Origin of the sequence: Actinoallomurus sp. CA-142502, from assembly GCF_050936355.1 — a bacterium.
Lineage (GTDB): Bacteria > Actinomycetota > Actinomycetes > Streptosporangiales > Streptosporangiaceae > Actinoallomurus > Actinoallomurus iriomotensis.
This window is the reverse complement of record NZ_JBNJMY010000001.1, coordinates 5,015,662-5,130,756: the sequence shown is the minus strand read 5'-3', so window position 1 is coordinate 5,130,756 and position 115,095 is coordinate 5,015,662. Positions and strand designations below refer to the sequence as shown.

102 protein-coding genes and 1 pseudogene (2 of these 103 cut by a window edge) are annotated in these 115,095 nt (G+C 71.6%); 40 read left to right on the top strand and 63 right to left on the bottom strand.

Going from position 1 to position 115,095, the window contains the following annotated elements:
* The 8 genes from mltG to ACQEV1_RS24415 form a co-directional block, all read right to left on the bottom strand.
* Positions 1-245: the 5' end (the start) of an endolytic transglycosylase MltG gene (gene mltG / locus ACQEV1_RS24450; RefSeq protein WP_433396347.1), read on the bottom strand. It extends 931 nt beyond the left edge of the window; 245 of the gene's 1,176 nt are visible here — the first part of the coding sequence; its start codon is at positions 243-245; its stop codon lies off the left edge, out of view.
* On the bottom strand, positions 242-700 hold the full coding sequence (gene ruvX / locus ACQEV1_RS24445; RefSeq protein WP_285581433.1) for a Holliday junction resolvase RuvX: 459 nt from the start codon (positions 698-700) through the stop codon (positions 242-244). The genes mltG and ruvX overlap by 4 nt, the downstream gene beginning before the upstream one ends.
* A gap of 303 nt (positions 701-1,003) precedes the next feature.
* Entirely contained in the window at positions 1,004-3,670 is a 2,667-nt protein-coding gene (gene alaS, locus ACQEV1_RS24440; protein ID WP_433396344.1) for an alanine--tRNA ligase, read from the bottom strand.
* A gap of 1 nt (position 3,671) precedes the next feature.
* On the bottom strand, positions 3,672-3,914 hold the full coding sequence (locus ACQEV1_RS24435) for a hypothetical protein (RefSeq protein ID WP_285581430.1): 243 nt from the start codon (positions 3,912-3,914) through the stop codon (positions 3,672-3,674).
* Positions 3,911-4,276 (bottom strand): DUF948 domain-containing protein, encoded by a 366-nt coding sequence (locus tag ACQEV1_RS24430; protein WP_285581428.1) that lies wholly within the window; start codon positions 4,274-4,276, stop codon positions 3,911-3,913. The genes ACQEV1_RS24435 and ACQEV1_RS24430 overlap by 4 nt, the downstream gene beginning before the upstream one ends.
* A 239-nt stretch (positions 4,277-4,515) precedes the next feature.
* Complete coding sequence (locus ACQEV1_RS24425; RefSeq protein WP_433396342.1) at positions 4,516-5,529, bottom strand: PLP-dependent cysteine synthase family protein; 1,014 nt, start codon at positions 5,527-5,529, stop codon at positions 4,516-4,518.
* A gap of 54 nt (positions 5,530-5,583) precedes the next feature.
* Complete coding sequence (locus ACQEV1_RS24420) at positions 5,584-6,213, bottom strand: hypothetical protein (protein ID WP_433396340.1); 630 nt, start codon at positions 6,211-6,213, stop codon at positions 5,584-5,586.
* A 32-nt stretch (positions 6,214-6,245) separates the two neighbouring features.
* Positions 6,246-7,592: a replication-associated recombination protein A gene (locus tag ACQEV1_RS24415; protein WP_433396338.1), complete on the bottom strand. Its 1,347-nt coding sequence runs from the start codon at positions 7,590-7,592 to the stop codon at positions 6,246-6,248.
* A 119-nt stretch (positions 7,593-7,711) separates the two neighbouring features.
* Between ACQEV1_RS24415 and ACQEV1_RS24410 the strand changes: the two genes are divergently transcribed.
* On the top strand, positions 7,712-8,440 hold the full coding sequence (locus ACQEV1_RS24410) for a GNAT family N-acetyltransferase (protein ID WP_433396336.1): 729 nt from the start codon (positions 7,712-7,714) through the stop codon (positions 8,438-8,440).
* A 780-nt stretch (positions 8,441-9,220) separates the two neighbouring features.
* Here ACQEV1_RS24410 and aspS read toward each other — a convergent pair.
* Genes aspS through ACQEV1_RS24395 form a run of 3 tightly spaced genes read right to left on the bottom strand, consistent with a single transcriptional unit; the run spans position 9,221 to position 12,965 of the window.
* Positions 9,221-11,008, bottom strand: coding sequence for an aspartate--tRNA ligase (gene aspS / locus ACQEV1_RS24405; protein WP_285581422.1), 1,788 nt, complete (start codon positions 11,006-11,008; stop codon positions 9,221-9,223).
* A complete protein-coding gene (gene hisS, locus ACQEV1_RS24400) occupies positions 11,005-12,273 on the bottom strand; it encodes a histidine--tRNA ligase (RefSeq protein WP_433396334.1) in 1,269 nt (422 codons plus the stop codon). Before hisS ends, aspS begins: the two co-directional genes overlap by 4 nt.
* 8 nt (positions 12,274-12,281) lie before the next feature.
* The gene (locus tag ACQEV1_RS24395; RefSeq protein ID WP_285581420.1) at positions 12,282-12,965 is read right to left on the bottom strand and encodes an MBL fold metallo-hydrolase; all 684 of its coding nucleotides are present in this window, start codon (positions 12,963-12,965) and stop codon (positions 12,282-12,284) included.
* A 1,317-nt stretch (positions 12,966-14,282) separates the two neighbouring features.
* Between ACQEV1_RS24395 and ACQEV1_RS24390 the strand changes: the two genes are divergently transcribed.
* Together ACQEV1_RS24390 and ACQEV1_RS24385 are read left to right on the top strand one after the other, a co-directional pair.
* A complete protein-coding gene (locus ACQEV1_RS24390) occupies positions 14,283-15,110 on the top strand; it encodes a peptidylprolyl isomerase (RefSeq protein WP_433396331.1) in 828 nt (275 codons plus the stop codon).
* A 216-nt stretch (positions 15,111-15,326) separates the two neighbouring features.
* Positions 15,327-16,556, top strand: coding sequence for a DUF349 domain-containing protein (locus ACQEV1_RS24385; RefSeq protein ID WP_285618969.1), 1,230 nt, complete (start codon positions 15,327-15,329; stop codon positions 16,554-16,556).
* A 76-nt stretch (positions 16,557-16,632) separates the two neighbouring features.
* Here ACQEV1_RS24385 and ACQEV1_RS24380 read toward each other — a convergent pair whose 3' ends face one another.
* The 18 genes from ACQEV1_RS24380 to pgsA form a co-directional block, all read right to left on the bottom strand.
* Positions 16,633-18,804, bottom strand: coding sequence for a RelA/SpoT family protein (locus ACQEV1_RS24380; protein WP_285581416.1), 2,172 nt, complete (start codon positions 18,802-18,804; stop codon positions 16,633-16,635).
* Between the two features lie 462 nt (positions 18,805-19,266).
* Positions 19,267-19,776, bottom strand: coding sequence for an adenine phosphoribosyltransferase (locus tag ACQEV1_RS24375; RefSeq protein ID WP_285581476.1), 510 nt, complete (start codon positions 19,774-19,776; stop codon positions 19,267-19,269).
* 181 nt (positions 19,777-19,957) lie between these two features.
* Complete coding sequence (secF, locus tag ACQEV1_RS24370) at positions 19,958-21,145, bottom strand: protein translocase subunit SecF (protein ID WP_433396328.1); 1,188 nt, start codon at positions 21,143-21,145, stop codon at positions 19,958-19,960.
* On the bottom strand, positions 21,145-22,896 hold the full coding sequence (gene secD / locus ACQEV1_RS24365) for a protein translocase subunit SecD (RefSeq protein ID WP_285618972.1): 1,752 nt from the start codon (positions 22,894-22,896) through the stop codon (positions 21,145-21,147). Before secD ends, secF begins: the two co-directional genes overlap by 1 nt.
* A 76-nt stretch (positions 22,897-22,972) precedes the next feature.
* The gene (yajC, locus tag ACQEV1_RS24360; protein ID WP_433396326.1) at positions 22,973-23,521 is read right to left on the bottom strand and encodes a preprotein translocase subunit YajC; all 549 of its coding nucleotides are present in this window, start codon (positions 23,519-23,521) and stop codon (positions 22,973-22,975) included.
* Positions 23,522-23,674: 153 nt separating this feature from the next.
* Positions 23,675-24,730, bottom strand: a complete 1,056-nt coding sequence (ruvB, locus tag ACQEV1_RS24355; RefSeq protein WP_285618975.1) for a Holliday junction branch migration DNA helicase RuvB — start codon at positions 24,728-24,730, stop codon at positions 23,675-23,677.
* Positions 24,731-24,785: 55 nt separating this feature from the next.
* Entirely contained in the window at positions 24,786-25,394 is a 609-nt protein-coding gene (gene ruvA / locus ACQEV1_RS24350; protein ID WP_285618977.1) for a Holliday junction branch migration protein RuvA, read from the bottom strand.
* Positions 25,394-25,942, bottom strand: a complete 549-nt coding sequence (gene ruvC, locus ACQEV1_RS24345; protein WP_285618978.1) for a crossover junction endodeoxyribonuclease RuvC — start codon at positions 25,940-25,942, stop codon at positions 25,394-25,396. Before ruvC ends, ruvA begins: the two co-directional genes overlap by 1 nt.
* 91 nt (positions 25,943-26,033) lie before the next feature.
* The gene (locus ACQEV1_RS24340; RefSeq protein WP_433396322.1) at positions 26,034-27,170 is read right to left on the bottom strand and encodes a GNAT family N-acetyltransferase; all 1,137 of its coding nucleotides are present in this window, start codon (positions 27,168-27,170) and stop codon (positions 26,034-26,036) included.
* A 137-nt stretch (positions 27,171-27,307) separates the two neighbouring features.
* Positions 27,308-28,060, bottom strand: coding sequence for a YebC/PmpR family DNA-binding transcriptional regulator (locus ACQEV1_RS24335; protein WP_285581406.1), 753 nt, complete (start codon positions 28,058-28,060; stop codon positions 27,308-27,310).
* 151 nt (positions 28,061-28,211) lie between these two features.
* Positions 28,212-28,817 carry a pyridoxal 5'-phosphate synthase glutaminase subunit PdxT gene (pdxT, locus tag ACQEV1_RS24330; protein ID WP_285581405.1) on the bottom strand — a complete coding sequence of 202 codons (606 nt, stop codon included), beginning with the start codon at positions 28,815-28,817 and terminating at the stop codon, positions 28,212-28,214.
* A gap of 89 nt (positions 28,818-28,906) precedes the next feature.
* Entirely contained in the window at positions 28,907-29,515 is a 609-nt protein-coding gene (locus ACQEV1_RS24325; protein ID WP_433396320.1) for a DUF6928 family protein, read from the bottom strand.
* A 149-nt stretch (positions 29,516-29,664) separates the two neighbouring features.
* Complete coding sequence (gene pdxS / locus ACQEV1_RS24320) at positions 29,665-30,594, bottom strand: pyridoxal 5'-phosphate synthase lyase subunit PdxS (protein ID WP_433396318.1); 930 nt, start codon at positions 30,592-30,594, stop codon at positions 29,665-29,667.
* A gap of 117 nt (positions 30,595-30,711) precedes the next feature.
* Complete coding sequence (locus ACQEV1_RS24315; RefSeq protein WP_433396316.1) at positions 30,712-31,743, bottom strand: DUF3048 domain-containing protein; 1,032 nt, start codon at positions 31,741-31,743, stop codon at positions 30,712-30,714.
* A gap of 134 nt (positions 31,744-31,877) precedes the next feature.
* Positions 31,878-32,411 (bottom strand): hypothetical protein, encoded by a 534-nt coding sequence (locus ACQEV1_RS24310; protein WP_285618984.1) that lies wholly within the window; start codon positions 32,409-32,411, stop codon positions 31,878-31,880.
* Between the two features lie 2 nt (positions 32,412-32,413).
* Entirely contained in the window at positions 32,414-33,559 is a 1,146-nt protein-coding gene (locus tag ACQEV1_RS24305) for a glycosyltransferase family 4 protein (protein ID WP_433396314.1), read from the bottom strand.
* Positions 33,560-33,589: 30 nt separating this feature from the next.
* Positions 33,590-34,465 carry a phosphatidylinositol mannoside acyltransferase gene (locus tag ACQEV1_RS24300; RefSeq protein ID WP_285618988.1) on the bottom strand — a complete coding sequence of 292 codons (876 nt, stop codon included), beginning with the start codon at positions 34,463-34,465 and terminating at the stop codon, positions 33,590-33,592.
* Positions 34,466-34,472: 7 nt separating this feature from the next.
* Positions 34,473-35,087, bottom strand: coding sequence for a phosphatidylinositol phosphate synthase (pgsA, locus tag ACQEV1_RS24295; protein WP_285618989.1), 615 nt, complete (start codon positions 35,085-35,087; stop codon positions 34,473-34,475).
* Positions 35,088-35,347: 260 nt separating this feature from the next.
* Between pgsA and ACQEV1_RS24290 the strand changes: the two genes are divergently transcribed.
* Complete coding sequence (locus tag ACQEV1_RS24290; RefSeq protein WP_433396311.1) at positions 35,348-37,489, top strand: elongation factor G-like protein EF-G2; 2,142 nt, start codon at positions 35,348-35,350, stop codon at positions 37,487-37,489.
* Positions 37,490-37,613: 124 nt separating this feature from the next.
* Positions 37,614-38,465, top strand: a complete 852-nt coding sequence (locus ACQEV1_RS24285) for a polysaccharide deacetylase family protein (protein ID WP_285618993.1) — start codon at positions 37,614-37,616, stop codon at positions 38,463-38,465.
* 10 nt (positions 38,466-38,475) lie between these two features.
* Here ACQEV1_RS24285 and ACQEV1_RS24280 read toward each other — a convergent pair whose 3' ends face one another.
* Positions 38,476-38,871 (bottom strand): thiol-disulfide oxidoreductase DCC family protein, encoded by a 396-nt coding sequence (locus ACQEV1_RS24280; protein WP_433396308.1) that lies wholly within the window; start codon positions 38,869-38,871, stop codon positions 38,476-38,478.
* 16 nt (positions 38,872-38,887) lie between these two features.
* Positions 38,888-39,439, bottom strand: coding sequence for an HIT family protein (locus ACQEV1_RS24275; RefSeq protein WP_285618997.1), 552 nt, complete (start codon positions 39,437-39,439; stop codon positions 38,888-38,890).
* Between the two features lie 187 nt (positions 39,440-39,626).
* Here ACQEV1_RS24275 and mraY point away from each other — a divergent pair, with 187 nt between their 5' ends.
* A complete protein-coding gene (gene mraY, locus ACQEV1_RS24270; RefSeq protein WP_433396306.1) occupies positions 39,627-40,694 on the top strand; it encodes a phospho-N-acetylmuramoyl-pentapeptide-transferase in 1,068 nt (355 codons plus the stop codon).
* Between the two features lie 76 nt (positions 40,695-40,770).
* Here mraY and thrS read toward each other — a convergent pair whose 3' ends face one another.
* Positions 40,771-42,732: a threonine--tRNA ligase gene (thrS, locus tag ACQEV1_RS24265; RefSeq protein ID WP_285619000.1), complete on the bottom strand. Its 1,962-nt coding sequence runs from the start codon at positions 42,730-42,732 to the stop codon at positions 40,771-40,773.
* A gap of 472 nt (positions 42,733-43,204) precedes the next feature.
* Here thrS and ACQEV1_RS24260 point away from each other — a divergent pair, with 472 nt between their 5' ends.
* Positions 43,205-44,239, top strand: coding sequence for a sodium:calcium antiporter (locus ACQEV1_RS24260; protein WP_433396303.1), 1,035 nt, complete (start codon positions 43,205-43,207; stop codon positions 44,237-44,239).
* Positions 44,240-44,243: 4 nt separating this feature from the next.
* Here ACQEV1_RS24260 and trxA read toward each other — a convergent pair whose 3' ends face one another.
* Complete coding sequence (gene trxA / locus ACQEV1_RS24255) at positions 44,244-44,600, bottom strand: thioredoxin (RefSeq protein WP_285581382.1); 357 nt, start codon at positions 44,598-44,600, stop codon at positions 44,244-44,246.
* A gap of 501 nt (positions 44,601-45,101) precedes the next feature.
* On the opposite strand from trxA, the gene ACQEV1_RS24250 reads away from it, so the two are divergent.
* On the top strand, positions 45,102-46,400 hold the full coding sequence (locus ACQEV1_RS24250) for a helix-turn-helix domain-containing protein (RefSeq protein ID WP_285619002.1): 1,299 nt from the start codon (positions 45,102-45,104) through the stop codon (positions 46,398-46,400).
* A 219-nt stretch (positions 46,401-46,619) separates the two neighbouring features.
* Positions 46,620-46,778 (top strand): hypothetical protein, encoded by a 159-nt coding sequence (locus ACQEV1_RS24245; protein ID WP_285581379.1) that lies wholly within the window; start codon positions 46,620-46,622, stop codon positions 46,776-46,778.
* Between the two features lie 199 nt (positions 46,779-46,977).
* Here ACQEV1_RS24245 and ACQEV1_RS24240 read toward each other — a convergent pair whose 3' ends face one another.
* From ACQEV1_RS24240 to ACQEV1_RS24220, 5 genes are all read right to left on the bottom strand, one after another.
* On the bottom strand, positions 46,978-47,916 hold the full coding sequence (locus tag ACQEV1_RS24240; RefSeq protein ID WP_285619003.1) for a Ppx/GppA phosphatase family protein: 939 nt from the start codon (positions 47,914-47,916) through the stop codon (positions 46,978-46,980).
* Positions 47,917-48,008: 92 nt separating this feature from the next.
* Complete coding sequence (locus ACQEV1_RS24235) at positions 48,009-48,782, bottom strand: CPBP family intramembrane glutamic endopeptidase (protein WP_285619004.1); 774 nt, start codon at positions 48,780-48,782, stop codon at positions 48,009-48,011.
* Between the two features lie 104 nt (positions 48,783-48,886).
* Complete coding sequence (locus ACQEV1_RS24230; RefSeq protein ID WP_433396300.1) at positions 48,887-49,639, bottom strand: enoyl-CoA hydratase-related protein; 753 nt, start codon at positions 49,637-49,639, stop codon at positions 48,887-48,889.
* A gap of 2 nt (positions 49,640-49,641) precedes the next feature.
* Entirely contained in the window at positions 49,642-51,579 is a 1,938-nt protein-coding gene (locus ACQEV1_RS24225) for an acetyl/propionyl/methylcrotonyl-CoA carboxylase subunit alpha (protein ID WP_433396298.1), read from the bottom strand.
* A 4-nt stretch (positions 51,580-51,583) separates the two neighbouring features.
* Positions 51,584-53,185 (bottom strand): acyl-CoA carboxylase subunit beta, encoded by a 1,602-nt coding sequence (locus ACQEV1_RS24220; RefSeq protein ID WP_285619006.1) that lies wholly within the window; start codon positions 53,183-53,185, stop codon positions 51,584-51,586.
* 193 nt (positions 53,186-53,378) lie between these two features.
* On the opposite strand from ACQEV1_RS24220, the gene ACQEV1_RS24215 reads away from it, so the two are divergent.
* The 5 genes and pseudogenes from ACQEV1_RS24215 to ACQEV1_RS24195 all read left to right on the top strand — a co-directional run bounded on the left by ACQEV1_RS24215 (position 53,379) and on the right by ACQEV1_RS24195 (position 59,512).
* Positions 53,379-53,612, top strand: coding sequence for an RNA polymerase subunit sigma-70 (locus tag ACQEV1_RS24215; protein ID WP_285581371.1), 234 nt, complete (start codon positions 53,379-53,381; stop codon positions 53,610-53,612).
* A gap of 2 nt (positions 53,613-53,614) precedes the next feature.
* Positions 53,615-54,151 (top strand): annotated as a pseudogene (locus tag ACQEV1_RS24210) (Clp protease N-terminal domain-containing protein); the annotation flags it as partial.
* 78 nt (positions 54,152-54,229) lie between these two features.
* A complete protein-coding gene (locus ACQEV1_RS24205) occupies positions 54,230-54,979 on the top strand; it encodes a GNAT family N-acetyltransferase (RefSeq protein ID WP_433396295.1) in 750 nt (249 codons plus the stop codon).
* A 452-nt stretch (positions 54,980-55,431) separates the two neighbouring features.
* A complete protein-coding gene (locus ACQEV1_RS24200) occupies positions 55,432-58,332 on the top strand; it encodes a hypothetical protein (RefSeq protein WP_433396293.1) in 2,901 nt (966 codons plus the stop codon).
* Positions 58,333-58,390: 58 nt separating this feature from the next.
* A complete protein-coding gene (locus ACQEV1_RS24195) occupies positions 58,391-59,512 on the top strand; it encodes a GDSL-type esterase/lipase family protein (RefSeq protein WP_433396291.1) in 1,122 nt (373 codons plus the stop codon).
* Between the two features lie 181 nt (positions 59,513-59,693).
* On the opposite strand, the gene ACQEV1_RS24190 is transcribed toward ACQEV1_RS24195, so the two are convergent.
* The 7 genes from ACQEV1_RS24190 to ACQEV1_RS24160 all read right to left on the bottom strand — a co-directional run bounded on the left by ACQEV1_RS24190 (position 59,694) and on the right by ACQEV1_RS24160 (position 67,748).
* On the bottom strand, positions 59,694-60,284 hold the full coding sequence (locus ACQEV1_RS24190; protein WP_433396289.1) for an ADP-ribosyltransferase: 591 nt from the start codon (positions 60,282-60,284) through the stop codon (positions 59,694-59,696).
* 31 nt (positions 60,285-60,315) lie between these two features.
* Entirely contained in the window at positions 60,316-61,488 is a 1,173-nt protein-coding gene (locus tag ACQEV1_RS24185) for an acyltransferase family protein (protein ID WP_433396287.1), read from the bottom strand.
* Positions 61,488-62,876 (bottom strand): ATP-binding cassette domain-containing protein, encoded by a 1,389-nt coding sequence (locus ACQEV1_RS24180; RefSeq protein WP_433396285.1) that lies wholly within the window; start codon positions 62,874-62,876, stop codon positions 61,488-61,490. Before ACQEV1_RS24180 ends, ACQEV1_RS24185 begins: the two co-directional genes overlap by 1 nt.
* Positions 62,877-62,878: 2 nt before the next feature.
* A complete protein-coding gene (locus ACQEV1_RS24175) occupies positions 62,879-63,775 on the bottom strand; it encodes an ABC transporter permease (RefSeq protein ID WP_285619016.1) in 897 nt (298 codons plus the stop codon).
* A gap of 64 nt (positions 63,776-63,839) precedes the next feature.
* Positions 63,840-65,744 (bottom strand): glycosyltransferase, encoded by a 1,905-nt coding sequence (locus ACQEV1_RS24170; protein WP_433396283.1) that lies wholly within the window; start codon positions 65,742-65,744, stop codon positions 63,840-63,842.
* Complete coding sequence (gene glf, locus ACQEV1_RS24165; protein ID WP_433396281.1) at positions 65,741-66,889, bottom strand: UDP-galactopyranose mutase; 1,149 nt, start codon at positions 66,887-66,889, stop codon at positions 65,741-65,743. Before glf ends, ACQEV1_RS24170 begins: the two co-directional genes overlap by 4 nt.
* Positions 66,879-67,748 carry a glycosyltransferase gene (locus ACQEV1_RS24160; RefSeq protein WP_285619020.1) on the bottom strand — a complete coding sequence of 290 codons (870 nt, stop codon included), beginning with the start codon at positions 67,746-67,748 and terminating at the stop codon, positions 66,879-66,881. Before ACQEV1_RS24160 ends, glf begins: the two co-directional genes overlap by 11 nt.
* A 168-nt stretch (positions 67,749-67,916) precedes the next feature.
* Here ACQEV1_RS24160 and ACQEV1_RS24155 point away from each other — a divergent pair, with 168 nt between their 5' ends.
* Entirely contained in the window at positions 67,917-68,774 is an 858-nt protein-coding gene (locus tag ACQEV1_RS24155) for a glycosyltransferase (protein WP_433396279.1), read from the top strand.
* On the opposite strand, the gene ACQEV1_RS24150 is transcribed toward ACQEV1_RS24155, so the two are convergent.
* Entirely contained in the window at positions 68,749-70,254 is a 1,506-nt protein-coding gene (locus tag ACQEV1_RS24150) for an LCP family protein (protein WP_433396277.1), read from the bottom strand. The genes ACQEV1_RS24155 and ACQEV1_RS24150 overlap by 26 nt on opposite strands.
* Positions 70,255-70,521: 267 nt before the next feature.
* Between ACQEV1_RS24150 and ACQEV1_RS24145 the strand changes: the two genes are divergently transcribed.
* The 3 genes from ACQEV1_RS24145 (at position 70,522) to ACQEV1_RS24135 (ending at position 74,563) form a co-directional block, all read left to right on the top strand.
* Complete coding sequence (locus tag ACQEV1_RS24145) at positions 70,522-71,298, top strand: cyclase family protein (protein WP_285619024.1); 777 nt, start codon at positions 70,522-70,524, stop codon at positions 71,296-71,298.
* A complete protein-coding gene (locus ACQEV1_RS24140) occupies positions 71,295-72,941 on the top strand; it encodes a thiamine pyrophosphate-binding protein (protein ID WP_285619025.1) in 1,647 nt (548 codons plus the stop codon). The genes ACQEV1_RS24145 and ACQEV1_RS24140 overlap by 4 nt, the downstream gene beginning before the upstream one ends.
* A 431-nt stretch (positions 72,942-73,372) precedes the next feature.
* A complete protein-coding gene (locus tag ACQEV1_RS24135) occupies positions 73,373-74,563 on the top strand; it encodes an IS110 family transposase (RefSeq protein WP_433396274.1) in 1,191 nt (396 codons plus the stop codon).
* A gap of 250 nt (positions 74,564-74,813) precedes the next feature.
* Here ACQEV1_RS24135 and ACQEV1_RS24130 read toward each other — a convergent pair whose 3' ends face one another.
* The 3 genes from ACQEV1_RS24130 to ACQEV1_RS24120 are packed head-to-tail and all read right to left on the bottom strand — an operon-like array spanning position 74,814 to position 77,224.
* Positions 74,814-75,425 carry an isochorismatase family cysteine hydrolase gene (locus tag ACQEV1_RS24130; protein ID WP_285619026.1) on the bottom strand — a complete coding sequence of 204 codons (612 nt, stop codon included), beginning with the start codon at positions 75,423-75,425 and terminating at the stop codon, positions 74,814-74,816.
* Positions 75,426-75,476: 51 nt separating this feature from the next.
* Positions 75,477-76,397, bottom strand: a complete 921-nt coding sequence (locus tag ACQEV1_RS24125; RefSeq protein WP_433396272.1) for an MBL fold metallo-hydrolase — start codon at positions 76,395-76,397, stop codon at positions 75,477-75,479.
* A gap of 2 nt (positions 76,398-76,399) precedes the next feature.
* On the bottom strand, positions 76,400-77,224 hold the full coding sequence (locus tag ACQEV1_RS24120) for an enoyl-CoA hydratase/isomerase family protein (protein WP_433396270.1): 825 nt from the start codon (positions 77,222-77,224) through the stop codon (positions 76,400-76,402).
* 126 nt (positions 77,225-77,350) lie between these two features.
* Between ACQEV1_RS24120 and ACQEV1_RS24115 the strand changes: the two genes are divergently transcribed.
* Positions 77,351-77,980, top strand: coding sequence for a TetR/AcrR family transcriptional regulator (locus tag ACQEV1_RS24115; RefSeq protein ID WP_433396268.1), 630 nt, complete (start codon positions 77,351-77,353; stop codon positions 77,978-77,980).
* An 842-nt stretch (positions 77,981-78,822) separates the two neighbouring features.
* Complete coding sequence (locus ACQEV1_RS24110) at positions 78,823-79,722, top strand: alpha/beta fold hydrolase (protein ID WP_285619030.1); 900 nt, start codon at positions 78,823-78,825, stop codon at positions 79,720-79,722.
* An 18-nt stretch (positions 79,723-79,740) separates the two neighbouring features.
* Here ACQEV1_RS24110 and ACQEV1_RS24105 read toward each other — a convergent pair whose 3' ends face one another.
* Both ACQEV1_RS24105 and ACQEV1_RS24100 read right to left on the bottom strand, forming a co-directional pair.
* Positions 79,741-80,667 carry a hypothetical protein gene (locus ACQEV1_RS24105; RefSeq protein WP_285581339.1) on the bottom strand — a complete coding sequence of 309 codons (927 nt, stop codon included), beginning with the start codon at positions 80,665-80,667 and terminating at the stop codon, positions 79,741-79,743.
* A gap of 169 nt (positions 80,668-80,836) precedes the next feature.
* Entirely contained in the window at positions 80,837-81,763 is a 927-nt protein-coding gene (locus tag ACQEV1_RS24100) for an aldo/keto reductase (RefSeq protein ID WP_433396266.1), read from the bottom strand.
* A gap of 119 nt (positions 81,764-81,882) precedes the next feature.
* Here ACQEV1_RS24100 and ACQEV1_RS24095 point away from each other — a divergent pair, with 119 nt between their 5' ends.
* The 4 genes from ACQEV1_RS24095 (at position 81,883) to ACQEV1_RS24080 (ending at position 86,929) form a co-directional block, all read left to right on the top strand.
* Complete coding sequence (locus ACQEV1_RS24095) at positions 81,883-83,487, top strand: adenylate/guanylate cyclase domain-containing protein (protein ID WP_433396264.1); 1,605 nt, start codon at positions 81,883-81,885, stop codon at positions 83,485-83,487.
* A gap of 225 nt (positions 83,488-83,712) precedes the next feature.
* Entirely contained in the window at positions 83,713-84,381 is a 669-nt protein-coding gene (locus ACQEV1_RS24090; RefSeq protein ID WP_285619033.1) for a class I SAM-dependent methyltransferase, read from the top strand.
* On the top strand, positions 84,378-86,081 hold the full coding sequence (locus ACQEV1_RS24085) for an ATP-binding SpoIIE family protein phosphatase (RefSeq protein WP_285619034.1): 1,704 nt from the start codon (positions 84,378-84,380) through the stop codon (positions 86,079-86,081). Before ACQEV1_RS24090 ends, ACQEV1_RS24085 begins: the two co-directional genes overlap by 4 nt.
* Before the next feature lie 62 nt (positions 86,082-86,143).
* On the top strand, positions 86,144-86,929 hold the full coding sequence (locus ACQEV1_RS24080) for an HAD-IIA family hydrolase (protein WP_285581331.1): 786 nt from the start codon (positions 86,144-86,146) through the stop codon (positions 86,927-86,929).
* A 33-nt stretch (positions 86,930-86,962) separates the two neighbouring features.
* Here the strand turns inward: ACQEV1_RS24080 and ACQEV1_RS24075 are convergent, their stop codons facing one another.
* Together ACQEV1_RS24075 and ACQEV1_RS24070 are read right to left on the bottom strand one after the other, a co-directional pair.
* A complete protein-coding gene (locus ACQEV1_RS24075; RefSeq protein ID WP_285619035.1) occupies positions 86,963-87,805 on the bottom strand; it encodes a universal stress protein in 843 nt (280 codons plus the stop codon).
* Between the two features lie 146 nt (positions 87,806-87,951).
* Positions 87,952-89,625, bottom strand: a complete 1,674-nt coding sequence (locus ACQEV1_RS24070; RefSeq protein WP_433396260.1) for a GAF domain-containing protein — start codon at positions 89,623-89,625, stop codon at positions 87,952-87,954.
* Between the two features lie 297 nt (positions 89,626-89,922).
* Here ACQEV1_RS24070 and ACQEV1_RS24065 point away from each other — a divergent pair, with 297 nt between their 5' ends.
* From ACQEV1_RS24065 to ACQEV1_RS24055, 3 genes are all read left to right on the top strand, one after another.
* Complete coding sequence (locus ACQEV1_RS24065; protein ID WP_285619037.1) at positions 89,923-90,351, top strand: pyridoxamine 5'-phosphate oxidase family protein; 429 nt, start codon at positions 89,923-89,925, stop codon at positions 90,349-90,351.
* Positions 90,348-90,851, top strand: a complete 504-nt coding sequence (locus ACQEV1_RS24060) for a CBS domain-containing protein (protein ID WP_285619038.1) — start codon at positions 90,348-90,350, stop codon at positions 90,849-90,851. The genes ACQEV1_RS24065 and ACQEV1_RS24060 overlap by 4 nt, the downstream gene beginning before the upstream one ends.
* 88 nt (positions 90,852-90,939) lie before the next feature.
* A complete protein-coding gene (locus ACQEV1_RS24055) occupies positions 90,940-91,098 on the top strand; it encodes a hypothetical protein (protein ID WP_285581323.1) in 159 nt (52 codons plus the stop codon).
* A gap of 475 nt (positions 91,099-91,573) precedes the next feature.
* Here the strand turns inward: ACQEV1_RS24055 and ACQEV1_RS24050 are convergent, their stop codons facing one another.
* From ACQEV1_RS24050 to ACQEV1_RS24040, 3 genes are all read right to left on the bottom strand, one after another.
* On the bottom strand, positions 91,574-92,326 hold the full coding sequence (locus ACQEV1_RS24050; protein ID WP_433396257.1) for an SDR family NAD(P)-dependent oxidoreductase: 753 nt from the start codon (positions 92,324-92,326) through the stop codon (positions 91,574-91,576).
* 83 nt (positions 92,327-92,409) lie between these two features.
* A complete protein-coding gene (locus tag ACQEV1_RS24045) occupies positions 92,410-92,994 on the bottom strand; it encodes a TetR/AcrR family transcriptional regulator (RefSeq protein ID WP_433396255.1) in 585 nt (194 codons plus the stop codon).
* Between the two features lie 87 nt (positions 92,995-93,081).
* On the bottom strand, positions 93,082-94,128 hold the full coding sequence (locus tag ACQEV1_RS24040) for a S1 family peptidase (protein ID WP_285619041.1): 1,047 nt from the start codon (positions 94,126-94,128) through the stop codon (positions 93,082-93,084).
* 315 nt (positions 94,129-94,443) lie between these two features.
* On the opposite strand from ACQEV1_RS24040, the gene ACQEV1_RS24035 reads away from it, so the two are divergent.
* From ACQEV1_RS24035 to ACQEV1_RS24000, 8 genes are all read left to right on the top strand, one after another.
* Positions 94,444-94,902, top strand: a complete 459-nt coding sequence (locus tag ACQEV1_RS24035; protein WP_285619042.1) for a Na+/H+ antiporter subunit E — start codon at positions 94,444-94,446, stop codon at positions 94,900-94,902.
* Positions 94,899-95,162: an MrpF/PhaF family protein gene (locus tag ACQEV1_RS24030; RefSeq protein ID WP_285581311.1), complete on the top strand. Its 264-nt coding sequence runs from the start codon at positions 94,899-94,901 to the stop codon at positions 95,160-95,162. Before ACQEV1_RS24035 ends, ACQEV1_RS24030 begins: the two co-directional genes overlap by 4 nt.
* A 2-nt stretch (positions 95,163-95,164) precedes the next feature.
* On the top strand, positions 95,165-95,440 hold the full coding sequence (locus ACQEV1_RS24025; RefSeq protein WP_433396252.1) for a monovalent cation/H(+) antiporter subunit G: 276 nt from the start codon (positions 95,165-95,167) through the stop codon (positions 95,438-95,440).
* On the top strand, positions 95,433-95,702 hold the full coding sequence (locus ACQEV1_RS24020; protein WP_285619044.1) for a Na(+)/H(+) antiporter subunit B: 270 nt from the start codon (positions 95,433-95,435) through the stop codon (positions 95,700-95,702). The genes ACQEV1_RS24025 and ACQEV1_RS24020 overlap by 8 nt, the downstream gene beginning before the upstream one ends.
* 64 nt (positions 95,703-95,766) lie before the next feature.
* On the top strand, positions 95,767-96,447 hold the full coding sequence (locus ACQEV1_RS24015) for an MnhB domain-containing protein (protein WP_285619045.1): 681 nt from the start codon (positions 95,767-95,769) through the stop codon (positions 96,445-96,447).
* Positions 96,444-96,788 carry a sodium:proton antiporter gene (locus ACQEV1_RS24010; RefSeq protein WP_433396249.1) on the top strand — a complete coding sequence of 115 codons (345 nt, stop codon included), beginning with the start codon at positions 96,444-96,446 and terminating at the stop codon, positions 96,786-96,788. The genes ACQEV1_RS24015 and ACQEV1_RS24010 overlap by 4 nt, the downstream gene beginning before the upstream one ends.
* Positions 96,785-98,434, top strand: coding sequence for a complex I subunit 5 family protein (locus ACQEV1_RS24005; RefSeq protein ID WP_433396247.1), 1,650 nt, complete (start codon positions 96,785-96,787; stop codon positions 98,432-98,434). Before ACQEV1_RS24010 ends, ACQEV1_RS24005 begins: the two co-directional genes overlap by 4 nt.
* On the top strand, positions 98,431-98,574 hold the full coding sequence (locus ACQEV1_RS24000; protein ID WP_433396246.1) for a hypothetical protein: 144 nt from the start codon (positions 98,431-98,433) through the stop codon (positions 98,572-98,574). Before ACQEV1_RS24005 ends, ACQEV1_RS24000 begins: the two co-directional genes overlap by 4 nt.
* 208 nt (positions 98,575-98,782) lie before the next feature.
* Here the strand turns inward: ACQEV1_RS24000 and ACQEV1_RS23995 are convergent, their stop codons facing one another.
* The 5 genes from ACQEV1_RS23995 to ACQEV1_RS23975 form a co-directional block, all read right to left on the bottom strand.
* On the bottom strand, positions 98,783-100,030 hold the full coding sequence (locus ACQEV1_RS23995; RefSeq protein ID WP_433396244.1) for a TIGR02679 family protein: 1,248 nt from the start codon (positions 100,028-100,030) through the stop codon (positions 98,783-98,785).
* Positions 100,027-104,595: an SbcC/MukB-like Walker B domain-containing protein gene (locus ACQEV1_RS23990; protein WP_433396242.1), complete on the bottom strand. Its 4,569-nt coding sequence runs from the start codon at positions 104,593-104,595 to the stop codon at positions 100,027-100,029. The genes ACQEV1_RS23995 and ACQEV1_RS23990 overlap by 4 nt, the downstream gene beginning before the upstream one ends.
* A complete protein-coding gene (locus ACQEV1_RS23985) occupies positions 104,592-105,971 on the bottom strand; it encodes a DUF2398 family protein (protein ID WP_285619050.1) in 1,380 nt (459 codons plus the stop codon). The genes ACQEV1_RS23990 and ACQEV1_RS23985 overlap by 4 nt, the downstream gene beginning before the upstream one ends.
* Positions 105,971-107,488: a TIGR02677 family protein gene (locus ACQEV1_RS23980; RefSeq protein ID WP_285581293.1), complete on the bottom strand. Its 1,518-nt coding sequence runs from the start codon at positions 107,486-107,488 to the stop codon at positions 105,971-105,973. The genes ACQEV1_RS23985 and ACQEV1_RS23980 overlap by 1 nt, the downstream gene beginning before the upstream one ends.
* A 79-nt stretch (positions 107,489-107,567) precedes the next feature.
* Positions 107,568-108,227: a maleylpyruvate isomerase N-terminal domain-containing protein gene (locus ACQEV1_RS23975; RefSeq protein WP_433396239.1), complete on the bottom strand. Its 660-nt coding sequence runs from the start codon at positions 108,225-108,227 to the stop codon at positions 107,568-107,570.
* A gap of 92 nt (positions 108,228-108,319) precedes the next feature.
* On the opposite strand from ACQEV1_RS23975, the gene ACQEV1_RS23970 reads away from it, so the two are divergent.
* Complete coding sequence (locus ACQEV1_RS23970; RefSeq protein WP_285581289.1) at positions 108,320-110,026, top strand: IlvD/Edd family dehydratase; 1,707 nt, start codon at positions 108,320-108,322, stop codon at positions 110,024-110,026.
* Here ACQEV1_RS23970 and ACQEV1_RS23965 read toward each other — a convergent pair.
* The gene (locus ACQEV1_RS23965; RefSeq protein WP_285619054.1) at positions 110,018-111,463 is read right to left on the bottom strand and encodes an MFS transporter; all 1,446 of its coding nucleotides are present in this window, start codon (positions 111,461-111,463) and stop codon (positions 110,018-110,020) included. The genes ACQEV1_RS23970 and ACQEV1_RS23965 overlap by 9 nt on opposite strands.
* A 62-nt stretch (positions 111,464-111,525) precedes the next feature.
* Here ACQEV1_RS23965 and ACQEV1_RS23960 point away from each other — a divergent pair, with 62 nt between their 5' ends.
* From ACQEV1_RS23960 to ACQEV1_RS23945, 4 genes are all read left to right on the top strand, one after another.
* Positions 111,526-112,002, top strand: a complete 477-nt coding sequence (locus ACQEV1_RS23960) for a winged helix-turn-helix transcriptional regulator (protein ID WP_433396236.1) — start codon at positions 111,526-111,528, stop codon at positions 112,000-112,002.
* Positions 112,003-112,019: 17 nt separating this feature from the next.
* A complete protein-coding gene (locus ACQEV1_RS23955; RefSeq protein WP_285619056.1) occupies positions 112,020-112,514 on the top strand; it encodes a YybH family protein in 495 nt (164 codons plus the stop codon).
* 365 nt (positions 112,515-112,879) lie between these two features.
* Positions 112,880-114,127: a L,D-transpeptidase gene (locus ACQEV1_RS23950; protein WP_433396233.1), complete on the top strand. Its 1,248-nt coding sequence runs from the start codon at positions 112,880-112,882 to the stop codon at positions 114,125-114,127.
* Positions 114,128-114,194: 67 nt separating this feature from the next.
* A complete protein-coding gene (locus ACQEV1_RS23945) occupies positions 114,195-114,746 on the top strand; it encodes an MBL fold metallo-hydrolase (RefSeq protein WP_285619058.1) in 552 nt (183 codons plus the stop codon).
* A gap of 47 nt (positions 114,747-114,793) precedes the next feature.
* On the opposite strand, the gene ACQEV1_RS23940 is transcribed toward ACQEV1_RS23945, so the two are convergent.
* Positions 114,794-115,095 carry the final stretch of an MFS transporter gene (locus ACQEV1_RS23940; protein ID WP_433396231.1) on the bottom strand. It continues 952 nt past the right edge of the window, so only the last 302 of its 1,254 coding nucleotides appear in the window; its start codon lies off the right edge, out of view; the stop codon is at positions 114,794-114,796.

The window sequence follows — 115,095 nt, the reverse complement described above, 5'->3', positions numbered from 1 at the left end:
CCCTTGTAGTCCGGCGGGTTCAGGAAGCCGCTCAGCGTCGTGAAGCCGACGTATCCGCCGCCGCCCACGACCACGGCGAGGAAGAGGATCGCCACGATGGGCGCGAGTCTGCGGCCACGGCGGGTCTTCTTGCGGCGGCGGCCGCGATGGCCGCCACGGCCGCCCCTGTGCCCGCCCGGTTCGGCACGGGCCGAACGCTGGCGTTCGGCGAGTTGCCGGAGAAAGTCAAGGTCAGCGTCGCTCATGTGTCCCCCCGGACAATCTCCCCAGGTGGACGGCCCGTCAAGCGTTCGGCGTCAAGTGCGGCCTGCAAGAGCACGGCCGCGGCGGTCTGGTCGACGACCTTGCGGCGCGCCTGCCCGTGCACGCCGCGCTCGCGCAGGCCGCTCTCGGCGGTGACCGTCGTGAGCCGCTCGTCGAACAGGCGTACGGACCCCGGAGGCAGGCGCCGGGCGATGCGGGCGGCGAACCGCCGTGCCTCCCCCGCGGCCGGGCCCTCGCGGCCCGACAGCGAGGTCGGCAGGCCGACGATCACCTCGACGGCCTCGTTCTCGGCGGCGAGGGCGACGATGCGGTCGATGTCGCCCTTGCCGTTGCGTACGGTCTCCAGGGGGGAGGCGAGGATGCCGCCCGGATCGCTCCGGGCGACGCCGATGCGGACGCTTCCCGCGTCGACTCCGAGCCGGACACCGCGTCTCACACGCGGCTCCTGCCCCGGGTCGTTCACGGAGTCTCCTCCGTCGGCCCCGCGAACCGGTCTCGGTGCCGGCCGCTCCGCTCAGTCACGAGCCCTCCTTGGTCGGAGGACAGACCAGACGCCCGTGCCTATCGGTTCGCTCGCTCCGCTCAGTCACGAGCCCTCCTTCGTCGGAGGAGAGACCAGACGCCCGTGCCTATCGGTTCGCTCGCTCCGCTCAGTCACGAGCCCTCCTTCGTCGGAGGAGAGACCAGACGCCCGTGCTAGCCCGGCCGAGGTGCCTATCGGTTCGCTCGCTCCGCTCGCTCACGCGCTCCCCACAGCTCGGCGGACGGCGGCCAGAGCCTCCCCGATCGCCTCGGGGTTGACTCCTCCGCCCTGGGCGAGGTCGTCCTTGCCGCCGCCCCCGCCGCCGAGGGCCTTGGCGGCGACGCCGACCAGGGCTCCGGCGCGCAGGCCGCGGGCGCGGCCCTCGTCGCTGACCGCCACGACCACGACCGGGCGGTCCTTGGGCACACCGGCCACGACCACGACGCTCGGCCGGCCGGTGAGACGGCCGCGCACGTCCACGGCGAGTCGCCGCAGGTCGTCCGCGCCGACGCCGCCGGGCGCCCGGTGGGAGACGAAGGCGACCCCGCCGACGTCCTGGGCGCCGCCGGCGAGCTCACCGGCGATCTCCAGGACCTGGCGCGAGCGGATCCGCTCGAGTTCCTTCTCCGCCTCGCGAAGCCGCGTGACGAGCCCGGAGACGCGCTCGGGCAGGTCCTCACGGCGGGTCTTGAGCTGCTCGGCGAGCTGGGCGACCAGGACGTTCTCGCGCGCCAGGAACTTGAACGCGTCCATGCCGACGAGCGCCTCGACGCGGCGTACGCCCGCGCCGATCGACTGCTCGCCCAGGACCTTGATCAGGCCGAGCTGGCCCGAGCGGGCGACGTGGGTGCCGCCGCACAGTTCGCGGGAGTAGTCGCCGATCTCCACGACGCGGACCTCGGAGCCGTACTTCTCCCCGAACAGGGCCAGCGCGCCCATCTTGCGGGCCTCGTCGATGGAGTGCACCGAGGCGTGCACGCCCAGGTCGTCGATGAGGGTGGCGTTGACCTCCGCCTCGACGTCGCGCAGGACGCTCGGCGGGACGGCCCCGGCGGCGGTGAAGTCGAACCGGAACCGGCCCGGGGCGTTCTCCGAACCGGCCTGCGCCGCCGACTCGCCGAGCGCGTTGCGGAAGCCGCGGTGCACCATGTGGGTCGCGGTGTGCGAGCGGGAGATCGCCCGGCGCCGCTCCACGTCGATCTGGGCGAACGCGGTGTCGCCGGCCTGGGCCTCGCCGCGGCGCACCCGGCCGCGGTGCACGATGAGGCCGGCCAGCGGCGTCTGGACGTCGAGGATCTCGATCTCGGCGCCGCCGGAGAGCCTGATGGTGCCCTGGTCGGCGAGCTGGCCGCCGCCCTCGGCGTAGAACGGGGTGCGGTCGAGCACGACCTCGACCTCGCTGCCCTCCCCAGCCGACGGGACGTTCGCCCCGCCCACGAGCAGCCCGACGACGCGGGCCTCCGCCTCGACCGAGTCGTAGCCGGTGAAGGTGATCGTTCCGGCGCGTTCGAGCATCTCGCCGAGGACGGACACGTCGAGGTTGCCGGTCTTCTTCGCCGCGGCGTCCGCCTTGGCGCGCTGGCGCTGCTCGTCCATCAGCCGGCGGAACTCCGACTCGTCGACGGACAGGCCCTGCTCGGCCGCCATCTCCAGGGTCAGGTCGATGGGGAAGCCGTAGGTGTCGTGGAGCGTGAACGCCTGGGCCCCGGACACGACCGTGTCCTTGCGGCGCTTGGCCTCCTCGACCGAGGCGTCGAAGATCGCCGTGCCGGTGCGGAGGGTGGCGAGGAAGGACTGCTCCTCCGCGTCGATCACCGTGTGGATGTGCGCGGCGTCGGCCCGCAGGCCGGGGAAGGTCTCGCCCATCCCCTCGATCGCCGCGTCGGTGAGTTCGTGCAGGTAGCGCTCGTCCCCCGCGCCGAGCAGACGGAGGTGGCGGATGCTGCGGCGCAGGATCCGGCGCAGGACGTAGCCGCGCCCCTCGTTGGACGGGACGATGCCGTCGCCCACCATCATCGTGCCGCTGCGCATGTGGTCGGCGACGACCCGCAGGGAGACGTCGTTACGAGCGTCACGGCCGTACTTGGTCTTGGTCAGGTCGGCGGCCAAGTCGAGGATCCGCCACATGGTGTCGACCTCGTAGATGTTGTCGACGCCCTGGAGGATCGCCGCCATGCGCTCCAGGCCCATGCCGGTGTCGATGTTCTTGGCGGGCAGCTCGCCCTGCACGTCGAAGTCGACCTTGCTGCGGACCGTGCTGAGCTGGTGCTGCATGAAGACGAGGTTCCAGACCTCCAGGTAGCGGTCCTCGTCAGCGACCGGACCACCCTCCTTGCCGTACTCCGGGCCGCGGTCGTAGTAGATCTCCGAGCAAGGCCCACCGGGGCCCGGCACACCCATGTTCCAGTAGTTGTCCGCGAGGCCCCGCCGCTGGATGCGGTCTTCGGGCAGGCCGACCTTGTCCCGCCAGATCCGGAACGCCTCGTCGTCGTCGTGGTAGACGGTCGCCCAGAGCCGGCCCTCGGGAAAGCCGAAGCCGCCGTCGGCCTCGGAGGAGGTGAGCAGCTCCCAGGCGAAGGGGATCGCCAGCTCCTTGAAGTAGTCCCCGAAGGAGAAGTTCCCGAGCATCTGGAAGAACGTGGCGTGCCGGGTGGTCTTGCCGACCTCGTCGATGTCGGGCGTCCGGATGCACTTCTGCACGCTCGTGGCCCGTGGGCCGGGCGGTTTACGCTGCCCCAGGAAGTAGGGCTTGAAGGGCACCATGCCCGCGTTGACCAGCAGCAGGGTGGGGTCCTCGGCGATCAGGCTGGCCGAGGGCACCACTTTGTGCCCGCGCTCCTCGAAGAAGCGGAGGAAACGGCGGGCGATCTCTGCCGACTCCATCTCAGTGGTGGTCCTTGTCTGTCTCGGTTGGCGCGTCGAGCCCGAGCGCGTCACGCAACTCGTCCTCGCGTGCGTGCATGGCGGTGCGAACGTTGTCGGTGAAGTCGCGTACGGTCTGGCCGACTCCGGAGGCCTGGTGAACGAGGGCCTGGGGTGTCATGGCACGGATGAGGCGCTTGAGCCGGAAGGCGGCCCAGGCACCCAGGCTGCCCCCCAGGAAAAGCCAGAACAGCCGGCGGATCATCGCTTGCCGTCCTGGTTGCGCGCACCGATGGCCTTACGGACACCATAGGAGAAGGCGGCCGCTTTCACGAGCGGACCGCCGACCACCGAGGTGACCGTGGTCGTGACCGCCGCGGCGTTCTGCGTGACGCTGCCGACGTTCTTGGTTATCAGGTCGACCCGGTCCAGCTGCTCGCCTGCCCGCGTGACCGTGCTGGTCATGTCGTCCAGCAACGGCCCGGCCTGCTCGCCGAGTTCGGCGACCATCTTGGTCGCCTCCTTGAGCAGTCTGGCCAGCCTCAGCAGGACGAAGGCGAGGAAGGCAACGAGAATCGCCCAGAAAACGGCCACGATCAGGCCGGCGACCTGTCCGCCACTCAGCATCGGCTCCCTCTCCTTCTGTCGTCGGAGAACCTGGTCGGACAGACCATACCGTCCCCCTCACCTCGGCGGAGGCCACGCGAACCGACGTGTCCGCCCGCATGGCGCCCGGAAGCGCCGTTCCGGCAGCGGGAGCGCGGCCGATCACCGGCCCGCGCCCGGCGCGGCGCGGCGCGTTCCGATCATGCCGGAGCCGAGGTCAGGGCGTACCGCGGCCCCTGTCACGCGGCACGGCGCGGGCGTCAGGCCGGCACGTCGAGCTCGCCGGTGGCGATGAACCGCTCGATGGCGGCGGCGTAGGCGGACCCGTCGAGCTCGGGCGGCCGCCCGGCGTCCCCCTGGATCACCACGACCTCGCCGCGGCGGCCCTCGGCGCGCATCTCGGCGATCAGCCGCCAGGCGGCCCACAGGCAGGTGCCGGTCGAGCCGCCGGCGGCGATTCCCGCGTGTTCGCGCAGCCAGGCCAGCGCGCCGGCGCCCGCGGCGTCCGGGACGGGAAGCACCAGGTCGACCGCGGACGGCAGGAAGCCGGGCTCCATGCGCGGCCGGCCGATGCCCTCGACGCGGGACGGCATGCCGGTCGCGTAGTCATCCGCGCCGCTCGCCCAGCCGGGAAAGTACGCGGAGTTCTCCGGGTCGGCGACCGCGAGCCTCGTGTCGTGGCCGTGATGGCGCAGGAAGCGGCCGATCGTCGCGGACGTCGCACCGGTGCCCGCGCCGGTCACGATCCATCGCGGCGGACGGCCGAGATCGGCGAGGATCTCGGCCGCGATGTTGTCGCCACGCCAGTCGATCACCTGTGCGGCGACGGCGAAGTGGTCGAGGTGGAAGCCGCCGACGCTCGCGGCCAGCCGCCGCGCCTCGTCGTAGATCGCGGCCGGCGGGTCGTGCGGGTGGACGCGCCCGCCCGCGGCCTCGACCGCACCGATCCGGTCCTCGCGCGTCCGGCGCGGCACGACCGCGACGAAGTCCAGGCCGAGCATCCGGGCGAAGTGGGCCCCGGCCACGGCGGCGGGCCCCGCGGTGGCCACCACCACGGTGGTGCCCTCGGTGATCTGCCCGGCCGCCAGCGCGTGGACGTACGCCGCCGCCAGCAGCCGGTGCTTGACGCTGCCGGTCGGCTGGGCGGACTCGTCCTTCAGCGACAGGCCGATGCCCCACTCCGGAGGCGTCGGCACGGTCCGCAGCGGCGTCGCGGCCACGTCGCGTTCGATCCGGGCGATGCCGGCGGCCGCCCACTCCCGTGTCGATCCCACGGGCGGCAGCGTAGCGGCGTCTCCCGGCCCCGCGGATATGACGTGGGGCCGGGTTCAGCCGGTGCGGGAGAGCCGTTCGGCGACGTTCTCGGCCAGTCCCCGCACGAGCGCCGCGGCCCTGGCGTCCGGCCTGCTGTGCGTCCGCGCCGACACGTCCACCACCGCGTTGGAGATCCGGAACTCGACGTGCACGTCGTAGATCATGATGCGGGAGGTCAGGATCTGCACGGTCATCTCGTCCGTGGTGGCGTAACCCGCCTCCCCGACGCCGACCGGGCGTACCGGCGCCGCGTGGCTCTTCCGGCACCAGGAGGCCAGTACCCGCTCCGCCTGTGTCTCGGCGGAGGTACGGCCATCGCGGACCGCCGTCTCGGAGTGGATCCGCGCCGTACGGAACGGCTGGTCCCGGCCGCGGGGAACGCTGCTCCACTTGCACTCCGACGAGGCGTCGCCGCCCCACCCCAGCAGCGTCTTCGGCCGTGAGCTCCCCGGCTCCCTCGCGCCGTGCGCCACCAGCGGCGCGAGCGCGTCCGGCGGGGGCAGAAGCGTGCAGGCGTCGAGTCCGCCGAACCGGCCCTCGGACGTGAACAGCCCCACGTACCAGCAGCCCGCCACCGTGCACGCGGCGACGGCCGCGACGGCGCCGGCCACCGCCAACAGACCCGGGCGAGGGTGATCGAACACGGACATCAGGGTGACACAGGCCGCCTTCGCGGTCAGCCCTGGCGGCCGCCGCGCAGGACGGCCCGAAGGCGTTCGACCACCTCGGAGAAGCGGGACTCCATGCCGTGCTTGGTCGGGTGGTAGTAGTCGCGGCCCGCGACGGCGTCCGGGGCGTAGCGCTGCTCGACCACGCCGCCGGGGAAGTCGTGGGCGTACTGGTAGCCCTTGCCGTGCTCGATCTTGCTCGCGCCCTTGTAGTGCGCGTCGCGCAGATGGGCGGGGACCGGCCCGACCAGGCCGCGCCGGACGTCCGCGCTCGCCTCGTTGATGGCGCGTATGACGGCGTTGGACTTGGGGGCCATGGACAGGTGGATGACGGCCTGGGCGAGGTTGATGCGGGCCTCGGGCAGGCCGACGAACTCCACCGCGTGCGCGGCGGCGATCGCGGTCTGCAGCGCGCTCGGGTCGGCCATGCCGACGTCCTCGCTTGCGTGCACGATGAGGCGCCGCGCGATGAACCGCGGGTCCTCCCCCGCCTCGATCATGCGGGCCAGGTAGTGCAGGGCGGCGTCGACGTCGGACCCGCGGATGCTCTTGATGAACGCGCTGATGACGTCGTAGTGCTGGTCGCCCTCACGGTCGTAGCGGACCGCCGCGCGGTCGACGGCCTTCTCCAGCACGTCGACGTCGATCGGCTCGCGGCCGGCGACGTAGGAGGCCGCCTCGAGGTAGGTCAGCGCCCGGCGGGCGTCACCGCCCGCCAGGCGTACGAGGTGGTCCTCGGCGGGCTCGGTGAGGCTCGTCACGCCGGCCAGGCCGCGGTCGTCGGTCAGGGCGCGGCGGATCACCTCGCGGAGCTGGTCGTCGCCCAGCGGCTCCAGCGTCAGCAGCAGCGAACGCGACAGCAGCGGGCTGATCACCGAGAAGAAGGGGTTCTCGGTGGTGGCGCCGATGAAGGAGACCCAGCGGTTCTCCACGGCGGGGAGCAGGGCGTCCTGCTGGGCCTTGTTGAACCGGTGGACCTCGTCGACGAACAGCACGGTCTGCCGGCCGCTCATGCCAAGCTCGCGCTTGGCCTGGTCGATGGCGGCCCGTACCTGCTTGACGCCGTCGGAGACCGCGGAGATCTCCACGAAGCGCCGCTCGGTGGCCTGGCTGACGACGTAGGCGAGCGTCGTCTTGCCGGTGCCGGGTGGCCCCCACAGGACCAGCGACATGGCGACGTCACGCTCGACCAGCTGACGCAGCGGCGTGCCCGGACCGAGCAGGTGCGCCTGACCGACCACCTCGTCGAGGCCCCGTGGCCGCATCCGGACCGCCAGCGGCGCGTTGGCCTGCTCGGCCTCCTCCGCCTGTGTGTCGAAAAGACTGTCGGCCTGCTCATCGTCCCTGCGTGCCACGGTGCCGACACTATCCGCCCGCGGGGACATCGCGGGCACGCGCCGGACGGCCCGATCCGCGCCTGGCTCAGGGCGGCGCGTCGGAGCGTAGGGCCGGGACGCTCCTTACGCTTGGATGCATGCCCTCCTGGTCCCCCTGTTCGATGCCCGAGGTCCTTGAGCTCACCGACCACGATCCCCTCGTACGCGGCACGCGCGGCGCCGGCCGTGGGCCCGCCTGGCGTAGCGGCGACGGCCGGGCCGTCGCCTTCACGGGCTATGACGCGGAGGGTCGCGTCCGTTCCCTGGTCGGGCTCGGCCCACGGGACGAGACGGCGGAGCTGGTCAGCGCGGTGCACGGCGAACTGCCCGAGGACGTCCGCGTGATCGTGCCGCGCGGCACACCGCTGGAGCTGACCCAGCCGAGCGACTGGAACTTCCGCGCCGCCTTCGGCGCTCCGCCGCCGCAGCCGGCCGAGGCGGCGGTCGCCTGGTGCGACGACGAGGACGCGGTCAGGGATCTGCTGACGCTGGTCAGCCCCGGCACGTCGGCATGGCCGGGCGACCCGAAGGTGCGCCGCTGGGCCGGCATCCGGCGAGACGGGCGGCTGCTGGCGTGCCTGGCCGACACCAGCGCCGCCGACGGCGTCGGCCACGTCTCGGCGATCGCCGTCCACACCGAGGCGCGCGGCCGGGGGCTGGGCCCGTCGATCACGGCCTGGGCGATGCGCCGCTTCTTCGCCGAAGCACGGGACGTGGTGACGCTGGGCGTCTACGCCGACAACGCGGTCGGCCTGCGAATGTACGACCGCCTGGGCTTCACCGTGGACCGGGCGCTGACCACGGGCCTCGTCAAGCGCGCGGGCTGATACGAACCTTCCTCGGCCGCACCCAGAAGCGCGGCGTCGTCGCAGGTAGCTGAGGCTGACTCGGCGCAGACCCAGCCCCTCTGCGCCGCTTTCGGCGCTCAGGTGGCATGGGGCATGACTCTGAGTTCTTTCACCCGCGGGTGCCCGCGAGCGGTGAAGGTCCAGGGCCTGTCCGCCGCGTAGCAGGGACAGACGCCTTCGAGACGGGCCTTAAGACCGCTCGCTCGGGGAGGGCACGGCGAGCACCTCTCCGTCCGGCAGCCGTCCCCACCAGCGGCCCCGAGCCCCGTACGGTCGTCGCGGGCGGGGCGGCCGACGAGCCGACCGCGACCGATCCCTCAGTACGGGCCGCCGCAGGCCGGTCGAAAACCGGTAGGACAGGTAGTAAGACGCGCCCCGTCCCTGAACCAGGGCCGATCCCCTCGCTCGCCGACCGCCAAGGAACGGTCGGCGAGGCCGGAACCGCCAATGACAGGCGCCCAATCCCCGGAACCAGAACCGACTCCGGCCACCACCAACCGCCCGGCGAAGCCCGGAACCCGCGACCACGGACACCCAGCCCCCGGACCAGAGCCGATCCCCGATCCCCGGCCGCAGCCGACCGACCGGCGAAGCCGGGACCGGCAGAGGCAGGTATCCCGCCCCTCGCGCCGGGGTTCGTCCTTTGGACCGGCTTCGAGCGTCAGGACGGTCTGGACCCCTCGCCGGGGTGGCGAGGGGTCCAGACCGTCCTGCCCAGGGTCCCTTGCCCCTCACGGGGCAGGGGACCCGGGTCGTCGCTCAGTAGCGCTCCTCGGAGGGGCGCACGATGTGGCCGGGCTCGTTCGGCGGGTTCGCCGGCGCTTCCGGGCGGGCGTCGACGCCGGCCTCCTTGCGCTGTTCGGGCGTGATCGGCGTCGGGGCCGCCGTCAGCGGGTCGAAGCCCGAGGCCGCCTTCGGGAAGGCGATCACGTCGCGGATCGTGTCGCGGCCCGCGAGCAGCATCACGATGCGGTCCCAGCCGAAGGCGATGCCGCCGTGCGGCGGCGGGCCGTACTTGAAGGCCTCCAGCAGGAAGCCGAACTTCTCGTCGGCCTCCTCGCGCGCCAGGCCCAGCGTGTCGAAGACCCGCTGCTGCATCTCGGCGCGGTGGATACGGATCGAACCGCCGCCGATCTCGTTGCCGTTGCACACGATGTCGTACGCGTTGGCCAGCGCCTCGCCCGGCTTGTCCTGGAACGAGTCGGCCCACTCCGGACGCGGCGAGGTGAACGGATGGTGCACGGCCGTCCAGCCGCCCTCGTCGGTCTCCTCGAACATCGGCGCGTCCACGACCCACACGAACGCCCACTGCGACTCGTCGATCAGCTCGCAGCGCCGGCCGATCTCCAGGCGCGCCGCGCCGAGCAGCTCCTGCGTGGCGTGCTGCTTGCCCGCGCCGAAGAAGACCGCGTCTCCCGGCTTCGCCCCGGCCTCGGCGGCCAGGCCCGCGCGCTCGGTCTCGGAGAGGTTCTTGGCGACCGGGCCGCCGAGCGTGCCGTCCTCCTGCACGAGGACGTAGGCGAGGCCCTTCGCGCCGCGCGCCTTGGCCCACTCCTGCCAGCCGTCCAGCTCCTTGCGGGTCTGGGACGCTCCGCCGGGCATCACGACCGCGCCGACGTAGGGGGCCTGGAACACCCGGAACGGCGTGTCCTTGAAGTAGGCCGTCATCTCGACCAGCTCGTTGCCGAACCGCAGGTCCGGCTTGTCCGAGCCGTACCGGTTCATGGCGTCCGCATACGTCATGCGCGGGATCGGACGCGGGATCTCATACCCGGCGATCTCGCCCCAGAGCCGCCCGACGAGGTCCTCGGCGACCTGGAGGACGTCCTCCTGCTCCACGAAGGACATCTCAATGTCGATCTGGGTGAACTCCGGCTGCCGGTCGGCGCGGGAGTCCTCGTCGCGGTAGCAGCGGGCGATCTGGTAGTAGCGCTCCAGCCCGGAGACCATGAGCAGCTGCTTGAACAGCTGCGGCGACTGCGGCAGGGCGTACCAATGACCGGGCTTGAGGCGCACGGGGACCAGGAAGTCGCGCGCGCCCTCGGGGGTGGACCGGGTCAGCGTCGGCGTCTCGACGTTGACGAACCCGTGGCCCCGCAGCACGTCGTGGACGAGGTACGACGCGGTGGAGCGGACGCGCAGGGCGCGGGCCTGAGCGTCGCGGCGGATGTCGAGGTAGCGGTACTTCAGCCGCACCTCTTCGTTGACGTTGACGTCCGCCTCGATCGGGAACGGCAGCGGCGCCGACTCGCTCAGCACCTCGATGTCGGACGCGACGACCTCGATCTCGCCGGTCGGCAGCTCGGGGTTCTCGTTGCCGGCGGGCCGTACGCGGACCTCACCGGTGATCTTGACGCAGAACTCCGAGCGCAGGTCGTGGGCGGTGTCCTCCTCGCGGAAGACGACCTGCGCGATGCCGGAGGCGTCACGCAGGTCGATGAAGGTGACGCCTCCGTGGTCGCGGCGGCGCGCGACCCAGCCGGCGAGCACCACCTGCTGCCCCTCGTGCTCACGGCGGAGCGACCCCGCCTCGTGCGAGCGAATCATGGTTGGGAAAGCCTCTCTTTCAACGTCGTGACGATCTCGTCGAGCGGCACGGCGACCTGGTCGCCGCTGGCCAGGTCCTTCACCTGAGCGGACCCGGCGGCGATATCTCGCTCGCCGAGGATCACGGCGTACGCCGCTCCGGACCGGTCGGCGCCCCGCATGGCGCCCTTCAGCTTCTTTCCGTCATAGGACATGTCGGCGGCGATCCCGGCACGGCGCAGGGCGGCGACGAGGCCGAAGATCCTGCGCTGCGCCTCCTCGCCGAGCGGCACGCCGTACACGGTGACACCCGCGACGGTCGCCGCCGCGGCCTCTTCGGCCTCCATCGCCAGCACCGTACGGTCGAGGCCCAGGCCGAACCCGATGCCCGGCAGCGGCGGACCGCCGATGTCCTCCGACAGCCCGTCGTAGCGCCCGCCACCGCCGATGCCGGACTGCGCGCCGAGCAGCGGGTGGTCGAACTCGTACGTCGTGCGCGTGTAGTAGTCGAGGCCGCGGACGAGGCGCGGATCGTCGACCCAGGAGATCTCCAGGTCGGCGAGCAGCTCGCGGACCTTGTCGTGGTGGGTCTTGCACGCGCCGCACAGGTAGTCGGTGACCACCGGGGCGGCCTCGACCTGGGCCCGCACCTCGGGGCGCTTGTCGTCCAGCACGCGGAGCGGGTTCAGCTCGATCCGGGCGCGGGTGGCCTCGTCGAGGTCCAGCCCGCGTAGGAACTCCTGCAGCGCCGCGCGGTACACCGGACGGCACTCGCGGCAGCCGAGGGAGTTGAGGTGCAGGCTGTGCTGAGTGAGGCCGAGCTCGCGGTACCAGTCCCAGGCCAGCGCGATCGTCTCGACGTCGACGGCCGGGTCCTCCGAGCCGATCGCCTCCAGGTCGACCTGGTAGAACTGGCGGTAGCGCCCGTGCTGCGGCTGCTCGGCCCGGAACGCGGGCCCGGTCGCCCAGACCTTCACCGGCAGCTCTCCCCGGTGCAGGTTGTGCTGGAGCACCGACCGCAGCACTCCCACGGTGAACTCCGGCCGCAGGGTGAGCGAGCGCCCACCACGGTCCTCGAAGGTGTACATCTCCTTGGAGACGACGTCGGTCGACTCTCCGACGCCGCGGGAGAACAGCGCCGTGTCCTCGAACACCGGCAGCTCCAGGTAGGAGTAGCCGGCGCGCGTGGCCACCGCGGCGAACGCGTCACGCGCGGCGAGGTAGATCGCCGAGCGTGGCGGAACGTACTCGTTGACCCCCTTGGGGGCCTGGAAGTTCGAGCTCATCTGTCTGCTTAGAGTCCCCTGTGCGGGCCGTCGAGCGGAGCGATCTCCTTGAGAAACGGGTTGGTGGCCCGCTCGCGGCCGATGGTGGTCTGAGCGCCGTGTCCGGGCAGCACGGCGGTCTCGTCCGGCAGCGGCAGGCATACCCGCGCCAGACTGTCCATGATCGCGGCGTAGTCGCCGCCCGGCAGGTCCGTACGTCCGATGGAGCCGGCGAACAGCAGGTCGCCCGAGAACATCACCGACTCGGCGGCCAGCCGGAAGATCACCGACCCCGGTGTATGCCCGGGAGCGTGGTCGACGACGAAGTCCAGGCCCGCGAGCGTCAGGGTGTCACCGTCACCGATCTCGCGCACGTCGTCCGGCTCACTGAACGTCAGGCCGCCGAGCAGCTGACCGGCGACCTGCGGCGGGAAGCCCTTCGCCGGGTCGGACAGCATGTCACGGTCGTCCGGATGGATGTAGGCGGGCACGTCACGGGCGCCGCAGACCGGGGCGACGGACCACACGTGGTCGATGTGGCCGTGCGTGAGCGCCACGGCGACCGGCTTGAGCCGGTGCTCGCGCAGCACATCGTAGACCATCGGCTCGGCGTCCTGCCCGGGATCGATGATCACGCACTCCTCCCCGGCGCCGGGCGCCACGACGTAGCAGTTCGTCGCGAAGGAACCCGCGGGGAAGCTGGCGATGAGCACGGTCGTCCTCTCTGACTGCTGCCGGCGAGATCGAGCGTACCGGCGGTACGCGCGCGATCGCGAACGACATAGTGCCGTGTCAGTCAACGTGCCGCCTCGCCGGGGACGCGAGGGCCGGCTGTTCCTCACGGGCCGGGCCGGGCGACTCCCCACGTGGGGCGGGCCCCGGCCGGCCGTTGGCCCCTGTACGGCCTGCGGCCGACCGATGGACGCCGGTAGGGGTCACGGCCGGCCCGACGAACCCCGGTAGAGGTCGCGACCGGCCGACGAACCCCCATACGGGCCGTGGCCGACCGACGAACCCCGGTACGGGTCACGACCCGCCGATGGACCCCAGTACGGGTCACGGCCAGCCCGACGAACCCCGGTAGAGGTCGCGACCGCCCGACGAACCCCCATACGGGCCATGGTCGACCGATGGGCCCGTGTGCGGTGCCGTGACCCGATCCGCCGGGCACGCACCCGGGCCGGTCGCGCCACCGCCCGGCGTTGAGGGCCAGGATGCCGCGGGTTCCCGGCCGCCGGCGTCTCCGCCCACGCGCGACGATCTGATGACCGGCCTCCCGCCGCGCTTGGCCGGCCCGGCGCCGCGGATCCCGGTCTGCGCGGGAGTGCGTCGTGCGGGCCGGAGCGGTCGGCCGGTCTCCTGTCCGCAGGGGTAGGGGTCGGTGGCCGACGGTGACCGGTAGTTGTCTCGCCGGTGACGGAGTGCCCGATCACGGCGCCCGGGTCCACGACGGTGTGCGGCAGGCCCTTACGTGCCGCGAGCACGCGGGCGGCCGCGTCGCCCTCCACTGTGGCGGCCTGACAGGCCCTCCGGCGACATGACCGGGGCGCGGCGGTGGCCGGACAGGGCGCGGCGGTGACGCGAGCATCGTGTCCGGCAGCGCGACAGCGAGGCGCGTCCTCGGTGGCCGCCACCCTCCACGGCGCCTCGGTAAGTAACGCATCGGCACCACAAGGCGCTTTCGCCACCGGAAACCCATCACCAATACAAGCGGGCCCCAATAACGGCGCCGCCTCCGACCCAGCGGCATCACCGGTCGACCATCACCACGTTCAGTCACATACTGATTACAGCACGCACCTACGACAGAACCCGCCAGCACGGCGGCCGCCCAGAACCCGCAGCTTGAACACCCGACACGCATGGTCGAAGCGGCAGACCGAGGCTCTAGCGTGGGAAGGGCGAACCGCGTCCGACGTTCGGCCGGTTTGGGCGCCTCTGCGGTGCGGGGCCGAAAATACCGTCCGGGACCGCTACGATGCGCAACACGTTTCCCAGTTCACGACGCGATTCGATGAGGTGCGACACCGGTGGCGGGTAAAGACCGCAAGAGGGAGCTGGCCCGGCTGCGTTACGAGCGCCAGCAGCAGCGCCGGGCGATCCGGCAGGCCAGGGCCCGGCGGATGAAGATCATCGGCACTGTGGTCGCCGTCGTGGTGGTCGCGGGTGGCAGCGGGGCGATCGCGTTCGCCATGAACGGCCCGGCGAAGAAGGACAAGACCTCCGCCGCCTCCACGCCCACCGCCGCGCCGAGCGTCTCGGTCAAGCCCGGGGAGTGCGCCTACCAGCCCCTGTCCGCGGAAGCGGCCGGGAGCGCCAAGGACGTCGGCAAGCCTCCCGCGAAGCCGGTCAAGGGCACGTACGACATGACGATCCACACGAGCCTCGGCACGATCACCGCCAAGCTCGACGGCTCCAAGGCCGCGTGCACGGTGAACTCGTTCACGTATCTGGCGAGCAAGAAATTCTTCAACAACACTAAATGTCATCGCCTTGTCACCGAGGGTATCAAGGTGTTGCAATGCGGCGACCCGACCGGCACGGGAACGGGCGGTCCCGCGTACGGCTTCGGCAATGAGAACGTCCCGAAGGCCGGCAAGTCCGGGCAGGCGACCTACAAGCGCGGCGTCATCGCGATGGCGCACAGTAGCGCCCCGAACAGCAACGGGAGCCAGTTCTTCATCGTCTACGGCGATTCTCCGCTGCCCGCCGACTACACCGTGTTCGGCGAGATCACCAAGGGAATGGGCGTCGTCGACTCCGTCGCGAAGGCGGGTGCCGAGCCGGCCGACCAGAGCGGGAACACCGCCCCAAAGAAGAAAATCGAAATAAAAGACCTCACCGTCTCGAAGATGTAGCAATGCGATTGGCTAGGGTGGCCAGCGGGAGCGCTTCTCCCACGGACGTCATCATGGTGGGCCCGGTGCGTGAGGGGACGCCCCGGGCTCTGACACAGGAGGCAGCGGTGTGCAGCGCCACCGAATCCTTGGGTATCCCTCGCCGTACGCGCGGGGACGTCGTACCGGCCACCGGGCGGTCCGCGACGGCCACGCCTCTCACCGGGGAGGCCCGCGATGACCACTGACCCGTGGGGCCGGGTCGACGAGAACGGCACCGTCTATGTCCGCACGGCGGCCGGGGAGCGCACCGTCGGTTCGTGGCAGGCCGGTGCGCCCGAGGAGGCCCTGGCCTACTTCCGTCGCAAGTACGACGCCCTCGTCACCGAGGTCGACCTGCTCGAGCAGCGGATCAAGACCACCGACCTGGCGGCCGCTCAGGCCGAGCACAGCATCGCCCGGCTCCGCGAGGCCGTGACCGAGGCCCACGCCGTCGGCGATCTCGACGGCCTGGGCCGGCGGCTCGACGGGCTGTCGGAGCTGGTCGGCGAGCGTCGTGAGCAGATCAAGGTCGCCCGTGACCAGGCGCGTGTGCATGCCCGCGAGATCAAGGAACGCATCGTCGCCGAGGCGGAGCGGATCGCGGTCGAGGAGACGCACTGGAAGAACGGCGGCGAGCGCCTGCGCCAGCTCGTGGAGGAGTGGAAGGCCGCCGAGCGCGTCGACCGTCCCACGGAGACGGCGCTGTGGAAGCGGCTGTCCTCAGCGCGCAACGCGTTCACCAAGCGCCGCAAGGCCTACTTCTCCAACCTCGAGGTGGAGCGCGAGCACGCACGCGCGGAGAAGGAGCGGCTGGTCCTCGACGCCGAGGCCATGGTCGACTCCACCGACTGGGGGCCGACCGCCGCGGCGTACCGCGAGCTGATGCGCCAGTGGAAGATGGCCGGCCGAGCCTCCCGCGACGCCGAAGAGGAGCTGTGGGCGCGGTTCAAGGGCGCCCAGGACACCTTCTTCTCCGCCCGGTCCGCGGTGTTCGCCGAGCGTGACGCGGAGTTCCGCGAGCACGCCGAGGCGAAGGAGAAGCTGCTCACCGAGGCGGAGCGGCTGCTGCCCGTCCGCGACGTACGCTCCGCACGGCAGGCCCTGCGCTCGATCCAGGAGCGCTGGGAGGGCATCGGCATGGTCCCCCGCGACTCACGCGAGCGGCTCGAAGGACGGCTCCGCAAGATCGAGGAAGCGGTCCGCACCGCCGAGGAGTCGGAGTGGCGACGCACCAACCCGGAGGCGCGGGCCCGCGCCGAGGCGACGGTCGCGCAGCTGCGTTCGTCCATCGAGCAGCTGGAGAAGCGCCTGGAGAAGGCACGCAACGCCGGCCGCGACAAGGACGTCAAGGACGCCGAGGAGGCCCTGACCGCTCGCCGCGCCTGGCTGGCCGAGGCAGAGCACACCCTGTCCGAACTCTCCTGATCTCGTACGAGGCGGACCCGGGCCTGCGGGCCGGGTCCGCCTCACGCTTTCCGGACGCGGCTCGAGAGACGCGTGGTCAGCTCGTGACGCGGTAGACGTCGTAGACGCCGTCCACCGAACGGACCGCCTTCAGGACGTGCCCGAGATGCTTCGGATCGCCCATCTCGAAGCTGAACCGGCTCACCGCCACCCGGTCGCGGTTGGTCGCCACCGAGGCGGACAGGATGTTGACGTGCTGGTCCGACAGCACGCGGGTGATGTCGGACAGCAGCCGCGGCCGGTCGAGCGCCTCGACCTGGATGGCCACCAGGAAGACCGAGTCCTCCCCCGGTGACCATTTCACGTCGACCATGCGGTCGGGCTGGGTCTGGAGGTTCGCCACGTTGACGCAGTCGACGCGGTGCACCGAGACGCCGTTGCCCCGCGTGACGAAGCCGACGATCTCATCGCCCGGCACCGGCGTGCAGCACCGGGACAGGCGCACCCACACGTCCGGGTCGCCGGCCACGACCACGCCCGGGTCGCCGGCCGGGCGCGAGCGGCGCTTGCGGGTCGGAATCGCGGTCTCGGCCAGGTCCTCCGCGGTGTCGCCGCCGAGGACGTCGACGAGCTTGCGGACGATGTTCTGCGCCGAGACGTGGCTCTCCCCGATCGCCGCGTACAGCGCGGACACGTCGGCGTAGTGCATGTCGTGCGCCAGCGTCAGCAGCGCCTCACCGGACAGCATGCGCTGGAGTGGGAGGTTCTGCTTGCGCATCGCGCGGGCCAGGGACTCCTTGCCCTGCTCGATGGCGCTCTCGCGGCGCTCCTTGGAGAACCAGTGCTTGATCTTGTTGCGGGCGCGGGCGCTCTTGACGAAGTTGAGCCAGTCGCGGCTCGGCCCGGCGTCCGGCGACTTGGAGGTGAAGATCTCCACCGTGTCGCCGTTGTCGAGGGTCGACTCCAGCGGGACGAGGCGGCCGTTGACGCGGGCGCCGATCGTACGGTGGCCGACCTCGGTGTGGATGGCGTACGCGAAGTCGACCGGCGTCGCGCCCTGCGGCAGCGCGAGGACCTGCCCCTTCGGCGTGAAGACGAAGACCTCCGAGACCGACAGGTCGAAGCGCAGCGACTCGAGGAACTCGGCCGGGTCGGTGGTCTCCTTCTGCCAGTCGAGGAGCTGGCGCAGCCAGGCCATGTCGCCGGCCTTGCCGGTGGAGGCGCCGCCGTCGCCGACGGTCTCCTCCTTGTACTTCCAGTGCGCCGCGATGCCGTACTCGGCGCGGTTGTGCATGGCCCGCGTGCGGATCTGCAGCTCGACCGGCTTGCCCTCCGGGCCGATCACCGTGGTGTGCAGCGACTGGTACATGTTGAACTTCGGCATCGCGATGTAGTCCTTGAACCGGCCGGGGACCGGGTTCCATCGCGCGTGGATCGTGCCGAGGGCGGCGTAGCAGTCGCGGACCGTGTCGACGAGCACCCGGATGCCGACGAGGTCGTAGATGTCCTCGAAGCTCAGCTCGCGGGCGATCATCTTCTGGTAGATCGAGTAGTAGTGCTTCGGGCGGCCCTTGACGGTCGCCTTGAGCTTGGCCTCGCGCAGGTCGCGGGAGACGTGCTGGATGACGTCCTGGAGGTAGACGTCGCGGCGCGGGGCCCGCTCGGACACCAGGCGGGCGATCTCGTCGAACCGCTTGGGGTAGAGCGTCTGGAAGGCGAGGTCCTCCAGCTCCCACTTGAGGGTGTTCATGCCGAGCCGGTGCGCGAGCGGCGCGAAGATCTCCAGCGTCTCGCGGGCCTTGCGCTCCTGCTTGTGCCGCGGCAGGTAGCGCAGGGTGCGCATGTTGTGCAGGCGGTCGGCCAGCTTGATCACGAGGACCCGGATGTCACGCGACATCGCGACGACCATCTTGCGGACCGTCTCGGCCTCGGCCGCCTCGCCGTACTTGACCTTGTCGAGCTTGGTCACCCCGTCGACCAGGGCGGCGATCACGTCGCCGAAGTCGGTGCGGAGCTGGTCGAGGGTGTAGGTCGTGTCCTCGACCGTGTCGTGCAGGAGGGCGGCGCACAGCGTCTCGGTGTTCATGCCGAGCTCGGCCAGGATCGTGGCCACGGCGAGCGGGTGCGTGATGTACGGATCGCCGCTCTTGCGTTTCTGGTCGCGGTGATGGTGCGCCGCGACGTCGTAGGCGCGCTCGACGAGACGCACGTCCGCCTTGGGATGTGTGTTCCGGAGCGTCTTGATCAGAGGTTCGAGTACAGGATTCATGGTGGGTCCACGCTGGGCGCCGAGCCGGGCGAGCCGCCGGCGGACCCGGGCGGCCGACGGCGCGGCCGGGCTTGAGGGGGTCCTCGGGGGAGTCCGGTCGCCCTCATCGGGCGCGGAAGCGGGCTCGCCGTCGGGTGCCGGCAACGTGTGGGGGTTGATGCGTGGTGTCAGCGCGGCATCGGACGCCGCGTCGGTAGACACCACCTCACCGCGCACCCAGCCTCCCCATGCCTGCGTCGGAACACCAGTTTAGCGGCAGCTGAATTCCAGTCGGTGCCGATCCACCATTCCGGACCGAACACCGGTGACCGGTGGATGTCCGGATCACCTCCGACGGTGATCCCGCGCCACCGACACCCCGCCTCTCACGAGCACCTTTACCCCCATCCGTACCCTGCCTTCGCCCTGGGCCGTCCGAGTCAGACGGCTCCCGCTCGACGACCGGAAACCCTCTGAGGGCTCTCAGACGGTCACCAGGGCGTGCACGTCGAGGTCCGAGAGCCGGTCGCGGCCGCCCAGGAAGCCCAGCTCCATCAGCACCGAGATCCCGGCGACCTCCGCGCCGGTACGGCCGATGAGCGCGGCGGTGGCCTTGGCGGTGCCGCCCGTGGCCAGGACGTCGTCGACGATCAGCACCTGCTCCCCCGGCGCGAACGCGTCCTTGTGCACCTCGATCGTCTCGCTGCCGTACTCCAGGTCGTAATTCTCCGCGTACGTGGCGGCCGGGAGCTTGCCCTGCTTACGGATCGGCACGAACCCGGCGCCGAAGTGGTACGCCACGGGCGCGGCGAGGATGAAGCCGCGCGCCTCGATGCCGGCCACCTTGTCGATCGTGCCCCGGCCGTAGTAGGCGACGATGGCGTCGACGACGGCGGCGAAGGCGGTGTGGTCGGCGAGCAGCGGGGTGATGTCCTTGAACATCACGCCGGGCTTGGGATAGTCGGGGACGTCCCTGATGCGATCGTTGATCATCTGCGTCAGGTCGACGGGTCGCCTGGTCACGATCGTTCTCTGGCCTCCTCTGGCCGCGCTTCGCCGAACCCGGCGCGCGGAGTTCCTCATGGACGCATCGGACACCGTACACGCTTCGGCGGGCGGTACCTCCCTTATCGGGAGATACCGCCCGCCGAATGCCTGAGTCGCTACGGCCGGGTCAGCGCTTCTTCTTGCCGCTCGGGTGTCCCTTGGAACCGGTGCGGCGCGGCTGCTGCCGCGGACCCTGCTGGACCAGCCGGATGCCCGCGCCGACCGAGGTGGCCGCGTCGCCCTCCTCCTCGCCCGGGACCGTGTCCTGGGGCTCGCTCTCCGGTCCGTCGGCGGCGGGCTTGGCCGTGGCCTCGGCGTTCGCCGCACGCGACTGCCGCTTGGCGCTGCCGGCCTTGCTCTTCACCCTCTTGGCGAGGTCCCGGTACTTGGCCTGGCGTTCCTGCAGGTCCGCCAGGATCGGCGTCGCGATGCAGATCGAGGAGTACGCACCGGCCAGCATGCCGACGAACAGCACGAGCGCCAGGTCCTTGAGCGTGCCCGCGCCCATGACCCCGGCGCCGATGAACAGCAGGCCGGCCACGGGCAGCAGGGCGATCACCGAGGTGTTGATCGACCGGACCAGGGTCTGGTTCAGGCCGAGGTTGGCCGCCTGGCTGTACGTCATGGACTTCGTCGTGAGCAGCGGGCGGGTGTTCTCCCGCACCTTGTCGAAGACCACGACCGTGTCGTACAGCGAGTAACCGAGGATGGTCAGCAGGCCGACCACCGAGGAGGGCGTCACCTCGAACTGCACGAGCGAGTAGACGCCGATCGTGATCAAAATGTCGTGCGCGAGCGCGATCAACGCCGCGACCGCCATGCGCCACTCGAAGGCGATGGACAGGTAGATGATGATCGCGACCAGGAAGATGACCAGGCCCTGGAGCGCCTTCTGGGAGATGTCCTTACCCCAGCTCGCACCGACCGACTGCGGGCTGACGTCGTCGGGCTTGGGCAGTCCGAACCTGTGCTGGACCGTCTCCTGCACCTTCGTCACCTGAGCGGAGGTGAGGCTCTCGGTCTGGACACGCCAGCCGGCCCCGGTCTTCTGGACGATGGGGTCCTCCTTGACGACCCCGGAGTCCGCGACCGCCGCACGCGCGTCCGACGTGGTGGTGCCCGGCTTGGTCGGGAACTGGAAGACGGTGCCGCCCTTGAACTCGACGCCGAAGTTCAACCCGAGGGTCAGCAGCGAGACGACGCTGATGACCAGGATGAGGCCGGAGATGGAGTACCAGAGCTTCTGCCGCCCCACGAAGTTGAGGGAGATCTCCCCTCGGTGAAGCCGGCCGCCGATGGTGCCCAGGCGTGACATCAGGCCTCCTTGGTGCTGGCCGGGCGGACCGTGGGCCGCTTGGTGACACCCAGTGTGGACGGATCGAGTCCGGACCACCGGTGGCCACGCCCGAAGAACTTCGTGCGGGCCAGCATCGTGACGAGCGGCTTGGTGAAGAAGAACACCACCGCCACGTCGATGAGGGTGGTCAGGCCCAGCGTGAACGCGAAGCCCTTGACCCCGCCGATGGCGAACCAGTACAGCAGCAGCGCGGCGATGAACGAGACCGCGTCCGCCACGATGATCGTACGCCGGGCGCGGTGCCATCCGCGCTCGACGGCCGTGCGCAGGCTGCGCCCCTCCCGGACCTCGTCGCGCAATCGTTCGAAGAAGACCACGAACGAGTCCGCCGTGATGCCGATCGCGACGATCGCGCCCGCGATGCCGGCGAGCGACATCCGGAAGTCGATGAACTTGCCGAGCAACACCACCGACTCGTACGTCAGGACGCCCGCGACGATCAAACTGGAGATCGCCACGAAGCCCAGGCCCCGGTAGTAGAGCAGGCAATAGAGCACGACCAGGCCCAGGCCGATCGCGCCCGCGATCAGGCCGGCGCTCAGCTGGTCCTTGCCCAGCGTGGCCGACACCGACTCGATCGAGCTCGGCACGAACTTCAGCGGCAGTGCGCCGTACTTGAGCACGTTGGCCAGGTCGGTGGCGTCCTCCTGGCTGAACTGGCCCTCGATCTGGGCGTTGCCGGAGGTGATGGCCTCCTTGACGCTCGGCCAGGAGTAGACGGTGCCGTCGAGCACGATCGCGAAGTGGTTGCGCGTGTTGTTCTCGCCCAGCGCCGCGGCCTTGGACGTGAAGTCCGCGAACGTCTTGGTGGCGGCACCGTTGAGGTCGAGGCTGACCGTCCACTGGACCCGGCCGTTCTGCGGGTCCGGCGGCAGCGCCTGCGCCTTGGTGACCTGCTCACCGGAGATCTGCGCCGGCGCCAGGATGAACTTGTAGTCGCTCTTGTGCGTCTTCGGGTCGGGCCGGGCGCAGATCGCGGCCTGCTTGGCCGGGTTCAGCGTCTGGCCCTGGCCGATGTCGTTGCCCGTGCAGGTGAGCTTGCTGAACTGCGCCTTGACCGCCGGATCGACGCCGGTGAAGTCCTCGGCGCCCGCCTGCTGCTGTTGCTGGAGCTGCTGCAACTGCTGGAGCTGCTCGGGGGTGAGCGACTGTGAGGCACTCGGCTTCGGCGTGGCCTTGGCGGACGCCTTGTCCGACGGCTTCGGCGTGGTGGTCAGGGCCTGGGCGAGCGCACGCCCCTTGGGCGAGGAGCTCGTGGACGGCTTGCCGCTCGCCGACGGGCTGCCCGACGGCTTGGGCGACTTGGAGGCCTTGCCCGACGGGGTCGGGGTGGGCGTGGGGGCCGGCTGCTGAGCGGCGCCGACCGGCTCGGCCACCATCACCTGCCGGAACTCCAGCTTGGCGGTGGTGCCGATGAGCTTGACGACCCGCTCCTGTCCCTGACCGGGGACCTGGACGACGATGACGTTGTTGCCCTGCTTGGTCACCTCGGCCTCAGAGACGCCCAGGCCGTTCACGCGCTCGCGCATGATGTTGATCGCCTGGGTCATCTCGGAGTCGCCGATCTTCGCGCCTGGCCGCGAGGGCTCCGCCGTGAGCGTCACGGTGGTGCCGCCGGCCAGGTCGAGGGCCAGCTTGGGCGTCTTTTGGCCCTGCCAGAACATCAGGCCCACCAGGGCGGCGGCGATCACGAACAGCGCGAGGAGCACGCGCCCTGGTCTCGAAACGTTTCTGCTTGGCGGAGCCACGGTCGTCTTTCGTCCTTTGTCTGCGGTCAGGCTCTGGTCAGGCCGAGGGCCTCTTGCCGGACTTGTCCTCGCCGTCGTTCAGCGGCGCGTCTCCGGTCTTCTTCCCGGTCGCGCCGGGAAGAGTCTCGGTCTTGGCCTCGACCTCGACCTCGTCCTGCAGCGTCTCGCCGGCTTTGGGCGCCTCTTCCTCTTCGGGCTCTTCGGCGTGGGTGGACTCGCCGGTCTCCTCGGCGTCGTCCTCGGCCTCGGCCTCGTCCTCGATCTCCTCGGGGTCTTCGTCGGGCACGACCTGGGCGATGGCCTGCTTGACGTAGCGGACCTCGACCCCGGGGGCGATCTCCAGCACGACGTGGTCGTCCTCGATGGCGACGACGTCGGCGAGCATGCCCGCGGTCGTCATGACGCGCTGGCCCGGCTCTATTTGACGCTGCATCTGCAGTTGCTGTTGCTGTCGCTTGCGCTGCGGGCGGAAGAGCAGGAAATAGAACACGACGCCGATGAGGATGATCGGCAGAAGCGTGACCAGAGGGTTGCTCTTCTGGGCAGCGAGTTGCGTGAGCGCTATGAGTTCAGTGTTGCCCTGCACCGGGGCATCCTTCCGATATGGGGTTCAGCCCGCCGCCGACGATTCGCGTGCGAAAGGCGTGTCGCCTGACGACGGCGACAAGCTCCGGAGTGTAAAGGACTTGACGAAACCCCGGCAACGAGCTGACGACTGGGCACGGCGGGAAGTTCCTCGTCACTCCTCCGTCACTTCGAAAAGGGTACCTTCAACCGTGGGCGGCGGGGTGATACCCAGGTGCCGCCAGGCCGAAGGAGTCGCGATCCGGCCACGGGGGGTGCGGGCGATGAGTCCCTTACGCACCAGGAACGGCTCGGCGACCACCTCCACCGTCTCTGGCTCCTCCCCCACCGCGACCGCCAGTGTCGACAGCCCCACCGGCCCACCGCCGAACTTTCGCAGCAGCGCGTCGAGCACCGCACGGTCGAGCCGGTCCAGTCCCTCGGCGTCGACCTCGTACAGCGCCAGGGCGTCGCGGGCGATCCCCTCGGTGATCACGCCGTCGGCGCGAACCTCGGCGAAGTCGCGGACGCGGCGCAGGAGCCGGTTGGCGATACGTGGCGTGCCGCGGGAGCGCCGGGCGATCTCGGCGGCACCCGCCTCGTCCATCCGCACGTCGAGCAGCCGCGCCGAGCGGTCGATGATCCGCTGGAGATCGGCCGGCTCGTAGAAGTCCATGTGCGCGACGAAGCCGAACCGGTCGCGCAGCGGCGCCGGCAGCAGGCCGGCCCTCGTGGTCGCGCCGACGAGCGTGAACGGCGCGATGTCGAGCGGGATGGCGGTCGCGCCCGGTCCCTTGCCGACGACCACGTCGACGCGGAAGTCCTCCATCGCGACGTAGAGCATCTCCTCGGCGGGCCGGGCCATCCGGTGGATCTCGTCGAGGAACAGCACCTCGCCCTCGGACAGCGTGGACAGCACGGCCGCGAGGTCGCCGGCCCGCTCGATCGCCGGACCGGAGGAGATGCGCAGGGGCATGCCCAGCTCGCTGGCGATGATCATCGCGAGGGTGGTCTTGCCCAGGCCCGGAGGCCCGGACATGAGCAGGTGGTCCGGCGGCCGGCCGCGCCGGAGCGCGCTGTGCAGCACGAGCGAGAGCTGCTCGCGTACGCGCGCCTGCCCGATGAACTCGTCGAGGCGCTTGGGGCGCAGCGCCGCCTCGATGACCTTCTCCTCGCCGTCGGCGACCGGCGAGACGAAACGCTCCTCCTCGCGCTCGCTCCACTCGGTCACGGCGTCTCTTTCGTCGGCGCCGTGGGCGAGGTGGACGGGCGGTCCCCCGGGGCGGTCATCGGCTGAGCTTCCTCATCGCCAGCTTCAGCAGGGCGGCGATGTCGGAGGTGTCCTGGCCGTCCACCTCCGCGGCGACCGCGTCCACGGCCGCTTCGGCGTCGCGGGCGGTCCAGCCGAGGTTGGTGAGACCGGCGTGGACCTGCGCGCGCCAGGCCGCGGCGGCGAACGACGGGGCGGGCGTGTCGCCGTCGGCCCCGTCGAGGGGCATGCCGAGGCGGTCCTTCAGCTCGAGCACGATGCGCTGGGCGCCCTTGCGGCCGATGCCGGGGACCTTGGTCAGCGCGTTCAGGTCCTCGGTGGCGACGGCGCGGCGCAGGGCGTTCGGGTCGTGCACGGCGAGCATCGCGAGCGCCAGCCGGGGCCCGACGCCGCTGGCGGTCTGCAGGAGTTCGAAGACGGTCTTCTCGTCGTCGTCGGCGAAGCCGTACAGCGTGAGGGAGTCCTCGCGCACGACGAGTGAGGTGGGCACGTGCGCCCTTTCGCCCACGCGCAGGCCGGCCAGCGTGGCGGGCGTGCACTGGACCGCGAGCCCGACCCCGCCGACCTCGACCACGGCCCCGTCGGGCCCCGCCGCGGCGACCCTGCCGTTGACGAATGCGATCACTACCGCGTCCTTCCCTGCCTCATGTCGTGTGCCGGCCCGGTCGCCCGGGTCCGCGCCGCCTGGAGCCGGGCCTGCGCGCCGCCGCGCCAGACGTGGCAGATCGCCAGCGCGAGCGCGTCGGCGGCGTCGGCCGGCTTGGGCGGCGCGTCCAGCCGGAGCAGTCTGGTCACCATAGTGGTGACCTGGAGCTTGTCGGCGCGGCCGCTTCCGGTCACCGCCGCCTTGGCCTCACTCGGGGTGTGCAGGGCGACCGGCAGCCCGCGCCGGGCGCCGCAGGCGATGGCGATCGCCCCGGCCTGTGCGGTGCCCATCACCGTGGAGACGTTGTGCTGGCTGAACACCCGCTCGACGGCCACGGCGTCGGGGCTGGTCTGCTCGATCAGCTCCTCGATGCCGCGCTCGAGCTCGACGAGGCGCGTGCCGATGTCGTCGTCCGGGCTCGTACGGATGACACCGACGCTCACCAGCCGCAGCGGCTTGCCGGGGGCACCGTCGACGACGCCGACTCCGCACCTGGTCAGACCGGGATCGACGCCCAGCACCCGCACGTGTGCTCCTCTCCGGCTCCGAACACGTGTTCGCAGTGAGGCTACTCGGCCGATGGGCCCCGCCGCCCGGCTCGCACGCGGCGTGTCGCGTTCAGAAATAGTCCAGCATGAACGGCTTTCCGGCGAACGCCGCGTCGAGGAGCGGGTCGGCCCCGGCGTCGCCGGTGACGATGCCCGCGCCGCGCAGCGTCGCCATCGGCACGCCCGCGTAGAGGGCGGCGAGGCCGCGCGCGGGCAGCCGGGTCGCGTCGCGCCGCTCCGCCGCGTGCTCCAGGCGTCCCCGCCCCTCGCGCACCGTCAGCGTCCAGCTCCCGGCGTTGGCGGGCCGCAGCTCGTCCTCGACGAGCAGCGGCACCTCCACCGAGACCGCGACGGGAAAGCCGCGCGCGGCGATCGCCGCGGGCGCGTCGAGGACGCGCAGCATCCAGCCGACGCGGCGCACCTCGTCTTCGGAGCGGTCGCGCAGCAGCCACAGCATCGGGTCGTCGGGCGCCACGTTGGCCCGTACCGTCCGGGCGATGGAGGAACCGGATCCGACCACCGCCCAGAGCGCGCGTGCGGTCGCGGCGGACCCGGCGACGCAGCGGTGCACGGCGATGTCCTCTCGGCCGCCGTCCCAGCCGTACGCCAGGAAGCCGTCGGCGGCCAGATAGGAGTAGACGCGCTCGTTCTGGAGGAAATCGCGGACCTGGTCCTCACCGGGGACGATCGGGCCGTGGTGCCGCGCCTCGGCGTGCAGGCGGCGTAGCAGGGCGATGACCTCGCCGGTGTCGGCGGGCCCGGCCCGGCGTACCTCGACCGGCCCGGACGCGAGGGTGCGCAGCGGTGCGGGCGGCAGGGTGAGGCGATACTGCGCGCCGGCGTGCTCGTAGCCGACGGATCGGTAGACCGGAGCGGTGGCCGGGTACAGCGCCGACAGCGGACGGCCGTCCATCAGGTCCAGCAGCCCGGCGGCGAGCCGCCGGCCGACGCCGCGGCCGCGGTCCTCGGGCGCGACGCAGACGCCGCCGACGCCGCCCATCGGCACGGCGCGGCCGTGCCACCACTGTTCGAACGGGTGATAGTGCCCGACGGCGACGAGGCGGCGGCCGTCGCGGACCCCGAGGAAGCGGCCCTCCCCCATGGCCCGCAGGGTCCACGCGTCATCGCGGTCGGAGGGCCCGAACGCACGGGTCCACAAATCATGGACGGCGTCGAGGTCGGCGGGTTCGAGGGTGCGCGTCTCCACGGACCACGACGCTACGGCATGGCCCGGACGCGGCATCAAGGGGATTTCCGCGGGCCGCCGGCTCGCCACGAGCGGAGCGTCGGAAGCGCGCCGGAAACGCCCCCTGCCGGGCGGCAGGGGGCGTTCACGAACGGCCGTCAGGCCTCGATCTTCTCCATGATCTCGTCGGAGACGTCGAAGTTGGCGAAGACGTTCTGCACGTCGTCGCTGTCCTCCAGCGCCTCGATGAGGCGGAAGACCTTCTTGGCGTTGTCCTCGTCGACGGGCACGCTGACGCTGGGCAGGAAGTTCGCCTCGGCGGACTCGTAGTCGAGGCCGGCGTCCTGCAGGGCCTTGCGCACCGTCACCAGGTCGCCGGCCTCGCTGATCACCTCGAACGACTCACCGAGGTCGTTGACCTCCTCGGCGCCGGCGTCCAGGACCGCCATCATCACGTCGTCCTCGGTGGTGCCGTCCTTGGGCACCAGGATGACGCCCTTGCGGGTGAACAGGTACGACACCGAGTTGGGGTCGGCGAGCGAGCCGCCGTTGCGGGTCAGCGCGGTACGGACGTCGGAGGCGGCGCGGTTGCGGTTGTCGGTCAGGCACTCGATGAGCACCGCGACGCCGCCGGGCGCGTACCCCTCGTACATGATCGTCTGCCACTCGGCGCCACCGGCCTCCTCACCGGCGCCGCGCTTACGCGCCCGCTCGATGTTGTCGAGGGGCACGGAGTTCTTGCGCGCCTTCTGAATGGCGTCGTACAGCGTCGGGTTGCCGTCCGGGTCGCCGCCGCCGGTGCGGGCCGCCACCTCGATGTTCTTGATGAGCTTGGCGAACAGCTTGCCCCGTTTGGCGTCGACAACCGCCTTCTTGTGCTTCGTCGTCGCCCATTTGGAGTGGCCACTCATGCGTTTCGCGGGGCCACCCGGCGAGCCGCCGAAGAGGTGAGCCCCTTCCTCCAATCTCCGAAAGTCTCAGAACGTCACAGCACACTGCCTGGACGCCGTGCGCGGCGGGATCCCCCGGACGCGGCTCCCCACCCCCGAGGGAGGCCGGAGGTCACGAGGCTTCCTTCACCATCTCGAGGAAGTAGGCGTGGATCCGGGGATCGCCGGTCAGCTCGGGATGGAACGAGGTCGCCAGGAGGTTCCCCTGCCGGACGGCGACGATCCTACCGGCGGAATCGCCGCTCGCGGCACGGCCGAGCGCGTCGGCGCCCGCACCGACCGACTCCACCCACGGCGCGCGGATGAAGACCGCGTGGAAGGGCCGGTCGAGGCCGCCCATCTCGACGTCGCTCTCGAAGGAGTCGACCTGGCGGCCGAAGGCGTTGCGGCGTACGACCATGTCGATGCCGCCGATGGTCTCCTGCCCGGCCGCGCCGTCGAGGATGCGGTCGGCCAGCATGATCATGCCGGCGCAGGAACCGTAGGCGGGCATGCCCTGCTCGACACGCTTGCGCAAAGGCTCCAGCAGGTCGAACGTCCGGGCGAGCCGCCACATCGTGGTGGACTCACCGCCGGGGATCACGAGCGCCTGAACACGCTCCAGCTCCTCCGGACGGCGGACGACCGCGGTGGCGGCGCCGCAGGACTCCAGGACACGGCGATGCTCGCGGACGTCACCCTGCAGTGCGAGCACGCCGACCGTCGGGACAGCAGCCACGAACCAGCCCTTCACGTCGAGTTGTACCAATGAGCTTAGTGCCAGTGACAACACCCGCGGCGCGCGCCGGCTTCCCCGGGCCCCCCGTGTCAGGCGAGCTTGAAGCGGCGCAGCGGGAGCTCGAGCGGGAGGAAACCGTCGGCGCCGCGCTCGGCGATGTCGCGGCCGAACAGGTGCTCGCGCGCGAGCGCCATGCCGTACTCCTCGTAGTCGAACGGCAGGGGGACGTCGGACGCGCCGTCGTCGATGGCCTTCCAGAACGGGGCCTCGGCCGGCAGCCGCTCGCCTAGGTCGACCACGACCCCGTCCTCGGCGGTGACGTAGACGTCGCGGCGCGCCCGGTCACCGGAGTACCACCGGAACCAGCAGCCGGACACGACGCTGTGCAGGACCAGCACGCCGCACGAGCCGCCCGGCAGCGCGCGGGCGATCTCGTCGGCGAGGCGGCGCGCCCGGTCGTCGACGCAGAACAGCCGGCGGTCGCACACGACCAGCGCGTCGCCGTACGCGCCGACGAACAGCTCGTCCTCGTAGGGCCAGAGCGCGAAGTCGAGCACGGTGTCGCCGGTCTCGGTGACCGAGTGCTCCGGGTAGAGCCGACGGGCCAGCGCCACGGCGCGGTCCGCGTCCGGAACCAACCCCGGCCCGAAGGAGGCTCCGTTCACACGCGAACACGCCAACGCGACCGACCAACCCATGGGCGTCGTCCCCTCCCGCGCTCGGCGGACCCTGCCGGCGGCACCAGCGTTCAGTCGCGGCCCAGGGTAACCCGCCTTTCCCGCGCTGTGGAGGGGAGAACACACTTCGTTTGCCCTCGGCGGCGGCCGTTCCGGACGGTACGCGGCCGCTACCAGCCCCGGACCGCGAGCCGGTCGCTCTCGGCCAGGGAGGAGACGTTGATGCCGACCATCGCCTCGCCGAGCCCGCGCGAGACCTTGGCGATCACGTCGGGGTCGTCGTAGAAGGTGGTGGCCTTCACGATCGCCTCGGCGCGCTTGGCCGGGTCGCCGGACTTGAAGATGCCCGAGCCGACGAACACGCCCTCGGCGCCGAGCTGCATCATCATGGCGGCGTCGGCGGGCGTCGCGATGCCGCCCGCGGTGAACAGCACCACCGGCAGCTTGCCGGCCCGCGCCACCTCCTTGACCAGCTCGTACGGGGCCTGCAGCTCCTTGGCGGCGACGAACAGCTCGTCTTCGGGCAGCGAGCCGAGCCGCCGGATCTGCTGGCGGAGCTGCCGCATGTGGGTGGTGGCGTTGGAGACGTCACCGGTGCCGGCCTCGCCCTTGGAGCGGATCATCGCCGCCCCCTCGGTGATGCGGCGGAGCGCCTCGCCGAGGTTGGTGGCGCCGCACACGAAGGGCACGGTGAAGGCCCACTTGTCGATGTGGTTGTCGTAGTCGGCCGGGGTGAGCACCTCGGACTCGTCGATGTAGTCGACGCCGAGGGCCTGCAGGACCTGCGCCTCGACGAAGTGGCCGATGCGCGCCTTGGCCATGACCGGGATCGAGACGGCGTTGATGATGCCCTCGATCATGTCGGGGTCGCTCATCCGCGACACGCCGCCTTCGGCGCGAATGTCGGCGGGCACGCGCTCGAGGGCCATCACGGCGACGGCGCCGGCGTCCTCGGCGATCTTCGCCTGCTCGGGTGTGACGACGTCCATGATCACGCCACCCTTGAGCATCTCCGCCATGCCCCGCTTGACGCGGGCGGTGCCGGTCTCGGGAACGGCGTTGGTCTGGTCGGGGGCGGCGTCGGGAGTGGCGGTGGACACGGCTACCTCTTCGAATGAGTCGATCAAGCTGTCGTATCCATGGTAGGGGCAGCTGACCGGCGCGACCGCCCTGCCATGTCGTCAGGAATCAGGCCGTCATCCGACATGATGTACGACTCAGGGCGTCGTCGGCTTCCCGTCGTTGACGAGGACCACCCAGACCTGGCCGGTGGCGAACGTCATGGGCGCGCCGGAGGCGGTGGTGAAGGTCGTCCCGTCCTTCTCCGACAGCCGCGACCAGCGCGCGTCGTAGGCCTTGCCGTCGCGCAGCACGGTCGCCCCGCCGGTGCCCACGGTCTGGACGAGCGGCGTGTAGTTGCCGAGGAAGTCGTGGAACTGCGAGCGGGTCGTGTGGGCCCGCTGGATCACGATCGTCGCGCCGCCGACCCGGCCGCCCTCGCCGGCGCGGTCGGCGCGGCCGTCCTGGGTGAGCAGCCACCGCTTCTCCCCCGGTGACCAGGTGAACTTCAGCGTCGCGGCCGGGTAGCGGGCGGTGAAGCTCGGGACCGCCTTGCCGCCGTCCGGGGCCGGGCCGAACCGGAAACCGATGTCGCCGGCCCTGGAGGCGCCCGGCGCGCGGGCGAGGAGCTGCTGCGGGGTGCCGTAGAGGTTGTACGGGGCGGCGTGCGGCCCGGTACGGGTGTAACCGGTGTTCGAACGGTCCTGGGAGACGTCCAGGAGGGGCGCCTGGGCGACGTAGGGCTTCATCTTGCTCTGCACCCCGGAGTAGGCGAACGCGGGGCGGCCGAACTGCGGCAGCAGGTGCAGGTCGGAGATGCGGGCGCTGCGGACCGGGCCGACGCGGGACGGCAGCTTGGAGGAGAAGACCGCCATGATCCGGCTGAGGCCGCCCTCGACCTGCTCGACGTAGACGATGTCGGCCGACCGCAGGCCGAGCTGCGGCTTGGCGGACCGGGTGTTGTCGATCTTGACGGCGAGGACCGGGCCGTCCGCGCCGCCCGGCGCGCCGGTGAACGGGTGGGTCCGGGCGGGCGACGGCGTGGACGACGGCGACGAGCCGGCCGAGACCGGCGGCGGAGGCGACGCGGCGGCCGTGACCGGTCCCTTCGAACAGGCCGCGAGGGCCGCCGTGACGAACGTGGTGACGAGCACGGCGGCCGGGGCCGGCGTCGTACGGAAACAGCGCACTACCTGCACCTCCGGACAAATCAGACGTCCTGAGGTCGCGAGGCTAGCCGAAGAACAGGCTGCTCGAACCCTCCTTGGCGGGCCCGGTATGACCATGCGTCCCACCGGTCACAGGGGTCCCCTGAGTGGGGGTCTCAGCTCTCCGGAGGGGCGTCGTCGATCTCGAAGAAGTCCGGCAGCGGCGCCCGGCCGTGCAGCGGAAGGACCCGGGGCAGCAGCTTCCGGCGCGCCGTCCGGGTGGCGGTCACCGCGTTGTTGTAGAAGCTGCGCGCGTAGGTGACCTTGCGCACGGCCGCGTCGAGGTCCTCCAGGAGGGCCGCCCCGTCCTCACCGGCCTCCAGAGTGGGGCGGAAGTCCGGCTGGCCGACGACGGCGCGCAGAGCACGCGACAGGTCGCTCTCGGCGAACTCCCGGTTGTCGGCGTCGGCGATGCGGGCCTCGTGCGCGGCGGCGGCGAGCAGCAGGCTCGTGGCCGGATCGAGCTGCCGGGAGGCGGCCAGCTCCAGGGCGACGGCCGCACGCCGTACGAGCGCGGCGTCCAGGCCGGCGCGGGCGGTCTCCAGGCGCACGTGCAGCCGGTCGAGGCGCGTCGCGCGCCACGAGACGTACACCCCGATCAGCAGGAGGACCGCGGCGATCAGGGCGATGTGAAGGAGGATCTCGGGCATGGTCAGCTCGACGAGGTCCCGACGACGCCGTCGCCGACGACGGTCTCATAGACACGGACCACGTCCCGGGCCACCGTCGACCAGTCGTAGGCGCGTACGGCCGCCCTGGCGTCGTCGGACAGCTGTTTGCGGCGCGGGGCGTCGTCGAGCAGCTCCGCGGCGGTGGCGGCCAGCGCCGCCGAGTCGCCGACCGGGAACAGCGCGCCCGCGCGCCCGCCGAGCAGCACGCGGCTGAACGCCGGGATGTCGCTGGCCAGGATGGGCGCCCCGGCCGACATCGCCTCGGCGAGCACGATGCCGAAGCTCTCACCTCCGGTGTTGGGCGCGACGAAGACGTCGACCGAGTGCAGCATGCGGACCTTGTCGGCCTCGCTGACCAGGCCGAGGATGACGACGCGGTCGCGCAGCTCCGGGGCGACCCGGGCGCGCACCTCGGCCGCGTCGCCGGGACCGGCCACCAGCAGCCGCAGCCCGGGGCGCTCGCGGCCGAGCGTCTCGAACGCCCGCAGCAGCACGGGCAGGCCCTTGCGGTGCTCGTCCATGCGGCCGAGGAAGCCGAGCGCCCCGTCGTCTCCGGGCCAGCCGGGCAGCGGCTCGGCCATGGCGTACCGCTCGGTCGTCACCCCGTTGGGGATGAGCACGGCGTCTCCGCCGAGGTGTTCGACGAGGGTCTTGCGCGCCTTCTCCGACACCGCGATCCGGGCGGTGATCTTCTCCAGCGCGCTCTGCAGGATCGGGCCGGCCGCCGACAGGGCGCGGGAGCGTTCGAACGACGCGTGGAAGGTGGCGACGATCGGCCCGTCGGCGGCCCAGCAGGCCAGCAGGCCGAGCGACGGCGACGCCGGCTCGTGCACGTGGAGGACGTCGAACCGGCCGTCGCGGATCCAGCGGCGCACGCGGCTCGCGGACAGGAAGCCGAACGACAGCCGCGCGACCGACCCGTTGAAGGGCACCGGCACCGCGCGCCCGGCCGACACGACGTACGGCGGCAGCGGAGCCGCGCCGGAGGACACCTCGGTGTCGTCGGCCGGCGCGATCACCGAGACCTCGTGCCCGGAGGCGAACAGCGCCTCGGTGAGATCGCGCACGTGCGACTGGACGCCACCGGGGACGTCCCAGGTGTACGGGCAGACGATGCCGATCCTCAAGGGCCGCTCGCCTCTCTCATCCCTCGGCGGTCAAAGATCCTCAACCCAGACGCGTTGGAGCATGTGCCAGTCTTGCGGATGGGCTGCGACGCCCTGCTGGAAGGTGTCGGCGACCGACTGCGTCATCGTCGCGACATCGTCGTCGCCGCCGGGCACGGCGATCTCGTCGTGCACCCGGACCCCCCAGTCGTCACCTTCGTACCACAGGGTGACCGGACGGAGCGCGGCGCCGGTGCGCACGGCCAGGGCGGCCGGGCCGGCCGGGAACTTCGCCGGACGGCCGAAGAAGTCGACCTCGACGCCGGTCCTGGTCAGGTCGCGGTCGGCGACGAGGCAGACCAGCCCGCCGCCGTCCAGCCGCCGGGACAGGGTGGCGAACACGTCGTCCGCCCCGCCCGTGGCGGGCAGCACCTCCATGCCGAGGCCGGCCCGGTAGGCGACGAACCGGTCGTACAGGGACTCGGGCCGGAGGCGTTCCATGACGGTGGTGAACGGCGTGCCCGACAGCGCGATCCACGCGCCGGCGTGGTCCCAGTTGCCCATGTGCGGCAGCGCGGCGACCACGCCGCGCCCGGCGTCGAGGTCCTTGTAGATCTCCTCGACGCCGGTGATGCGCATGCCGGACAGGATGCGCTCGCGGCTCATCGACGGCAGGCGGAAGGACTCCAGCCAGTAGCGGAAGTAGGAGCGCATGCCTCGGCGGCTCAGCTCGCGCAGCTCGTCGTCCGGCGTGTCGTCGCCGACGACCCGCCGGAGGTTCTTCTCGAGCTGGCGCACGCCGCGGCCGTGGCGCTGCCAGACGCGGTCGGCGATGAGCATGAAGATCTCACGCGCGACCGGCTCCGGCATGTGGCGGACCGCCGCCCAGCCCAGGCCGTACGCGGCGTCGGCCACCTCGTCCCTCATCGGATCCTCACGACAGCTCTCCGGCCTCCACCTGGCGCCGTACGGCGATGTAGCGCTGGGCGACCGTGATCACGCTGGCGATGGAGAGCACCCACAGGCCGATCGCCAGGACGTACGGCACGCCGAGGCCGGTCAGTCCGATCGCGACCAGGCTGACGATCAGGCGCTCGCCGCGCTCGGCGATGCCGATCGTGGCGTTGAGGCCCATGCCCTCCGCGCGGGCGCGCGCGTACGACACGAGCACCCCCGAGATCAGGCAGAACAGGGCGAGGCAGACGAGGAGCATGTCGTTGTGATCCCGGCCGGCGTAGCGCAGGATCAGCCCCGTGAAGATCGCCGCGTCCGAGACGCGGTCCATGTTGGAGTCGAGGAAGGCGCCGAAACGGCTCGTCTTCCCGGTCACCCGCGCCACGGCCCCGTCGAACAGGTCGAAGAAGACGAAGATCGTAATGACGATCGTCCCCCAGAAGAACTGTCCGAAGGGGTAGAAGGCCAGCGCGCCGACGACGACCCCGAGGGTGCCGATGATGGTGACCGTGTTGGGTGTCACGCCGGTGCGGGCCAGCGCGTGTCCGACCGGCGAGGTGACCCGTGAGAGCGCCGGCCGTATTTGGTTGAGCATTCCCGTCCTTGTCATGTGATGCGGTTGCGGTGTTCACGCTCGTGACTGCGCGCGCAACCGGCGGATCCCGCCCGATCGTGCCCGAACTCCCCCGGCGGGCCAATCGTAGTGCGTGACGTCGGCCCAGGTGGGAAGGGCTGAATACAGGAGGACTCGAGCGTTTGCCGGTCACCCCCTTGTGATATGCGGCCAAGACCGTAAGGGTGGTGACCACGGGTGTGGCGCCCGTCACACCCAGGTCTCCCAATGGAGGTGGGCGCGTGGCGGATAAAGCTGGTCCCCAAGGAGCCGCCGGCAGGGCACCATCGGTCGACCAACCCGAGAAGATACGCAATATCGCGTTGGTCGGCCATTCCGGGGCGGGGAAGACGACTCTCGTCGAGGCGCTGCTCGCTGCGACCGGTACGATCCAGCGGCCCGGTCGCGTCGAGGACGGCTCGACGGTCAGTGACTACGACGAAGTGGAGATGCGCCAGCAGCGCTCGGTGAACCTCTCCCTGGCGTCGTTCGAGCACGCGGGCATCAAGGTCAACCTGCTGGACACCCCCGGCTACGCCGACTTCGTCGGCGACCTGCGCGCCGGGCTGCGCGCCGCGGACGCCGCGCTGTTCGTGGTCTCGGCGGTCGACGGCATCGACGGCGTCACGCGCAACCTGTGGGAGGAGTGCGCCGCGGTCGGCATGCCGCGCGCCGTGGTCATCACCAAGATCGACCAGCAGCGGGGCGACTTCGACGAGGTGCTGACCGAGTGCCAGGACGCCTTCGGTGAGGGAGTCCTGCCGTGTTACTTCCCGTGCGAGGCGGGCCTGATCGCACTGCTCTCGCAGAAGTGCCTCGACTACTCCTCCGGCACCCGCACCGAGCGCGAGCCCGACGCGGAGTTCCTGGACCGCCTGTCCGAGCAGCGCGGCGCGCTGATCGAGGGCATCATCCAGGAGAGCGAGGACGAGACCCTCATGGACCGCTACCTGTCCGGTGAGGAGATCGACGTCAAGGCGCTCGTGGAGGACCTGGAGAAGGCGGTCGCGCGTGGCAGTTTCTACCCGGTCCTCACCACCTCCGTGCCCCACGGCGACCACCCCGGCCCGGTGATCGGCATGATGGAGCTGCTCGAGGTGATCACGCAGGCGTTCCCGTCGCCGCTGGAGCACGGCATCCCGGAGGTGACCACGACCGACGGCTCGCCGGTCGGCGCCCTGACCTGCGACGCCGACGGGCCGCTCGTGGCCGAGGTGGTCAAGACGGCCTCCGACCCGTACGTCGGGCGGATCTCGCTGGTCCGGGTGTTCAGCGGCACGCTCACGCCCGACGCCACGGTCCACGTCTCCGGGCACGGCATGGAGGACCGCGGGCACGAGGACCACGACATCGACGAACGCGTCGGCGCGCTGACCTCGCCGCTCGGCAAGGTGCAACGCACGGTCTCCTCCTGCGTGGCCGGCGACATCTGCGCGGTGGCCAAGCTCACCCACGCCGAGACCGGCGACACCATCTCGGCCAAGGAGCAGCCGCTGCTGATGGCGCCGTGGTCGATGCCGGACCCGTTGCTGCCGACGGCGATCCAGGCCAAGTCGAAGGCCGATGAGGACAAGCTGTCCCAGGCGCTGGGGCGGCTCGTGGCCGAGGACCCGACGCTGCGGCTGGAGAACAACTCCGAGACCCGCCAGCTGGTGCTGTGGAACATGGGCGAGGCCCACGCCGACGTGCTGCTGGACCGGCTGAGCAGCCGCTACGGCGTCGAGGTCGAGACCGTGCCGCTGCGGGTGCCGCTGCGCGAGACGTTCGGCGGCACGGCCCAGGGCCTCGGCCGGCACGTCAAGCAGAGCGGCGGGCACGGGCAGTACGCCATCTGCCACATCGAGGTGGAGCCGCTGTCGTCGGGCACGGGCTTCGAGTTCGCCGACAAGATCGTCGGCGGCGTCGTGCCGCGGCAGTTCATCCCGTCGGTCGAGAAGGGCGTGCGCATCCAGATGGACCGGGGCGTCTCGGCCGGATACCCGATGGTCGACATCAAGGTGACCCTGTACGACGGCAAGGCGCACTCGGTCGACTCCTCCGACATGGCCTTCCAGACGGCGGGCCAGCTCGCCCTCAAGGACGCCGCCGCCAAGGCGAAGGTCCTGCTGCTCGAGCCGGTGGACGAGGTCGCGGTGCTCGTGGCCGACGACTACGTCGGCGCGGTGATGTCGGACCTGTCGTCGCGGCGCGGGCGCGTGCTGGGCAGCGAGACGGTCGCGGGCGGCCGCTGCCTCATCAAGGCGGAGGTGCCGCAGCTGGAGATCACGCGGTACGCGATCGACCTGCGGTCCATGTCGCACGGCACGGGCACGTTCAGCCGGACGTTCCTGCGGTACGAGCCGCTGCCGTCGCAGCTCGCCGACAAGGTGATCGCCGACTCGTGAGCCGCGGCCGGCCCCGTGTCCTCCGTGAGGGCCATGGGGCCGGCGCGTCTCCTCCTCACGGCAGACCCACGTTCGTCCTCGCGGATGACGCGGCGTTAACCAGCGGTTTGCGACCATCTCCTGTATGGGCGATACGGGGGCCGTCGAGCCGAAGAGCTCACGGCGGTCGGTGCTGCGGGCGCTGACCGGAGCAGGGACGATCGCGGGGCTGGCGGCGGGCGCGGCCGGCACGATGGGCGGGCTCGCGGCGGGCGGGTTACTCGACGACGCCGACGCGATGCCGGGAACGCCCGTCTCGGCGATCGGCGTGCCGACGGACGGGCCCTGGCGCCCCTCCCCCGCCCACGTCGACGTCTCCTGGGCGGTCGACACGTCGCAGCGGCTGGTGGCCCTGACGTTCGACGACGGGCCGATGCCGAACTGGACGCCGATGGTGCACGACATTCTCGACGAGGCGCGGATCCCCGCGACGTTCTTCCTCGTCGGGCAGCGTGTGCAGGAGAACGCGCGGCTGATCCACGGTCGCATGGACCGGCACGCGGTCGGCAACCACACCTGGGCGCACAAGGACCTGACCCGCATGACCCACCCGCAGGCGTACCGGGCGATGCACCGGGCGCACACCACGATCGCCGAGGTCACCGGCAAGGAGCCGGAACTGCTGCGGCCCCCGATGGGCAACATCGGCGGCACCACGCTGAGCGCCGCGGGCGCGCTCGGCTACCACGTGGTGCTGTGGTCGCTGAAGATGCGGGAGTCGTATCTCGGGCACCCGCCCGGGCGGCTCATCGACTACATCGTCGACAACACCGAGCCCGGCACCATCCTGCTCGCCCACGACACCGGCCACCGCGACCGCCTGATCGCCATCCGCGGGCTGCCCGCGATGATCCGCGGCCTGCGGGCGAAGGGGTTCGAGTTCGTCACCGTTCCCGACCTGCTCGCCGCAGCGGGCACCGGGGCCGCCAAGACCTGACCAGGGCCGCTCAGCCGGCCGGGCCGCCCGCCCCGGGGCGTTCGGACGGGGGCAGCCCGCACGCGGGAGTGCCGCCGGGCAGGCGGAAGCGGTTGACGGTGACGAGGTGGTAGACGCCCGCGGCGATCCAGCGGACCGGCGGCACGCGGATCAGCAGGCCGAGCGGCCGCCAGAGGCCGCCCGCGTCGATGAGGAGGCTCGCGATCGCCTGCGCGCCGCCGCGTACGCGGCCCGGCTCCGCCCAGAGCACCTCGCCGCTCGCGCGTTCGGCGGTCGTGCCGAGCGCCGCCAGGTCCGCCGACTGGTACGGGCTCATCCGCGCCTTCGTCGGGATGTGCCGCTCGATGAACCGCGCCGAGGCCGTGCAGAAGCCGCAGTCGCCGTCGTACAGCAGGATCGGGTGCATGAGGGGGGCTGCCCGCTCAGTCCAGGGGCCAGGCGTCCGCGATGATCTGGCGGGTGTCGCGGAGCAGCTGCGGCAGCACGCGGGTCTGGCCGATGACCGGCATGAAGTTGGTGTCGCCGCCCCAGCGGGGGACGACGTGCTGGTGGAGGTGGGCGGCGATGCCGGCGCCCGCGACGGTGCCGAGGTTCATGCCGACGTTGAAGCCGTGCGCGCCGCTCGCCTTGCGCAGCGCGGTCAGGGACCGCTTGGTGAGCAGTGCCAGCTCCGCGGTCTCGGCCTCGTCGAGTTCGGTGTAGTCGCTCACGTGGCGGAACGGGCACACGAGCAGATGCCCGGAGTTGTACGGGTACAGGTTGAGCACCGCGTAGGCGTACTCCCCGCGCCGGACGACCAGGCCCTCCTCGTCGTCCATCCTGGGGATCTCGCAGAACGGGCAGCCGTCGTCCGGGCCCAAGCCGGTGGGCTTGCTCTCTCCCTTGATGTACGCCATCCGGTGGGGAGTCCACAGACGCTGGAACTGGTCGGGGTCCCCGACGCCGAACTGCTCCTCAGGCTTGGGCTCGGTCATGCCAGAAGCATAGGACCGCCCGGACCGCCCCGCCCCTCCCGGGTGACCCGGCCAACGCGGAACGACCCGGCGACGAGGTGAGTTCCGGCATGGAAGGTGCGCCCCGCCCATGCGGATGGGACGATCCGTCGATCAGGGATCGGGACGGTGCGGGCGATGGTCCCGCGGTCAGAAGGGATGACGACGCATGAGGACCATCATCGTGGCCTCGGCACTTTCGCTGATCATCGGGTTGCTGGCCACGCCCGTCTGGATTCGCGTCGTGCGCCGGCTCGGTTACGGCCAGATGGTGCGTGAGGAGGGCCCGCAGGCCCATCTCAGCAAACGCGGCACGCCCACGATGGGCGGCACCGTGTTGATCGTCGCCGCGCTCGCCGGGTACGCGATCGCGCACCTGGCCACGCTCACGCCGCCGACCGTCTCCGGCGTGCTCGTCCTGTTCTTGATGGCGGGCCTCGGCCTGGTCGGCTTCGTCGACGACTACATCAAGGTCTTCAAGCAGCGCAGCCTGGGCCTGCGCAGTGGCGCGAAGATGATCGGCATCCTCATCGTCGGCGTGGTCTTCGCGCTGCTGTCGCTGCGGTTCCCCGACGAGTACGCCATCACCCCCGCCACCACTCACCTGTCGTTCCTGCGCGACTTCGGGCCCTCTCTCGGCTCCCTGCCCTTCGTGCTCTGGGCGCTCGCCATGATCGCCGGCACGTCCAACGCGGTGAACCTCACCGATGGGCTGGACGGTCTCGCCGCCGGCGCGGTGGGCATGGTGCTCGGCGCGTACATCCTGATCAGCGACCGGCAACTCCGTGGCAGTTGCAAGCTCACGCTCGAACCCCACTGCTACACGGTCCGCGACCCGCTCGACCTCGCCGTGGTCGCCGCCGCGGCGCTCGGCGCCCTGATCGGTTTCCTGTGGTGGAACGCCCCGCCGGCCAAGGTCTTCATGGGCGACACCGGGTCGCTCGCGCTCGGCGGCGTCATCGTCGGCCTCGCCCTGAGCACCCAGACCGAGATGCTCCTGGTCATCCTCGCCGGACTGCCGGTGATCATCACCCTGTCGGTGATCGTCCAGGTCGGCTCCTTCAAGATGACGAGGAGACGCGTCTTCAAGATGGCCCCGCTACAGCACCACTTCGAGCTCTCCGGCTGGGCCGAGACCACCATCGTGGTGCGGTTCTGGCTGGTCTCGGCGCTCTGCGTGGCCACCGGCCTGACCCTCTTCTACCTGGACAGCCCACACCTTCTGGTCCTTTTCTGACCGAACGTCGGACTGACCCGAGCTCTGGAATCGTCGCCCGCGGGCCGCGCGTACGGCGCGGCCCGCCAGGCGTCGCTCAGACCTGCACGCGCTCCTCGACGGCCTTGGCGATCTCTTCGATCGCGTCGGCGACGGGAACGGCGTTGTTCTGCTCACCGCTGCGGTAGCGGAACGACACCGCGCCCTTGGCCACGTCGTCGTCGCCCGCGAGCAGCATGTACGGGACCTTCTGCTTCTGCGCGTTGCGGATCTTCTTCTGCATCCGGTCGGAGGAGGTGTCGACCTCCACACGGATGCCGCGCTCGCGCAGCCGCGCGGCGACCTGCTCCAGGTGCGGCACGTGGTCGTCGGAGATCGGGATGCCCACCACCTGCACCGGCGCCAGCCAGGGCGGCAGCGCGCCCGCGTAGTGCTCCAGGAGCACGCCGAAGAACCGCTCGATCGAGCCGAACAGCGCCCGGTGGATCATCACCGGCTGCTGCCGGGTGCCGTCGGCGGCCTGGTACTCGAGGCCGAAGCGCTTCGGCTGGTTGAAGTCGACCTGGATGGTCGACAACTGCCAGGTGCGGCCGATGGCGTCCTTGGCCTGCACGGAGATCTTCGGCCCGTAGAACGCCGCGCCGCCCGGGTCGGCGACCAGGTCGAGCCCGGACTCGTCGGCGGCCTCCCGCAGCGCGGCGGTGGCCTCGTCCCAGTCCTCCTGGGACCCGATGAACTTCTCCGACTCGTCGCGGGTGGACAGCTCCAGGAAGAACTCGCTGAGGCCGTAGTCGCGCAGCAGGTCGAGCACGAAGGTGAGGAGGTTCTTCAGCTCCCCGACCATCTGCTCCTTGGTGCAGTAGATGTGGGAGTCGTCCTGGGTCATGCCGCGTACGCGGGTGAGCCCGTGCACGACACCGGACTTCTCGTACCGGTACACGGTGCCGAACTCGAACAGCCGGAGCGGCAGCTCACGGTAGGACCGCCCGCGCGCCCGGAAGATCAGGTTGTGCATCGGGCAGTTCATCGGCTTGAGGTAGTACTCCGCGCCGTCGAGCTCCATCGGCGGGAACATGTCGTCCTTGTACCAGCCGAGGTGCCCCGAGGTGTTGAACAGGTCGCCCTTGGTGATGTGCGGGGTGTTGACGAACTCGTACCCGCCCTGCTCGTGGCGCCGGCGGGAGTAGTCCTCCATGACCCGGCGGACGATGCCGCCCTTGGGGTGGAAGACCGCGAGACCACTGCCGATGTCGTTCGGGAAGGAGAACAGGTCGAGCTCGGCGCCGAGCCTGCGGTGATCCCGCTTCTCGGCCTCCTCCAGCATCTTCAGGTAGGCGTCCTGCCGTTCGCGCGACTCCCAGGCGGTGCCGTAGATCCGCTGCAGCTGGGGGTTCTTCTCGCTGCCGCGCCAGTACGCGCCGCCGGAGCGCATCAGCTTGAACGCCGGGATCACGCGGGTGCTGGGCAGGTGCGGGCCGCGGCACAGGTCCTTCCAGCACAGCTCGCCGGTCTTGGCGTCGAGGTTGTCGTAGATGGTCAGCTCTCCCCCGCCGACCTCGACGCTCTCCTCGTCGGCGGCCTTGCCCTTGAGGCCGATCAGCTCCAGCTTGTACGGCTCGTCGGCGAGCTCCTCGCGGGCGCCGTCGTCGGTGACGGCCCGGCGGGAGAAGGCCTGGCCCTGCTTGACGATCTCGCGCATGCGCTTCTCGATGCGCTTGAGGTCCTCGGGCTGGAACGGCTGTTCGACGTCGAAGTCGTAGTAGAAGCCGTTCTCCACCGGCGGGCCGATGCCCAGCCGGGCCTTGGGGAACAGCTCCTGCACGGCCTGGGCCATGACGTGCGCCGCCGAGTGGCGGACGATGGCGAGGCCCTCGTCGGAGCCGATCTCGATGGGCTCGACGACGTCGCCGTCGGCGAGGACGTGCGCCAGGTCGCGGGCCTGCCCGCCCACGCGGGCCGCGATGACGGTGCGGCCGTCGGCCTCGAGCGCCTCACCCGCAGTGGTGCCTGCCGCCACCACACGCTCGTCTCCGCCGAGGGTGATGCGCAGTTCAGACACGGGATCTCCTCGATGGTCAGTGATATCGACATCGAATGCTACCGACTGTGCGCCGGCGTGGGACGCGTCGTGCTCCATGGTCAACTTCCTCCTGTCGGCGGGAGCGGCCACGGGACGCGACGAGGCCCCGGGATCGCTCCCGGGGCCTCGTCGTCGCGTCGGTCAGTGCGCGCGAGCGATGCGCCGGGGAGTCCCCGGCGTCGTCGTCACCTGCACGCCTGGCATGTGCCCAGGTTAACCGATCCGGGCGCCGCGCGCCCGGGTAAAAGGAGTCCCGCGCCGGGTTCGTGCACGTGACCGGTATCGGGCGGTAAGCTGAGTGTCGCGAAGGGGAGTAGTCCCGCTCGCCGGCCATCGACATACTGGAGCACTCGCTCCCGGTGCCCGGGCCCCTCTGGGGTGGACGAGACCTTCGGCCAATGGGTGACGTCTGTCGCCGTGGGCCGGGGTCTCTTTCTCGTCTCACGGCAACATGATCGATGGGATTCTCATGCTGCACGTGGTGACCCTCCTTGCGTGTGCGGTCGCGATCTACCTTTCCTGCGAGTGGTTCGTCAACGCGGTCGAGTGGCTGGGACTGCGCCTGAAGGTCGGCCCGCTCGCGGTCGGCACGGTGCTGGCGGCCTTCGGGACCGCCCTGCCCGAGAGCGTCGTCACGTTCGTGGCGGTCGTCTTCGGTTCCGGGTCCGAGCAGAAGGACATCGGGGTCGGGGCGGCCATGGGCGGCCCGCTGGCCCTCGCCACGGCGGCGTACGGGGTGACGGGCTTCATGCTCCTGACCCGCCGCCGCAAAGTGGCCTCCGCGGAAACGAACGCCGCACGCGGCGAGGACGTCGGCGACACGCGGAAGCTGGCCCGTGACCAGCGCTGGTTCCTGACGATCTTCGTGGTCAAGGTGGCGCTCGGGCTGGTCACCTTCGCGTTCAAGCCCGCGCTCGGGCTGCTCTTCTTCGCCGCGTACGGCGTCTACTTCTGGCGCGAGCTGCGCGCGGAGCCCGGCGGCGGGGACGACGCGGTCGACCTCGAGCCCCTGCGCCTGCAGCGGCGCCGCGCGACGCCGGCCACCTGGGCGGTCGTCACCCAGGCCCTCGTCACCCTGGTGATCATCTTCGTGGCCTCGCAGCTGTTCGTGCACGCGCTGGAGGCGATCGGGCCGATGATCGGCCTGCCCGCGGCGGTGACCGCGCTGCTGCTCTCTCCGATCGCCACCGAGCTGCCCGAGATCATGAACGCCATCATCTGGGTCCGCCAGGGCAAGACCCACCTCGCCCTGGCGAACATCAGCGGCGCGATGATGATCCAGGCGACCGTCCCCTCCGGGCTGGGCATCCTGTTCACGCGCTGGCGCTTCGACGGCCCGCTGCTGCTGTCCGGGGTCGTCACGATCATCGCGATACTTTTCTTGCTGGTCGCGCTGAACACGGGCCGCTTCACCGGCCGTACGCTCACGTGGGCGGCGGCCTTCTACGGGGTGTTCGCGGCCTGCCTGATCCCGATCCTGGTCTGAGCGTTCAGGATTTGGCGAGGCGGCTGCGCACGTCGTCCATGTCGAGGGCGCGCACCTGCTCGATCAGGTTCTCCAGGGCCGGCTCGGGCAGCGCGCCCGGCTGGGCGAAGACGATGACGCCGTCGCGGATCGCCATGATCGTGGGGATCGAGGTGATGTCGAACCGCGCGGCCAGGTCCTGCTCGGCCTCGGTGTCGACCTTGCCGAAGACGATGTCCTCGTGCGTTTCGGCCGCCTTCTCGTAGACGGGCGCGAACATCCGGCACGGGCCGCACCAGCTCGCCCAGAAATCGACCAGCACGATGCCCTCGCCGGCCGCCGTCTTGTCAAAGTTCGCGGCGGTCAGTGTGGTCGTGGCCATCTCGTCAGCTCCTCGGCTCGTAACGGTGCGGCACCCGACGCGTGCCGCACATGCGAGAACAGCCCGTGCGCCCGGCTCATTCCGCCGGGGCCGCGGCGCGGGCCGGCAGACACCCACATGCCATCGGACGTCGCGACGGGAGACGGCCGGCCGCGGCCACTCTAGGCCACCGCCGGCCTGTTCCGAAGCTGCCCGGGACACAGGGTTCGGCTCTCGCGGGTCGCCGATGGACCTGCTCCGACCGGGCGCGAATCGCACCACCCGTTGCTACATGTCTGCCGGCCTTTTGGCTGATCAGCAGGTCAGCAGCACATGGAGGAGCTGCTCTTGGTCGATGCGGGAGTGTCGGTGGAGGCCGAGGCCGAGACGGTGCCGGCGGCTCCAAAGGCGACAAGCCAGCCAACTAGCGCGAGCAGGATCAGGGCCAGGCCCCTGCGCAGGTGTGACATTCTTTTCTATCCTTTCGTGTTGTTCTGTCACTTTCTTGTAGAGGCGGGCGGGATGCCAAGTCAAGAATCGCTGGGCGAACGGATCCGTAACCTGCGGCTGCGAAGGAACATGTCGCAGGCGCAGCTCGCGTGGCCGGAACTCTCCGACAGCTATGTGTCACTCATTGAAAGCGGCAAGCGGACTCCGGCGCCCAGCATGGTGGCTCTCCTGGCCCGCAAGCTCGACTGCTCCGCGGCCTACCTGACGACGGGGGTCACCGAGGAGGCGATGACCGGGCTGCAGGAAACCCTTCGGTACGCCAAGATCGCCCTGGAGAACGGCGCCACCGAGGAGGCTCGCGCGTGCTTCGCCGAGGTGCTCACCCACCCGGCGCTCGCCGACCTGCCCGCCCTCGCGCACGAGGCGCGCTGGGGGCACGCCCTCGCGCTGGAGGCGACGGGTGACCTGGACGAGGCGATCGTCGAGCTCAACCGGGCCGCCGAGCTGATCTCGCCGCACTCCGACCCCGACCCGTGGGCCGAGCTGCACATCGCGCTGAGCCGCTGCCACCGTGAGCGCGGCGACTTCGCCATCGCCATCGACGTCGGCGAGGCCGCGCTGCGGAGCCTGTCCGACACGACCGGCCAGTGGTCCGACTCGATGGTGATGCTCGGCGCCACCGTTCTCGCCGCGTACATCCTCCGCGGGGACCTGGCGTACGCCAACCAGTTCGCGCAGAGCCTCATCGACCGGGCCGAGGCCATCGGCAGTCCGAAGGCGCTCATGGCGGCGTACTGGAACGCGGGCTTCGTCGCCGAGTCCCGCGGCGAGTACGACCACGCGCTCCGGCTCGCCGAACGCGCCATGGCGCTGCTCGGCGAGGAGGACGACCCGCGTAACCTCAGCCGGATCCGCAACGCCTACGCGATCTTCCTGCTCGACGCGCACCCCGAGCGCGCGGAAGAGGCCAAAGAGGTGCTGCTCAAGGCCGAGCGCGGCCTGGACGCCAGCTCCGCCAGCACGGTCGACCTGAGCCTGAACTTCACCGTCCAGGCCCGCGCCGAGCTCCTGCTCGGCCGCCCGGAGGAGGCGGCGGCGCTGGCGCGCCGCGCGCTCGACCTCCTGGAGAGCCCCGGCGGCATCACGACCGCGAACGCCTACATCGCCCTGGGCGAGGCGTACGAGCGCCTGGGACAGCGTGAGGAGGCCGTGATGGCCCTCTCACAGGCCGGGGAGTACCTGGAGAAGATGGACGCGCATCGTCCGGCGGCTCGCGCGTGGTTCGGCCTGGCCGAGCTGCTGGGCGCGGCCGGGCGGCCCGACGGCCAGAAGGCCGCCTTCCAGCGCGCCCTGTCCTGCATGGACCTGTGAGGACGTCACCATCGACCTTCGCCCGTTCTCCCCTCACCGTAAGGAGCTCGTGACCGCACGGATCTTCGATGAGGCCGCTGACGGCTCGCCCGACGCACAGAACCCGGACGCGCGGTGTCCTCCATGGAACCGCGCGTCCGCGCGTTGCGTCTCTGATCTTGTACGCTCATCCAGACTTTCTGGATAGACGCTGAGAAAAGCCTGAAATCGGAGGGCAACGTGAAGGTCAAGCGGCTTCGTAAGGCGACCGTGGCGGGCATGGCACTGGTGCCGGCACTTCTGGGACTCTCGGCCTGCGGCCACTCCCACCACCACGTCGTCCACCACCACGTCGTCGTCCACCACCGCGTGGTCCACCACGTCGTCCGCCACCACTGACCGACCTCAGGCGGGGCCCGTCGACGGGCCCCGCTCCTGACCGGTGGCACTGACCACGCCGGTGAACCGGTCCCTTACGCGAATTCGGCCCATCCGGTGAAGCACCTGGTCACACCGGCACGGAGGCCATGACGAAAGGCCGCCCGGCCGCTGACCCGGGCGAGAAGACCAGTGCACGCCACGTCCATGGTCAGTACAGCTAGGAACGCTCCTGGGGCAGCAGGTCCAGGCGGCGCAGGATCACACCTTCGCGCAGCGCCCACGGGCAGACGGCGGCCTCGGCGACGCCCAGGAGGTCCATCGCGGCGTCCGCCACGATCGCGCCGGCCGGGAGCTGCGGGGCGCGGCCCTGGGAGACGCCCGGGAGCTCCGCGCGTTCGGCCGCGGTCATGGACGGCAGCCGTTCGGCCCAGTCGGTGACCTGGTGGTGGGACAGCACTCGGCGGACGAGGGGCCCCTGGTTGGAGGGGGCCGCGCCGGCGATGCGGGAGAGCTGGCGGAACGTCTTGGAGGTCGCCACGGCGTGGTCGGGCGCGCCGTACCGGACCACACCACCGACCTCGCGGGCGATCGTCGTACGGACGTGCTTGCGGAGCTGGCGCACCTCTTCGGGCGGCGGCGGATCGGCGGTGAACCAGTCGCGGGTCAGGCGGCCGGCGCCCAGCGGCAGGGACACGGCCGCGTCGGGCTCCTCGTCGGCGCCGGAGGCGATCTCCAGGGAGCCGCCGCCGATGTCCAGGACCAGCAGCCGCCCGGACGACCAGCCGAACCAGCGGCGCGCGGCCAGGAACGTCAGCCGCGCCTCGTCCTCCCCCGACAGCACCGGGATGTCGATGCCGCTGTGGTCGCGGATGTCGCCGAGGACCTCCTCGCCGTTCACCGCCTCGCGGATCGCCGAGGTGGCGAAGGCGACGACCTCCTCGACGCCCTTGTCCTCGGCGACGCGGAGAGCGTCGTCGACGAACGCGCGCAACCGGTGGGCGCCCGCCTCGGACAGCCGGTCGCCGTCATCCAGGTGCGCGGCGAGCCGCAGTTCGTTCTTATGTGAGAAGGCCGGCAACGGCGCCGCGCCCTGGTGTGCGTCCACGACCAGCAGGTGCACGGTATTGGAGCCCACATCGAGGACACCGAGTCTCATAAGTTAGAAGCTATCGGTTCACCCAGCGTCCTTTTCAGCAACCGAGCGCACTTTTCGGCAGATGTCGCCGTGCCACCCGCTCGCGTCGCCGGTCACGGCAGCCAGGACACGTGCCCGTGCAGGAGCGTGTATCCGACGAACGTCACGCCGTCGATGAGGGTGTGCGCGACGATCAGCGGCGTCGCACGGCCCCAGCGCTGGTAGAGCCGGCCGAAGATCACACCCATCACCACGTTGCCGGCGAAGCCGCCGAAGCCCTGGTACAGGTGGTACGAGCCGCGCAGCAGCGCGCTGACCGTCAGGGCGCGACCCGGCCGCCAGCCGAGCTGGGAGAGCCGGTGCAGCAGGTAACCGGCGACCAGCACCTCCTCCAGCACGCCGTTCTGCGCGGCGGCCAGCAGGAGCACGGGAACGCGCCACCACACCGGCGGCAGCTGCGCGGGCACGACGGTGAGGTTCGCGCCGGAGTGGTAGGCGATCAGGTACAGCGCCAGCCCGCCGCCGCCGATCACCGCGGCCAGCGCGGCGCCGCGCACGGCGTCCTGCGCCGGCCGGCGCCGGTCGACGCCGAGAGTGGCGAGCGACTCCCCCGAGCGCACCAGCAGGTACGCCACGAGGGCCACGGGCGCCACCGCGACGGCGATGTTGAACAGCTGGAAGGCGAGGTCGATCCAGGGGCGGCCGGGTGCCAGGGAGCCGACCAGCAGCGCCTTCTGCCGGGCCAGCGGCTTGGGCGCCGTGAGGGAGGCGATGAGCTGCAGCAGCGCGCTGACGCCGCTGGCCCCGAGCGAGAGGGCGAAGACCACCCAGATCTCGGCGGTGAGCAGCCGCCGGCTCACCACGGGCGCCTCCGGGGCCAGCGTCACGCGGTCCACCGGACGCCAGGACACGGGCGAGGCTCAGCGTCCGGCCGCGGAACGCCCGCGACCGGCGGGAGGATACGGGTCACAACGCGCACCGTAGCAGCAGGTCAGGGCAGCCACCGGGGATCACGCTTCTCCAGGAAGGCGGCGATGCCCTCCTTGGCCTCGTCGGAGCCGAAGCGCTCGGCGGACAGCTCCGCCATCCGGGCGAAGCCCTCCTCGACCGTCATGGCCGGCACCGTGCGCGGCAGCCGCTTGGCGATGGCCAGGGCCTCCGGGGCGCCGCGTAGGAGCATCCCGGTGTAGTGGGCCACCGCGGCGTCCAGCTCCTCGGCCGGGACGGCGCGGTTGATCAGGCCGATCTCCTGGGCGCGGCACGCGTCGAAGACCTCTCCGGTGAGGAAGTACTCGGCCGCCGCGCGGGGGTCCATGCGCCGCAGGCACGTCACCGCGATCATGGCGGGCACGACTCCCAGGCGGACCTCGGTGAAGGCGAACGTCGCGGTGTCCGGGGCGACCGCGAGGTCGCAGGCGGTCACCAGGCCGAGCCCGCCCGCCCGCGCCGGGCCGTTGAGGCGGGCCACGACCGGCTTGGGACTGTCCCAGATGAGCCCGACGAGGCCGGGCACGTCCGGCGGGGGCTCACCGGCCGACTGCTCCTTCAGGTCGGCGCCCGCGCAGAACACCGTGCCGGTGCCGGTCAGCACGATGACCCGGACGCCGTCGTCGCCGAGCGCGGTCGTCAGCGCCTCGCGCAGCTCGGCGACGAGACGCCGGGACAGGGCGTTGCGGTTGCGCGGCGAGTCAAGGGTGATCGTCGCCGTGCCGCCGTCCTCGGCGTACCGGACGAGGGGATCCATGGTTACTCCTCCGTGACGACGGCGAGGACCGCGCCGGTCTCGACCTGGGCTCCGACCTCGGCGTGCAGCGCGGTCACCACGCCGCCCGCCGGGGCGAGGATCTGGTGTTCCATCTTCATCGCCTCCAGCCACAGCATCGGCTGGCCGCGTTCGACCGTGTCGCCCTCGCTCACCGCGACCCGGATCACCGAGCCGGGCATGGGCGCGAGCAGGGTGCCGGGCGCCACCTGCTCGGCGGGGTCGGGCAAACGCTCGACCCGCGTGAACGTCACCGCGCCGAGCACCGAGTCGACGTACACCCCGTGCCCGTGCCGCGCGACCGTGAACCGCAGGCGCACGCCCCCGGCCGTCAGGACGACCGCGTCCGGGGAGGCGGAGACGAGCGAGACGTCCTCGTGCCCCTCGGCGACCAGGCCCGCGCGCGTGAGGCGGTAGGCGACCTCGTGCACGGTCCCGGACTCGTCGAAGGCGACGCGTTGGGGCTGTGAGGGCACGTTGCGCCAGCCGCTCGGCAGGCCGCCCAGCACGGTGGCCTCCGAGCGGTTGGCGGCGGCCTGGGCGAGCGCGGCGGCCAGCGCGGACAGCCGTACGGTCCCGGCATCGGCGCGGCGGCCGGTGGTGTCGTGGCGGTCGAGGAAGCCCGTGTCGGTGGCGCCGGCGAGGAACGCCTCGTGCCAGAGTGCGGCGACGAGCTGGTCGCGGTTGGTCACCGGGCCGTGGACGCGCGTTCCGGCCAGAGCCGCGGCCAGACGGCGGGCGGCCGCGACGCGGGTGGGCGCGTACGCGATCACCTTGGCGAGCATCGGGTCGTAGTGGGTGGAGATCACGCTGCCGGACACGACGCCGGAGTCCAGCCGCAGCCCGTACGCGCCGGGCACGCGGAACTCCGCGTCCACGCCGGGGACGGCGAACGTGTGCAGGGCGCCGCTGTGCGGCCGGTACCCCTCCGCGGGATCCTCGGCGTAGAGACGTGCCTCGATCGCGTGGCCGGACGGGCGCGGCGGGTCCTTCAGCGCGGTGCCCTCGGCCACCTCGATCTGCAGGGCCACCAGGTCCACGCCGTACACGCACTCGGTGACCGGATGCTCCACCTGGAGACGCGTGTTGACCTCCAGGAAGAAGAAACCGCCGTCCGGGGCCAGCATGAACTCCACGGTGCCGGCGCCCTCGTAGCCGATCGCGCGGGCGGCCGCGGCGGCCGCCTCGCACAGGCGCTGGCGCAGCGCGGTGTCGATCGCGGGTGAGGGCGCCTCCTCGATCACCTTCTGGTGACGGCGCTGGATCGAGCACTCCCGCTCCCCCAGCGTCCAGACCGTGCCGTGGGTGTCGGCGAGCACCTGCACCTCGATGTGGCGCGCGCCGGTCAGCAGCGGCTCGCAGAAGACGGCCGGATCGCCGAACGCCGACTCCGCCTCGCGGCGCGCCGACTCCAGCGCCCCGGCCAGCTCGGCGGCGTCCCGCACCACCCGCATGCCGCGTCCGCCGCCTCCCGCCGACGCCTTGATGAGCACGGGGAAGTCGCTGACCGCGCCGGGATCGAGGTCGGGCAGCACGGGCACGCCCGCCTCGCGCATGAGCCGCTTGGCCTCGGTCTTGAGGCCCATCGCCGCGATCGCCTTCGGCGGCGGGCCCACCCACGTCAGGCCGGCGGCGAGGACCGCCTCGGCGAACGCGGCGTTCTCGGACAGGAATCCGTACCCCGGGTGGACCGCGTCCGCGCCCGCGGCCCGCGCGGCGTCGAGGATCGCCTTCTGGTCCAGGTACGTCTCGGCGGGCGACGCGCCGGGCAGGCGCACGGCGCGGTCGGCCTCGGTCGCGTGCGGCAGGGCGGCGTCCGGGTCGGAGAACACCGCGACGGTCTCGATGCCGAGATCGCGGCAGGTACGGAAGACCCGGCGGGCGATCTCGCCCCGGTTGGCCACCAGCAGTCTGGAGATCATTCGCTCAAATCCTGAAGACGCCGAAGCCGCCCGCCTGCGCGGCAGGCTCGGCGGCGCTGTTGATCGCGGACAGGCACAGTCCGAGGACGGTACGGGTGTCGCGCGGGTCGATCACGCCGTCGTCGTACAGCCGTCCGGACAGGAAGAACGGCAGCGACTCCGACTCGATCTGTGCCTCGACCATCGCGCGCATCTGCGCGTCGGCCTCCTCGTCGAAGTTCTGGCCGCGCGCCTGCGCGGCCTGCCGGCCGACGATGGACAGCACGCCGGCGAGCTGCGCCGGGCCCATGACCGCCGACTTGGCGCTCGGCCAGGTGAACAGGAAGCGGGGGTCGTACGCCCGGCCGCACATGCCGTAGTTGCCCGCGCCGTACGAGGCGCCCATGACGACGGTCAGGTGCGGCACCCGGCTGTTGGACACCGCGTTGATCATCGTGGCGCCGTGCTTGATGATGCCGCTCTGCTCGTACTCCCGGCCGACCATGTAGCCGGTGGTGTTCTGCAGGAAGAGCAGCGGGGTGCCGGTCTGGTTCGCGAGCTGGATGAACTGCGCCGCCTTCTGCGACTCCGGCCCGAACAGCACGCCGCGCGCGTTGGCGAGCACGCCGATCGGATAGCCGTGCAGGGTGGCCCAGCCGGTGACGAGGCTGGTGCCGTACAGCGGCTTGAACTCGTCGAAGTCCGACCCGTCGGCGATCCGGGCGATCACCTCGCGCGGGTCGAAGGGGATCTTCAAATCCTCCGGGACGATGCCGAGCAGCTCTTCCTCGTCGTACCGCGGTGGCCGTACGGGCAGCGGCGCGCGGCCGCGCTTGCGCCAGTTGAGCCGGGCGACGATCCGGCGGCCGATCCGCAGCGCGTCGTACTCGTCGGCCGCCATGTGGTCGGCCAGGCCGCTGGTGCGGGCGTGCATCTCGGCGCCGCCGAGCTCCTCGTCGCCGGACTCCTCACCGGTGGCCATCTTCACCAGCGGCGGGCCGCCGAGGAAGACCTTGGCGCGGTCCTTGACCATCACGACGTGGTCGCTCATCCCGGGCAGGTACGCGCCGCCCGCGGTCGAGTTGCCGAAGACCAGCGCGATCGTCGGGATTCCGGCGGCGGACAGCCGCGTGAGGTCGCGGAAGATCCGGCCGCCGGGGATGAAGATCTCCTTCTGCGTGGGCAGGTCGGCGCCGCCGGACTCGACCAGGTTGATCAGCGGGAGGCGGTTCTCCAGCGCGATGTCGGCGGCGCGGAACGTCTTGGCCACGGTCCAGGGGTTGCTGGATCCGCCGCGTACGGTCGGGTCGCTCGCGACGATCACGCACTCGACGCCCTCGACCACACCGATGCCACTGACCAGGCTCGCGCCGACGGAGAAGTCGCTGCCCCAGGCGGCGAGCGGGGACAGCTCCAGGAAGGGCGAGTCGGGATCGATGAGCAGCTCGACGCGCTCGCGGGCGAGAAGCTTCCCGCGGGCGCGGTGCCGATCGACGTACTTGGGCCCGCCCCCGGCCACGGCCTTGGCGTGCTCGGCCTCGAGCTCGGCGACCTTGGCCAGCATCGCCGCCCGCCGCTCGGCGTAGGCGTCGCCCCCGGGGTCGAGCGCGCTGGTGAGAACCGTCATTCCTCGTCCTTCGTCGGCACGGGCCTCCGGCGTGGGCCCGTGATCGAGTATGGCCAAGCGCCGTGCGCGGGAAAAGATCGCGCACCGATGAAACGAATCTCATTCGGGATCGAGCCGGCCGCGCGAGGGCGGCCCGCCCGGCGCCGCGTCAACTTTGGTTGACATGCGCCAGCCGTCAACCTATGTTGACACCATGAGCGATGGAGTCCAGCTCGCCCAGGAGGCGAGCAGCCGTGACCCGGCGGTCGGGCTGCGGGCGGTCCGCGCGTTGCGCGAGCTCGCCGAGCGGCTGGAGGCGCTGCAGGTCGGCAACGCGCGCGAGCAGGGATGGTCCTGGCAGGAGATCGCGGTCTGCCTCGGCGTCAGCCGGCAGGCGGTGCACAAGAAACACGGCGGCGGCCGGCGGATTCTCGGTAAGGAGCGGTAGGGATGTTCGAACGGTTCACCAAGGAGGCCCGCGCGGTCGTGGTGCGGGCACAGGAGGAGGCCCGGCGGCTGCGCGCGCCGTTCATCGACACCGAGCACCTCCTGCTGGCGATGCTGGACGCCGGCGCCGGACCGGCCGCCCGGGCGCTGCGCGACCGGGGCGCCGACCCGGACGAGCTCCGGCGGCGGATCGCCGGCATCGCCGGCCCGTCACGGGACGACCTCGACCCGGACGCCCTGGCGACGCTGGGGATCGACCTCGACGAGGTCCGCCGGGTCACCGAGGCGACCTTCGGCCCGGGCGCGCTCGACGCACGGCGCCGCAAACCGTACCGGGCGGGTCACATTCCGTTCGGCAGGCGGGCGAAGAAGGTCCTCGAGCTCTCGCTGCGCGAGGCCCTGCGCCTCGGCCACAACCACCTCGGCACGGGCCACCTGCTGCTCGGCCTCATCCGCGAGGGCGAGGGCCTGGCCGCCCGTGTGCTCGTGGAGTCCGGCGTCGAGCTCACCGCCCTGCGCGACGACGTCATCCGCCTCATCTCCTCCGAGGCGGCCTGACCCTCCGAGCGGCCACGCCGGTCACCGGCGGCGCGTCCGGTCCTGGCAGACTGCCGTCCGATGCGGGCGATCCACGACCATGACGAGCTGACCGCGCTGTGCGCGGGCGACACGCTGTGTCTCTGGGCGGCCCAGGACCTCGACGGGCGCGGGCGCGCCTGGGCGAGCGACGACGGGCGTGCGGTCGCCGTCGCCGGTCACGACATCTCCCGCCGGGACCGGATCGCCGTCCACGGGCAGGCCGACGCCGCCGTTCCCCTGGTCGAGCAGGTCCTGGCCGAGGTGGGACCGACCTACCGGCCGCTCGGGGACCCCGGCCTCATCGGCGCGGTCGTCGCCGGGGTGCCCGTGCTCGCCCCGACCAGGGCGTTCGGCTGGATGGAGACCACGGAGGCGCCTGCGGCGGCCGGCGGGGCCCGATGGCTCACCCGGCCGGAGCTGCCCGAGGCCGCGGCGCTCCTCGACGTGGCCTTCCCGACGTCGGACGCCCGGCCTGGGAGCCGCGCCGACGAACGCTGGGCGGGTCTCCGCGACGACGCGGGACGGCTCGTGGCGCTGGCCGCGCTCGTCTGGCCGGCGCCGTCCGTCGGGCTGATCGCCGGAGTCGCGGTGCACCCCGACGCCCGTGGGCTGGGACTCGGCCGTACGGTCTGCGCGTTCGTCGCCGCGGAGGCCGTGGCCCGGCACGGCACCGCGGCCCTGATGGTGGACGAGTGGAACCGGGCCGCCGTACGGCTCTACCAGGGGCTGGGCATGCGGTACCGGCCGCTGCTCGCCGCGCACGTCCAGGAGGCCACGGCGCGGAGGTGACCGCTCGCGCCGATGAGCGAACCGCCCCACGGGCAGGCCGGTGGTGGCGCGCGGGAACCAGGCGACCTTGACGCCGGGTGGGCCGGCGAGCTCCCGGCGATCGGCGTCATCCGGGGTACGACGTCGACGTCGATTTCCGGACCCTCGGGCCCGGCCGGCCGATAGGCGCGCACGCTGTGGTTTCGCAGCACGGGGCGGACGTTCTTGGAGACCGTCGGGAACCTCAGGTAGGAAACCGTGTCGAGTTTCTTGGGAGCCTTGCCGAGCGACCCGCCGCCCACCGGCGTCCGCGGAATGGCCGCAGAACCGTTTCGGTCAGACGGGAAAAGCGGCGGATAGGTCACACCCGCCCTCGGAGAACCCACTTGACCTGTTTGCCCCGATAAGATGCCGCCACGACTTTTATTAAGAAGGTCGAGGGGGGTCGCCATTCACGGCGAGGAGCGGGGAGGGTGAGCGTGACCGGCCACGAGCCTGACGACGATCCGAACGCGGACCCACCGCCGGAGGACCCCTGGGCGTTCCCTCCCCCGCCGCCCGTCGGCTGGGGTCACGGCAACGCCGCGCCGCCCGCCGCTCTCCCACCCTGGGCCGCGCCGCCCGTCCCACCGCACCCGCCCGCCTCACCGCCGCCCGCCGAGAACGCGCACGGCGAGGCGGCCACCGACGAGACGGCGTTCGCCGGCGAGACCGACCCGTGGCGGATCCCGCCGCAGCCCCCCTGGAACCCGGCGCACGAGCCTCCGCCGACCCAGCGCACCGTGACCGACGTCCCGGCGCCGGAGCCCGCTCCGGGTGACCGGGCGGCGGCGTACCAGCCTCCCCCGGTGCCGGACCAGACCGTCCCGCCGCCGGCGGAACCGCCCGCCACGGTCTTCGACCTGCCTCCGTCGGCGACCAGCCGCTCGACGCCGCGCCCGCCCGACCCCCGGATGCCCGGCGGCGGCCACGGCGGTCCGGGCTACGACCGGCCCCAGCCGTGGCAGCCGGCCGGCCCGCCGACGATGTACGACGAGCCGTGGCGGCGGGACACGCCCCAGCGCGCCCGCCGGACCATCCGCCTGAAGCCGATCCTGCTCGCGGTGGCCGGCCTGGTCGTCGTCGCGCTGATCGCCGGTGGAGTGGTGTTCCTGACCGGGCGCGGGCCGCTGCACCACACGACGACCGGGCCCGCGGCACAGCTCGCGGGGGCGACGTTCGCGCCGGACCCGGCCGCCAAGGCCGACGGTCACGACCAGGAGCTGCTCGGGGTGGCGTCGGCCGGCTCCATCGTCGTCGCGGTCGGCGGTGAGACCGAGACCGCCGACTACCGCGGAGAGTTCCTGGTCTCCAGCGACGGCGGGCGTTCCTTCCGCCTCGCCGACGTCCGTACGCCCGACGGCGCCGAGCCCGGATACGGCGACACGCCGCGGGTGATCGCCGGTTCGGCCGGCGCGTGGGTCGCGCTGGGCGGCTCGCACGCCGGAACGGCGGTGTGGACGAGCCGCGACGGCCGGACCTGGATCCGCCAGCCCGACTCGACCGGCGCGGTCTTCGGCCGGGACAAGATCACCCGGGTCGCCCGCACCGCGAACGGCTTCGTCGCGGTCGGCGACACCTCCCAGAAGGGCGACTACAGCGACGCCGTCCCGGTCGTGTGGCTGTCCTCCGACGGCCGGCAGTGGCAGCGGCTGGGCAACGACCAGCTGAAGATGTCGCTGCCGGGCGGTCCGCTCTCGCTGATCGACGTCGCCGCGCACGGCGACCTCGTCCTCGCGTACGGCTGGTCGACCGACGGCAAAGGGCAGATCGTCAAGGACGGCGTGTGGCGCTCGGCCGACGGCGGCCGCACGTGGGCCGCGGCCGACGTGCCGCACCCGAAGGGCACCGCGGGCCCGGGCATCGCCGTCGCGGCCACGCCCACCGGGTTCATCGCGGGCCGCAACGCCCACAGCAAGTCCGAGCAGTACGGTGTCATGCTCACGTCGGCGGACGGCCAGAGCTGGCGTAAGGCCGGCGAGATCCACCTGCCCGGGTACGGCGGCCTCCAGCGGCTCGCGTCCTCCGACCGGGGCATGGCCGCCGTCATCGGCGGGGACAAGAAGGTGCTGATCGCCCGCAGCGACGACGGCGGCACCTGGCAGAACGGCGGTGAGGTACCGCTCTCCTCCGGCCGCACGATCGAGGGCGTGGCGGTCACCGCCGGCGCGACGATCGTCGCCGCACGCGAGGACGACGGGCAGGACGCCGACGCCGTCCTCGCCGTACGCGACACGCTGGGCCAGGAGATCCCGGTCGACGTGTCGGCGATCCCGGGCGCGGTCCGGCCGGACCAGACCGTGGCGTACGTCGCGAGCTCGGCGAACCTGCGGGTCGCCGTCGGCGGCACGAACGGCGACGGGGCCGTGTGGACCTCACCCGACGGTTCCCGGTGGACCCGCGCGAGTGACACGGGCGGCGCCCTGGCGCGGCCCGGCAAGCAGCGGCTCATCAACGCGGCCTCGGGCGCGGCGGGCTGGCTCGCCGTGGGCTACGACGGGGACCGGCCGCTCGCGGTCACCTCGCCGGACGGCACGAGCTGGCGCTCCGCCGCCGGGTTCGACCCGGGCTCGGGCCACGCCGCCACCTACGCGGCCGCCTACGGCAAGGCCGGATACGTGATCGTCGGAGAGTCGGGGTTCTCGGCCGGCACCTGGGTCTCCTCCGACCTCAAGTCCTGGAAACCCGGCAGCGGCGGCGACCTGGAGGGCACCAGGACGGCGAACCGCTGGATGCGGAGCGTCGCCGCCGGACCGTCCGGCTACGTCGCGGTCGGCGGGGTCAGCGACCCGTCGGTCAAGGACGCGCCGCAGGGCCGCCCCGCCGTCTGGACCTCCACCGACGGGCTGAAGTGGACGCTGAAACAGCTCCCGCAGCCGTCCGGCGCCGCGGAGGGATGGTTCGACCGGGTCGCGGTCCACGGCAACGCGCTGGTGGCGACCGGCACGGCCGGCACCGCCTCCGGCCGTACGGCGTTCGCCTTCGTCTCCTCCGACGGCGGCGCGTCGTGGCAGGAGGTCGGGCTGCCGAAGGCGGGACAGGACGGCGCGGACTCCAGCGACCGCAACTCCGCCGCCACCGCCCTGACCGCCACGCCGCACGGTTTCGTCATCGCGGGCGCGGCCGGACGCGCGGGACGTACGGACGTGGTGCTGTGGACCTCGGCAGACGGCCACGCGTGGGCGGCGCAGACGCCGCAGGGAACCGGGCTGTCCGGGCGCGGCGACCAGTGGCTCACCGGGCTGACCTCATCCGGCGCCGACCTGCTCGGCGTCGGGATCAACGCCGATCACCGGGGCGAACAACCGACCCTGTGGCGGCGACCCCTGCCGTGAGCGATACTGCCGGAAGTCCCATCGCCGTGAGCGCCTCCTACCCCCGGGAACGCCCTTCGTGACGCGCCTGGTCCGGACCCTCCTCGCCACGGTCGCGTCGCTGCTCTGCCTCGCGGCCTGTGCCGGTGTGCGCATGACGGCGAGCGGGGACGGTCCGCACCGCGAGCCGCTGGCCGCGCCGAAGGCCGATCCGGCGGTGTTCCCGACACGCGTGATGCCGCTCGGCGACTCGATCACCGACGGGTTGCAGTCGCTGGGCGGTTACCGCAGCGACCTGTGGCAGTACATGAAGGCCGACGGGAGGAAGGTCGACTTCGTCGGCTCGCGGTCGAGCGGCCCGCCGCAGCTCGCCGACCGCGACAACGAGGGCCATCCCGGCTGGCGCATCCACCAGCTGACGACGCACACCCGCGACTGGCTGTTGAAGTACCGGCCCGACGTCGTGCTCCTGCAGATCGGCACCAACGACGTCATCCAGCGCCGCGACCTGCGCGCCGCGCCCGCGCGGCTGGCCGCGCTGGTCGACCTGATCACCACGACGACGCCGACCGCGCAGGTGTACGTCGCGACGATCACGCCGCTGGCCGGCCGGGCGAACGAAGCGCGGGCCCGCGCGTACAACGCCGCGATCCCGGCGATCGTCGCGGCGAGGGCGTCCGCGGGCCGCCACGTCCACCTGGTCGACATGCACGCGGCGCTGGGCAAGGACGACCTGTTCGCCGACGGCATCCATCCGACGAACGGCGGCTACGCGAAGATGGCCGCGCGCTGGTACTCCGCCATCACCGGCGAGCCGATGACCCGGTGGGAGGCGGAGTCGCCGTCGTACGCGACGGTCAGCGACGGCGAACGGCTGGAGACCGCCAACGCCTCCGGCGACGGCAAGGTCGGCTATCTCGCGGCGGCGGGCAGCTTCCTGCAGTTCACCCTGGAGATGCCGCGGACCGGTCGCTACCGCCTCTACGTACGGGCGGGCAACGGCACGGGCGAGCCGTGCGAACAGCGACTGACCGTGAACGGCCGGGAGGACGGGCGACTGCGCTACCCGGCGTACGGCTGGGACCGGTGGACCATCACCGCGGCCGACGTCGCCCTGAACGCCGGCCGCGACACACTGCGCCTCACCAGGGCGACCTGCAGCGCCGAGATCGACGCCATCGCCCTCGCCCCGGCCCGCTAGGCCGTGGGCGTCCCTCACCTCGTTTCGGCCGCGCCTCAGGGACATCTTCACCCGCGGGCCGGGCGCTTCACCGCGCTCGCCCGCCTCCTCGCGTCCCTGTGAACGCGACGAGACCATCGCCCGAGGAGACGGAGCGGATGGTACTGCCTCTTCCCAGGTCGGCGAAGGCCGGCTTGTCCTGTCAGTCGGGAAGCACCCATCCGTAGACGTGCCATTGTCGCTCGCGGCGAAGCACGTCCTCGGCGAACCAGGACCTTCCCGCGTCGAGCAGCAACTCGTGTTCACCCATTTTGCTGATCGGCTCGATGTAGAACCCCGGGGTGCCCTCCGGGACACGTAGATGCAGAATGATGTCGCGCTCGTACGCCGGACGGTCGCCCAGATTGGTCGACAGGAAAGCCGGATCTCGCTGAATAGTTCCGGGAAGTTCCTCGATCGGCACCGTGAAAATACCGGGCTTCATCTTGACCGCGCGAAAAACATCGATCGTGTCCGGCACCGGCCGGAGCCGCATCACCTCGCGGATGGCCTGGATCTGAGCTAGTGTCGATTCCCTTATGGTCGGCGCCATGCTCCAGACCTGCTCCAGGCGATCGAAGTAGTCGGCATCTCGCAGGTATCTGTTGATGTAGCGCTCATTCGAGCTGTACGTGTCGATGGCCATGTAGTGCCTGCCAGCCATTTTTTCGACGTATTCCCCCCATATTCTGTCACCGTACGATGGGCTGACCGACCGCGAGCCGAAAGGCGCTGACGCGAACGACTGTGACATGCGGACAGAAAAAAGCGGATGCCTCTCGGCATCATGACTTGTCGGCGGTACGGATCCTCGTCAGCGCCGCCTTCAGCCTGGGGCGCAGCAGGCGCTGGGCCGGGCGTTCGATCAGCACGTGGATCAGGTACGACGCCACGAGCGCGGTCACGATGAGCACGGCGAGCACCTCCCAGCGGCCCATGTGCGGCAGCAGGCGCGGGACGAACGTGCGGGAGACCGTCTGGTGGACCAGGTACAGCGGGTAGGTCAGCAGGCCGAGTACGGTGAGACCGCGCCAGCGCAGCCACGACAGCCGGTGCGTCGCGACCAGGGCCATGACGGCGAACACCACGGTCACCCCGGCCGGGATGATGTACAGCGAGTGCGGCGCCGCGGTGAAGTCGGGGAAGTTGTACTTGACGTCGTAGTAGCAGCCGAGCGCCCACGAGAGGGCGATCAGCAGCCAGACGATGATGTTCGACCCGTACCGGTAGATGAGGAAGAAGCCCATCCCGGCCACGAAGAACGGCGCGTACCGCCACAGCAGGACGACCTTGAGGAAGTTCTCCCCCGACTCCAGCGCGAAGACGCTGAACATCAGCCAGCCCGTCATGAAGGCCACGCACCGGTTGAACGTGATCCCCCACCAGGTGAACAGCGCGATCAGCACGTAGAAGTGCAGCTCGACGTAGAGGGTCCAGTAGACGACCTCCATGCGCTGGGAGCCGACGCCCTCCTGCAGCATGGTCAGGTTCGGCAGGAACCGCTTGAGCGGGCCGTCGGTGTTCGGGCCGAAGGACACCCACGAGTCGAACGCCAGGTACGCGGCGAGCGACAGCACCACGCCGACCCAGTACGCCGGGAACAGCCGCAGGAAACGCGACACCATGAAGTCTCCCGGCCTGCGGCCCCACGCGCTCAGCAGGATGACGAACCCGCTGATGAGGAAGAACAGCTCGACGCCCAGGAAGCCGTACCGGGTGAACGGCGCCAGCCCGGGGAAGATCCGCCGGGCGTTGCCGCCGGGCCACTCCGGGGCCGGCACGCCGGTGTAGTGGTGCAGCATGACCACCGCCGCGGCGACGAAGCGCAGCACGTCGAGCTCGCGGAGCCGGCCCATGGCGCGACGCTCGGCCTGCGCCGGCGAGGTCTCCTCCGACGGCGTCCGCGTCGGCACCGCCTCCGTCGGCACCGCGTCGGACCGCGTCGTCCCGGCGTCCATCAGATACCCGTGATTCGCACGATGACCTGCTCGTTCCCCTCGGTGAACCCCTCGTAGTCGAACCGCACGCCCGACGCGGACACGAACTCCTCCCACGCCCGGTACTCGTGCTCCCGCCAGCCCGGATAGCCGAAGAACTCGTCGAAGACGATCACCGTGCCCACGCTCAGCCGGGGGCCGAGGTGCGTGAGGACGGTACGGGCCGAGGAGTACAGGTCGGCGTCGACGTGCACGAACGCCACCGGCTCGGGATGCTCGGCGAGGAAGCCCGGAAGCGTGTCCTCGAACAGCCCGGCGACGAGTTCGGCGCCGAGGACCTCCGGCGGCTCGTCGACGGCGAAGTGGCCGGCCGGGAACCCCTCACGCCAGTCTTCCGGCAGCCCCGCGAACGAGTCGAAGCCGAAGACGTTCTTGCCCTCGCGCGCCTCGGCGACGACCGCGAGCGTGCCGCCGGTGTGCACGCCGAACTCCAGCGCCATGCCGTCCTGCCCGGCGGCGAGCGACAGGGCGTACTCCAGCGTCGCGCGCGGGTCCGGCAGGCGCGGCGCGTCGGGCATGATCTCCCGGACGAGCAGTTCGGCCTCGGCCCGCGCCACGTCGTCGGCCGGCAGCGCGGCGAGCGTCGCCTCCTCGCGGGCGCGCCTCCGCTGCTCGGCCTCCAGCGGCGTCGCGGGCGGCGCGAGGAAGTCGACCGCGCCCTCGATGCCGCCCTCGTACGCGGTGCGGCCGCGCTCCAGCACGACGCCGCGCCCGCAGACCCGCTCCAGCGTTCCCATGTCGTGGGAGACGATGACGAGCGTGCGGCCCTCGGCGTGGAACTCCTTGATGCGTTCGAGGCACTTCTTCTGGAACGGCGGGTCGCCGACCGCGAGCACCTCGTCGACGAGGAAGATCTCCGGGTCGGTGTGCACGGCGACGGCGAACCCGAGCCGCATGAACATGCCGGAGGAGTAGAACTTCACCTGCGTGTCGAGGAAGTCCTCGATCTCGGAGAACGCCACGATCTCGTCGTAGCGCGCCTCGGTCTCGGCCTTGGTCATGCCGAGGATGGCGGCGTTGAGGAAGATGTTCTCCCGCCCGGTGAGGTCCGGGTGCAGTCCCGCGCCGACCTCGATCAGGCCGGCCACCCGGCCCCGTACGCGCACCGACCCCGCGTCCGGCTGCATGACGCCGGAGATGAGCTTGAGCAGCGTGCTCTTGCCCGAGCCGTTGAGGCCCATGAGGGCCAGCGACTCCCCCTGCGCGACCGTGAGCGACACCTCGTCCAGCGCGGTGAACCGCTCGGACAGGCTCTGCCGGCGCACCGCCCGTACGGTGATCTCCTTGATGGAGTGCGCGTGCCGCAGGGTGAAGTGCTTGGACACCCCGTCGACGACGATCGATTCCATCTTCAGAGCTCCTGGGCGAAGCGCCGCTGCAGGCGGGCGAAGACGAGCTGGGCCACGGCCAGCAGCAGCAGCGCGGCGAGCAGGCTCACCAGCCCGCGGACGGTCAGGTGGTAGGGGAAGGCGAGCAGGCCGCCGGGCAGGGCCGGCGCGCCGTTGGGCAGGGTGGCGGCCTGGTCGTTGGTGGGCCACCAGAACGCCCGCTCGAACAGCAGCACCGCGCTCGTCAGCGGGTTGGCCAGGTACACCTGGAGCGGCCAGCCGCCGTGCGCCGCCTCCTGCACGGTCGTCCACGGGTAGATCATCGGGACCGACCAGGGGACGACGATGTTGATGATGTCCACGACCTGCCCGAAGTCGCGGAAGAAAACGTTCACCGCGGCGAACAGCAGGCCGAACGCCATGGCCAGGGCCGCGACGATGGCGAACGCCAGGACGATCGAGCCGGTCGCGACCCATGACGGCGTCCACCCGGCCCAGACGGCGCCGCCCATGAGCACGCCCAGCGCCGGCAGCATGTGCACGCCGGACACCAGCATCGAGGAGACCGGGAACAGCTCGCGCGGCAGGTAGACCTTCTTCACGAGCGAGGCGTTGCCGACGACCGACCACGCCGTCGTGATCAGCGTCTCGGTGAAGAAACTGACCAGCACCATCCCGGAGAACAGGAACACCGGGAAGTTCGGGATCGCCTTGCTCATCTTCAGGAAGATGCCGACGACGAAGAAGTAGACCGCGAAGTTGACCGCCGGCCGCACGTAGGACCAGCCGAGCCCGAGCAGCGACCCCTGGTAGCGGCTGCGCAGCTCCCGCCGGACGAGCAGGCGCAGGAGGTAGCGCCGCCGCACGACGTCGTGCAGCCCGCCCCCGCGACCGGGAGCGACCAATGGCGGTACTGTCACGGGGCCTCCTTCGTCAGCCCCGTGACGAACGTGCTGTGCTTCCCGGTTCTCTCGCTCCGCTCGGTCACGTATCCTCCCGGCGGGCGGCCTCGAACGTCTCCCGCCACTGGTCGACGGACGCGAGCTCGGGGATCGCCTCGCGGTAGCGCCGGCTCAGCTCGGGCCACTCGCGCATGAGCCGCGCGTGCAGGGCCATGTTCCGCTGCACGAGCGACCGGAACCGCTTCGGGTCGCGCTGGTACCAGGCCGCCTTCGTGCCGTCGGCCGAGGACACCAGGGCGCTGTCGTACCGCGACAGCAGCCACCACGTCTGGTCGACGTGCGGCACCGCGACCTCGGGGTGCTCGCGTGAGTAGGAGTCGACCGGCCGGAGCTGGCGCGCCGCCCCGGACAGGGCCGTCCGGATCATCGCCCGCCGCCCTTCGGGGGCCACCGGCGCGCGGCCCTTCTTCGGCGGCCTGCGGCGTTTGATCTCGGGGAACTCGTCGACGTCCGGCTCGGCGCGCGCGTCGGTGAAGCCCGCGCGCAGGGCGCGCAGCTCGGCCATCTTCGTCGTCATCGACCGGTGCAGCTCCGCGGGGCCGCGCAGCACGTCCTCGACCGCCCTGAGCATCAGTTCGGCCGTGGAGTACTGCATGGCGAGCGCGTGCTTGGTGGCGATGAACAGGCTCTCCTTGAGCATGTTGCCGCCCCGCGCGTACGGGGAGTACATCAGCGCGGTGATGAGGCGGTTCCGCTCGGTGAAGTAGGCCTGCCAGTCGAGCGTGTCGTCCTTGGAGTGCCAGGGCACGTGCCAGACCGCCGCCCCCGGCAGGGAGACGGTGGGGAACCCCGCCTCGCGGGCCCGCACGCCGTACTCGATGTCGTCCCACTTGATGAAGAACGGCAGCGACAGGCCGACCTTGCGGATCACGTCGAGCGGGATCAGGCACATCCACCAGGCGTTGTAGTCGACGTCGACGCGCCGGTGCAGCCACGGGGTCTCGCGCAGCGGGTGGGCGGCCAGGTCGTGGCCGAGGAAGGTGTGCGGGGCCGGCGTCATCCACCAGCGGTAACGGGCGATCGTCTCGCCGAAGACGTGCAGCACCGACCGGTGGAAGATGTCCATCATGTGGCCGCCGACGATCGTCGGCGTACGGGCGAGGTCGGCGAACACGACGGCGCGCAGGACGCCTTCGGGCTCGACCACGACGTCGTCGTCCAGGAGCAGGACGTAGTCGCTGCGGCCGGCGTCGAGGGTCTCGGTCATCGCGCGGGAGAACCCACCGGAGCCGCCGATGTTGCCCTGGTCGATGAGCCGGAGCCGCCCGCCCAGCGCCCGCTCGGCCGCCGCGAAGTCCGGCCGGTCCGCCACCCGCCGGGTGCCCTGGTCGATCACGAAGATCTCGTCGATGACGTCCAGGACGTCGCTCGCCTCGCCGAGCGCGTGGAGCTGGTCGACACAGTAGTCCGGCCGGTTGAAGGTGGTGATGCCGATGCTGGCGCTGCCGTGCGGCCGGTCGGCGTCGGCGCACCACTCGGCGCGGTCGAGCACGACCTCGCGGTCGCCGGCGGCGACGTCGAACCAGTACCAGCCGCCGTCGATGAACGGCTCCAGCGGCAGCTCCAGCTCACGGTCGACGGCCGTGTCCGCGTCGACCTCGAGCTGGGTGACGCGCTGGGTGAAGCCCTTGCCGGTCGAGCGGTAGACCACCACGATGGCGTCGCCCCGCAGCCGCAGGCGCAGGCGTACCGACTCCACGACGGTCCAGCGACGCCAGTAGCTCGCCGGGAACGCGTTGAAGTAGGTGCAGAACGAGGCCCGGCCGCCGGGGGCGACGACGACGCCGCGGCGCCCGGCGATCCGCACCTCGCGGGCGCCCGGGCCCGCGGTGGCCGTCCCGCCCCGTCCGCCCCGGCTCTCGACGTACAGCTTCTGCACGTCGAGGTCGCGGTCGGCGGGCAGCACGACCCGCTGCAGAACTCTCATCTGGCCCCCTTGGTGCCGCGGGCCGCGAAGTGCGGGCGCAGGCGGTTGTCGTACATGGTCAGCGCCGACGCGATCGCCATGTGCATGTCGAGGTACTGGTACGTGCCGAGGCGGCCGCCGAACCACACGCCCTTCTCGGCGCGGGCGAGCTCCCGGTAGCGGACGAGCTTGGCCCGGTCGGCGGCGGTGTCGATCGGGTAGTACGGCTCGTCGCCCGCGTCGGCGAACCGGGAGTACTCCCGGACGATCACGGTGCGGTCCGGCGGGTACTCGCGCTCGGGATGGAAGTGGCGGAACTCGTGGATCCGCGTGTACGGCACGTCCTCGTCGGCGTAGTTCATCACCGGCGTGCCCTGGAAGTCGCCGGTCGCCACGACCTCGGGCGCGAAGTCGAGGGTGCGCCAGCCCAGCCGCCCCTCGGCGTGGTCGAAGTAGCGGTCCAGCGGGCCGGTGTAGACGACCGGGACGTTGCCGGCGGCGTCCAGGTCGAAGAAGTCGGTGCCGAGGCGCACCTCGATGTTCGGGTGATCGGCCATGCGTTCGAGCCAGGAGGTGTAGCCGCCGGTCGGCAGGCCCTCGTACCGGTCGTTGAAGTAGCGGTCGTCGAAGGTGTACCGCACCGGCAGCCGCGTGATGATCTCCGGGGGCAGCTCGCGCGGATCGGTCTGCCACTGCTTGGCCGTGTACCCGCGGATGAACGCCTCGTACAGCGGGCGGCCGACCAGCGAGATCGCCTTCTCCTCCAGGTTGCGCGGGTCGGTGACCTCGGCGGCCTGCGCGGCGACGAGCGCGCGCGCCTCGTCCGGGGACATGACACGGCCGAAGTACGCGCAGATGGTGCCCAGGTTGATCGGCATCGGGTAGACGCGGCCCTTGAAGACCGTGAAGACCCGGTGCCGGTAGCCGGTGAAGGAGGTGAACCGGTTGACGTACTCCCACACGCGCTCGTTGGAGGTGTGGAACAGGTGGGCGCCGTAGCGGTGCACCTCGATGCCGGTCGAGGGTTCGGTCTCGCTGTAGGCGTTGCCGCCGACGTGGTCGCGGCGCTCGACCACGAGCACGCGCAGCCCCAGGTCGCGGGCGCAGCGCTCGGCCACGGTGAGGCCGAACAGGCCGGAGCCCGCGATGACCAGATCAGCGTTCACCGACATCCCCGGGAAGGACGGCCGGCGTCTCGCGCGCCCCTCTCGGGGCCACGAACCGCCGGTACAGCGGACGGCGGATCCACGCCGGCGTCAGCCGGTATCCGCCGCGGACACTCACGTTGCGGACGTACTGGGCGCGGGTGGTGAACCCGCCGCGCAGCAGTTCGCGCTGCAGCCGCAGCTCGGCGCGCAGTAGTGCCATGCCGCCGCGCCGCTCGTACGCCCCGTCGCCCACGCGGTAGTACACCAGCGGCTCGGGCAGGTTCACGACCGTCGCGCCGGTGGCGATCATACGGGCGAAGAGCCAGTAGTCCTCCATCAGCGGCAGATCGCCGTAGCCGCCCGCCGCGAGCACGGCGCGCCGCCGGTACACCACGGTCGGGTGGTTGAAGGGGTCGTGCAGGCGGGCGTACCTGGCGATGTCGGCGGGCGCGGACACCGGCGTGCGCCGGCCCACGATGTCCTGCCGGTCCGTGCCGAACTCCAGCATGCCCGCGCCGACCAGGTCCGCGCCCTCCTCGATGACCGGAAGCTGGACCGCGAACCGCTGCGGCATCGCGATGTCGTCGGCGTCCATGCGGGCCACGACGTCGTGCCGGCTGGCCGCGAGCCCCTCGTCCAGCGCGACGCCGAGGCCGGCGTTGCGCTCGAGGCGCAGGAACGTCACCTCCACCGGGCTGCCCGCCCGTACCTCCGCCAGGCACGCGTCGAGCTCCGCCGAGACCGGACCGTCCTGCACGAGGACGACCTGCTCGGGGCGGCGGGTCTGCGCGTCCACCGCGCTGCGGAAGGCGTCGCGGACATAGTCCGCGCGGTCCCCCGCGTAGACGGTGAGGAGGAGCGAGAAGGGTTCGGCCATGCATCCATCTCGAAGGGCGATGTTCCTGGTACGGAAGAGCTGGGGCCAGTTAGGCGGAATGCATCTTATGCTAAGTTTGCGGACTCACTTTCCAGGGTTTTACCGGCATTAAACGGTAATAGTGAGGTAACAGTAGGTACCAGGCTTAAGGACGCCTATGTCGCGTCCGTGGTTGTCACGTACGAGCGGCGTGATCTCCTGGCCCGCGCGCTCGCGGCGATCGACGCGCAGACCCGCCCGCCGGACGTGGTGATCGTCGTCGACAACGCCTCCACCGACGGCACCGCCGAACTGGTGCGCTCCCGTTTTCCCGCGGTCGACCTCCTCGCCCTGCCGTACAACACGGGTGGCGCCGGCGGCTTCGCGGCCGGCATCGCGCGGGCGCTCGACCTAGGCGCGACGGCGCTGTGGCTGATGGACGACGACACCCTCCCCCGGCCCTCGGCGCTGGAGGAGTTGCTGTCCACGTTCGGACAGCACCGGCCCGCGCTCGCCGCCAGCCGGGTGCTGTGGACCGACGGGCGCGACCATCCGATGAACACGCCGCGCTCGCGGCCGTCGGACGTCGCCGGTCACCCGCGCGTCCGCTCGGCCTCGTTCGTGTCGGTTCTGCTCGACGCCACCGTCGTACGGGAGTGCGGGCCGCCGGTGGCGGACTACTTCCTGTGGAACGACGACTTCGAGTACACGCTGCGGCTGCTGCGCGGGCGGCTCGGCCTGCTGTGCCCGCGCAGCGTCGTGGTGCACCACACGGCCGCGCCGGTGTTCGACGTGAGCACGCGTTTCTTCCACGAGGTGCGCAACAAGGTGTGGCTGTTCACCCGCAGCCGGTGCCTGGGGCCGGGCGAGCGGCTGCTGTACGCCGGGGCGACGCTGCGGCGGTGGGCCCGCGCGTTCGCCCGGTCGTCCGGCCGGGGCCGGCTGGTGCGCGAGCTGGTCCGCGGCCTGTGGGCCGGGGTCCGGTCCGGACCCCGGCCCAACGCCGTGGTGCTTCCGGCGGCTAGCAGGGAACCTGGTCGGCCTTGATCTCGCCGTTGACCTTCGGGATCTCCGGGGTCACCTGAACGCCCGCCGGCGCGACGACCAGGGAGACCGTGCCCGGAGGCACCGTCGGGTCGGGCAGGATCCGCACGCCCGGGACGGCGACGCCCAGCGCGTCCGCCTGGCGCTCCGCGCCGGTGCCGTAGAGGATCTTGGTCTCCTGCTGCACGGGGCCCTTGGCCGCCGTCACCCGGAAGTGGCGGGCTCGCAGGTCCTTGACGACCTGCTTGGAGCCGTTGACGACGTGGACCTTCACCTCCTGGGGTTTGGGCTGCTCGGCCTGCGGTGGTGCCGGGGCGGGCGCGGGCAGCGCGTCGTCCTTGCGGATGGCGTCGAACAGCGGTTTGGCCTCGGCCGTGTTCCACTGCACGCGGTTCGGGTCCCTCGGGTAGACCTGGGTCGGGACGGTGACGAACCGCACGGTGCCCGCGGTCATCCCCCGCAGGCTCGTGGCCAGCTTGCGCATCGCCGACACGTTCAGCTTGTCGTCGGTCGCGATCGACTTGGTCACGGCGTTCAGGAACCGGTACGTCTTGGCCGGGTCGGTGAGCATGCTGGTGCTCGTGGCCTTGTTGACCACCGAGGCCATGAACTTCTGCTGCCGCTGGATGCGCTCCAGGTCCGAGCCGTCGCCCAGGCCGTACCTCGTCCGCACGTAGCCGAGGGCGTCGTTGCCCTTGACGACCTGGCGGCCGGCCTTGAGGTTGAGGTTGGCGCGCGGGTCGTACACCGCGTGCGGCACGCAGATCTCCACCCCGCCGAGGGCGTCGACGACCCGCTTGAAACCGGTGAAGTCGATCTTCACGTAGTGGTCGATGTGGATGTCGGTGGTGGACTCGATCGTCTTCCACGTGCAGGGCGCGCCCGCGTACGCGAAGGCGGAGTTGAGCATGCCGAAGTACGGCGCGACCTTCTGGCCGTTCTTCTTCGTGCAGCCGGGCACCTGGACCATGGAGTCGCGCGGGAAGCTGACGGCGACGGCGTGGTCGCGGTTGGGCGAGATGTGCAGCAGGATCGTCGTGTCGGAGCGCTCGCCGCTGATGTCGGGCGACCAGTAGGCCTTGTTCGCCCCGTCGCGGGAGTCCGAGCCGAGCAGCAGGATGTTCATCGACTTGTTCAGCTTGGCCGGGCGGTTGGCGCCGAGCTGGTCCTCGACGTGCTCCTTGTGGATGTTGCCCTGGAGACGCTCGTACAGGAACACGACGGTCCCGCCGGCGGCGAGCACGACGATCGCGGCGATGGCGGCGACCCACCGCAGGCCGCGGCGGCGCTTACGGCCGGGCGGCGCGGGCTCGGGCTCGGGCTCGGGTTTCGCCTCGTCGGCGTTCTCGGGTTCGTGCGCCCCGGTCTCCTCGGCCTCGTCCGGCTCCGTGGACTCGGCCTTGGGCTCGGTGGACTCGGGCGGGTCCGTCTCGGCCCGTGGGCCCGTTTCCTTGGCCGGGCCGTCGGCGTCGTTGTCCGCCATCACACCTCATCAGTCCGTTCGCAGGCCGTGGCCGTACGAGAAGTTCCGCTCACCCGTTGGACGCAGCACGACCGCGACTCGTTGTCCATAAGTCGGTAAAGCCGCCGATGGCAGACATTAACGGTCTACTGCGCGAAGCGCGGAATCCGGATGCTCAAGGTTTTCCACAGGACACTTCTCAGGCTGGCCGACGCCGTTCCGGTCCGGGTACGTTCGGGCCACTGCCCGCGGGGACGCCCTCCGCGTACGGGCCGGTGGGAGGACGCAATGTCGCTGCTCGCTCAACTGACCGCCGCGATCGGTGACGGCTCGATCGAGGTCATCGACCTGACCGCGCCGCTCTCGGAGGACACGCCGATCCTCCGGCTGCCGGAGCCGTTCGGCAACACGGTGCACTTCTCCCTGCGGGAGATCAGCCGGTACGACGACCGCGGGCCTGCCTGGTACTGGAACGACATCGTCACCGGAGAGCACACCGGCACCCACTTCGACGCCCCGGTGCACTGGATCACCGGCCGCGACGGCGACGACGTCTCCCAGGTGGCGCCGCGACGGCTCCTCGCCCCCGCGGTGGTGCTGGACGTCGCCGACCGGGTGGCCGGTGACCCCGACTTCCTGCTCGAGATCGACGACGTACGCGACTGGACGAAGGCCAACGGGCCGCTGCCCGAGGGCGGCTGGCTGCTCTACCGCACCGGCTGGGACGCGCGCTCAGGCGACCAGGACGCGTTCCTCAACGCCGACGAGAGCGGCCACTCGCACACACCGGGCATATCGGCGGAGTGCGCGCGCTGGCTGGCCGAGGAGACGCCGATCCTCGGGCTCGGAGTGGAGACGGTCGGCACCGACGCCGGAGGCGCGCCCGGACTGGACCCGCCGTTCCCCTGCCATTCGTTCCTGCTGGGCGCGGGGAAGTACGGGCTGACCCAGCTGCGCAACCTCGACCGCCTGCCCGTGCGCGGCGCCGCGGTGATCGCCTCACCGCTGCCGATCGTGGGCGGCTCGGGCAGCCCGGCCCGGGTTCTCGCCCTGGTCGAGCGTTGATCGTCGCGGAGGCGGTGGGCGAGGCGCTCATCGGCCTGGGCGTGCGCACGGTCTTCGGCGTCGTGGGCAGCGGCAACTTCCACGTCACCAACGCTCTGGTGGCGGGTGGGGCGCGGTTCGTCGCGGCCCGCCACGAGGGCGGGGCGGCCACGATGGCCGACGCGTTCGCGCGGGCGGGCGGCGGTGTGGGGGTGCTGTCCGTGCACCAGGGCCCCGGCCTGACCAACGCGCTCACCGGGATCACCGAGGCGGCCAAGAGCCGCACGCCGCTCCTCGTGCTGGCCGCCGAGACCGCCGGGTCGGCGGTGCGGTCCAACTTCCGCGTCGACCAGGCCGCACTGGCCGCCGCGGTCGGCGCGGTCCCCGAGCGGGTGCACTCCCCGTCCTCGGCCCTCGCCGACCTGGCCCGCGCCTGGCGCACCGCGGTCGTCGAACGCCGCACGGTCGTCCTGGGCCTGCCGCTCGACGTCCAGTCCGCCGAGCTCCCCGCCGCACCCGCTCCGACGTCCGGTCCGCCCGTCCCGTCCGTGCCCGTTCCCGGGCCGGAGGGGGTCGCGCGGCTGGCCGACGTCCTGGCCGGAGCCGAGCGTCCGGTGTTCCTGGCGGGCCGGGGCGCGCGCGGAGCGCGGGAGGCTCTCGTGGCGCTGGCCGCGCGCACCGGGGCGCTGCTCGCCACCTCCGCCGTGGCGCGCGGGCTGTTCCGCGGCGAGGAGTTCGACCTCGACGTGAGCGGGGGCTTCGCCTCGCCGGTGACGGCCGAGCTGGTGCGGGGCGCCGACGTGCTCGTCGGCTGGGGGTGTTCGCTGAACATGTGGACGCTGCGGCACGGCACCCTGGTCGGCGAGGACACGACGGTCGTCCAGGTCGATCTCGACACCGAGGCCCTCGGTGCCAACCGGCCGATCGACCTCGGGCTCGTCGGCGACGTCGCCGGCACCGCGGCGGCGGCCGAGGCGGAGCTGGCCCGGCGCGGCCACGCGTCCGACGGCGCCCGCTCCCCCGCGCTGGCCGCACGACTGGCCCGGGAGCGACGCTGGCGCGACATCCCCTACGACGACGACTCCGACGACGTCTCGATCGATCCCCGGACACTGTCCATCGCCCTGGACGACCTGCTGCCGGCCGAGCGCACGGTCGCGGTCGACTCCGGAAACTTCATGGGCTACCCGGCGATGTACCTCGAGGTCCCCGACGCTGACGGCCTGGTCTTCACCCAGGCGTACCAGTCGATCGGGCTCGGGCTGGCCACCGCCATCGGCGCGGCCATCGCCCGGCCGGACCGGCTGACCGTCGCCGCTTTGGGTGACGGCGGCGCGCTGATGAGCATCGCCGAGTTGGAGACGGCGGTACGCCTCGGGCTGGGCCTCGTCATCGTGGTCTACGACGACGAGGCGTACGGCGCGGAGGTCCACCACTTCGGCCCGCACGGCCACCGGCTCGACACGGTCCGGTTCCCCCCGGCGGACATCGCCGAGATCGGACGCGGCTTCGGCTGCACGGCGATCACCGCCCGCCGACGCGATGACCTCACCCCGCTGACCGACTGGCTCACCGGGCCCCGCGACCACCCCCTGCTGATCGACGCAAAGGTCACCCCCGGCCGCCCCGCCTGGTGGCTGGAGGAGGCCTTCCGAGGCCACTGACCACCCACCCACCGCACCGCACCCCGGCCAGTGCGCCCCACGCCCGGCCGACGGTGTAGCCGACGCCGCGTGCGCCCGCCTGCGAGGCCCACAGCGGCACCGCGCTCAGGCGCGGCCGGCACACCGCCGCTCGCGCGCAGGCGCCCCACCTGCGCCGCCTTCCGGGCCGCACCAGATGGGTGATTCCGAGGGCTTGGTGTCAGTGGTCCCTACCGTTGAAGCATCCGGCCCGGCATAGGGTTCGGATGCCCCGGGAGGGGCGGGTGTGGCTTTCAGTGGTCTGCCCATCGGTGGCTTCCAACGACTCGCCGCCCGCCTCTCCGTGACGGACTCGGCCTCTGATTGAAAGTTGCGAGCACATCGCTGTGTAGGGACCTGACGGCGAGGTCGTCTGCGGGCAGGGTCGGAACCACCACCGTGGGAGGCATGGGTTGGAACGCGCGTGGGCCGGCGTCGACATCGGCCGGGAACACCATCACGTCGCTGTGGTCGACATCGATGGTGAACGGGTGCTGTCGCGACGGATCGCCAACGACGAGGCTGCGCTGCTGGAGATGATCGGGCAGGTCCTGGCTCTGGCTGGACGGGTGACCTGGGCAATCGATCTGCATGGCAGCGAGTCGGCGTTGCTGCTGGCGCTGTTGCTCGATCACGGCCAGAACGTCGTCTACGTGCCTGGGATGACCGTCAACCGGGCCGCTGAGGGGTACCGGGGAGCGGGCAAGACCGATGCCAAGGACGCCTTGATCATCGCTGACCAGGCCCGGATACGCCTCGACCTGACGGTGCTGGATGCCGATGACGAGCTCATCGTCGAGCTGCGGCTGCTGGTGGCCCGCCGCCGGGACTTGGCCGCCGACCGCACCCGCGCGGTCAACCGGTTGCACGACCAGGTGCCGGCCATCTGCCCGGCACTGCAGCGTGCCTTGGACCTGACCAACCGCGGTCCGCTGGTGCTGCTGACCGGCTTTCAGACACCCGCGGCGCTGCGCGAGATCGGTGTCGCCGGTCTGACCGAATGGCTGCGTGTCCGCAGGGTCCGCGGCGCCGCCGCGCTGGCCGCCAAAGCGGTCACCTCTGCGAAGTCCCAGATGAGGGCGCTTCCTGGCGAGCAGATGGCCGCACGTCTGGTGGCCCAGCTCGCCGAGGGGGTGATCACCCTCACCGAGCAGATCAAGGACATCGACCAGCTCATCGAGGACCGGTTTCACCGCCACCTTTCCGCCGAGGTGATCACCAGCCTGCCGGGCATCGGTGTCCTGCTCGGTGCCGAGTTCCTGGCCGCCACCGGCGGTGACATGGATCGATTCGGCCCGGCCGACAAGCTTGCCAGCTTCGCCGGCGTCACACCCGTGCCCCGCGACTCCGGACGCGTCAGCGGCAACCTGCACCGACCCCAGCGCTACAACCGCGCACTGCAACGGGTGTTCTACACCTCCGCGCTGATCAGCGTCCGCTGCTGCCCGGACTCCCGGCGCTTCCACGACCGCAAGCGCGCCGAAGGCAAACGCCATACCCAGGCCGTGCTCGCCCTGGCCAGACGCCGCGTCAACGTCTTGTGGGCCCTGCTGCGCGATGGACGCATCTACCAACTCACGCCCCCGCTCGCTGCTGCGGCTTGACAACGTCATTGAGAGTCGTAGGCAGCCGGACGAGTCGGACCGGGCGAGAGGCGGGTGTTCCTCTCAAGGGGTTCTCCTGACAGGAGAATCGGCTGGGACCGGGTGAGGATGCCGCAACGGTCACGGCCGGCCAGCTACGCCAAGTGATCGAGCGTTTGATCGCAGCAGGCCGGTCGGCCGCGAAAGCAGAGGCGGTGCCGCCGCCGACAGTCGAGTACGGCAACGAGGGCACCCGGTCTGTCCCGGGTCTTCAAGCGGTGACGAGTTCGTCGGTGGTCACGATCGCATGTGCGAAGGTGGGCCCGTTGATCTCGTGGGCGGTATGCATCCCCTCACGGCTGAGGGCAGCAGTCGCATCCCTGACCAGGGTCGTGTGGTAGCCCAGCTCCGTCGCAGAACGCGAGGTGGACTCGATGCAGGTGTTGGCGAGCATGCCGACGGTCACGACGTGATCGATCCCACGCTGCCTGAGTTGGTGGTCCAGATCAGTGTTGGCGAAACCGCTCTGCGCCCAGTGCTCCTTGATTACGACGTCGCCCGGCTGGACCTGGAAATCGTCGTGGAAGGCACCGCCCCAGGTACCCTTGGCGAAGGTCTGAAGCTCGGCAGAGGCCACCTGGGTGGGGGTCGGGAACTTCCAATCCTCGTAGTCGCCCGGTTCCCAGCGGTGATGGGGCACGAAGAAAACCTGGACACCGACCCGCCGCGCGGTGTCCACGATGGTGCGCAGATGGTCCAGCGCATGCACTTCCCCGGCAACTTCCTTTAGCCGCGGCCACAGTTTGCCGTCCTCGCTGAGGAAGTCGTTGTAGGGGTCGACCAGCAGCAGGCCGGTCCTTGCCGGATCGTGATGAAAAGTCACAATGCACCTATACGCATTCAAATTCCGGCAATCGACCGGTTCGGATTGCTGTCACGATTTGGCGAACGGCGGGTAGCCGCTGGTGTAGGTCAGTTCGATCAGTTCGGTACGGGGGGCTGCCCGGGCCAGTGCGGCGCGGATCGGGCCGATGTCGGCGGGAATGGTGCGGCCGGGCAGGAAGTCGTCGTGGTGGCTGAGAATCACGCGTGCGGGATGGAGGAGCTGGGCCTGCCGGGTGATGAAGTCGGCGAGGCTGCCCTGGATCGGTTCGCCGTCGATGGTGGGCCTGCCGGTTGCAGCGAGGATGGCCACGTCGGGGCGTAGGTCGCGCAGGATTCCACTCCAGTGTCCAGAGGTGTCTTGGAACAGCAGGCGGCCTTGGCTGGTTTCGAACAGGTAGAGAAGTGCGCCGCCATCGCCGCGCGGGTGCTGGTTGCTGAGTTGGAAGTGGGCGAGCATCTGGGGAGAGAGGCCGGCCAGCCCGGTGGCCGGGGGCCGTTCGGCCTGTCGGACTTGGCGTTCCTGGTAGGTGAGCCACAGATCGCCCAGGCATGCTTCGTCGGATGCGGGGAATTGGTGGGTCCAGACCGAGGAATGCAAGCTGGGGTAGACCGCGACGGTCACGTCGGCCGACAGCCGGATGCGTTCGCCTCCGCTGACCGGTAGCAGTTGATCGTCGGGAACGCCCTCTCGTTCCATGATCCGGATGGTTTCGTGGCTGCCGATGATCGTGGCGCCGGTGCGCCGGGCGATGCGTTCCGCGCCCCACAAATGATCAAAATGGGAGTGGCCGATCACGATCCAGTCGGCTCTGTCGATATCGTCGGTGCGCACGTCGGGTCCCGGCGCACCGGGAAACCGATCGATGTAGGCATCGAGGAAGACGACCAGCTCGCCGACGGTCAGGCGGAAGGTCGCGCAGCCGTACCAATCCAGGGTCGCCTCGGCGGTGCCGCCATCATCGCCGGCCACTGCTAACCCCGATTTCCGGGCCGGTCCGTAAAGACGCCGAAGAGCTCATGGGCCATGCCGAAACCATGATCCTCCAGCAATCGCCGCCGGAAGGGGCGCTGGACGATGGCGTGGGTCAGGCGTCGCGTGGATCGGGGCCTGTCCATCATCGTCTGGGCGATCTGTCGTGCGCGAGGCAACAGATCGTCGGTGGGCAGCACCTCGTTGACCAGTCCCAGGTCCAGCGCCTTGCGAGCGTCGATCCGCTCGCTGGTGTACAAGGCATGAGCGGCCCGTTTGGGCCCCAGCAAGGATTGGAAGGCCAGTTGCAGACCGTCGCCCGGCGCCTGCCCGGCGGCGAAGTGCCCGTCGGAGAAGACCGCGTCCTCGGCGGCGAGTGTGATGTCGCAGAATAGGGCGAGCTCGGTGTGGAAGCCGGGACCGTTGACCACCCCGATGGTGGGGACATCGACTCCGAAGACAAGGTTCTCCAGGAGCTTCATCCCGTCGTAGTAGAGTTCGTGGGCGATATCGCCGGGCCATTCATGAAACGGCTGGGCGAAGGAGGCAGGGTCGATGCCGGCCAGCCACGCGTTACCGGTTCCCGTCAGGATCACGACCTCGTTGCGGGGGTCGTTGCCGATCTCCTGCCACGCCTGACCCCAAGCGTTGTGAAGTCCCAGGGAGTAGACGGCGGGGCCGCCCTTGGAGTGCATTCGTAGTTCTATGACCCCGCCGTTACGCTCTACGACAAAATGGTCGGAGTACTTATCTGCATACTCATCCAACGCCGGCCGCCCGACGAATCCGCCCAGACGGTCATGCCACTCATCCACTTCCTTGGGCATCGGCCCGCACCTCCAAATCCAACGCCCCTCGCTGACGCAAGGGACATAACCGGGGAGCGTCCCCGGTTCGATGCCAGTACAATATGGGGACACTCCCCGATTTGCAACACCGACCGAGGAACGTACGTGATCAAGCCGGAGACCGGCGCGCCCGAAGCGGCACAACGCCCCATGCGCGCCGATGCACGCCGAAACTACGATCGGCTCCTCGTGGCGGCGAGGGACGCCTTCACCGCCTACGGAGCCGATGCCTCCCTGGACGACATCGCCCGTAACGCGGGGGTCGGCAACGCTACGCTGTACCGGCATTTCCCCAGCCGAGAGGCCCTACTGGACGCGGTCTTCCGGGACCGAGTCCAGACGCTGTGCGCTCAGGCGGAGGAGTTGCTCGGCCGCGAGTCACCCCATGACGCGCTCGTCACCTGGCTACGGGCCCTCGTCGTGCACGTCACCACCTACCGAGGCCTGGCAGCCTGGCTCATGTCCACCGCGACCGGACAAGAGCAGTCCCCGGCCTCATGCCAGGAGTTGATACGCGCGGCTGGAAAGTCCCTGCTCATCCGGGCCCAACAATCCGGAGCTGTCCGTCCTGACATCGGCACCTCACAGCTGCTCAGGTTCACCCACGCGATCGCCCTGGCTACCGAAGAGACGCCAGGCGAAGCCGACCAGCTACTTTCACTGGTCATGGACGGTCTCCGAATGCGGACGGCCCCACCACCCGCCTTCTCCCCCTCTGATCCATCAGCGGGATGAAACGCGGTGAATCACCGTGCTGGCCAGGACTGAGGATCCGGGCGATCGGCCGGCATCGGGATTCTTGTCATTCGCCGGTGCCCCTGTGGGCGCATTGGCGGCCAGGACATGGCGAGCGCCGGCCGCGTGCTGGTGAGCGCGGGCAATGGTCGAATCGGCGCTGACCGTCCAATCCTCACCCTAGGCCTCATCGGCTCCGGCCCGCAGCCGATCCCTGCCGCGGATGCGCGGGCAGAGCGTGGACTGTCGTCACAAAACGGCACCCATCACCCCCGCAGGCCCACGCCTACAGGCCCATCCCGCCACAGGCCGCCCCGCCACCAGCCATCAGACCACCGCCCGCCCTCACCGGCTGTCCCCCCGCAGGCTGTCCCCGCAGACCGTCTCGCCACGGCCGTCTCGCCACCGGCCGTGCCCCCAACGGGCCCATCCCGCCACCGCCTCATCCCACCGAAAGTGGTCTCGGCAAGGGTGCTTCGGCGGGCGTTTCGGCTGGGCTCGGGCGGGGTGACGATGCCTCACCGGATACGACTGGACCGATGGTGGAGTTCGGGCGTCACGGCCATCGGCGTGGTTCTCGTGTCGGTCGTCAGTGGCTGCGGCTTCTCTCCTCCGTGGCCGCTCACCACGCTGGTCCTCCCGCCGGCGTACACCGGCGGCGGCGAGGCGCAGGCGCTGGCGCCGGCCGTGACCGGCTCGCTGAGTTGCCAGGTGAGGGCAGCTGCGGGAAGGCGGCCGAGGTTCGCCTTGCCCCGATGTCGCTCACGGTCTCCGCTGGTGCGGCGGCCGGCGCGCCGGTAATCCAGGTGCCGGATGACGGCCGATCCTGGCAAGGTCCACGTATGCCGATCGTTGACGTGTCGTCCGGAGTGTCCATCGCCTACGAGAGCTTCGGCGATCCCCGTGACGTCCCGGTTCTGCTCGTCATGGGCTTCGGCGCTCAGATGATCGCCTGGCACGAGGACTTCTGTCGTGCGCTGGCGGACCGCGGCCGCCATGTGATCCGTTACGACAACCGCGACTGCGGGCTGTCCACCAAGTTCGACGATCACCCGGTCGACATGGGGCGGTTCATCGCCGCGGTGAGCTCGGGAGACCTTCCCTCCGCCCTCGCGATGGTTCCCTACCGGCTGCAGGACATGGCCGACGACGGCCTGGGCCTGCTCACCGCGCTCGGCATCGAACGAGCTCATGTGGTCGGAGCCTCGATGGGCGGGATGATCGCTCAGACGATGGCCATCACCCGGCCGGAGCGGGTGCTGACCCTGACGTCGATGATGTCCTCGACCGGCGAGAGTGAATACGGCCGGCCCAGTCCCGAAGCCCGGGCGGTGCTGTTCGGCCCGAGGCCGGGAGACCGCGACGGGTACGTCGCAGCGGCGGACCGGGACCTCGTGTGGGCCTCCAAGCGCTACGGCGACCCCGCGGCCCTTCGAGAGCTGGCCGCTGCCGGCTACGACCGCGCCTACCACCCCGCCGGGGTCGGGCGTCAGCTCGGCGCGATGATCCTCAGTGGCTCGCGTGCCGACGCGCTCCGCGAGCTCCAGGTGCCGACTCTGGTGATCCACGGTCTGGACGACACACTGATCGACCCCAGTGGCGGGCGGCGCACCGCGGAGCTGGTGCCCGGAGCCGAGCTTCTGCTGATCCCCGACATGGGTCACGACCGCCCGCGCGAGCTCTGGCCCGAGATCATCGATGCTCTGGAGGCCCACACCCGCGGATCCGCGGATGCGCGATGAAGGCGGACGGATCGGTGGTCAGGCGCGTTCTCGGGCGGCCAGTACGGGGAGGCCGTCGGCTTCCTGGACGGCCTCGTGCCGGGGGAACAGCACCAGGGCCACCAGGGCCAGGCCGAAACCGCTCATGCGCAGTGCCAGCAGGAGCCGGTCGTCCGGCCACGGCTCCTTGTACAGCAGCGGCCCGAACACCGCCAGCTCCGTCTTCGCCGCCACCGTCAGCACCGTCACCACGATCGACATCCGGCATCGCTGCAGCCCGATCTGCAGCTGGGCCAGGCCGAACACCGCCATCCCCACCGCGACGTACGGATAGGGCGTCGTGTACGCCGCGGCGGCCAGGCCGTGCGTGCTGTAGACCGACGCGACTCCCTTGATCGCCAGTTCGGAGATGCCGAGGCTGATGCCGGACCCGAACCCGTACGCGACCCCGGCGAGCGGCCGGGCGTGGCGGCCGAACGCGCGCACGTCGCCGCCCACCAGCACGACCGCGCTGATCAGCACGCCCGGGACGACCACGGCGGCCAGCACGGCCGGACCGGCGACGCTGCTGGTGAGCACCTCGCGGGCGCCGTTGGAGACGCCGATGAACGCGGTCGCGACCCCGAACAGCGCGATGCTGAACCACTCGCGGCCGGTCAGCCGTTCGCGGAAGAACACGCCGGCGTAGAAGAGGATGAACGCCAGGCTCGCGACGAAGATCGGCTCGGCCAGGCTGAGCGGCAGCATCGTCAGCGCCTCGACCTGTGTCGCGACGCCGGACAGGACGATGACCAGGCCGGTGAGCCACAGCCGGTTGGTGTAGGTATGCCTGATCAGGCGCAGCGGACGGGTGCCGCGCAGCACGGGCATGCGGTTCGCCGCGACCCGGAAGACGATGAACCCCAGGTAGTAAATGATCGTCGCCATCGCCGCGAGGATGGCTCCCTTGAGGTCAGAGGCGCCCATGCGCCGGGCCTTCCGAGCGGCGTCGACTGGGCATCGGCTTTCCTCGTCTCACGGGCCCCGATGATCGCGGGTAACTCATCGGGTATCAAGAGTCATATTCGCGCATGGAAACGCCCATGTCCCGACATTCGACCGACCTCGGACGGCGACTTCGCGCCCTCCGCCGCTGTCAGTTCCAGGGCAACGCGGCCCTGGCCTGCCAGTATGCGTCCGGCGGCATGGCAAGGGCGGACAAATCACGCAATTCGCCCGGCGAAAGGGGAACGGACTCCGCGCCGAGATTCGTGCGAATCTGCTCCACGCTCACCGCCCCGGACAGCACCGTGTCCGCCCACGGCTCCGTCAGGATCGCCGCCAGCGCGACCGCGTCCGCGGTCAGGCCGCGCCCGGCCGCCACCCGCCGTACGGTCTCGGGCGGCTCGGCCGCCAGGCGGCCGTTGGCGAGCCCCTCCTTGACGATCACGTGGGCGCCGGCGGCATGGGCCTCGGCCAGGGCGTCGCCGACGGAGGACTCCAGGACGTTCCACGTCGACTGGACCGTCGTGAACAGACGCCGCCCTCCGACCTCCAGCGCGAGCGCCCGGCGTACGGTGTCGGCCTGGGCGGGCCCGGAGGTGGAGAACCCGACCCGCACGCCCTCGGCGGCCAGCTCCGCCAGGGCGTCGAGCAGCGCGGCGTCGCCGAAGAGCGGGCTGTCGGCGGTCAGCGAGTGCACCTGGTACACGTCGAGCCGGTCGCCGAGGAGCCCCCGCGTCTCGGCGAGCTGCGTGCGGAACCGGTCCAGGGAGTGCTCCTTGACCTCGTGCACGGCGGCGTCGGAACGCCAGCCGCCGACGTAGGCGTACCCCCACTTGCTGGAGACCGTGACGTCGGCGTGGCCGCGCTCGTCCAGCCACCCCGCGAGGAACTCCTCCGACCGGCCGTAGGACCGCGCGGCGTCGATCCACCGCACCCCGGCCGCGTACGCGGCGTCGAGCACCCGCCACGTCGCCGCGCGCATCGCCTCAACCGTGCGCTCCGCGGGCAGCGCGCCCTCACGGCCGACGTTGATGTAGGCCGGCCGGCCCAGGGCCGCCAGGCCGATCCCCATCCGCATCCGTACCGTTCCCCCGATTCCGCCCATGTCCCGCGGCCAATCGGCCGCCCACCGTCGTCCGCTCCCCGGCTTTCGGTAACACTAGTGTCCCCGAATGTCCCGCGACGGGAGGGATGGCGGTGGGCGGCAGGAATCGGGCCGAGCGGCTCCGGACGTGGCTCGACGGGCCGTCCGGCGTCTCTCGCGTCGGCCTCGAACGCCGTACGCGGTGGATGCTCATCGTCGCGGTCGGCGGCGCCAACCTCGCCGGCGCGCTGTTCGTCCTGCTGTTCTCGACCTTCGTGATGCCCGACCCGCCGGGTCTGGCCGACCCCGCGCGCGTGCGCCTGGTCAACCTGGTGGTGTTCTCCGCGTACGTCCTGTTCGGCGCGCCGATCGGCATCGCGTGGGGGATCCGGCTGTGCCGGCCGTTGCGCACGTTCGCCGCGCACGACGGCGAGCCGGACGAGATCGAACGCCGGGCGGTCCTGCGCGGGCCGCTGCGGCTGATGGCGATGCAGGCGACGCTGTGGGCGTGCGGCGCGGCCGGGTGGGCCGTCATCGACCTGGCCTACTCCCCGTTGCTCGCGCTCAAGGTGAGCATGATCACCCTGCTCGGCGCCATCACGACCTGCGCGCTCGTCTACCTGCTCGCCGAACGCCTGCTGCGCCCGTTCGCGGCCATCGTGATGGCGTCGCGGCCCACTCCCCACGACGGATGGTTCGGCATTACGCCGCGCACCATGCTCGCCTGGGCGCTCGGCACCGGCGTGCCGCTGCTCGGCCTGGTCATCACCGCGGTGGCCGCGCTGGTGGTGACCGGCATGTCGCTGACGCAGCTCGCGGTCACCATCCTGGTGCTCGGCGGGGTGGCGCTGCTGGTCGGGTTCGAGGTCACCTACATCGCCGCGCGCGCGGTCGCCGACCCGGTCCGGTCCGTACGGGAGGGCCTGGCCCGGGTCGAACGCGGCGACCTTCAGGCGTCCGTGCCCGTGTACGACGCGGGCGAGCTGGGCGGCCTGCAGGCGGGGTTCAACCACATGGCCACCGGCCTGCGCGAGAACGAGCGGATCCGCGACCTGTTCGGCCGGCACGTCGGCGAGGACGTCGCCCGGCACGCGCTCGAACACGGCGTCGCCCTCGGCGGCGAGGTCTGCGAGGCGGCCGTCATCTTCGCCGACCTGAAGGGCTCGACCCGGCTGGCCGCGACCCGGCCGCCCGGCGAGGTCGTCGGCCTGCTCAACGCCTACTTCGGCATCGTCGTGGAGGTCGTGGCCGCGCACGGCGGGCTGATCAACAAGTTCCAGGGCGACGCGGCGCTGGCCGTCTTCGGCGCGCCGCAGCAGCTGGAGGACCCGGCCGGTCAGGCGCTCGCCGCCGCCCGGAAGCTGTCCCACCGGCTGCGGGCCGAACTGCCGCAGCTGCACGCGGGCATCGGGGTGTCCTCGGGACAGGTCGTGGCCGGGCACATCGGCGCCGAACAGCGGCTGGAGTACACCGTCATCGGCGACCCGGTCAACGAGGCGGCCCGGCTGAGCGACCTGGCCAAGAGCACCGACGAACGCCTCCTGGCGTCGGCCACGGTGGTCGGCGCGGCGCACCAGGGCGAGGCGTCCCGCTGGCGCCTGGGCAACACGGTGACCCTGCGCGGCCGCCCCGCCCGTACCCGCCTCGCCTCGCCGTTCGGCCCGCCTCCCCCGGGCACGATCCAGCGGGTCCTGCGCCTCCTCAACCACCGCAAGTAGCCAGAAAACGTCCCATTGCCGCATTCCCGGCGTGCGTCGTGAGGGAGTTCCGGCTCCTATGGAAAACGCTTTCCGGCCTGCTGCAACGGGTTCTCGCCGCACGTCCGCTAATGGATACCAATTCTGTCAACACGTGTAAGCGGGGTTCTGCGGAGCTTGAGCCGGAATCCGTGTTGAATAGGCACCACGCTCGACGCAGCCGGAGGGGCTAGGAGGGACGGTGTGATGACCCAGGCTCCGTACGTCGTGGGTTCCCGGGCCGATCGGCAGACCGCTCAGGCATGGGCGTTCGACCGGATCGGGGAGCGGTACGACGAGGCGTTCCCGCACAAGGACGGGCAGCTCTCGGCCGTGCGCCGGCTACTCGACCGGCTTCCGCCCGGGGCGCGGATCCTCGACGCCGGATGCGGCACGGGCACTCCGACCGCGCGGCAGCTCGCCGACGCCGGGCACTCGGTGGTCGGGATCGACATCTCCGACGAGATGCTCCGCCTGGCCCGCCGGGACGTGCCGGAAGCGGAATTCCTCCGCCGCCCCATAGAGGAACTTGATGCATCCTTGGGGGAATTCGCGGCAGTTGTCGCATTTTTCTCGCTGCTGATGCTGCCGCGCGTGGAGATCCCGCCCGCGCTCGAGCACTTTCACGACCTGCTCGCGCCGGGAGGTCATCTGGTGCTCGGCATGGTGGAGGCGGACCTCGACGACACGCCGATCCAGTTCCTCGGCAGTCCCGTACGGGTGAGCGGGTACATGCGCGACGAACTCGTGTCGCTCGTCACCGAGGCGGGGTTCGAGGTCACCGAGCTGCACCACCTGACGTACGCCCCGGCCAGCGCCGAGCTCCTGCCCGAGGTGCAGCTGTTCCTGTTCTGCCGCCGCGACGGCCTTCGGTGAGGTGGCGGGGTCACGGGCGGCCCGACCCGTCCGACGTACACGAGCATCTCGCCTTCCTGCACGCCGCGACGGTACGGATCGGCGGTGACCTGGAGCTGACCCAGGTCATGACCTCGCTCTGCGAGACGGCGGTGCCGCGCGTCGCCGACCTCGCCGCGACGTACCTGTACGAGACGGTGCTCACCGACGGCGAACCACCCGAGTCACCCGGCGCCCCGGCCGACGGCGTGCTGTGCAAGGTCGCCCGCCACGCCGCACCGGACGGCGACGCCCGGCGCACGGTCCGCGCGCTCCCCGGCAAGGTCGCAGTCTCCGAGCTGACCGGCCCGTTCGCGGCGAGCGTCGGCAGCGGGCAGCTCGTCATGTGGCCCGACCCGAGCCCGGACGGCACGGGCTCGCGTGACCAGGACGACGTCGGCTGCCTGCTGCCGGCGGCACGGTCGGGGTCGCTCGTCGTCGTCCCGCTCCGCGCGGGGCGGCACCTGCTCGGGTTCGCGTTGCTGCTGCGCTCGGCCGGACGCCCCGGCTTCGACGAGACCGCCGTGCTGACCGCCACGCTGATGGCCGACCAGGCGGCGCTCGGCGCGCACAAGGCGTTGCTGTACCAGCGGGAGGCGCGCGTCGCGGACGCGCTCCAGCGCAGCATGCTGCCCAAGCACCCGCCGCGGCTGCCTGGCGTGGAGATCGCCTACCGCTACCTGCCGGGCAACCCCGCCGCGCAGGTCGGCGGCGACTGGTTCGACGCGGTCCCGCTCCCCGGCAGCCGGGTCGCGCTCATCGTCGGCGACGTCATGGGGCACGGGGTGCACTCGGCCGCCACGATGGGCCAGCTCCGTACCGCCGTGCGCACCCTCGCCGCCCTCGACCCTCCCCCGGACCAGGTGCTCCGCCACCTCGACCAGCTCTTCGAGGAGACCGTCGGGCAGGCCGGCGAACAGTTCCTCGCCACCTGCGTCTACTGCGTGTACGACCCGGTCGCCCGACGCTGCGCGATCGCGAACGCCGGGCACGTCCCGCCGGTCTTCGCCTATGCCGACGGCCGTACCGAGCTGGTCCCGGTGCCGGCCGGCGTTCCGCTCGGCGTCGGCAACGTCGCGTTCGAGACCATCGAGGTGCCCGCGCCGGACGGCACGCTGATCGCGCTGTGCACCGACGGCCTGGTCGAGTCCCGCGACCAGGACATCACCGAGGGGCTCGACGAGCTGCGCGAGAGCCTGGCGAAGGTGTCCGACCCGCCCGACGACCTGTGCGAGAACGTCCTGCGCGCCCTGCGCACCGGCGAACGCGAGGACGACGTCGCGCTCCTCATCGCCCGGTTCGACGGCATCCCGAGCGCCAGCGTCGCCAACTGGATCATGCGCCCGCACGCCCAGGCGGCACGTCACGTACGGGGACTGATCGCCAACACGCTCACCGGCTGGGGGCTGGAGGACCAGATCGACGCCGCCTCGCTCCTCGCGACCGAACTCGTCACCAACGCGATCCGCTACACCACGCGCCCGATCACCATGCGGCTGCTGCGCACCGAGACGCTGCTGTGCGAGGTCACCGACGACGATCACCACCTGCCCGTCCTGTGCGAACCCGGTGACGACGACGAGGCCGGCCGCGGCATCTACCTCGTCGACAGACTCTCCAGCCGATGGGGCGCCAGCCACACGGCGGCGGGCAAGGCGGTCTGGTTCGAACTCGCGCTGTGACCGGCGAAGAAGACCCCGCCCCGGCGTACCGTGCGTTCACGTCATTGCGGGATATTGATCGCATGAGTGAGCGCAAAGAGATCGAATGCTGGTTGACCGACATGGACGGTGTCCTGGTCCACGAGGGCCGTCCGGTACCCGGAGCGCGGGAGTTCCTGGAGCGGCTGACCAAGGCGGGGCGGCGGTTCCTCGTCCTGACGAACAACTCGATCTACACGCCCGGAGACCTTCACGTACGGCTGCGAGCGGCCGGGCTCGACGTCCCGGTCGAGTCGATCTACACGTCCGCACTGGCGACCGCGCAGTTCCTGAACGACCAGCGACCGCACGGGTCGGCGTTCGTCCTGGGCGAGTCGGGGCTGACCACCGCGCTCCACGAGGTCGGGTACGTCCTGACCGACATCGACCCCGACTACGTCGTCCTCGGCGAGACCCGCACGTACAGCTTCACCTCGATCACCCGGGCGATCCGCCTCATCGACGGCGGCGCGCGGTTCATCGCCACCAACCCGGACCCGATCGGCCCCTCGGCCGAGGGCTCCCTCCCGGCGACGGGCGCGGTCGCCGCGCTGATCACCAAGGCCACCAACGTGACCCCGTACTTCGTCGGCAAGCCGAACCCGCTGATGATGCGCAGCGCCCTCAACACCGTGGGCGGCCACTCGGAGACGACGGCCATGATCGGCGACCGGATGGACACCGACGTGGTCTCGGGCATGGAGGCGGGCCTCTACACGATCCTGGTCCTGACGGGCGTGACCCAGGCGGGCGACGTGGACCGCTTCCCGTTCCGCCCGTCCCGCATCACCGACTCGATCGCCGACCTCGTGGACATGGTCGACGACTGACCCCCGCCGCACGTGACGTCTTCCCGGAGCCGGTTACCGGGGCGGGCCGACGATGGCGACGGGGCAGTCGGCATGGTGGATGACGCCATGGGCGACGGACCCGAGGCGGGTCTCGCGGCAGCCGGGTCCGATGACGAGAAGGGCCGCACGGGAGGAACAGGCCGTGAGCGCGCCGACCGGGTGTCCGCGCGGTGTCTGCTCGACCACGCCGACGTCCGGATAGCGCGCCCGCCAGGGGGCGAGCGCGTCGTCGAGGCGGTCACGTGTCACGGCCTCGGCCTCGCACACCGAGACGGTGGGCAGGATGGCGGGTACCTGCCAGGCGTGCACCACGTGGACCCACGCGTCGCGCAGTGCCGCGGCCTCGAAGGCGTACCGGAGCACCTCCTCCGACGCCCCCGGCGTCTCGGACAGGTCCACGCCGGCGAGCACCTCGTGACGGCGTTCCCGGGGTTCGCCGCGCACGACGATCGTCGGCACCGGGACGTAGGCGGCCAGCCGCAGGCCGGTGGAGCCGAGCAGCATCCCGGTGAATCCGCCGAGACCCCGGTGGCCGACCACGATCTCGCACGAACGGCGGCCCTGTGACCGCAGCGCGCGTACGGGCGCGTCGAAGACCAGTTCGCTGGTGACCGGCAGGCCGGGACGGGCCTTGGCGGCGCGTTCGACGGCCTCGGCGAGCACGTGCTCGCCCGTCTCCGTCAGTGACTCGCAGGTCCCGGGCGTCGCGTAGAACGGCATGTCGTGGTCCCAGCGTTCGGCCGCGTGCACGATGTGCAGCGGCCGGTGTCTCAGCGTCGCCTCGTCCGCGGCCCATTCCACGGCGAGGTCGGCTCGGGACGAGCCGTCGGTTCCGACGACGATCGGCTGGATCATGATGTCTCCTGGTGGTCGGCGCGCGGCGGGCACCCCCTCGGCCGCCGCCGCTGCTCTCCCCAGCGTCTCGGCGGCGGCCGGACGTCAGATAGAGGCCGAAGGTCCCCTGGTCCGGGGCCGCTCGCCTCGGCCGGGAGGCGTCCGGGTCAGTCGTGGCGCAGCGGGACCCGCCAGTCCAGGACGCTTCCGCCGCCCTCCCGGTCGCGGAACTCGAAGGAGCCGCCGAGGGAGCGGGCCCGTTCGGCGAGGTTGCGCAGGCCGCTGCGCCGGCCGCCCGGCGGGATGCCGGTGCCGTCGTCCTCGACCACGAGCGTGAGGGAGTCGCCGGCGTCGACGGTCACGAACACGTGGCGCGCGTGCGCGTGCCGTGCGACGTTGGACAGAGCCTCCCGGAGCGCGGCGATCAGATGTTCGCCGGTCTCGGCGTTCACCGTGGTGTCCAGCAGCCCTTCGAGGCGTACGGCGGGCGCGAACCCCAGGCACTCCGTCGTCCCCTCGACCACCTCCAGGATTCGTTCGCGCAGCCCGAGGCGGGCGCCGGGTACCGCCTGCAGCGCGAAGATCGTCGAGCGGATCTGGCGGATCGTCTCGTCCAGATCGTCGACCGCGCGCTGGACCCGTACGGCGACGTCGGGCCGGTCGGTCATCTTCATCGCGCTCATCAACGTCATCGCGGTGGCGAACAGGCGCTGGATGACGGTGTCGTGCAGGTCCTTGGCGATCCGGTCCCGATCCTCCAGCAGGACGAGGCGCTCCGCGTCACGGCGGCGTTCGGCCAGCTCGATGGCGACGGCGGCCTGGGCGGCGAACGCCTCCAGCAGCCGCCGGGCGGACTCGGTGAAGGCCGGCCGGCTCGGGGCGTTGGCCACCGCGAGCACGCCGCGTACCTCCGGCCCGGTCCCCAGCGGCACGGCCAGGATGGCCTCCAGCGGTATGGGCGGCGGGGACCTGACCGTACGGGCCGCCTCCCCGGCGTCGGCGAGCATCAGGGACTCGCCGGTGCGGAACACCCGTCCGGCCAGCACGTCGTCGATCCGGGGGCGGCGCCCGGCGATCAGGTCGGCGTGCTCGCCGTCGGCCGCCTGGACGGTGAGCTCCTCTCCCTCCGCGAGCGCCACCATGGCGTAGTCCGCGTCGCAGATCTCCCGGGCACGCCGGGCCACCAGCGTGAGGACCTCGGCCGGCGCGGTGCCGGACAGCAGCGAGGTGGACACCTCGGCCGAGGCCTCCCGCCAGCGTTCGCGCCGCCGGGCCTCCTCGTAGAGGCGGGCGTTCTCGATCGCCACACCGGCCGCCGTGGCGAGGGCGGCGACCACGCTCTCGTCGTCCTCGTCGAACTCTCCGCCGCCGGCCTTCTCGGTCAGGTAGAGGTTGCCGAACACCTCGTCGCGCACGCGTACGGGCACGCCCAGGAACCGGTGCATCGGCGGATGGGCGGGCGGGAACCCCGAGGAGGCCGGGTGCGCGGACAGGTCGGCCAGCCGGATCGGGGCCGGTTCCCTGATCAGCAGGCCGAGGATGCCCTGACCCGTCGGCCAGGAGCCGATCGCCTTGATCTCCTCCTCGGTGATGCCGACGGTCACGAACCGGGACAGCCGGTCGTCCTTGCCGATCACCCCGAGTGCGCCGTACCGGGCGTCGACGAGGGTGGTCGCCGCCTCGACGATCCGGTACAGAACGGTGTCCAGCTCCAGATCGCTCTCGATCGAGACGACCGCCTCGAGCAGCGCGTGCACCCGGTCGCGGGTGGCGAGCACCGCCGCGAGCCGCGACTGCAGCTCAGAGAGAAGATCGTCGAGCCGTAGCTGCGGCAGCACCATGCCGGCGCGATCGTCCCCGGGCTGCCCTTCAGGGCACACGGCGTATGCCTCCCGTCCTCCGCGTCCACGTCCTGCCCCGAGCGGCAAGTCCTGCTGAGACCAGTATGAAAGACGAGGTCAGACGGCATTTCGGCAGGACCGTCCCAGGTCCTGCCCGGCCTCGGCCCCGGTGGTCCGCACCCTTGACGCGGTGCCGGGCGAAGGTCCTCCGCGCCGGGGCCCGATGCTGAGGAATGGCGGGCCCGGCCGGGACCTTCGCCCCTGCCCGCCGGTCGGGGCCACGGGGAGTATCGAGCCATGAGACTCGACGCGAACGGGATCGAGGTCCTTGATCGCGACGACTGCCTGGCGCTGATGCGGTCCGTGACCCTCGGCCGGGTGGTCTTCACCGACCGCGCGCTGCCCGCGATCGAGCCGGTCCACTTCGTGTTCGACGGCGATGACGTGATCATCTCGATGCCGCCGGGCTCGAAGCTGGCCTCGGCCACCCGCGGTGCGGTCGTCGCCTTCGAGGCCGACGCCTTCGAACCGGGCAGCCGCTCGGGTTGGTCGGTCACCGTGATCGGGGAAGCACGGGTCGTCCGCGTCGCCACCGAGATCGAGCGCCTCTCCCGGCTCCCGCTGAGATCGTGGGCCCCGCGAGGCCTCGGCTACTTCATCCGCATCCGCGGCGAATACGTCAGCGGACGACGGATCCACCCGACCTATCTGGAGGCCACACGATGACCTCGAGCTTCGAGGAAAGCCTCGTTGGCGACGTGATGTCCACCGAGGTGCTCACCGTCGCGGCCGAGGAGACCACGCTCATGGCTTGGGAGCTGATGCGCCAGGGTGGGTACCACCACGTACCGGTGGTCAGCACCGACGGTCACTGCATCGGCGTCCTGGACGCCGAGACGATGGCCGCCGCGTGGGACGGCGGCGGTCCGGACCGCATGCGCATGCCGGTGAGCACGGTCGTGGGCCACCGCCTCATGCCTCACGTCGGCGTCTCGGACTCCATCGCCGCGGCGGCACGGGCGATGCTCGCCGCCCAGCTGGACTTCGTGGCCGTCACCGACGGCGAGGACCGGCTCGTGGGCCTGATCACCGCACGGGACCTGGTCGCCGCCGTCGCGGGACGCAGGCACCGGCCGACGCCGGGCCACCTGGAGCGTCCGACGCTGTACCGCATCGAGCCGGTGCTGCCGAACCGGTACGCCGAGGGCGGCGCGGCACCACGCTGACCCGGACGCCCCGCCGCCTGCGGTGCCGGGCGCCGACGGCGCCGCCGAGTGGGCCGGCGGGGCCCTTCAGCGAACGAGAGAAGGCAGGATGACACGCCAGATCAACATCGGTTTCCGCGCCCCTTCGGCCGCCCACCTGGAGGAACGCATCCTTCAACTCGAGACGAAGGTGGCTCTGCTCACCCACGCCATCCAGGCGCTCTCGCGGGAACTGCACGAACACACCGACGCGCCGCCCGTTCGCTGAGCCGGACGCACCCGGCGTACCGGACCGGCCCGGCGCGCCCAGAGCACTGCGGTACGCCCGCCTCGGCCGACGCCGACCGGGCGCCGCCCGGCGAGGTCTTCAGGCGCGCCGCCGCACCGGCACGACGCACCCACAGCACCGCGAAACACCCACCTCCGCCAACGCCGACCGGACCACCACCCGGCGAGAGCTCGGGGGCGCCGCCGTACCGCACCGGCACCACGCACCCACAGCACCGCCGTAGGCCCGCCTCAGCCGACGCCGACCGGGCCGCGTGCCGGACCAGTGCGCCCAGCCACAGCACCGCCGTGCCGAACTGGCGCGACGTGCCTACAGCACCGCGGCACGCCCGCCTCGGCCGACGCCGGCCGGGCCGTCGCCCGCTGAGGTCCCCGGGCGCGCCCGGCGTCCGTGTCTCGCCACGCCGGCGGCTTCGGTGCGGCGGGCGGGGTCGCCGCACCGTGTCGGCTGCCCACTACCTGCGGGCGGTGGTCCAGCCGCCGTCCAGGACGAAGGACGCGCCGTGGACGTACGCGGCGTCGTCGCCGGCCAGGTAGACGGCCAGCGGGCCGATCTCCTCCGCCCGGCCGGGCCGGCCCGCCGGGGAGGCGGTCATCGCTCCCACCAGGCGCTCCGACGGTGACGTCTCCGTCGCCACGAAGCCCGGGGCGATGGCGTTGACCCGGACGCCACTCGGGCCGAACTCCGCGGCCCAGGACATGGTCAGCGACTCGATCGCGGCTTTCGTCGCGCTGTAGAGCGCCGAGCCCACGAAGCCGTGGCGCACCACGATCGAGCCGGTGTTGATGATGACGCCCGCGCCGCGGGCGGCCATCGCCGGGGCCAGGCGGGCGGTCAGGAAGAACGCCGACTTGACGTTCACGGTCCACGCACGGTCGTAGAGCTCCTCGTCCAGGTCGGCGGTCGGGCCGACGGGGACGATCCCGGCGTTGTTCACGAGGATGTCGACCCGGCCGCCCAGCAGGGACTCGGCCTCGTCGGCCAGGCGCAGCGCCTCCAGCCGTCCCTCGGCCAGGTCGGCCGCCACGTAGTCGGCCGTGTGACCGGCGTCCCGCAGCTCGGCGACGGCCCGCTCCCCCGCCTCCTTGCTGCGCCCGGTGAGCACGACGTGCGCGCCCGCCGCGGCCATGGCGTCCGCCATCGCCCGCCCCAGGCCGCTCGTCGACCCCGTCACCAGCGCCGTCCTGCCGTCCAGCCGTGCACTCATTTTCTCGTCCTTATTTGACAGCACAGTCCAAAAACAGTGCGAACGAATGCGCCGCCCCGTCACGGGTGCGGCGCGTGGATCTCCTAGCGGGCCCGAAGACCGTCGATGGCGATGGTCGCGATGTCGTGCAGCACCTCGGGCGAGGCACCGGCACGCGCTCGCAGGCGCAGCCCCACGAGCGTGGAGTGCAGGAAACGTGCCGCCGCCTGTTCGTCCAGGTCAGAGCGCGCCTCGCCCTTGCGCTTCGCCTGGGCCACGAGCCGCGCGTACGCGGTGTGGCACAGGTCGCTCCCGGAGTCGAGGATCGCGGCGACCTCCTGGTCGGACCGGCCGAACTCCGCCGCGGCGTTGACCGCCATGCAGCTGCGGCGGCGCTCGTCGTCGCTTTGGCGCGCGACCTCGAGCAGCACCCCGGCCAGCGCCGACAACGGCGACTCGGCGGCGCTCAGCCGCTCGAACATGTCGGCGCTCGTCTCGGCCTGATAGCGCCGCAGCGCCTCCAGGTAGAGCCGCCGCTTGTCGCCGAACGCGTTGTACATGCTCTGCCGGCCGATCCCCATCGCCGCGAGCAGCTCTTCGGTGGAGGCGGCCTCGTAGCCGCGGTCCCAGAACACCTCGACGGCGCGCCGCAGCGCCTCGTCGCGGTCGAACTCCTTCGTACGGGGCATGGCGCTGACGCTAGGCGGTAATGGACTGCGCTGTCAAATAACGCGAAGGACCCCTCCGGATTACGCCGGAGGGGTCCCGTCGGGGACTCAGCCGATGCTGGCGCCCAGGGCGCTCAGCGCGGCCGGGACCGGCTGGAAGAACGTCTCGCCACCGGAGCTGCAGTCGCCGCTGCCGCCGGAGGTGAGACCCAGCGCGGTGCCGCCGTCGAACAGCGCGCCGCCGCTGTCACCGGGCTCGGCGCACACGTTCGTGTCGATGAGCCCGTTGACCGTGCCCTCCTCGTACGTCACCGACGCGTCGACGGCGGTCACGGTGCCGCCGTGCACGTTGGTGGTGCTGCCGCTGCGCTGGACGGACTCGCCGACCGTCGCGTCACCGGCACCGGTGATCGCCTGGGTGGAACCGTTGTACAGGTCGACCTCGCTGGGGTGCGAGCCGCCGCCCGTGTACGTGGCGATCGAGTAGTCGTTGCCCGGGAACACGCTCTTTCCGGTCGTGGCGAGCTCACTGCTCTCGCCCTGGTCGGAGTACCACGTGCTGACCACGTTGCCGCAGTGCCCGGCGGTGATGAAGCCGGCGGCACCACTGCTGGTGGTCACGTTGAACCCGAGCGAGCAGCGGTAGCCGCTGCCCCAGATGGCGTCGCCACCGGCGATGAGCGGACGGAACTCACCGCTCACGTGCCGGATGCGGACGGCGGCGCCCTGTGCGGACGCGGCCTTCTCGACCTTGCTGAGACGGTCGCCCGTGACGGTGCTGTCGACCGCGACGACGACCTGGTTCGTCTTCGGGTCGATCATCCGCGCGGTGCCCGGCACCGCGGCGGCGTCCAGGGCCTTCTTCGCCGTCCGCAGTTGCGCGCCCGTACGCGCGACGGTCTTCGGGGTCGCCCCGGCGGCCTTGACGGTCTTCGCGTCGGCCGCGTTCGTCACCGTGACGACCAGCGTGCGCGAAGAGTCGAGATACGAGCCGGCGGAGCGGGATCCGAGCTGCCGCGCCAGCTCGGAGGCGACCTTCGCCTGCGCGGTGGGGCTCGGAGTCGCCGCCTGGGCCGCGGGGGCGACCGCGATCGCGAGGACTCCGGCGGCCGCGACGGCCATACCGGTACGCCGGGACAGGGGAATGGACTTCAACGTGCCTCCCAGTGTGTCGGGCACGCCCGTGTGGCGCGCCCCGGGTGGCATGGGCACTGGCGCTCGGCTCCCGGCGGCCCAGGGCATGCCGACACGACGAGTGGCATTCCCTGCGGCTGCCGGAGCGGGGGGTGAGAACCGGCTGCCTAGCCATCAGAAACCTTGACAAGGTTTGTAAACCACGCGCAAGGGGATTGGAACGTCCCAATCCGGCCATTTCACCTCGGCGGCGACCGTCCGTCATCCGTTCTCGCGGTCTCCGGGTCGTGGCGTCATCGGTGCATTCACGCCACGTACCTGGGAACTAACGGCGGCATGAGACGACGGGAGTTCATCGAAGCGGCGATCTGGGCCGTGGTCCTGTTCGCCGTGTACCTGGCGATCATCTCCACCATCTCCCCGACCGAGATCGTGGTCGGAGCGGCCACCGGGGTCGCGTGCGGCGTGGCGGCGGTCCTGACCCGCCGGACGCTGCTGGCGACCGACAACGACGAGACGTACTGGCCCCGCGCCGGATGGCTGCGATGGCTCTTGCGCCTGCCGGACCAGACCGTCAGCGGGTTCGCGCGCCTGCTGTGGCGCCCGCGCGGGGCGTTCACCGAGATCCCCCTGCCCCGGGACGAGCAGCCGGCGACACGACGCGGGTACACCGCGCTGGCCCTCTCCGTCGCACCGAACACCTACGTCGCCGACGTCGACCCGGACCGCGACGTGCTCATCGTCCACCGGGTCGGCGACCGGCCGTCCGCGCTCGAACGCGAGGTGACGCGATGACCGCCCTGGCCGTCGGGCTGCCCGCGGCATTCGCGCTGCTGGTGGCCGCGCTGTTCCCCTGCCTGCTCGCGACGCTGCGAGGCGAGCCGGTGGACCGGCTCGCCGGGCTCATCCTCGCCGGGCCGGCCGCGACGCTCGTACTCATGCTGCTGGCCGCCGGGTACGGGCGACCGGCCTACCTCGACGCGGCGTTCGTCGTGGCGCTGCTGTCGTTCGCCGGTTCGCTGGTGTACGCGCGCTTCCTCGGCGGCACCGCGTGAACGTGGCGAGCACCGTGCTGATCTGGGCGGGCACGGCGCTGACCACCTTCGCCACCCTACGGCTGCTGCTGATCCGCGGCCGCTTCCTGCGACTGCACTTCGTCTCGATCGGCTCGGTGATCGCCGCGCCGCTGGTGACCGCCGGGCTCGCCCTCGCGCCGTGGTCGTCCTGGCACGACGTCGCGAAGATCGTTTTCATCGGGCTGCTGCTCCTCGTCACCGGGCCGGCGACCGTGATCACCACCGCGCGTGCCGGGAGGCGGGTCTCCCATGAATGAGGTACTGATCGTCGCGGTCCTGCTGCTGACGGCGTTCATGGCGACCGCGGTGGTGCTCACACGTGACCCGGCACGGCAGGCGATCGTGCTGTCCGGGTACGGCATCGTGCTGACGGTCCTGTTCGTGGTGCTCCAGGCGCCCGACGTGGCGATGTCGCAGACCGGAGTCGGCACGGTGGTCGTCCCCCTCATCGTGATGCTGGCCATCCACGCGATCCGCCGCCACCACACACGCGAGCCGGACGAGAAGGACCGGTCGTGAACGAGCGGAGCGAGCGAACCGACAAGCACAGCGCCCTGGTCACCTTCCCGACGAAGGAGGACCCGTGAGCCGACGGTTGCGGTTGCTCGTGCTGGGCGTCGGCGGGGCGGGGCTGGCGGTGCTGTTCGCACTGGCCGCGTTCCGGCTGCCCCGGTTCGGCGGCACCTTCCACCCGTACGGTCAGCGGACACTGCCGAACGCGCTGGCCCGCCACACCCCCAACGTCATCTCCTCGATCAACTTCGACCAGCGGGCGCTCGACACGCTCGGCGAGGAGCTGATCCTCATGGCCTCCGCGCTCGCCGCCGTCCTCGTGCTGCGGACCGTACGGGCCGAGCAGGAGGACTCCGCGGGCGAGCACGCGTACGGCCCCGCCCAGGTCTTCGACGCGCTGCGGATCACCGGGTACCTGCTGCTGCCGGTCACGCTCATGACGGGCGTCTACATCGTCGCGCACGGTTACCTCTCCCCCGGCGGCGGTTTCCAGGGCGGTGTGGTGCTCGGCAGCGCGATCCACCTGGTCTACCTGGCCGGCGACTACCCCGCGCTCGCCCGGATCCGGCCGGTGCCGATGTTCGAGGCCGGCGAGGCGCTCGCGGCGGGCGCGTTCGTCGTGCTGGCGCTGTGGTTCGCCGGCCAGGTCAAGGCCATGAACGCGGTGGTCGGCCTGGAGGTCGGCTGCGCGTTCGTGCTCGCGCTGGCCAAGTTCTTCGAGCAGGCCCTCCTCGTGAGGAAGGACTCATGACCCATCTCCCCTACCTGATCCCCGGCTGGATTCTGCTGGTCGGCGTCTACGGCATCGTGACCAGCCGGAACCTCGTGCACGCCGTGGTGTGCCTGTCGGTGGCGCAGTCCGCCACGTACGTGCTGCTGCTCGCCGTCGGCTATCAGAAGAAGGCGACCGCGCCGGTCTTCTCCGACATCAAGCCGACGCGGAACGTCGTCGACCCGCTGGTGCAGGCGATGACGCTCACCGACATCGTCGTCGGGGCGACGGTGACCGCGCTGCTCCTCGCGCTCACGGTGCAGGTGGCCAAGCGCCGCGGCACGGTCGACCCGGACCAGCTGCGCTCCCTCGAACCGTGATCCTCCCGTTGGCGATCGGGCTGCCGTTCGCGGTGGCGGCGCTGCTCGCGGCGGTCGGGCGGCGGCTGCCGCGGTTCGCCGCCGACGCCCTGGCCACGGGCACGGTCGCCGCGCAGATCGTGCTGCTCGCGCTGGTGCTCGCCCACGGCGGCACCACGGTGTGGATGGGCGGCTGGGGCGAGGGCGTCGGCATCGCTCTGGTCGGCGACACCGTCGGGGCCGGGCTGGCGCTGACGGTCGCCGTCGTGGCGCTGTGCGCGCTCATCGTCTCCTGGCACTACTTCGACGACCTCCAGGCCGTCTTCCACACGCTGGTGCTGCTGTTCACCGGGGCGATGTGCGCGTTCACGCTCACCGGGGACCTGTTCGACGCGTTCGTGTTCTTCGAGCTGATGAGCGTGGTCGCGTACGCGCTGACCGGGTACCAGTCCGAGGAGCCGGAGACCGTGCACGGCGCGTTGAACTTCGGCATCGTGAACTCCCTCGGGGCCTACCTCACCCTCACCGGCATCGCGCTCGTCTACGCCCGTACGGGCCAGCTCGGCTTCGCCGCGGTGGGCCGGCACCTGCACGGCCACGACGCGCTGGTGACCGTCTCCTTCGTCCTCATCTGCACCGGATTCCTGGTGAAGGCGGCGGCGGTGCCCTTCCACTTCTGGCTGGCGGACGCGCACGCCGTGGCGCCGACGCCGGTCTGCATGCTGTTCTCCGGCGTGATGGTGGAACTCGGCGTGTACGCGGTGGCCCGGACGTACCTGACGAGTTTCGCGCACGCCGTCCCGGCCGCCCCGGTCCGTACGGCGCTGATCGTCTTCGGGTCGGCGGCGGCGCTGCTCGGCGGGATCATGTGCGTACTGCAACGGCACATCAAGCGGCTGCTCGCATACTCCACGGTCAGTCACGTCGGCCTTCTCCTCGTCGGCCTCGGCCTGCTGCGCGCGGACGCGCTGGCCGGCGCCGCCTGGTACCTGATCGGCCACGCGGGCGTGAAGGCGGGCCTGTTCGTCGGGGCGGGGGCGCTGCTGAACCGGTACGAGACGGTCGACGAGTACGACCTGCACGGCCGTGGACGATCGATGCCCGTCACCGGCGCGATCTTCCTCCTCGGCGGCATCGGCCTGGCGGGCCTGGCGCCGTCGGGCACCTGGGCGGGCAAGGCCCTGATCGAGGAGGAGGGCGGGCACTGGATCCTGGCCCTCGGGATCACCGCGTCCGCGCTGACGGCGGGGGCGGTGCTGCGGGTGTGGCTGCGGGTGTTCCACGGCGCGGGGCGGCCGGTGCCGGGCGCCACCGAGCACCACGAGCCGGAGACGGAGTTCAAGCTGTCCCGGCTGCCGTGGACGATGCTGGCACCGGGACTGCTGCTGGTGCTCGCGGGACTGCTGGTCGGCCTGCTGCCGGGTACGGTGCTGGGCCACGCCGTCGCGCCGCTCCTGCCGGGCGCGAAGCCGGTGGCGTGGACGGCGACGAGCGTGGTGTCGGGCCTGCCGGCGGTGGCCCTGGCGTTCGCGATCGCCGTGCTGGGCGTCCGGGGGTACGTCCCGCGCGCGAGGGTGCTGCACCGCCTGCACTCCGGGCACGTCGGCGACTATGTGGCCTGGCTGCTGGCGGGCGTCGCCCTGTTCGGGGTGCTGCTGCTGGCTTGATCCACGTCAGGGAGCAGTGGACGATCACCCGGCACGTACGCGGCGGAGCACACCAGGGCGCGGACGACCGGGCAGGCGAGATTTCCGTAGCGTGCCTGGACGAGGTGGTGCCCGGCCGCTTCGGCGGCGACCGCCGGTGAGAAGCCGCGGCCGCGTTTCGCCGCACAAGGCCGGTACCGCGCCCACGGCCGGACGGACAGGACGTGTTACAACAAGCGGCCATCCCGGCACTCCCAGGAGGAAATGCGGGCCGACAACCCTAGTCGCCACGAAACACAGGCCGACAACCTGAGCGGGTGCGCCGCGAAACGTAGGCCGCCGTACGCACTCTGCGCCATGGCGCCGGCACTACGGTGTTCCCGAGGCCGACCGAAGGTCGGCGATCAGGCGGTCGGCGACCGTCTCCTCGGAGACGACCAAGCCGGTCCCGGCCATGGTCGTGGCCAGGTCGGGCGCCCACGGGCTCGGGGACTCCCGGCCCTTCAGCGGCAGGTGACGGTCGGCGCCGCGGACTCCGGCGAGGTAGTCGGCGGCCGACATGCGCCAGGGTTCGGCGCCGTGACGCCGCATCACCGCGTGCGCGATTGCCAGGCCCGGCCAGTCGAAGTCGCCGTGGTAGCGCAGCGTGCCTCCGCCCGTGATGACGGTGCTCGCGAGGCGGTGGAACGCGAGCGACGGCAGTCCTTCGGTGCACAGGAGAGGCGGCGCGGCCGCGCCCAGCTCGGCCGCCGCGCGCCGGACGATGGTGGGGTTCTCGCAGACGTACACGACGGGGCGGGCAGCGGTGACCGGGTGCTTCCTGAGCTGGTTCAGCGTGACCGGGAACGGGGTGCCGTACCGCGCGGCGCCGGTGAGCCACTCCCCCAGCCCCGCACCCTCGGCCGGGAGATTGAGCACGAGAACGCGGCTCGCCAGGTCGTCCGGGAGAACGCCGAAGACCTCCCACAGTCGCCGGCAGTCCTCCGCCGCCTCCGGGCGGGGCACGCCGACGCGGCGTGCCAGCGCGTCGAGGACCAGCCTGGACAGCGGAGACCTCGGGCCGAGTGCCTTGGTGTCGCCGGTCACCTCGTCGGCGAGCGTCGTCAGCTCGACCGTACCCGTGGAGCTCTCCAGGCGTTCGAGGACCGCGACCGCGTTGGCGAACAGGTGCGCGTCGTCCCGCGTGACGAGCCGGGTCAGCCTGCCCCGGGCGCCGGCCCAGTCGCGGAACCAGTCCGCCGAGGCGTACAGCGGGCTCTCCTCCACCCGGCGGAGCAGTTCGGCACGCGCGGCCTCCTTGGCCGCCCTCTCGGCGGGGCGGTCGCTCAGCGGCCGGCCGAAGACCGTCTCCAGTAACCCGGCGAGGCTCAGGCCGCAGGACGTACGGACGGCGGCGTCCAGCCGGGTCAGGTCCACCGAGGTGCTCCTGGCTCCCGGCCGCCGCGCGCCGCCGAGGAGGCCGTCGAGCGCCCTCCGCTCCTCGTGTGTGAGGTCGGGCAGGCTGATCGTGCCGCTCAGGGATCCGCCGCGGCGTTCGAGCCGGTCGCGTGCGCGGTCCAGCAGCCGCCGGTAGTCCGGACCGCGGAAGCGTTCGATCGCCCGCTCCTCGAGCGTCACGGCTCGTCCTCCTCGTCCTCGCCCTCCGGCAGCGCGCTCAGGAGCGAGTCGTCGGCGGCGGGCGGGACGTGGCGGCGGGGTTTGATGCCGAGGAGTTCTTCGGCCAGCTCGTCGTTGCCCGCGAACCCGGCCTCGGCGTCGACCAGCTGGGTGCCGTCCCACAGGACGAGCATCGCCGACACGGCGTGCGCGGTCTTGTCGTGGTGCATGTCGTAGTGGGCGGCCATCGGCACCGTCTCGTGGTGCACCCACAGGTCGTGCCCGGTCATGAACAGGTCCAGGTCGAACTTGACCGTGAGGCCGAGCAGGTCCGGCTTGTACTTGTCGTCGATGCCGGCGAACGCCTCGTCCAGGGCGATCATGCGCGGGCAGTCCGGGCGGGCCGAGGAGTAGAGGGCGTTCGCGGCGGCGAACAGGGGCAGGTGGATCGCGGCGGACTTCTCACCGCCCGACATCACCGAGTGCCGGGCCCGGGTCAGCCGGACCTCCGGATCGCCCGGCACGACGAGCAGCAGCTCGAACGTGTGCCAGGTGCGGTAGTCGAGGACCTCGGACAGCACCTCTTTGTAGGTGGCGCGCGGATGGGTGGCGCGGTAGTCGCGGATCATCTCGCGGAGGGTGCCGCGCAGCTCGGCCAGGCCGGAGGGGCCCAGGCCCTGGGCGTCGCGGGTGAGCAGCCGTGAGGTGGCGCGCTGCCGGTCGTCGATCTTGTCCGAGTGGGCCCAGCGGATGCCGATCGCGGTGCCCGACGACATCGGGCGGGACCGCGTGTCGGCGTTCATGCCGCGGACGAGGTCGCGCGCGGCGAGGACCCGGCCGTGGATCTGCTGGGCCAGGCCGGTGAGCAGCTCGTCCTCCAGGACCGTACGCTCGCGCTGCTCCAGCAGGACGCCCTGCTCGCGGGCACGCTCGGCGACCCGGCCGGCGAAGACTCCGACCGGGTTGCGGCCGTCCTCGTCGATGACGAAGACCATCACGACGCCGGTGGGGTCGTAGTCGAGACGGTAGTCGGCCTCGCAGGAGGTGAGCGCGTCACCGAAGGTCCGCAGCGCGTCGGACATCCGCCCGGCGGCGCTCTTGAGCGCGCCGTCCGTGACCGGGCGGCCCCCGCCGATCTCGACGCGGAACGCGTCGAGCAGCTCCACCACACCGGCCGGGAACGCCGCCCGCACCGCCGCCTCGGGATCCAGCGGGGCCATGGCCGCCCCGGACACGGCTCCCACCGCGCCGGACCCACGCGAACCGGCGGTATCGGAACCGGCCTCACCGGCCCCGCCCGGAGCAGAGGCACCCACCCCGGCCGCGCCGGGCGCGGCTCCCACCGCGCCGGACCCGCCTGAACCGAAACCGGCCTCCCCCAGGGCGACCGGAGCAGGGACACCGACCCTCACCGGGCCCGCCCCGGCCGCGCCCGGCCCGCCCGAACCGGCCTCGCCCGCCGCACCCCCGGTGGCGGTCTCCGGGGCGGTGGGGCGGCACAGGGCCTCGATGACCGCCTCGGCGGCGCGGGCCGGCTCCCAGCTCGCGTCGGAGGGCCAGGGGCGCGCGTCGGCGACGCCCAGGAGGATCCGCAGGTCGCGGTGGGCGTACGGGGCGAAGGACGCCGCCTGTTCGAACAGGCCGTTCATCGCCTCGGTGACCAGCTTGCGGCCGTTGGTCAGGTCGGCCTCGGCCTTGATGAGGCGCCGGTCCTGCCGCTCCGCCTCGGACCGCTGCCGCCGGAACTCCTCGTCGGTCGCGCTGATCAGCGCCTCGGTCTCCTCGATCCGGGCGAGGACCTCCTTCAGCGGAGCGTCCAGCGCATTTTCCCGCTCGGCGAGCTCCTCGACCGCCGCGGCGTGCGTCTTCTCCTTGTCGGCCAGGGCCTCGGCGCTCTCGGCGCGGTCGGAGGCGAGGCGTTCGATGTTGTCGCGGCGGCCGGCGACGTCGTTCACCAGGAACGCGGCGTTGCGCCGTTCGGCGTCGAGGTGACCGGCGGCCGCGGTGAAGTCCTCGACCGCCTGGGCGACCGCGTCGACCGCCTCGGCCGTGGCCGGCATGCCCCGCTCGGCGGCCGTCTGGCGCAGGCGCCGCCGGCGGGCGTCGACCTCGGCGGACGCGCCTTCGAGTGCCTTGCGCGCCTCCGTCTCCGCGGTACGGGCGACGGTCAGCAGGATGGCGTTGTCGGCCACCCGCTTGAGCGCGCCCACCACCGGCTTGGCCGGGGGCAGTTCACGCTGGGCGCGCTTGAAGTCGCCGAGCAGCTCCTCCAGCCGTTCCGACTCGGCGGCGGCCTCGGCGTCGCGTGCCACCAGCTCCGCGATCGCCTCGTCGCAGGCGGCCAGGCGGGCCCGGCGGCGTTGTTCGCGGTTGGTGGCGCCGATGAACTCCGGCGCCTCCTTGGGCCGGGCGCCGACATGGACGCCGTGGCCGAACTGGCCCCGGTCGGTGACGGCCGCCGAGGCGGTGTGGCCGGCCAGGTCGGCGGTGAGCGCGATCGAGCCCAGCACCGCCGCGACGGCCGCGGCGGGCACGAGGTCCTGTTCTTCGGGGACCAGCACGTCGGCGAGCGTCGGCCCCTCCGGACCCGGGGAGACCGGGACGAGGTAGCCGTCGGACTCGGCCGCGGCCACCGCCGCCATCGTCTGCGCGGGGTCGGGGTGGACCCAGGCGGTGAGCATGCCCGCGCCGTACAGCGCGCCCTCGATGCCGGCCGCCCGCGACGGCTCGACGTCGTCGGCGAAGCGGACGAGCCGCCACAGCGGCGCGCCGGGCCGGGCGGACCGGTCGGCGGTGCGCAGGTCGTTCTCCTGCGGCGCGTCGTCGCGCTCGGCCTCGATCTCGACGCGCAGCGCGCGCTGCTCGGCCAGGTCGGCCGCCAGTTGCCTACGCCGCCCGGCCAGCTCCTGACGACGCGAGGCCACGGCGAGGCGCCGGTCGTCCGTCCGGTCGGCGAACACCTCCGCCAGGCTCCGCGCGCCCGCCTCGCCGATCGACTCCAGCGCGGCCGTCAGCGCCTCGACGTCGGCGGCCTCGGCGACCGGTTCCTCGCCGCCGGACCAGCGCGACGCCCAGTCGGCGAGCGCCGAGGAGGCCTGGTCGCGTACGGCGGCGAGGTGCGCGTCGGCCTCGGCGCACTCGGCCTCCCGCCGGGCCAGCTTGTCACCGGCCTCCGCCACCGCCTCCTCCGCGCGGGCGCGCTCGGTCTCGGCGGCGCCGACCAGGGCCAGGTGCTCGCGCACGCGAGCCACATCGTCGCGTCGCGCGGTGCTCCGCGCGGAGGCGTCGACCAGCAGCTCCTCGCCGCTGTCGGCGGGGCCGTCGCCGTCGGTGGCGATGCCGGCCCGTTCGGCGGCGTCCTCCAGCGCGTCCGTCCAGCGGCCGACCGCCTGCCGTGAGGACCGCAGGCGTTCGTCGGCCTCGTCCGCCTCGCGGGTCAGGGCGCGTACGGTCTCCCCGGCGCGGTCGAGGCGGGCACGTTCTTTGTCGATCTCGGCCGCGGTGGCGGCGATCTGCGTGCGCATGCGGTCGAGGTCGCCCTGCCTGCGGTACGCGTCGTGGCTCTTCAGCGCGCCCAGCCGGGCGCCGAGCGTGGCGCGCTCCTCTTCGGCGGCGTCGCGGGCCGCGACCGCCGCCGCGTGCGCGGCCGTGGCCCGCTCGACCTCGGCCAGCGCCTCGGCGACGCCCCGCGCGTGCGCGGTCGCGCCCTGGAACCCCGACTCGACGCGGTCGAGCTTGGCCTTCGCGTGCACCTGCAGATAGGTCGTGTAGTCGGCCATGAACGCCGTGACCGCGCTGTCGGCGGCGGTCAGGTCGTCGAAGAGGCGCTGTACGGCGGCGAGGTTCTCGAAGTCGCGCGCCGCCTGGTCGACCAGGTCCTCATCGACCGGGCTGAGGCCGGCGGTGAGCGTGTCGGACACCTTGCCGGGGTCGAGGTCCTTGGCCAGCAGCGGGCGCCGCAGCGCCAGGAGCAGGTCGAGCAGCTGGGTGTAGCGCTCGCGGCCCAGGCCGAACAGGCGCGCGTCGACGGCGTCGCGGTATTCGGTGGCCGTCTTGCAGGAGGCGCCCGGCTCCAGCGACTCCCGCAGCTGCCGGTCGGTCAGCGGCCGTGAGTCGGGACCCAGCAGGCCGAAGTCGACGCCGAGCCGCTTGCCGGTGACGAAGAAGGAGGAGCGCACGCCGTCGCGGTTGCGATGCGCCCGCAAGCCGATGACCAGGGTCACCGTCTCGTCCGGACCGGCCTGATCGCGCCCTTGATCCGCCCCTTCGTCCCTCACCGCCCACTCCGCGCGCTCGGTCGCTTCCGCTCGGGCGAACTCCATCCACACGTAGCCGTACTCGGACTCCTGGCCGCGGTAGAGCAGGTTGGACTTCATCGTCCGGTTGTCGCCGCTGAACGGGTCGAGCCGCCGGGCGTCGGCGACCCCGTCGAGGACGAACGGGAACAGCACTTCGAGGGCCTTGGTCTTGCCCGACCCGTTGTGACCGCGCAGGACCAGCCGTCCGTCGGCGAAGACGAACTCCTCGTCGGCGTAGTCCCAGACGTTGATGACGCCCGCGCGAGAAGGGCGGAACCGTGCCGTCATGACGTCTCTCCTCCTGCGGGCGCGGGTAGCGGAAGCTGCGCGGTGTCGGCGAGGGCCAGCGTGATGTTGCGGTAGCGCACGGCCGCCGGCCGGACGAGCACCCCGCCCGGCACCGGCCGTACGAGGCTCAGCTCGGCCAGGAACGTCAGCGCCGCGTCGAGCAGGCCGCGCGGATCTCCCTGCCAGGCGCTGGTGAAGGACGCCGCGCCGAACTCGTCGAACAACTCGTCGATCATCGTCTCCAGCCGGGTGCGCTCGACCAGGGGCGCGGTGCCGGCGGGTCCGGGCGCGGGTTCGGCCGTCTCGGGCGGCGTCCAGGCCAGCTCGCGTACGACGCCGGCCTCCGGCAGGCCGGCGTCGATCCGCGCCACGAGCGCGGCGTGGTCGTCGGCCTCGCTCGGCGTCTCGATGAGCGCCGGCTCCTGTTCGGGGTCTTCGAGCAGATCGGCGATCTTGGCGAGCAGCAGCCCGGCCGTCCGGTTGACGGCGCCGCCGCGCCCGGGGAACGGCCGGTCGGTGAACACCCCGCCCGCGTCGGCGAGCATGACGCCCTCCGCGCGGCGCTCGACCACCAGGCCGGTGAAGCGGGCCAGGTCCTCGGCGAGTCCCGGCCGGCGGAGCAGGTCGGCGATGGCGGGCTCGACGTCGTCGTAGTAGACCACGGGCCACTCGGTGAGCAGTCTCCGCGCCCGCTGCGCCACCGCCTGCGGGTGCACGGCGCCGTCCACGCGCGACAGCGGGTCGTCGAGCAGGCCGGCCGCGCTCGTCAGGTGCTGCACCGGCCGGGCGGGCTTGAACAGGACGGCGCAGATGTCGTGGTCGATGTCGTAGAGCGCGTCGCCGTGCTCGCTGTCACGGGCCCACGCCTCCAGCGAGCCGTCGGACAGGCGCAGGGCGCCGCGGTCGACGAGCCAGCCGAGCACGTCGACCACGGCCGCCTTGTGCGCGTTCACCGTCGGGTCGAAGCCGAGGCCCTCGATGGCGTTGGCGGCCGGGGTGAAGACCCGGACCAGGTCGGCCAGGCTGATCTCCACCCGGGACCGCTGGAACGAGGCCAGCACGAGGCAGAGGTAGGCCATCCGCCGCTGGTCGAAGGGCCGGCCGCCCTTGCGGGCGAACATCAGGCCCTGGGTCGGGTCGAGCCGGTCGAGCCGGCGTACGAGCCGGACCTGGCGCGTGTCGGCGATGAGGGTGTAGCCGAGCAGCTCACGGAAGTCGTGGGTCATCTCGTCGGCCCAGCGGAGCACCTGTTCGAGCACGCCCGGCCGCGGCCGGGTGGCGGTGATCAGGTCGCAGGTCAGCACGCGGCGGACCGCCTGCTGGTAGGCGCCGAGGTCGGTGACCTGGACTCCGGCCGCCGCACGGGGGCGTCGCATCAGGACCTCCCCCGCCGGGCGGGCGCCAGCTCGACCCGGAAGCCGGGCAGGTGCAGCCGCCCCCGGGTGGTGGCGACCGTGCTGCCCTCCTCGGACGGTGAGAGACGCATCATCACCGTGTCGCTCGCGCCGGATCCGCCGCCGAGCCGGCCGGCGACGACCGTGCGGGCCTCCAGGGCGCGGGTCAGGAGCCGGAGCAGGACCCGCGTCTCGTCATCGTCGAGCACCCGGTCGTACGCGCCGGAACCCAGCAGCCGGCCGGCCGCCTCGCGCTCGGCGGCGCGCTCGGCCGCCTGCCGGCGTCGCAGCTCGACACGGGCGCCGGCGTTGGCCCGCACGGGCTGCGGCACGCCCGTCGTGGGCGCCTTGCCGGTGCGGAAGAGACTGATCGACAGCTCGACTCCGGGCGCGTCCCACCAGGTGGCACGGTCGGAGATCTCCTCCGCGTCGTCGTGCGCGCCGCCGAGGTGACGGGCCGAGCGCAGGTTGAACGCCGCCGACATCAGCGCGTGCGCGGCGTCGGTGTCGGGGGCGCGCCACACCCACTCGGCCAGGTGCCGCAGCTGCGTCGCGCGGTTGACGCCGCCGCGCTGGGCCTCGGTGATCTGCCGCAGCAGCGCGATCACGCCCGAGACCGCCGTGCGGGTCGCCGCGCGCAGCTCGCCGGCGCGGGAGTCGCCCTCGGCGGCGAACCACTCGCGCAGGGCGGCCCAGCGACGCTCCCACTCGTCGAGCCGCTCGGTGTACGGCATGAACGGCCGCTCGTCGGCCTCGGCGGCACGGGCCAGGAGGGTGCCGAGCCCGGTGTCCTCGACCTCGTGCACCGCGCGGGCGAGCCGCGCGAGGTAGCGGTCGAGCTCGGCCATGAAGTCGGTCATGTGCGTGAGCAGGGCGTTCTTGTAGCGGAGGAACAGGTCCGGCGAGGTGTCGGTGGAGCGGACGATCTCCCCGAGGGTCACGTGGAACTGCGCCGAGCGCCGCCCCATGTCCTCCATCACCGAGTCGAGCCGGGACAGGCGGCGGTAGACCTGCTCGGTCTCGCCCGCGCGGTTGGCCGCGGCGAGGGCCTTGAGGTCTTCCAGGATGTCGGAGAAGACCAGGCGGGACAGGTTGGCGTCCTGGATGCGGGCCTCGAGGAGGTCCTCGACCGCGGTGTAGGCCCAGTAGCCCAGCTCGCTGAACTGGTAGACCGACTGCCGGTTGCGGTAGCGGACGAGGTTGCCGGCCCGCGAGGCGTCGTCGAACCGGTGGACCACCCGGTCCTCGTACAGCGCGTCGAGGCGGCTGCGCAGGTTGCCGTCGAGCGTGGGCACGTCGTCGTACTGCTCGGCCAGCTCCGCGAGGGCCGCCCCGACCTGGTCGCTGTCGACCTGGACCTGGTGGACGGCGCGCAGCCTGTCCATGGCCCGCAGCACCCAGAGGTAGGCGACGTGGTCGTCGCGCCGGGTGAAGTTGAACAGCCGGAACCGGTCGCTGACCACCAGCGAGTCCAAGTCCAGCGCCCTACGGCCACTCACAGCCATCTCCCCCGTCATTCATCCGCCCGACCAAGGAAGGTTAGGCAACACCACCGACAACTCGCGCCCCAATCGGCTCTCAGCCGAACAGCGGGAGGCGGTCCGCGAGCGGGCCGAGGGCCCGGCGGTCCGCCGCCGAGAGCGGCGCGCGGCCGGTTCCCGTACGGGCGTAGGCGACGTCGTCCCAGGACAGGGGCAGCGGCTCGCCGAGCAGTCCGTCGAGGGTCTCGCGCACGACCCGCAGCGGCCCGGCGGACGGCAGCGGGCGGTCCAGCGCCACGACGAGGTCCAGGTGGTGGACCGCCGCCTCGACGACCAGGGTCCGTATGAGGTCTCCGGCGGTCAGGACGTGTCCCTGCGTACGGACCGGCATCGCGGGGTCGGTGTGCGCCGCGGCGTACACGACGGCCTCGGTGGTCTCGGCGAAGCTGTCCAGAATCGGGCGCAGCCCGGAGTAGACGCTCGCGCTGATCCGCGTCATGCGCAGGTTGGTGCGCGCGCCCTCGGTGCCCGGCCGCCAGTGCGACCAGTAGGAGACCGCGTCGGTGTCGGGGACGGCGCCGGCCGGAGTGGCGAGCGCCACGAGCGCCCGCTGGGCGTCGCCGCGCATGTGGAAGACCAGGTCGCGTACTGACCAACCGGAGCATCCGGTCGGCAGCCACTCCTGCTCGCCGTCAAGGTCGCTCACGGCGGCGACGACGTCGCGGTAGGCGGTGCCGAGGATGGCCTGATCGTCCATCCGCCCAGACTCTCGTGATCACCGGACGGTCGCAATCCGGGAGGCCAGGGACGAGTATGGGCGGTAGACGCCGCCGATCGCAGGAGCACGCCATGACGCCGCGCAGTCAGCACTGGTACGCCGGGACCGACCGGAACGCCTTCATCCACCGCGCCTGGATGCGGCGCGGGCTCCCCTCCGACGCGTTCGACGGGCGGCCGCACATCGCGATCGCCAACACCGCCTCCGACCTGTCGCCGTGCAACAGCCACCTGGGTGAGGTCGCCGCGAGTGTGAAGGCCGGTGTGTGGGAGGCCGGCGGCGTGCCGCTGGAGCTGCCGGTGCCCTCGCTGGGCGAGACGCAGCTGCGGCCGACCGCGATGCTGTTCCGCAATCTGGCGGCGATGGCGGCCGAGGAGATGATCCGCGCCAACCCCGTCGACGGCGTCGTCCTGCTCGGCGGGTGCGACAAGACCATTCCCGCGCTGCTCATGGCCGCGGCGTCGGTCGACCTGCCGGCGATCGTCGTGCCGGGCGGGCCGATGCTGACCGGGCACTTCCGCGGCGTGCCGCTCGGCTGCGGCACCGACGTGTGGCGGCTCAGCGAGGAGGTGCGGGCGGGCACGCTGTCGCAGGAGCGGTTTCTGGAGGCGGAGTCGTCGATGATCCGCAGCCGCGGCCACTGCAACACGATGGGGACCGCCTCGACGATGGCCTGCATGGCCGAGGCGCTGGGCATGACGCTGCCGGGCGTCGCGGGCATCCCGGCGCCGGACAGCCGGCTGCTCGAACGCGCCCACCAGGCCGGCCGCACGATCATCGAGATGGTGGCGAGCGACCGGCGGCCCAGCACGGTCCTGACGCGCGGATCGTTCCTCAACGCGATCGTGGCCCTCGCCGCGATCGGCGGCTCCACCAACGCCGTCGTCCACCTGCTGGCGATCGCCGGCCGGGCGGGCGTGCCGCTGACCCTGGACGACTTCGACCAGACCGGGGCCAAGGTGCCGCTGCTCGTCGACCTGCAGCCGGCCGGCGCGCACCTGATGGAGGACTTCCACCGCGCGGGCGGGCTGCGGGCGGTGCTGAACGAGGTGGCCGACCTGCTCGACGGTTCGGCGCCGACGGTCACCGGGCGGCCGATCGGCGAGGGCCTGGCCGACGCCGAGGTCCAGGACGAGACGGTCATCCGCCGCCGTACGGCGCCGCTCCAGGAGGAGGCGGGCATCGCCGTGTTGCGCGGCAACCTGTGCCCCGACGGCGCGGTGATCAAGCCGGCCGCCGCGTCGCCGTCGCTGCTGCGCCACCGGGGCCGCGCGGTGGTCTTCGACAGCATCGAGGACCTGCGCGCGGCCCTGGACGACCCGGATCTGGACGTCGACGAGGACAGCGTCCTGGTGCTGCGGGGGTGCGGTCCGAAGGGGTACCCCGGGATGCCCGAGGTCGGGAACATGCCGCTGCCGGCCAAGCTGCTCGCCCGCGGGGTCCGCGACATGGTGCGGATCAGCGACGCGCGCATGAGCGGCACCGCGTACGGCACGGTCGTGCTGCACACCGCTCCGGAGTCGGCCGCGGGCGGCCCGCTGGCCAAGGTGCGCACCGGCGACATGATCGTCCTGGACGTGGCGGCCCGGCGGCTCGACGTCGAGCTGCCCGATGACGAGCTGGCGGCGCGGGAGCCCGCGTCCTCCTCCGCGCACGCCGCCCCGGTGCGGGGATGGGAGCGCCTGTACGTCGACCACGTCCTCCAGGCCGACCAGGGCGCCGACCTGGACTTCCTCACCGGCTCCAGCGGCAGCGAGGTCCGCCGCGAGTCACACTGAAGTCCGCTTTGACGCCCGTTCCCGCCCGGGTCGTACGGGAACGGCGGCCGGTGTCCGGGCGCGTACGAGCAGGACGCCGAGAAGAGAGGTGAGGACGCTCAGCCCGGCGGCGAACGCCCACGCCAGGCGGAAGTCGCCGGCCGACCCCGCGTCCACGCGTGAGCCCAGCAGGGTGACCAGCACCGCGACGCCGAGGGCGGAGGAGATCTGCCGGAAGGAGTTGACCAGCGCGGAGCCGGTGGCGGTACGGGCCGCGGGCAGTGACTGGACGCCCGCCGCGATCAGCGTGCCGAGCGTCAGGCCGACCCCGATGCCGCCGAGGACCATGCTGGGCAGCAGGTCGCGCGCGTAGTCCGGCGCGGTGGAGACCATGGCGACCCGCCACAGCATGCCGGCGGCGAACAGCAGGCCGCCCGCCACGACGAGCGGGCCGTGGCCGAACCGGCGCGCGGCCCGCGCGGTGAGCGCGGTGACGATCGGGACCAGCGCGGGGCCGGGCACCAGCGCGACGCCGGTGCGCAGCGCGCTCCAGTGCCAGACGTCCTGGCACCACAGCACGTTGGACAGCAGCATCACGGCGAACGCGACGCCGAACAGGAACGTGCCGGCGCCGGCCACGCCGAACCGGGGCAGGCGGAGCAGGTGCAGCTCCAGCAGCGGCGTCGCGTGGCGCGCGGACCGCCACCCGAACCACGAACCGACCACGAGCGCGGCGGCGAGCAGCCCGAGCGTGCGTCCGGAGGTCCATCCCCAGCCGGGCGCCTCGACGAGCGCCCCGGTCAGCGCGGCGACCGCGACGGTGACCAGCACCGCCCCCCACACGTCGGGCAGCGGCCCGGTCTCGCGCGCCTCGGGGGCGGGCAGGGCGATCAGCCCCGCGACGACGGCGACGACGCCGACGGGCAGGTTCACCACGAAGACCCAGCGCCAGTCGACCTCGACGAGCAGCCCGCCGATGACCGGTCCGGCCGCCGCGGCCAGGCCGCCGAACGCGGCCCAGGCGCGGGTGGCGCCGGTCCGGCGCTCGGCGGGCACGGTGGCGAGGAGCAGGGCGAGCGAGGTCGGCAGCTGGGCGGCCGCACCGGCGGCCTGCACGACCCGCGCGACGACCAGGACCCCCAGGTCCGGCGCCAGCGCGCAGCCGACCGACGCGACCGTGAACACGACGATCCCGGCGATGAACACGGGCCGCTGTCCGATGCGGTCGCCGGCCCGGCCGAGCACGACGAGCAGCGCGGCCAGGGTGATGGCGTAGGCGTTGAGCACCCAGGACAGGTCGGCCAGCGACGCGGGGCGTCCGCCGTGAGAGAAGCTCGCGCCCATCGCGGGCAGCGCGACGTTGACGATCCACAGGTCGAGGTTGGTCATGAAGACGGCCAGCACCACGACGCCGGCGGCCACACGAGAGCGGTTTGAGAATCCAACCACAGAGGTCATGAAGGAGACCTTAGGCGCAAACTGGTTTGATAATCAAACCTCTACTCCCCTATCGTGGAGCCATGACCGGTACGCGCATCGATCCCGCCACCCTTCCCGGCCGCCCCTGCTCGGCGGCCTCCGCGCTGGAGATCGTCGGCGACCGGTGGGCGCTGCTGGCCGTACGCGAGGTGCTGCTCGGCAACCACCGGTTCAGCCAGATCGCGCGGGGCACCGGCGCGCCGCGCGACCGGCTCGCCGCGCGGCTGAAGAGCCTGGTCGAGGCGGGAGTGCTCGAACGCCGGCCGTCGGAGGAGGGCGGGCGATACGACGGCTACCACCTCACGGACGCGGGCCGCGACCTCGGCCCGGTCATCCGCGCACTCCTGACGTGGGGCAACCGGTGGGCCGTCACCGCGCCGCCGGTGCGGATCCTGCACCACGACCACCCGCTGGAGCCGGTGACGGTCTGCACCACCTGCGGCGAGCGGGTCCACGCCGACGACCTCACCCGGGAGGTCACCGACCCCGCGTGGGCCGAGGAGGGCCGGGCCCGGTGAGTTCCTCAAGGAGCGACATGTACGACGTGGTCGACTACGACTTCGGCCCGGCGGCCCGCAACCGGCTCGCCGATACGACCCGGCGCGGCCGCGAGGGGGCGGTCGCCGCGCTGGAGACCTTCTATTACGCGCTGAACAACGCCGACGCCGACGCGCTCGCCGAGGTCTGGTCCGACGACGAGCTCGCCCAGCTCGATAATCCGGTCGGCGGCATCATCCGGTCCGGGGCGGCCATCGCCGGCCTGTACCGCCGGATCTTCGCGAGCGGCATGGACCTGAGTGTCACCTTCACCGACGCCGCGACCTACCTCACGGCGGACACCGCGGTCTTCGCCGGCCGCGAACGCTGTGAGTACACCGACCCCGAGCGCGGACGGGTGCCGGTGGAGTTCCGCACGAGCCGTTTCTTCGCCTGGGTTCCCGATGACGGACGGTGGCGGCAGATCCACCATCACGGCAGCGTCGACGACCCCGACGCGCTGCGCGCCTACCAGGCCGCCGTACGCGGCTGAGCGCGCGAGGGATCGCGACCTGGCGCGGCGGCGGAAATGCACCACCCGCACGCGGCGCCGGGCGCGAAAGATCTCGAAATGGAAACGCTCCACGCGGCCGGTAGAGCGCGTTCGACCTCGGCCGGGACCGCGGATAAGGAACGGTCGCCCCGCCTAATGTCGCTCACCGTAATCACCGGGCGATTTCCGACGTGGCACCAGCGACTGGGAGATACCTGAGAAACCCCGGAATGGCCTTTCAGTGATCGATAGTATGATGCCCGGATTGTGCGGGGTCGATCACATGTACGGCTCGAACGTTCTCTGTGCTGAGTTGGCATGGTCTGCAGCAGAGTGGGGTCCCAGGGGTGCATCGCAGGATGAAAGTGACATGGTCGAGTCGTTGGTTCGCGCCGCTGGCGGCCGGGGTGCTCCTCGCCCCGATCGCGGCCTGCTCGTCGAGCGGTAACGCCAGCCAGTCGGCGGCCAAGGCTCCGGACGCGGCCGCGACGATCACCCCGGCGAACGGGGTCTCGAAGGTCCGCCCGGACAAGGGTGTGCAGGTGACGGCGTCGAGCGGCGAGATCGACCAGGTCACGGTGCAGGGCGGCGGGCGTACCGTCGAGGGTGTCCTGTCGGCGGACAAGAAGAGCTGGCAGACCAAGTGGACGCTCAAGCCGGGCACCGCCTACACGGTGACGGCGACCGCCAAGAACGCCGGCGGCAAGGTCACCACGGCGACGAGCAAGTTCACCACGATGAAGGCGTCGTCCACCATCTCGGTCAGCGACGTGACGCCGCGCGCGAAGGAGACGGTCGGCATCGGCATGCCGATCATGATCAATTTCGACAGCCCGGTCACGAACAAGGCGGCGGTGGAGAAGGCCCTGGAGGTGCGTTCGACCAAGCCGGTCGAGGGCGCCTGGCGCTGGATCACCTCGCAGGAGGTCATCTTCCGCACGAAGTCGTACTGGCCCGCCCACACGTCGGTGTCGGTGGTGGCGCACATGGCGGGTGTCCGCGCCTCGTCCAAGTCGTACGGCACGAAGGACTTCACCCGCACCTTCAAGATCGGCGCCTCGCATATCGCGAAGGTCAGCCTCAAGACGCACAAGAGCAAGGTCTACGTCGACGGCAGGCTCGCCAAGACCATTCCGGTCAGCGGCGGCATGGGCGGCGGCGACTCCCACGGCAACGACTTCCGCACGACGAGCGGCATCCACCTCGCGATGGGCAAGCTCCCCGAGGTCTGGATGACCTCGCCCAACATCAAGAAGGGCGAGTCGGGCTACTACCACGAGCTGGTGCTGAAGGACGTACAGATCAGCAACAGCGGTGAGTACCTCCACCAGAGCCCCGGCGAGTACCAGTGCCTCGGCCACAGCAACTGCAGCCACGGCTGCGTCCGCCAGAGCGTCGCCGGCGCCCGCTGGTTCTTCAACCTCAGCCTGCGGGGCGACGTCATCAACATCACCGGGTCCACCCGGAAGCTGGAGTGGAACAACGGCTGGGGCTTCTACCAGATGCCCTGGAAGACCTGGGTCAAGGGCAGCGCCCTGAAGAGGTCGGTGACGACCGTGGCGACCGGCGGGGACACCACCCCGACCACGCCACCCGCGGCCTCCCCGAACTGAGCACCGCGCACGACAATGGAACCCGTGGGGACACACCCCACGGGTTCCGTCGTTTCTGGAGGGTGTCATGACCGCCACGGTGACCATTCTGACCTGCGGCTACGCCGGTGAGCGCGTCGCCGGGACCGTGACCCTGATCCACGACGGCGACCTGGTCGCCGTCGTCGACCCCGGCATGGTCGCCGACCGCCGGATGATCCTCGATCCGCTCGCCGAGGCCGGCTTCGGCGTCGGCGACGTCACCGACGTGGTGTTCTCCCACCACCATCCCGACCACACGCTCAACGCCGCGCTGTTCCCGGCGGCCCGTTTCCACGACCACTGGGCGATCTACTCCGGCGACCTGTGGGAGAGCCGCGACGCGGAGGGCTTCCGGCTCTCGCCGTCGGTGCATCTGGCGCGCACCCCGGGGCACACCGCCGAGGACGTCACGACTCTCGCCGAGACCGCCACCGGCCTGGTGGCCGCCACACACCTGTGGTGGACCTCCGAAGGGCCGGAGGAGGACCCGCTGGCCGAGGACCCGGCCGCGCTCCGCGCCTCACGCGAACGCGTGCTCGCGCTGCGCCCCGCCCTCATCGTGCCGGGCCACGGCGCGCCGTTCCCGCCGCCCGCCTGACCGGAACGCGCGGGGTGACCGGTGCGGGCCGGTCACCCCGCGGTTCCTCACGGCGCCGCCGCCGCGCTCTGCGGTCGCAGCGGCACCGGCGACAGCCGGTCGCCGCGGTCCACGAGCCGCAGGCAGGCCGCGGACAGCAGGCCGAGAAGCAGCAGCACCAGCCAGGGCAGGCTCGCCATGCCCATACTGTGCGACAGGCCGAGCGCGGCCGCGCTGACCAGGTTGCCGAAGACGCCGCCGAAGCCCGACAGCAGGTTGTTGACGCTGTAGTACGTGCCGATCACCCGGCCGCCCGAGAGGTTGGCGATCGTCGCCATCTCGAACGGGTGCAGCATCATCGACCCGATGC

Excerpts from the sequence above, each read along its gene's own strand:
- alaS (WP_433396344.1), bottom strand. The coding sequence starts at position 3,670 with ATGGAGTCGGCAGAGATCGCCCGCCGTTTCCTCCGCTTCTTCGAGGAG.
- ACQEV1_RS24435 (WP_285581430.1), bottom strand. The coding sequence starts at position 3,914 with ATGATCCGCCGGCTGTTCTGGCTTTTCCTGGGGGGCAGCCTGGGTGCC.
- ACQEV1_RS24430 (WP_285581428.1), bottom strand. The coding sequence starts at position 4,276 with ATGCTGAGTGGCGGACAGGTCGCCGGCCTGATCGTGGCCGTTTTCTGG.
- ACQEV1_RS24410 (WP_433396336.1), top strand. The coding sequence starts at position 7,712 with ATGCCCTCCTGGTCCCCCTGTTCGATGCCCGAGGTCCTTGAGCTCACC.
- aspS (WP_285581422.1), bottom strand. The coding sequence starts at position 11,008 with ATGATTCGCTCGCACGAGGCGGGGTCGCTCCGCCGTGAGCACGAGGGG.
- hisS (WP_433396334.1), bottom strand. The coding sequence starts at position 12,273 with ATGAGCTCGAACTTCCAGGCCCCCAAGGGGGTCAACGAGTACGTTCCG.
- ACQEV1_RS24385 (WP_285618969.1), top strand. The coding sequence starts at position 15,327 with ATGACCACTGACCCGTGGGGCCGGGTCGACGAGAACGGCACCGTCTAT.
- ACQEV1_RS24380 (WP_285581416.1), bottom strand. The coding sequence starts at position 18,804 with ATGAATCCTGTACTCGAACCTCTGATCAAGACGCTCCGGAACACACAT.
- ACQEV1_RS24375 (WP_285581476.1), bottom strand. The coding sequence starts at position 19,776 with ATGATCAACGATCGCATCAGGGACGTCCCCGACTATCCCAAGCCCGGC.
- secF (WP_433396328.1), bottom strand. The coding sequence starts at position 21,145 with ATGTCACGCCTGGGCACCATCGGCGGCCGGCTTCACCGAGGGGAGATC.
- ACQEV1_RS24335 (WP_285581406.1), bottom strand. The coding sequence starts at position 28,060 with ATGAGTGGCCACTCCAAATGGGCGACGACGAAGCACAAGAAGGCGGTT.
- ACQEV1_RS24325 (WP_433396320.1), bottom strand. The coding sequence starts at position 29,515 with ATGGGTTGGTCGGTCGCGTTGGCGTGTTCGCGTGTGAACGGAGCCTCC.
- ACQEV1_RS24310 (WP_285618984.1), bottom strand. The coding sequence starts at position 32,411 with ATGCCCGAGATCCTCCTTCACATCGCCCTGATCGCCGCGGTCCTCCTG.
- ACQEV1_RS24300 (WP_285618988.1), bottom strand. The coding sequence starts at position 34,465 with ATGAGGGACGAGGTGGCCGACGCCGCGTACGGCCTGGGCTGGGCGGCG.
- pgsA (WP_285618989.1), bottom strand. The coding sequence starts at position 35,087 with ATGCTCAACCAAATACGGCCGGCGCTCTCACGGGTCACCTCGCCGGTC.
- ACQEV1_RS24285 (WP_285618993.1), top strand. The coding sequence starts at position 37,614 with ATGGGCGATACGGGGGCCGTCGAGCCGAAGAGCTCACGGCGGTCGGTG.
- ACQEV1_RS24280 (WP_433396308.1), bottom strand. The coding sequence starts at position 38,871 with ATGCACCCGATCCTGCTGTACGACGGCGACTGCGGCTTCTGCACGGCC.
- ACQEV1_RS24275 (WP_285618997.1), bottom strand. The coding sequence starts at position 39,439 with ATGACCGAGCCCAAGCCTGAGGAGCAGTTCGGCGTCGGGGACCCCGAC.
- mraY (WP_433396306.1), top strand. The coding sequence starts at position 39,627 with ATGAGGACCATCATCGTGGCCTCGGCACTTTCGCTGATCATCGGGTTG.
- ACQEV1_RS24260 (WP_433396303.1), top strand. The coding sequence starts at position 43,205 with ATGATCGATGGGATTCTCATGCTGCACGTGGTGACCCTCCTTGCGTGT.
- trxA (WP_285581382.1), bottom strand. The coding sequence starts at position 44,600 with ATGGCCACGACCACACTGACCGCCGCGAACTTTGACAAGACGGCGGCC.
- ACQEV1_RS24250 (WP_285619002.1), top strand. The coding sequence starts at position 45,102 with ATGCCAAGTCAAGAATCGCTGGGCGAACGGATCCGTAACCTGCGGCTG.
- ACQEV1_RS24240 (WP_285619003.1), bottom strand. The coding sequence starts at position 47,916 with ATGAGACTCGGTGTCCTCGATGTGGGCTCCAATACCGTGCACCTGCTG.
- ACQEV1_RS24230 (WP_433396300.1), bottom strand. The coding sequence starts at position 49,639 with ATGGATCCCCTCGTCCGGTACGCCGAGGACGGCGGCACGGCGACGATC.
- ACQEV1_RS24225 (WP_433396298.1), bottom strand. The coding sequence starts at position 51,579 with ATGATCTCCAGACTGCTGGTGGCCAACCGGGGCGAGATCGCCCGCCGG.
- ACQEV1_RS24220 (WP_285619006.1), bottom strand. The coding sequence starts at position 53,185 with ATGACGGTTCTCACCAGCGCGCTCGACCCCGGGGGCGACGCCTACGCC.
- ACQEV1_RS24215 (WP_285581371.1), top strand. The coding sequence starts at position 53,379 with ATGAGCGATGGAGTCCAGCTCGCCCAGGAGGCGAGCAGCCGTGACCCG.
- ACQEV1_RS24205 (WP_433396295.1), top strand. The coding sequence starts at position 54,230 with ATGCGGGCGATCCACGACCATGACGAGCTGACCGCGCTGTGCGCGGGC.
- ACQEV1_RS24190 (WP_433396289.1), bottom strand. The coding sequence starts at position 60,284 with ATGTCACAGTCGTTCGCGTCAGCGCCTTTCGGCTCGCGGTCGGTCAGC.
- ACQEV1_RS24185 (WP_433396287.1), bottom strand. The coding sequence starts at position 61,488 with ATGGACGCCGGGACGACGCGGTCCGACGCGGTGCCGACGGAGGCGGTG.
- ACQEV1_RS24180 (WP_433396285.1), bottom strand. The coding sequence starts at position 62,876 with ATGGAATCGATCGTCGTCGACGGGGTGTCCAAGCACTTCACCCTGCGG.
- ACQEV1_RS24170 (WP_433396283.1), bottom strand. The coding sequence starts at position 65,744 with ATGAGAGTTCTGCAGCGGGTCGTGCTGCCCGCCGACCGCGACCTCGAC.
- ACQEV1_RS24160 (WP_285619020.1), bottom strand. The coding sequence starts at position 67,748 with ATGGCCGAACCCTTCTCGCTCCTCCTCACCGTCTACGCGGGGGACCGC.
- ACQEV1_RS24150 (WP_433396277.1), bottom strand. The coding sequence starts at position 70,254 with ATGGCGGACAACGACGCCGACGGCCCGGCCAAGGAAACGGGCCCACGG.
- ACQEV1_RS24145 (WP_285619024.1), top strand. The coding sequence starts at position 70,522 with ATGTCGCTGCTCGCTCAACTGACCGCCGCGATCGGTGACGGCTCGATC.
- ACQEV1_RS24120 (WP_433396270.1), bottom strand. The coding sequence starts at position 77,224 with ATGCCCAAGGAAGTGGATGAGTGGCATGACCGTCTGGGCGGATTCGTC.
- ACQEV1_RS24110 (WP_285619030.1), top strand. The coding sequence starts at position 78,823 with ATGCCGATCGTTGACGTGTCGTCCGGAGTGTCCATCGCCTACGAGAGC.
- ACQEV1_RS24105 (WP_285581339.1), bottom strand. The coding sequence starts at position 80,667 with ATGGGCGCCTCTGACCTCAAGGGAGCCATCCTCGCGGCGATGGCGACG.
- ACQEV1_RS24100 (WP_433396266.1), bottom strand. The coding sequence starts at position 81,763 with ATGCGGATGGGGATCGGCCTGGCGGCCCTGGGCCGGCCGGCCTACATC.
- ACQEV1_RS24090 (WP_285619033.1), top strand. The coding sequence starts at position 83,713 with ATGACCCAGGCTCCGTACGTCGTGGGTTCCCGGGCCGATCGGCAGACC.
- ACQEV1_RS24080 (WP_285581331.1), top strand. The coding sequence starts at position 86,144 with ATGAGTGAGCGCAAAGAGATCGAATGCTGGTTGACCGACATGGACGGT.
- ACQEV1_RS24075 (WP_285619035.1), bottom strand. The coding sequence starts at position 87,805 with ATGATCCAGCCGATCGTCGTCGGAACCGACGGCTCGTCCCGAGCCGAC.
- ACQEV1_RS24070 (WP_433396260.1), bottom strand. The coding sequence starts at position 89,625 with ATGGTGCTGCCGCAGCTACGGCTCGACGATCTTCTCTCTGAGCTGCAG.
- ACQEV1_RS24065 (WP_285619037.1), top strand. The coding sequence starts at position 89,923 with ATGAGACTCGACGCGAACGGGATCGAGGTCCTTGATCGCGACGACTGC.
- ACQEV1_RS24060 (WP_285619038.1), top strand. The coding sequence starts at position 90,348 with ATGACCTCGAGCTTCGAGGAAAGCCTCGTTGGCGACGTGATGTCCACC.
- ACQEV1_RS24055 (WP_285581323.1), top strand. The coding sequence starts at position 90,940 with ATGACACGCCAGATCAACATCGGTTTCCGCGCCCCTTCGGCCGCCCAC.
- ACQEV1_RS24050 (WP_433396257.1), bottom strand. The coding sequence starts at position 92,326 with ATGAGTGCACGGCTGGACGGCAGGACGGCGCTGGTGACGGGGTCGACG.
- ACQEV1_RS24045 (WP_433396255.1), bottom strand. The coding sequence starts at position 92,994 with ATGCCCCGTACGAAGGAGTTCGACCGCGACGAGGCGCTGCGGCGCGCC.
- ACQEV1_RS24035 (WP_285619042.1), top strand. The coding sequence starts at position 94,444 with ATGAGACGACGGGAGTTCATCGAAGCGGCGATCTGGGCCGTGGTCCTG.
- ACQEV1_RS24030 (WP_285581311.1), top strand. The coding sequence starts at position 94,899 with ATGACCGCCCTGGCCGTCGGGCTGCCCGCGGCATTCGCGCTGCTGGTG.
- ACQEV1_RS24020 (WP_285619044.1), top strand. The coding sequence starts at position 95,433 with ATGAATGAGGTACTGATCGTCGCGGTCCTGCTGCTGACGGCGTTCATG.
- ACQEV1_RS24010 (WP_433396249.1), top strand. The coding sequence starts at position 96,444 with ATGACCCATCTCCCCTACCTGATCCCCGGCTGGATTCTGCTGGTCGGC.
- ACQEV1_RS23990 (WP_433396242.1), bottom strand. The coding sequence starts at position 104,595 with ATGACGGCACGGTTCCGCCCTTCTCGCGCGGGCGTCATCAACGTCTGG.
- ACQEV1_RS23985 (WP_285619050.1), bottom strand. The coding sequence starts at position 105,971 with ATGCGACGCCCCCGTGCGGCGGCCGGAGTCCAGGTCACCGACCTCGGC.
- ACQEV1_RS23975 (WP_433396239.1), bottom strand. The coding sequence starts at position 108,227 with ATGGACGATCAGGCCATCCTCGGCACCGCCTACCGCGACGTCGTCGCC.
- ACQEV1_RS23970 (WP_285581289.1), top strand. The coding sequence starts at position 108,320 with ATGACGCCGCGCAGTCAGCACTGGTACGCCGGGACCGACCGGAACGCC.
- ACQEV1_RS23965 (WP_285619054.1), bottom strand. The coding sequence starts at position 111,463 with ATGACCTCTGTGGTTGGATTCTCAAACCGCTCTCGTGTGGCCGCCGGC.
- ACQEV1_RS23960 (WP_433396236.1), top strand. The coding sequence starts at position 111,526 with ATGACCGGTACGCGCATCGATCCCGCCACCCTTCCCGGCCGCCCCTGC.
- ACQEV1_RS23955 (WP_285619056.1), top strand. The coding sequence starts at position 112,020 with ATGTACGACGTGGTCGACTACGACTTCGGCCCGGCGGCCCGCAACCGG.
- ACQEV1_RS23945 (WP_285619058.1), top strand. The coding sequence starts at position 114,195 with ATGACCGCCACGGTGACCATTCTGACCTGCGGCTACGCCGGTGAGCGC.